Source organism: Bifidobacterium pluvialisilvae, from assembly GCF_019331695.1.
Taxonomy (GTDB): Bacteria; Actinomycetota; Actinomycetes; order Actinomycetales; family Bifidobacteriaceae; genus Galliscardovia; species Galliscardovia pluvialisilvae.
In genome coordinates this window covers 230,568-345,910 of record NZ_JAHBBI010000001.1, presented here as the reverse complement: position 1 = coordinate 345,910, position 115,343 = coordinate 230,568, and the positions used below count along the sequence as shown (strand labels likewise).

At 65.6% G+C, this 115,343-nt stretch carries 93 protein-coding genes and 1 other RNA gene (2 of these 94 cut by a window edge); 27 read left to right on the top strand and 67 right to left on the bottom strand.

The window, feature by feature from the left end:
* The 7 genes from KIH77_RS01355 to KIH77_RS01325 form a co-directional block, all read right to left on the bottom strand.
* Window positions 1–343: the start of a bifunctional metallophosphatase/5'-nucleotidase gene (locus KIH77_RS01355; protein WP_219099287.1), read on the bottom strand. It extends 1,265 nt beyond the left edge of the window; the window shows 343 of its 1,608 coding nt (coding positions 1–343); its start codon is at window positions 341–343; the stop codon falls past the left edge of the window.
* A 135-nt stretch (window positions 344–478) separates the two neighbouring features.
* Window positions 479–1,228 carry a ubiquinone/menaquinone biosynthesis methyltransferase gene (locus tag KIH77_RS01350; RefSeq protein ID WP_219099286.1) on the bottom strand — a complete coding sequence of 250 codons (750 nt, stop codon included), beginning with the start codon at window positions 1,226–1,228 and terminating at the stop codon, window positions 479–481.
* A gap of 139 nt (window positions 1,229–1,367) precedes the next feature.
* Window positions 1,368–2,579 carry an amino acid ABC transporter permease gene (locus KIH77_RS01345; protein WP_219099285.1) on the bottom strand — a complete coding sequence of 404 codons (1,212 nt, stop codon included), beginning with the start codon at window positions 2,577–2,579 and terminating at the stop codon, window positions 1,368–1,370.
* Window positions 2,580–2,586: 7 nt separating this feature from the next.
* Complete coding sequence (locus KIH77_RS01340) at window positions 2,587–3,264, bottom strand: amino acid ABC transporter permease (RefSeq protein WP_219099284.1); 678 nt, start codon at window positions 3,262–3,264, stop codon at window positions 2,587–2,589.
* Between the two features lies 1 nt (window position 3,265).
* Entirely contained in the window at window positions 3,266–4,105 is an 840-nt protein-coding gene (locus KIH77_RS01335) for a glutamate ABC transporter substrate-binding protein (RefSeq protein ID WP_219099283.1), read from the bottom strand.
* A gap of 49 nt (window positions 4,106–4,154) precedes the next feature.
* Entirely contained in the window at window positions 4,155–4,925 is a 771-nt protein-coding gene (locus KIH77_RS01330; RefSeq protein ID WP_219099282.1) for an amino acid ABC transporter ATP-binding protein, read from the bottom strand.
* 103 nt (window positions 4,926–5,028) lie between these two features.
* Window positions 5,029–5,580, bottom strand: a complete 552-nt coding sequence (locus KIH77_RS01325) for a YbaK/EbsC family protein (protein ID WP_219099281.1) — start codon at window positions 5,578–5,580, stop codon at window positions 5,029–5,031.
* Window positions 5,581–6,090: 510 nt separating this feature from the next.
* On the opposite strand from KIH77_RS01325, the gene KIH77_RS01320 reads away from it, so the two are divergent.
* Window positions 6,091–7,692, top strand: a complete 1,602-nt coding sequence (locus KIH77_RS01320; protein ID WP_219099280.1) for an ATP-binding cassette domain-containing protein — start codon at window positions 6,091–6,093, stop codon at window positions 7,690–7,692.
* Window positions 7,693–7,891: 199 nt separating this feature from the next.
* On the opposite strand, the gene aspS is transcribed toward KIH77_RS01320, so the two are convergent.
* A complete protein-coding gene (gene aspS / locus KIH77_RS01315; RefSeq protein WP_219099279.1) occupies window positions 7,892–9,691 on the bottom strand; it encodes an aspartate--tRNA ligase in 1,800 nt (599 codons plus the stop codon).
* An 82-nt stretch (window positions 9,692–9,773) separates the two neighbouring features.
* Window positions 9,774–11,159 carry a histidine--tRNA ligase gene (gene hisS, locus KIH77_RS01310; protein ID WP_219099278.1) on the bottom strand — a complete coding sequence of 462 codons (1,386 nt, stop codon included), beginning with the start codon at window positions 11,157–11,159 and terminating at the stop codon, window positions 9,774–9,776.
* Between the two features lie 88 nt (window positions 11,160–11,247).
* Between hisS and KIH77_RS01305 the strand changes: the two genes are divergently transcribed.
* A complete protein-coding gene (locus tag KIH77_RS01305) occupies window positions 11,248–12,645 on the top strand; it encodes a DUF349 domain-containing protein (RefSeq protein ID WP_219099277.1) in 1,398 nt (465 codons plus the stop codon).
* A 320-nt stretch (window positions 12,646–12,965) separates the two neighbouring features.
* Here the strand turns inward: KIH77_RS01305 and KIH77_RS01300 are convergent, their stop codons facing one another.
* The 3 genes from KIH77_RS01300 to KIH77_RS01290 form a co-directional block, all read right to left on the bottom strand.
* A complete protein-coding gene (locus tag KIH77_RS01300; RefSeq protein WP_219099276.1) occupies window positions 12,966–15,296 on the bottom strand; it encodes a RelA/SpoT family protein in 2,331 nt (776 codons plus the stop codon).
* Between the two features lie 62 nt (window positions 15,297–15,358).
* The gene (dut, locus tag KIH77_RS01295) at window positions 15,359–15,832 is read right to left on the bottom strand and encodes a dUTP diphosphatase (RefSeq protein WP_219099275.1); all 474 of its coding nucleotides are present in this window, start codon (window positions 15,830–15,832) and stop codon (window positions 15,359–15,361) included.
* A 1-nt stretch (window position 15,833) separates the two neighbouring features.
* The gene (locus KIH77_RS01290) at window positions 15,834–16,130 is read right to left on the bottom strand and encodes a DUF4193 domain-containing protein (protein ID WP_219099274.1); all 297 of its coding nucleotides are present in this window, start codon (window positions 16,128–16,130) and stop codon (window positions 15,834–15,836) included.
* A gap of 134 nt (window positions 16,131–16,264) precedes the next feature.
* On the opposite strand from KIH77_RS01290, the gene sepH reads away from it, so the two are divergent.
* Window positions 16,265–17,290, top strand: coding sequence for a septation protein SepH (gene sepH / locus KIH77_RS01285; RefSeq protein ID WP_219099273.1), 1,026 nt, complete (start codon window positions 16,265–16,267; stop codon window positions 17,288–17,290).
* Window positions 17,291–17,335: 45 nt separating this feature from the next.
* Here sepH and KIH77_RS01280 read toward each other — a convergent pair whose 3' ends face one another.
* Window positions 17,336–18,556 carry an alkaline phosphatase family protein gene (locus KIH77_RS01280; protein WP_219099272.1) on the bottom strand — a complete coding sequence of 407 codons (1,221 nt, stop codon included), beginning with the start codon at window positions 18,554–18,556 and terminating at the stop codon, window positions 17,336–17,338.
* 90 nt (window positions 18,557–18,646) lie between these two features.
* Here KIH77_RS01280 and KIH77_RS01275 point away from each other — a divergent pair, with 90 nt between their 5' ends.
* Window positions 18,647–21,304 (top strand): DNA gyrase/topoisomerase IV subunit A, encoded by a 2,658-nt coding sequence (locus KIH77_RS01275; protein WP_236024358.1) that lies wholly within the window; start codon window positions 18,647–18,649, stop codon window positions 21,302–21,304.
* A 17-nt stretch (window positions 21,305–21,321) separates the two neighbouring features.
* Here KIH77_RS01275 and KIH77_RS01270 read toward each other — a convergent pair whose 3' ends face one another.
* The 9 genes from KIH77_RS01270 to KIH77_RS01230 all read right to left on the bottom strand — a co-directional run bounded on the left by KIH77_RS01270 (window position 21,322) and on the right by KIH77_RS01230 (window position 37,556).
* Window positions 21,322–26,016, bottom strand: a complete 4,695-nt coding sequence (locus KIH77_RS01270) for an ATP-dependent helicase (RefSeq protein WP_219099271.1) — start codon at window positions 26,014–26,016, stop codon at window positions 21,322–21,324.
* Complete coding sequence (locus KIH77_RS01265; RefSeq protein WP_219099270.1) at window positions 26,013–26,171, bottom strand: hypothetical protein; 159 nt, start codon at window positions 26,169–26,171, stop codon at window positions 26,013–26,015. The genes KIH77_RS01270 and KIH77_RS01265 overlap by 4 nt, the downstream gene beginning before the upstream one ends.
* A gap of 33 nt (window positions 26,172–26,204) precedes the next feature.
* Entirely contained in the window at window positions 26,205–29,027 is a 2,823-nt protein-coding gene (locus KIH77_RS01260) for a type 1 glutamine amidotransferase family protein (RefSeq protein WP_219099269.1), read from the bottom strand.
* 35 nt (window positions 29,028–29,062) lie between these two features.
* The gene (locus tag KIH77_RS01255) at window positions 29,063–30,577 is read right to left on the bottom strand and encodes a purine-cytosine permease family protein (RefSeq protein ID WP_219099268.1); all 1,515 of its coding nucleotides are present in this window, start codon (window positions 30,575–30,577) and stop codon (window positions 29,063–29,065) included.
* A 137-nt stretch (window positions 30,578–30,714) separates the two neighbouring features.
* A complete protein-coding gene (locus tag KIH77_RS01250) occupies window positions 30,715–31,731 on the bottom strand; it encodes a LacI family DNA-binding transcriptional regulator (protein WP_219099267.1) in 1,017 nt (338 codons plus the stop codon).
* Window positions 31,732–31,741: 10 nt separating this feature from the next.
* Window positions 31,742–32,731 carry a ribokinase gene (locus tag KIH77_RS01245; protein WP_219099266.1) on the bottom strand — a complete coding sequence of 330 codons (990 nt, stop codon included), beginning with the start codon at window positions 32,729–32,731 and terminating at the stop codon, window positions 31,742–31,744.
* A 249-nt stretch (window positions 32,732–32,980) separates the two neighbouring features.
* Entirely contained in the window at window positions 32,981–35,248 is a 2,268-nt protein-coding gene (locus KIH77_RS01240) for a DNA gyrase/topoisomerase IV subunit B (RefSeq protein WP_219099265.1), read from the bottom strand.
* 124 nt (window positions 35,249–35,372) lie between these two features.
* Window positions 35,373–36,788: an RNA polymerase sigma factor gene (locus KIH77_RS01235; protein WP_236024357.1), complete on the bottom strand. Its 1,416-nt coding sequence runs from the start codon at window positions 36,786–36,788 to the stop codon at window positions 35,373–35,375.
* Window positions 36,789–36,890: 102 nt separating this feature from the next.
* Window positions 36,891–37,556: a hypothetical protein gene (locus tag KIH77_RS01230; RefSeq protein WP_219099263.1), complete on the bottom strand. Its 666-nt coding sequence runs from the start codon at window positions 37,554–37,556 to the stop codon at window positions 36,891–36,893.
* Window positions 37,557–37,825: 269 nt separating this feature from the next.
* On the opposite strand from KIH77_RS01230, the gene KIH77_RS01225 reads away from it, so the two are divergent.
* Window positions 37,826–38,974 (top strand): polyprenyl synthetase family protein, encoded by a 1,149-nt coding sequence (locus tag KIH77_RS01225; RefSeq protein WP_219099262.1) that lies wholly within the window; start codon window positions 37,826–37,828, stop codon window positions 38,972–38,974.
* A gap of 47 nt (window positions 38,975–39,021) precedes the next feature.
* Window positions 39,022–41,070: a protein kinase domain-containing protein gene (locus tag KIH77_RS01220; RefSeq protein WP_219099261.1), complete on the top strand. Its 2,049-nt coding sequence runs from the start codon at window positions 39,022–39,024 to the stop codon at window positions 41,068–41,070.
* 99 nt (window positions 41,071–41,169) lie between these two features.
* Here KIH77_RS01220 and KIH77_RS01215 read toward each other — a convergent pair whose 3' ends face one another.
* Window positions 41,170–41,859 carry a lysophospholipid acyltransferase family protein gene (locus tag KIH77_RS01215; protein WP_219099260.1) on the bottom strand — a complete coding sequence of 230 codons (690 nt, stop codon included), beginning with the start codon at window positions 41,857–41,859 and terminating at the stop codon, window positions 41,170–41,172.
* Window positions 41,860–41,907: 48 nt separating this feature from the next.
* Here KIH77_RS01215 and KIH77_RS01210 point away from each other — a divergent pair, with 48 nt between their 5' ends.
* Complete coding sequence (locus tag KIH77_RS01210) at window positions 41,908–42,453, top strand: hypothetical protein (RefSeq protein ID WP_219099259.1); 546 nt, start codon at window positions 41,908–41,910, stop codon at window positions 42,451–42,453.
* A 125-nt stretch (window positions 42,454–42,578) separates the two neighbouring features.
* Here KIH77_RS01210 and KIH77_RS01205 read toward each other — a convergent pair whose 3' ends face one another.
* The 4 genes from KIH77_RS01205 to hpf all read right to left on the bottom strand — a co-directional run bounded on the left by KIH77_RS01205 (window position 42,579) and on the right by hpf (window position 48,932).
* A complete protein-coding gene (locus tag KIH77_RS01205) occupies window positions 42,579–43,532 on the bottom strand; it encodes an ROK family glucokinase (protein ID WP_219099258.1) in 954 nt (317 codons plus the stop codon).
* A gap of 335 nt (window positions 43,533–43,867) precedes the next feature.
* The gene (trpD, locus tag KIH77_RS01200) at window positions 43,868–44,920 is read right to left on the bottom strand and encodes an anthranilate phosphoribosyltransferase (RefSeq protein ID WP_219099257.1); all 1,053 of its coding nucleotides are present in this window, start codon (window positions 44,918–44,920) and stop codon (window positions 43,868–43,870) included.
* Window positions 44,921–45,092: 172 nt separating this feature from the next.
* The gene (gene secA / locus KIH77_RS01195; protein WP_219099256.1) at window positions 45,093–48,056 is read right to left on the bottom strand and encodes a preprotein translocase subunit SecA; all 2,964 of its coding nucleotides are present in this window, start codon (window positions 48,054–48,056) and stop codon (window positions 45,093–45,095) included.
* 210 nt (window positions 48,057–48,266) lie between these two features.
* Entirely contained in the window at window positions 48,267–48,932 is a 666-nt protein-coding gene (gene hpf, locus KIH77_RS01190; RefSeq protein WP_219099255.1) for a ribosome hibernation-promoting factor, HPF/YfiA family, read from the bottom strand.
* A 157-nt stretch (window positions 48,933–49,089) separates the two neighbouring features.
* On the opposite strand from hpf, the gene rnpB reads away from it, so the two are divergent.
* Window positions 49,090–49,469: RNase P RNA component class A (rnpB, locus tag KIH77_RS01185), an RNA gene on the top strand.
* 12 nt (window positions 49,470–49,481) lie between these two features.
* Here rnpB and KIH77_RS10390 read toward each other — a convergent pair.
* The 9 genes from KIH77_RS10390 to miaB form a co-directional block, all read right to left on the bottom strand.
* Window positions 49,482–49,988 (bottom strand): regulatory protein RecX, encoded by a 507-nt coding sequence (locus KIH77_RS10390; RefSeq protein WP_372445337.1) that lies wholly within the window; start codon window positions 49,986–49,988, stop codon window positions 49,482–49,484.
* Window positions 49,989–50,254: 266 nt separating this feature from the next.
* On the bottom strand, window positions 50,255–51,421 hold the full coding sequence (gene recA / locus KIH77_RS01175; protein ID WP_219099253.1) for a recombinase RecA: 1,167 nt from the start codon (window positions 51,419–51,421) through the stop codon (window positions 50,255–50,257).
* Window positions 51,422–51,619: 198 nt separating this feature from the next.
* Window positions 51,620–51,862 (bottom strand): DUF3046 domain-containing protein, encoded by a 243-nt coding sequence (locus tag KIH77_RS01170; protein WP_219099252.1) that lies wholly within the window; start codon window positions 51,860–51,862, stop codon window positions 51,620–51,622.
* An 11-nt stretch (window positions 51,863–51,873) separates the two neighbouring features.
* The gene (locus KIH77_RS01165; RefSeq protein ID WP_236024383.1) at window positions 51,874–52,341 is read right to left on the bottom strand and encodes a helix-turn-helix domain-containing protein; all 468 of its coding nucleotides are present in this window, start codon (window positions 52,339–52,341) and stop codon (window positions 51,874–51,876) included.
* A gap of 159 nt (window positions 52,342–52,500) precedes the next feature.
* The gene (locus KIH77_RS01160) at window positions 52,501–53,103 is read right to left on the bottom strand and encodes a CinA family protein (RefSeq protein ID WP_219099250.1); all 603 of its coding nucleotides are present in this window, start codon (window positions 53,101–53,103) and stop codon (window positions 52,501–52,503) included.
* A complete protein-coding gene (gene pgsA / locus KIH77_RS01155) occupies window positions 53,100–53,759 on the bottom strand; it encodes a CDP-diacylglycerol--glycerol-3-phosphate 3-phosphatidyltransferase (protein WP_219099249.1) in 660 nt (219 codons plus the stop codon). Before pgsA ends, KIH77_RS01160 begins: the two co-directional genes overlap by 4 nt.
* A gap of 118 nt (window positions 53,760–53,877) precedes the next feature.
* Window positions 53,878–56,700, bottom strand: coding sequence for an FtsK/SpoIIIE family DNA translocase (locus KIH77_RS01150; RefSeq protein ID WP_219099248.1), 2,823 nt, complete (start codon window positions 56,698–56,700; stop codon window positions 53,878–53,880).
* Between the two features lie 97 nt (window positions 56,701–56,797).
* Window positions 56,798–57,826 (bottom strand): tRNA (adenosine(37)-N6)-dimethylallyltransferase MiaA, encoded by a 1,029-nt coding sequence (miaA, locus tag KIH77_RS01145; RefSeq protein ID WP_219099247.1) that lies wholly within the window; start codon window positions 57,824–57,826, stop codon window positions 56,798–56,800.
* Window positions 57,810–59,282, bottom strand: a complete 1,473-nt coding sequence (gene miaB, locus KIH77_RS01140) for a tRNA (N6-isopentenyl adenosine(37)-C2)-methylthiotransferase MiaB (RefSeq protein ID WP_219099246.1) — start codon at window positions 59,280–59,282, stop codon at window positions 57,810–57,812. The genes miaA and miaB overlap by 17 nt, the downstream gene beginning before the upstream one ends.
* 116 nt (window positions 59,283–59,398) lie before the next feature.
* Here miaB and KIH77_RS01135 point away from each other — a divergent pair, with 116 nt between their 5' ends.
* The 3 genes from KIH77_RS01135 to KIH77_RS01125 all read left to right on the top strand — a co-directional run bounded on the left by KIH77_RS01135 (window position 59,399) and on the right by KIH77_RS01125 (window position 62,215).
* Complete coding sequence (locus KIH77_RS01135) at window positions 59,399–60,097, top strand: GTP pyrophosphokinase (protein ID WP_219099245.1); 699 nt, start codon at window positions 59,399–59,401, stop codon at window positions 60,095–60,097.
* A gap of 131 nt (window positions 60,098–60,228) precedes the next feature.
* Window positions 60,229–61,110 (top strand): Bax inhibitor-1/YccA family protein, encoded by an 882-nt coding sequence (locus tag KIH77_RS01130; RefSeq protein WP_219099244.1) that lies wholly within the window; start codon window positions 60,229–60,231, stop codon window positions 61,108–61,110.
* Window positions 61,111–61,294: 184 nt separating this feature from the next.
* Complete coding sequence (locus KIH77_RS01125; RefSeq protein ID WP_219099330.1) at window positions 61,295–62,215, top strand: DMT family transporter; 921 nt, start codon at window positions 61,295–61,297, stop codon at window positions 62,213–62,215.
* Window positions 62,216–62,385: 170 nt separating this feature from the next.
* Here the strand turns inward: KIH77_RS01125 and KIH77_RS01120 are convergent, their stop codons facing one another.
* The gene (locus KIH77_RS01120; RefSeq protein ID WP_219099243.1) at window positions 62,386–62,541 is read right to left on the bottom strand and encodes a hypothetical protein; all 156 of its coding nucleotides are present in this window, start codon (window positions 62,539–62,541) and stop codon (window positions 62,386–62,388) included.
* Window positions 62,542–62,898: 357 nt separating this feature from the next.
* Window positions 62,899–63,489 (bottom strand): hypothetical protein, encoded by a 591-nt coding sequence (locus KIH77_RS01115; RefSeq protein ID WP_219099242.1) that lies wholly within the window; start codon window positions 63,487–63,489, stop codon window positions 62,899–62,901.
* 164 nt (window positions 63,490–63,653) lie between these two features.
* Between KIH77_RS01115 and KIH77_RS01110 the strand changes: the two genes are divergently transcribed.
* Both KIH77_RS01110 and KIH77_RS01105 read left to right on the top strand, forming a co-directional pair.
* Complete coding sequence (locus KIH77_RS01110) at window positions 63,654–65,078, top strand: sensor histidine kinase (protein ID WP_219099241.1); 1,425 nt, start codon at window positions 63,654–63,656, stop codon at window positions 65,076–65,078.
* Window positions 65,079–65,082: 4 nt separating this feature from the next.
* Window positions 65,083–65,787, top strand: a complete 705-nt coding sequence (locus tag KIH77_RS01105; RefSeq protein ID WP_219099240.1) for a response regulator transcription factor — start codon at window positions 65,083–65,085, stop codon at window positions 65,785–65,787.
* An 8-nt stretch (window positions 65,788–65,795) separates the two neighbouring features.
* Here KIH77_RS01105 and KIH77_RS01100 read toward each other — a convergent pair whose 3' ends face one another.
* The 7 genes from KIH77_RS01100 to KIH77_RS01070 all read right to left on the bottom strand — a co-directional run bounded on the left by KIH77_RS01100 (window position 65,796) and on the right by KIH77_RS01070 (window position 75,529).
* A complete protein-coding gene (locus KIH77_RS01100) occupies window positions 65,796–66,422 on the bottom strand; it encodes an isochorismatase family protein (protein WP_219099239.1) in 627 nt (208 codons plus the stop codon).
* Between the two features lie 434 nt (window positions 66,423–66,856).
* Window positions 66,857–69,559 carry an aconitate hydratase AcnA gene (gene acnA, locus KIH77_RS01095; protein WP_219099238.1) on the bottom strand — a complete coding sequence of 901 codons (2,703 nt, stop codon included), beginning with the start codon at window positions 69,557–69,559 and terminating at the stop codon, window positions 66,857–66,859.
* A 39-nt stretch (window positions 69,560–69,598) separates the two neighbouring features.
* A complete protein-coding gene (locus KIH77_RS01090) occupies window positions 69,599–72,082 on the bottom strand; it encodes an HAD-IC family P-type ATPase (RefSeq protein ID WP_236024355.1) in 2,484 nt (827 codons plus the stop codon).
* Window positions 72,079–72,663, bottom strand: coding sequence for a substrate-binding domain-containing protein (locus KIH77_RS01085; RefSeq protein ID WP_219099237.1), 585 nt, complete (start codon window positions 72,661–72,663; stop codon window positions 72,079–72,081). The genes KIH77_RS01090 and KIH77_RS01085 overlap by 4 nt, the downstream gene beginning before the upstream one ends.
* A gap of 8 nt (window positions 72,664–72,671) precedes the next feature.
* A complete protein-coding gene (locus KIH77_RS01080; RefSeq protein ID WP_219099236.1) occupies window positions 72,672–73,937 on the bottom strand; it encodes a class I SAM-dependent RNA methyltransferase in 1,266 nt (421 codons plus the stop codon).
* Window positions 73,934–74,677: a DUF3159 domain-containing protein gene (locus tag KIH77_RS01075; RefSeq protein ID WP_219099235.1), complete on the bottom strand. Its 744-nt coding sequence runs from the start codon at window positions 74,675–74,677 to the stop codon at window positions 73,934–73,936. The genes KIH77_RS01080 and KIH77_RS01075 overlap by 4 nt, the downstream gene beginning before the upstream one ends.
* Window positions 74,678–74,695: 18 nt before the next feature.
* The gene (locus tag KIH77_RS01070; protein ID WP_219099234.1) at window positions 74,696–75,529 is read right to left on the bottom strand and encodes a DUF3710 domain-containing protein; all 834 of its coding nucleotides are present in this window, start codon (window positions 75,527–75,529) and stop codon (window positions 74,696–74,698) included.
* A gap of 218 nt (window positions 75,530–75,747) precedes the next feature.
* Between KIH77_RS01070 and KIH77_RS01065 the strand changes: the two genes are divergently transcribed.
* Window positions 75,748–77,049 carry an FIVAR domain-containing protein gene (locus tag KIH77_RS01065; RefSeq protein ID WP_219099233.1) on the top strand — a complete coding sequence of 434 codons (1,302 nt, stop codon included), beginning with the start codon at window positions 75,748–75,750 and terminating at the stop codon, window positions 77,047–77,049.
* A gap of 151 nt (window positions 77,050–77,200) precedes the next feature.
* Here the strand turns inward: KIH77_RS01065 and KIH77_RS01060 are convergent, their stop codons facing one another.
* Complete coding sequence (locus tag KIH77_RS01060) at window positions 77,201–78,223, bottom strand: glycosyltransferase family 2 protein (RefSeq protein WP_219099328.1); 1,023 nt, start codon at window positions 78,221–78,223, stop codon at window positions 77,201–77,203.
* 173 nt (window positions 78,224–78,396) lie between these two features.
* Between KIH77_RS01060 and KIH77_RS01055 the strand changes: the two genes are divergently transcribed.
* Both KIH77_RS01055 and KIH77_RS01050 read left to right on the top strand, forming a co-directional pair.
* Entirely contained in the window at window positions 78,397–79,407 is a 1,011-nt protein-coding gene (locus KIH77_RS01055) for a tyrosine recombinase XerC (RefSeq protein ID WP_219099232.1), read from the top strand.
* A gap of 100 nt (window positions 79,408–79,507) precedes the next feature.
* Complete coding sequence (locus tag KIH77_RS01050; protein ID WP_219099231.1) at window positions 79,508–80,365, top strand: exodeoxyribonuclease III; 858 nt, start codon at window positions 79,508–79,510, stop codon at window positions 80,363–80,365.
* A 284-nt stretch (window positions 80,366–80,649) separates the two neighbouring features.
* Here the strand turns inward: KIH77_RS01050 and KIH77_RS01045 are convergent, their stop codons facing one another.
* Window positions 80,650–81,396 carry an SGNH/GDSL hydrolase family protein gene (locus KIH77_RS01045; protein ID WP_219099230.1) on the bottom strand — a complete coding sequence of 249 codons (747 nt, stop codon included), beginning with the start codon at window positions 81,394–81,396 and terminating at the stop codon, window positions 80,650–80,652.
* A 29-nt stretch (window positions 81,397–81,425) separates the two neighbouring features.
* Window positions 81,426–82,115 carry a GNAT family N-acetyltransferase gene (locus KIH77_RS01040; RefSeq protein ID WP_219099229.1) on the bottom strand — a complete coding sequence of 230 codons (690 nt, stop codon included), beginning with the start codon at window positions 82,113–82,115 and terminating at the stop codon, window positions 81,426–81,428.
* A 218-nt stretch (window positions 82,116–82,333) separates the two neighbouring features.
* Here KIH77_RS01040 and KIH77_RS01035 point away from each other — a divergent pair, with 218 nt between their 5' ends.
* On the top strand, window positions 82,334–84,382 hold the full coding sequence (locus KIH77_RS01035) for a bifunctional ADP-dependent NAD(P)H-hydrate dehydratase/NAD(P)H-hydrate epimerase (protein ID WP_219099228.1): 2,049 nt from the start codon (window positions 82,334–82,336) through the stop codon (window positions 84,380–84,382).
* 34 nt (window positions 84,383–84,416) lie between these two features.
* Here the strand turns inward: KIH77_RS01035 and KIH77_RS01030 are convergent, their stop codons facing one another.
* The 3 genes from KIH77_RS01030 to KIH77_RS01020 all read right to left on the bottom strand — a co-directional run bounded on the left by KIH77_RS01030 (window position 84,417) and on the right by KIH77_RS01020 (window position 87,956).
* A complete protein-coding gene (locus tag KIH77_RS01030) occupies window positions 84,417–85,175 on the bottom strand; it encodes a carboxymuconolactone decarboxylase family protein (protein ID WP_219099227.1) in 759 nt (252 codons plus the stop codon).
* A 135-nt stretch (window positions 85,176–85,310) separates the two neighbouring features.
* Complete coding sequence (locus KIH77_RS01025; protein ID WP_219099226.1) at window positions 85,311–86,270, bottom strand: LysR family transcriptional regulator; 960 nt, start codon at window positions 86,268–86,270, stop codon at window positions 85,311–85,313.
* 63 nt (window positions 86,271–86,333) lie between these two features.
* Window positions 86,334–87,956 carry an NAD-dependent malic enzyme gene (locus KIH77_RS01020; protein WP_219099225.1) on the bottom strand — a complete coding sequence of 541 codons (1,623 nt, stop codon included), beginning with the start codon at window positions 87,954–87,956 and terminating at the stop codon, window positions 86,334–86,336.
* Window positions 87,957–88,266: 310 nt separating this feature from the next.
* Between KIH77_RS01020 and KIH77_RS01015 the strand changes: the two genes are divergently transcribed.
* From KIH77_RS01015 to KIH77_RS01005, 3 genes are all read left to right on the top strand, one after another.
* Complete coding sequence (locus KIH77_RS01015; protein WP_219099224.1) at window positions 88,267–89,697, top strand: DASS family sodium-coupled anion symporter; 1,431 nt, start codon at window positions 88,267–88,269, stop codon at window positions 89,695–89,697.
* A 273-nt stretch (window positions 89,698–89,970) separates the two neighbouring features.
* Window positions 89,971–90,231 (top strand): DUF6725 family protein, encoded by a 261-nt coding sequence (locus KIH77_RS01010; RefSeq protein ID WP_219099223.1) that lies wholly within the window; start codon window positions 89,971–89,973, stop codon window positions 90,229–90,231.
* A gap of 173 nt (window positions 90,232–90,404) precedes the next feature.
* The gene (locus KIH77_RS01005; protein ID WP_219099222.1) at window positions 90,405–91,028 is read left to right on the top strand and encodes a TetR/AcrR family transcriptional regulator; all 624 of its coding nucleotides are present in this window, start codon (window positions 90,405–90,407) and stop codon (window positions 91,026–91,028) included.
* Window positions 91,029–91,048: 20 nt separating this feature from the next.
* On the opposite strand, the gene KIH77_RS01000 is transcribed toward KIH77_RS01005, so the two are convergent.
* From KIH77_RS01000 to KIH77_RS00945, 12 genes are all read right to left on the bottom strand, one after another.
* A complete protein-coding gene (locus KIH77_RS01000) occupies window positions 91,049–92,104 on the bottom strand; it encodes a prephenate dehydrogenase (protein WP_219099221.1) in 1,056 nt (351 codons plus the stop codon).
* A 5-nt stretch (window positions 92,105–92,109) separates the two neighbouring features.
* A complete protein-coding gene (locus KIH77_RS00995) occupies window positions 92,110–93,066 on the bottom strand; it encodes a prephenate dehydratase (RefSeq protein WP_219099220.1) in 957 nt (318 codons plus the stop codon).
* Between the two features lie 85 nt (window positions 93,067–93,151).
* The gene (locus KIH77_RS00990; protein WP_219099219.1) at window positions 93,152–93,568 is read right to left on the bottom strand and encodes an alcohol dehydrogenase; all 417 of its coding nucleotides are present in this window, start codon (window positions 93,566–93,568) and stop codon (window positions 93,152–93,154) included.
* A 1,190-nt stretch (window positions 93,569–94,758) separates the two neighbouring features.
* Window positions 94,759–96,681 (bottom strand): translational GTPase TypA, encoded by a 1,923-nt coding sequence (typA, locus tag KIH77_RS00985; RefSeq protein WP_219099218.1) that lies wholly within the window; start codon window positions 96,679–96,681, stop codon window positions 94,759–94,761.
* A gap of 137 nt (window positions 96,682–96,818) precedes the next feature.
* Window positions 96,819–97,430, bottom strand: coding sequence for an SMC-Scp complex subunit ScpB (scpB, locus tag KIH77_RS00980; protein WP_219099217.1), 612 nt, complete (start codon window positions 97,428–97,430; stop codon window positions 96,819–96,821).
* Entirely contained in the window at window positions 97,430–98,320 is an 891-nt protein-coding gene (locus tag KIH77_RS00975) for a segregation and condensation protein A (RefSeq protein WP_236024381.1), read from the bottom strand. Before KIH77_RS00975 ends, scpB begins: the two co-directional genes overlap by 1 nt.
* A 9-nt stretch (window positions 98,321–98,329) precedes the next feature.
* The gene (locus KIH77_RS00970) at window positions 98,330–99,169 is read right to left on the bottom strand and encodes a ParA family protein (protein ID WP_219099215.1); all 840 of its coding nucleotides are present in this window, start codon (window positions 99,167–99,169) and stop codon (window positions 98,330–98,332) included.
* A 44-nt stretch (window positions 99,170–99,213) separates the two neighbouring features.
* Window positions 99,214–100,128: a site-specific tyrosine recombinase XerD gene (gene xerD / locus KIH77_RS00965; protein ID WP_219099214.1), complete on the bottom strand. Its 915-nt coding sequence runs from the start codon at window positions 100,126–100,128 to the stop codon at window positions 99,214–99,216.
* 113 nt (window positions 100,129–100,241) lie between these two features.
* Window positions 100,242–100,625 (bottom strand): 50S ribosomal protein L20, encoded by a 384-nt coding sequence (gene rplT / locus KIH77_RS00960; RefSeq protein WP_219099213.1) that lies wholly within the window; start codon window positions 100,623–100,625, stop codon window positions 100,242–100,244.
* A gap of 51 nt (window positions 100,626–100,676) precedes the next feature.
* Complete coding sequence (gene rpmI / locus KIH77_RS00955) at window positions 100,677–100,871, bottom strand: 50S ribosomal protein L35 (RefSeq protein ID WP_109137245.1); 195 nt, start codon at window positions 100,869–100,871, stop codon at window positions 100,677–100,679.
* Entirely contained in the window at window positions 100,852–101,577 is a 726-nt protein-coding gene (infC, locus tag KIH77_RS00950; protein ID WP_219099327.1) for a translation initiation factor IF-3, read from the bottom strand. Before infC ends, rpmI begins: the two co-directional genes overlap by 20 nt.
* Window positions 101,578–101,867: 290 nt before the next feature.
* Window positions 101,868–103,637 (bottom strand): spermidine synthase, encoded by a 1,770-nt coding sequence (locus KIH77_RS00945; RefSeq protein ID WP_236024353.1) that lies wholly within the window; start codon window positions 103,635–103,637, stop codon window positions 101,868–101,870.
* A gap of 128 nt (window positions 103,638–103,765) precedes the next feature.
* On the opposite strand from KIH77_RS00945, the gene KIH77_RS00940 reads away from it, so the two are divergent.
* Entirely contained in the window at window positions 103,766–104,122 is a 357-nt protein-coding gene (locus KIH77_RS00940) for a VOC family protein (RefSeq protein ID WP_219099212.1), read from the top strand.
* A 31-nt stretch (window positions 104,123–104,153) separates the two neighbouring features.
* On the opposite strand, the gene KIH77_RS00935 is transcribed toward KIH77_RS00940, so the two are convergent.
* Window positions 104,154–104,951, bottom strand: a complete 798-nt coding sequence (locus KIH77_RS00935; RefSeq protein ID WP_219099211.1) for a Cof-type HAD-IIB family hydrolase — start codon at window positions 104,949–104,951, stop codon at window positions 104,154–104,156.
* A gap of 102 nt (window positions 104,952–105,053) precedes the next feature.
* On the opposite strand from KIH77_RS00935, the gene KIH77_RS00930 reads away from it, so the two are divergent.
* The gene (locus tag KIH77_RS00930; RefSeq protein ID WP_219099210.1) at window positions 105,054–105,569 is read left to right on the top strand and encodes a PH domain-containing protein; all 516 of its coding nucleotides are present in this window, start codon (window positions 105,054–105,056) and stop codon (window positions 105,567–105,569) included.
* Window positions 105,566–107,236, top strand: a complete 1,671-nt coding sequence (locus tag KIH77_RS00925) for a PH domain-containing protein (protein ID WP_219099209.1) — start codon at window positions 105,566–105,568, stop codon at window positions 107,234–107,236. Before KIH77_RS00930 ends, KIH77_RS00925 begins: the two co-directional genes overlap by 4 nt.
* 62 nt (window positions 107,237–107,298) lie before the next feature.
* Here the strand turns inward: KIH77_RS00925 and KIH77_RS00920 are convergent, their stop codons facing one another.
* Complete coding sequence (locus tag KIH77_RS00920) at window positions 107,299–107,703, bottom strand: pyridoxamine 5'-phosphate oxidase family protein (protein ID WP_109137259.1); 405 nt, start codon at window positions 107,701–107,703, stop codon at window positions 107,299–107,301.
* A gap of 108 nt (window positions 107,704–107,811) precedes the next feature.
* The gene (locus tag KIH77_RS00915) at window positions 107,812–110,685 is read right to left on the bottom strand and encodes an FtsX-like permease family protein (protein ID WP_219099208.1); all 2,874 of its coding nucleotides are present in this window, start codon (window positions 110,683–110,685) and stop codon (window positions 107,812–107,814) included.
* A gap of 182 nt (window positions 110,686–110,867) precedes the next feature.
* On the opposite strand from KIH77_RS00915, the gene KIH77_RS00910 reads away from it, so the two are divergent.
* Genes KIH77_RS00910 through KIH77_RS00900 form a run of 3 tightly spaced genes read left to right on the top strand, consistent with a single transcriptional unit; the run spans window position 110,868 to window position 112,632 of the window.
* A complete protein-coding gene (locus KIH77_RS00910) occupies window positions 110,868–111,443 on the top strand; it encodes a TetR/AcrR family transcriptional regulator (protein ID WP_219099207.1) in 576 nt (191 codons plus the stop codon).
* 17 nt (window positions 111,444–111,460) lie between these two features.
* Window positions 111,461–112,204, top strand: coding sequence for a thiamine diphosphokinase (locus KIH77_RS00905; protein WP_219099206.1), 744 nt, complete (start codon window positions 111,461–111,463; stop codon window positions 112,202–112,204).
* Between the two features lie 50 nt (window positions 112,205–112,254).
* Window positions 112,255–112,632, top strand: coding sequence for an arsenate reductase family protein (locus KIH77_RS00900; protein WP_219099205.1), 378 nt, complete (start codon window positions 112,255–112,257; stop codon window positions 112,630–112,632).
* A 143-nt stretch (window positions 112,633–112,775) separates the two neighbouring features.
* Here the strand turns inward: KIH77_RS00900 and gap are convergent, their stop codons facing one another.
* Window positions 112,776–113,834, bottom strand: coding sequence for a type I glyceraldehyde-3-phosphate dehydrogenase (gene gap / locus KIH77_RS00895; protein ID WP_219099204.1), 1,059 nt, complete (start codon window positions 113,832–113,834; stop codon window positions 112,776–112,778).
* 394 nt (window positions 113,835–114,228) lie between these two features.
* Between gap and KIH77_RS00890 the strand changes: the two genes are divergently transcribed.
* Window positions 114,229–115,343, top strand: partial view of an alpha/beta hydrolase gene (locus tag KIH77_RS00890; protein ID WP_219099203.1) — the 5' portion only. It continues 262 nt past the right edge of the window; only the first 1,115 of its 1,377 coding nucleotides appear in the window; its start codon is at window positions 114,229–114,231; its stop codon lies off the right edge, out of view.

The following is a 115,343-nucleotide window of genomic DNA, read 5'->3' as shown; positions in this document are numbered from 1 at the left end:
AGACGCCCAGGCCCCAGGCGCGGGCCATGGCGAGTGTGGGGGCGTCGCGCTGGGAGGCCGATTCGTATGGGGAGCCGCCGACCAGGTCGCCGTCGGAGACGAGCACGGTATTGTCCGGATCGTATTCCATGGCCTTGCCGAACCGTTCGCCGACCCACCGGCCGTTCTCGATGTGGCCATGGAAGTCGGTGATGGCGGCGATGGTGATCTTGCGTTCGTCCTCCGCGGCGCTTGTGGTCTGTGTGGCCGCCGTGCCGGCGAGGAGGGAGACGGCCGCGAGAATCGTGACGGTCCTCACCAGCCAAGGCAGGATGTTCTTCTTGGTGTCGCTCTCGAATCCCACGCCTGTCACGGTATCGGGACGAGGTTGACGTCGTTGGTTACGCAATCGGATTGCAGGCTACGACATGGTGAATTCTTGTGCCCCGTCACCGTCGTTCGCGTGATGGGCACGTCCGCGGGCCGTGTGGGGCCGGAATCATGCGGTGGCTCGGCATAATGATGCGATGCCGCCGGACAGGGGCTTCATGGCGATGCAGCGCCACCCCGTGTCGAGCAGCATCCGGGCCACTCCCCGGCGCCCCTCCCATGCGGCGATGGATGCGTTGAGGTACCGGTAGGCGTCGCGGTCGCCGCCGACGATGCCGCCCAGCAGGGGCAGAACCACGGTCGCGTACCGTGTATACAGCATCCGCCAGCACGGGTTGTCCGGCATGTCGAAGTCGAGCACGACGATACCCCCTCCCGGCTTGCAGACCCGCCGCATCTGGGCGAGCGCGGCTTCGGGGCTCGGCATGTTCCTCAGACCGTAGGATACGGTCACGGCGTCGAACTGCCCATCGGCGAACGGCAGCTGCATGGCGTCGGCGGTGACGTAGCGCACTCCCCCACGTCGGGGACCATCACGTCGGACGTCGGCCCCGTTCCGGCCGTTGGTCTTGTGCCGACGCGCCACGTCGAGCATGCCGTCGGCGATGTCGCAGCCGGTGACGTCGGCCCCGCGGTCCGCGAGCGCGCGGGTCGACGCCCCGGTTCCGCAGGCGACGTCGAGGATGCGCGTCCCGGCGAGGGAGTCGCCGCAGGCGGCTTCCATCGCCTGGACGGCGGCGCGTCGCCACAGTCGGTCCTGTCCCAGCGATGCCAGGTCGTTGACCAGGTCGTATCGCTCGGCGATGGTGGAGAACATGGCGTTCTGTCGTCGTGTCTCCTTATGGGGGTCGGTGTTCATGCGGCCACGATACCGCGTGTGCCGTGGATGCGTCCAGACGCGTGTGCCGTCTGATACGACGGCGGCCCCGCATGCGGTTGATCATGCGGGGCCGCCGGGAGGGGACGGTTCCTGAACCCGGACCGGGTGGGTGGGACAATCAGATCTTCGGCTTGCCGCCGATGTCGTTGCGTCCCTTGCCGATGTCGTTGCCGTGCTTGAACGAGGCGGCGCCGAAGCGGTGATGGTCGCCGGAGAAGCTCTTCTTGGATTCCGGATGGCCGTCCGTCTTCTTTTCGGACTTGCCGGCTTTCTTGTCGTTGGGCTTCCCGTCGCGGTTGTCGGGGTGCGTCTCGTCGTAGCCCTGCTCGTAGCGGGTGCGGCGCCAGTTGTGGATGGACGCGTTCGTGCCGCGGTGGTGCGCATGGTATTTGCGTGGGGTGCCGCCGAGCGGCAGTTCCTCGACCTCCTTGGCCACGGCGATCTGGTTGACGTTGGACGGGTCCATCACGGCGATGGGCGCGACGGGCTCGGTGTCGACCGGGGCGGCGGTGCGCTGCTGCATGTGTTCGGGCAGCCATTCGGCGAGGCGCGACAGCAGCCAGCAGGCGAAGAAGTAGACGATGCCGGCCACGACGAGCGTCTGGAGGATGTTGAAGTACATCGAACCGAGGCGCCGGGACTCCTGCAGCAGGTCGGTGTACATGATGATGGAGCCGAGGGCGGTGTCCTTGAGCACGACGACCAGCTGGGTGACGGCGGCGGGCAGCATGGCGTTGATGGCCTGCGGCACCTCGATCTGCATGAGCGATTCGGTGCGGGTCAGGCCCAATGCGAGCGCGGCCTCGCGCTGGCCGCCGGGTAGGTTGCCCACGCCGGAGCGTACGAGTTCGGCGACGACGGATCCGTTGTACAGCACGAGCGCGAGGACGACGGCCCAGTATGAGGGCTCGCCCATGCCGGCGAAGGCGAACCAGCGCCAGAAGAAGATCATGAGGAGCAGCACGGGCACGGCTCGACAGAATTCGACGATGACCGACGAGACGCCGCGCACGATGATGCTCGGCAGCAGGCGGCCGATGCCGAACAGCAGGCCGAAGAGCACGGAGCCGATGACGGCGAGCACGGACGCCTTGATGGTCATCCACAGGCCAGGCAGGTAGAAGTCGGTCCACGCCTCCTTTTCGAGCGCGGGCTTCCACAGCTCCCAGCTGAGCTGGTTCTCGCCGTCCGGCGGGTTGTGCAGGCGCATGAGGATGAGCGCGAGCACGATGATGAAGCATGCGGCCGCAATCCAGTTGATGACGGCGATGCGGCGTCGGCCCTTGGGGCCGGGCTGGTCGAACAGGACCGATGAGGATGTGTTGTTCATTGCCGGATCACCTTCTTACCGCGAGCTTGTTGGACAGGTATGTGGTCAGCATGCCGATGGGGATGATGAGGATCACGTAGCCGAACGCGAAGATCAGGAAGATCGAGACGATCACGTCGGGATGGTATTCGATCATCTGGCTCATCAGCGATGACGTCTCCGTGGCCACGGATGCGGCGGCGGCGACGGTGGAGTTCTTGAGCAGCGCGATGAACGTGTTGCCCAGCGGCGCCACGGAGCCGCGGAAGGCCTGCGGCAGGATGATCTCGGTGGCGGACTGCATGAAGCTCAGGCCCAGGGCGCGCGCCGCCTCGGCCTGGCCGAGCGGCACCGTGTTGATGCCGCTTCGCAGCGACTCGCAGACGAACGCCGCCGTGTACAGGCTCAGGCCGGTGACGGCCAGCCAGAAGAAGTTCGTGGCGAACGTGTCGGAGAAGGTGAGCTTGAGCTGGGCGTAGGCGCCGAGCACCATGAACACCATGATGATGGTGAGCGGCATGTTCTTGAAGAACTCCACGTATCCGGCGGCGACGGCCCGCATGGAGCCGATGGGCGAGATGCGCATCATCACGAGGACGACGCCGAGGATGAGCGAGAAGAGGGCCGACCACAGGGTCAGTTCGATGTTGACGAGGAACGCTGCGGGGATGTCGTATTCGGTGAACAGGCTGATGAAGCTTTCCATGTCACTCCCCCTCCGTGGGCTTCGGCGGGTTGTATTCCGCGTTCGGCTTGTATCCGGTGCCCTTGGTGTTGTCCTCGATGGCCCGCTGCCAGGAGCCGTCCTTGATCATGGACTCGATGGCGGCGTTGATCTTCTTCGCGAACGCCTTGTCGCCCTTCTTGATGCCGACGCCGTAGTATTCCTGCGTGAACGGCTTGCCCACGACCTTGAGCTTGCCTCGGGAGGCGGAGGCGAGGCCGGCGAGGATGATGTCGTCGGTGGTCACGGCGTCGACGATGCCGGAGAACAGCGCGGTGGCGCATTCGGCGTAGCCGGGCTGTTCCATGAGCTGCACCTCGTTGGCGAACTTCTCCTTGACGGTGGTGGCGGAGGTGGAGCCGGTGACGGAGCATAGGCGCTTGCCGTTGAGGTCCTCGGGGCCTTTGATGCTGGTGTCGTCGCGGCGGACGAGCAGGTCCTGGCCGGCGACGAAGTACGGTCCGGCGAACGACACGGCGTTCTTGCGGGCGTCGGTGATGGAGTACGTGGCGAGGATCATGTCGACGTCGCCGTTCTGCAGCATGGCCTCACGCTGTTTGGACGGCGCCTCCTTCCAGACGATCTCGTCCTCGGAGTATCCCAGCTGCTTGGCCACGTACTTGGCCACGTCCACGTCGAATCCCACGTAGGTGCCTGATTTCTTGAAGCCCAGGCCCGGCTGGTCGAATTTGATGCCGATGCGGATCTTGCCCGCCTCGTCGCCCGAGCCGCAGGCGGCGACGGAGCATATGCATGCCACGACGCAGACCACGGCGAGCAGTCTCTTCCACAGCCGTCGGACGGCCGTTGTCACTGTGTTCATAGTGCTGTCTCTTGTCTCTCGTTTCCTCGGTATCCTGCAACGATGAAAATCAGTGCGTGAGGATCTTGGAAAGGAAGTCCTTGGCGCGGTCGCTCTTCGGATGGTCGAAGAACTCGTCGGGCGAGGCCTCCTCCATGATCTGGCCGTCGGCCATGAAGACGATGCGGTCGGCGGCGCGGCGTGCGAAGCCCATCTCATGGGTGACGCAGATCATGGTCATGCCCTCGTGGGCGAGTTCGATCATGACGTCGAGCACCTCGTTGACCATTTCGGGATCGAGCGCGGAGGTCGGTTCGTCGAAGAGCATGACCTTGGGATGCATGGCGAGGGCGCGGGCGATGGCGACGCGCTGCTGCTGGCCGCCGGAGAGCTGGGCGGGCATCTTGGACGCCTGGGAGTCGACGCCCACGCGGGCGAGCAGCTCCATGGCCTGGTCCTCGGCCTCCTTCTTGGCCATGTGACGTACGCGGATGGGAGCCAGGGCCACGTTCTCGAGGATGGTCTTGTTGGCGAACAGGTTGAACGACTGGAACACCATGCCGACTTCGGCGCGCAGGCGGGCGAGCTCCTTGCCCTCCTGGGGCAGGGGCTTGCCGTCGATGCGGATGTCGCCGGAGTCGATGGTCTCCAGACGGTTGATGGTGCGGCACATCGTGGATTTGCCGGAGCCGGAGGGGCCGACGACGACGAGCACCTCGCCCTTGGCGACCTTGAGATTGATGTCCTTCAGAACGTGGAGGTCGCCGAAATGCTTCTCCACGTGGGTGAGTTCCACAAGTGGACGGGAGTCGTCCGTACGGTAAATTTTCTCTTCTGACATAAATGCAGTATAGCCCATACCCCGGTTTCAAACGTTTTACGAGCCTGCCGCATGGTATGGGGCATGGGCTTACGATGGCACGGACCCCGCGTCGACGACGACGTCAGTGACGGGGTTTGCCAAGTCCGTCGACGAGTTCGACGCCGGGGATGTCGGCGAACAGCGATCCGTCGACGACGAGTTTCGACGGACGGATGCCGGAGCCGAGATACAGCCTGGGAATGTCGAGGATGCGGCGGTCGACGAGCAGCGGCCATGCGGCCGGCAGCCCGATGGGCGACATGCCGCCCGATTCCATGCCCGTGGCCTCGACCGCGGCGGTGATGGGCGCGAAGGACACCTTGCTCACGCCGAGCGTGTGCTTGACGAGCCCGTTGAGGTCGGCGCGCGTGTCGGCGGTGACGAACGCGGCGGCGAACTGCGGCGGCGCCTTGCGCGTCTTGTGCGTGTGGACGACCACGACATTGCCGGTGATGTCGAACGAAATGCCGTACTTCGGGCACCACAGGTCGGTGTCGGACTCCTCGTCGGTGTTTTCGGTCACGCCGATGATCTTCGATTCGGGCACGCCTGCCGCGACCAACGCGTTCAACGCGTCGAACACCGGCTTGGCCAGCAGCCGTCCGTCATGCCAGTCCAATATCTCCAATGCCATGAGCTTCCCCCAGTTCACTTGTACGGCCCGATATGGGTCTCCCCCGGATTCCCGCCGCCCCGCAGGGACGGCCAATGCCACCCAGCATACCGGCGGATCGCTCCGCTCACGCCGTCGCTCCTATAGAAATCTCCTATAGTCCGCTACACCATTCCATGGCCCGTGGGATCCCTTCATGATTGAGGGGAGCTGCCGAACGCAGCGAGACTAAGGGGGAGTTGAAGAAGTCCGGCTCTGCAATCCTTCAAGAACTCCATGCATTCATGGTATAGTTGCTCCGTCAAGTCGGAGGGGCTCCCATATGCCAAGGGCCCTTAAGGGAAGGGAATCGACCCAGTTGCGTCTGTGAAGGATGACGGTAGTGCAGCGGAACCACGCGCCGAAGCGTGCCGCCGCGCGTCATCCATCGATGGCCGGCGTCCTCCCGGCCGCCGATGCCACGGGTTCCCTACCGTCATCGCATCGAGACATCCAGGACAACGGCACGCCCGAAACGAAAGGCGTGACCTCATGCAACCATCCATCCTCACCCTGTCCGGAATCACCTTCACCTATCCGGACGCGCCGGAACCGCTGTTCGACGACGTCTCCGCGTCGTTTCCGGCCGGATGGACGGCGGTCATCGGCGACAACGGCATCGGCAAGACCACGCTCATGTCGGTCGTGCGAGGCGCCGTCATCCCCGACGCCGGAACGATGGCCCCCGATCCACGACGGATGATCGTCGGACATTGTCCCCAGTCCATCGCCGTGCCGCCGCCGAATCTCGACGATTTCGCCGCCGACTGGTCGCCGGAGTCGATCGCCGTCCGAGACTCCCTCGACGTAGGCGACGACTGGACCTACCGATACGACGAGCTCTCCGGCGGCGAACGCAAGCGGCTGCAGATCGCCTGCGCGCTCGCCCGACGTCCCGACGTGCTGATCCTCGACGAACCGACGAACCATGTCGACGCGGCGACGCGGGACCGAATCATCACGGCGATGCACGGCTATCGGGGAATCGGCATCGTCATATCGCATGACGAATCGTTCATCGACGCGACCTGCGGCCGGTGCGTCGTGTTCGAGAGACGACATATCGGCACACGCAACGTGACCGTCGTCAACACCTATTCCGGCGGATGGACGCAGGCCGCCGACCTCATCGCCGCACGTGCCGCCGCCGACGAATCCTCGTTGGCGGCGGCACGGCGTGAGACGGCACGCCTGGAGGCGGTACGGACGCAACGGCTCGCCAAGGTGCGACAGGTGGAGGCGGAGAAACGTCACGGCGAACGCATCGACCGCAGGGACCATGACGCACGCAACAGGCGGCAGCTGGCGAAGATGACCGGACTCGACCGGGGCGTGACCCGCGCCTACGCGCAGCTTGACGGCCGGCTCGACGCCACACGACGCCGACGGGACGGACTGACGACCGCGGCGAAACGATACGATGGCGACATCTGGATGGCGATCGAACCGAGCCGCCGACGTGAGATGCTCAGGCTCGAAGCGGGCGTGATCCGGTTCGGGGAATCCGACACCGCCGACGGTCGGAAGGATGACGATTCACGGATCAGGGCGGTACTGTGCAGGACGGCATGTCGCGGGAACCATATCCTGCTGTCCCCACCCCCTGAAGGCGTCATGCCGGAGGGGCTCATGGTCCCGACGATCTCGCTGGGCCCGCGCGACCATGTCGCGGTGACGGGCCCGAACGGTTCCGGAAAGTCGACGCTGCTACGCGCCCTGGTCGCCCATGCCGCCGACGTGCCGAAACTGATTATCCCGCAGGATACGACCGACGCCGACGCGGACCAGGCCCTGACCCGTCTCGACGAATTGGACGATGACGACCGGTCCCGGGTGCTGGGAGCGTACGCACGGCTCAACGCCGACGCGGACCGGCTATTGTCGGGAGGCAGACCGTCTCCGGGCGAACTGCGCAAGCTGCTGCTGTGTCTGGCGTTGCCGGCACGACCGCAACTGATCGTCATGGACGAGCCGACGAACCATCTCGACCTGACGTCCAAGAAGGCGTTGGCCCGGCTGCTGACCTCATATCCGGGGGCGCTAATCGTCGTATCCCACGACGAACGATTCCTGGATGCGGTGATTCGTCCCTGAATCCTCCGGTCCGGCAAATCGCAAGTACGCAATCCAACGGAAAAGGGCGGAACCCACATAGGTTCCGCCCTTTCAATCGGGAAAATTCCCCCGATGAAGACCGATTGATGCGTGCGGCAGCAAGGAATGCAGACGAAGGCGTACAACAGTACGTCGAAGTCTGCAATGACGCCGCTGACGCTCCATCAATCGGTCTTCATCAGTCCTCGTCCTCTTCGGGGTCGTAGTCGACGCCGGTCTCGGCGCGCTGCTCGTCCGAAATCGGGGCGGGGGCGCCGGTGAGCGGGTCGCGGCCGCCGCCGGCCTTCGGGAAGGCGATGACGTCGCGGATGGAGTCGGCGCCGGCGAGGATGGACACGGTGCGGTCCCAGCCGAGGGCGATGCCGGCGTGGGGCGGGGCGCCGTACTTGAAGGCCTCGAGCAGGAAGCCGAACTTCTCGTCAGCCTCCTCCTTGGTGATGCCGAGCACGTCGAGCACGCGGTTCTGGATGTCGTCGCGGTGGATACGCACGGAACCGCCGCCCATCTCCTCGCCATTGCAGACGATGTCGTAGGAGTCGGACATGGCGTGCTCCGGGTCCTTGTCGAACTTGTCGAGCCAGTCGGCGGACGGCATGGTGAAGGGGTGGTGCATGGAGGTCCACTTGGAGTGGCCGACGGCGACGTCGTCGTCATCGGGATCGTCGGTGGGCTTGAACAGCGGGAAGTCGACGACCCAGGTGAAGGCGAACTGCTTGGGGTCGAGCAGACCCTGACGGCGTGCGATCTCGACGCGGACGGCACCGAGCAGCAGCTGCGAGGATTCGCGGGAGCCGGCGGCGAAGAACACGGCGTCGCCGGGTTCGGCGCCGACGGCCTCGCGCAGGCCGTTGCGCTCGTCGTCAGAGAGGTTCTTGGCGACGGGGCCCTTGAGGTTGCCGTCGGCGGTGAACTGCACGTAGGCGAGGCCCTTGGCGCCGCGCTGGCGGGCCCAGTCCTGCCAGGCGTCGAACTTGCGGCGCGGCAGGTCGGCAGCGCCCTTGTAGACGACGGCGCCGACGTACGGGGCCTGGAACACGCGGAACGGGGTGTCCTTGAAGTATTCGGTCAGTTCGACGATCTGGTTGCCGAAACGCAGGTCGGGCTTGTCGGAACCGTACTTGTCCATGGCGTCCTGCCAGCTGATGCGGTCAATCGGCAGCTTGATGTCGTAGCCGGCGGACTTCCAGATGGCGGCGATGACCTTCTCGGCCATGGCCATGACGTCCTCCTGGTCAACGTAGGCCATCTCCATGTCGAGCTGGGTGAACTCGGGCTGGCGGTCGGCGCGGAAGTCCTCGTCGCGGTAGCAGCGGGCGAGCTGGTAGTAGCGTTCGACGCCGGAGACCATGAGCAGCTGCTTCAGGAGCTGCGGGGACTGCGGCAGCGCGTACCAGGAGCCGGGCACGAGGCGGGCGGGCACGAGGAAGTCGCGGGCGCCTTCCGGCGTGGACTTGATGAAGGTCGGGGTCTCGACCTCGGTGAAGTCCATGTCCTCGAGGGCGTGGCGGGCGGCCTTGGCCATGTCGGAGCGCAGCTTGAGGTTGTGCTGCATGGAGGGGCGGCGCAGGTCGAGATAGCGGTACTTGAGGCGCACGTCCTCGCCGGGCAGCTTGTTCTCGGACTCGTTCTCAAGCGCGGTGGACACCTGGAAGGGCAGGGCGTCGGACTTGGCGAGGATCTCGATCTTCTCGGCCACGACCTCGATCTTGCCGGTGGCGAGATGGTCGTTCTCGTTGCCTTCCGGGCGCAGGCGGACCTCGCCGACGACCTGGATGACGAACTCGCTCCTCAGGGGGCGGGCCACCTCCTCGTCGTAGATGACGACCTGCACCAGGCCGGTGCTGTCGCGCAGGTCGATGAACGCGACGCCGCCGTGATCGCGGCGACGGTCCACCCAACCGGCGAGGGTGACCTTCTGGCCGACGAGGGCCTCGGTCACCTCGGTGGCGTGCTGTGTTCTGTAAGCCGTCTGGCTCATTGTGCCTCTATTCCTTCCATGGATTGAAATCTCACGTATTATATCGAATCGCCGACGTGGGGCGGTAACGGATTGTGAGCCGTCACTTTCCGCCGTACTCGACGGTCTGCTCGGCGACCTGCGCATCCGGCCGCCACGTCGAGGCGTCGGCCTTGGTCTGGTCGCCGGAGACGATGTTCTTCACCTCGTCGTCGGCGCCGTCCTGGCCGGGGAACCACACGTAGGGGATGCCCAGCTTGTCGGCGTATTTGATCTGCTTGCCGAGCTTGGCCGCGGTGGGGGCCACGTCGGCGGCGATGCCGCGGGAGCGCAGGGACTCGGCGATGCGGTTGGCCTGGCTGCGTTCGTCCTCGTTCCACACGGCCACGAGCACGGCGGCCGGCGACTGGCGGCTTGCCTTGGCGCCCGCGGTGTGCAGCATGTAGGAGACGAGACGGGACAGGCCGATGGACAGGCCCACGCCCGGGTACTTCTTCTTGCCCTGGGTGGCGAGGTTGTCGTAGCGTCCTCCGGAGCAGATGGAGCCGAGCGATGCCGCGCCATCGAGGAACGTCTCGTAGACGGAGCCGGTGTAGTAGTCGAGTCCGCGGGCGATCTTGAGGTCGGCCACGACGGCGCCCGGACGGATGCGGGCGGCCTCGTCGACGATCATCGCGAGCGTGGCGAGCCCCTCGTTCGCCAGCTGGTAGGCCTCGGAGGACTCTTCGATGCCGTGCCTGGCGCACAGTTCGCGGAAGCGCTCCCCCAGCTCCTCGCCGGTGGCCGCGCTCAGGCCGGCGAGCTCGAGGCACGCCGCAGCCTGGGATTCGCTGGCGCCGCATTCGCTGACGAGCAGCTTGGCCACCTCGTCGGCGCCGATCTTGTCGAGCTTGTCGATCTCGCGCAGCACGCCCTCGATGTCGGTGAGGCCGAGACCGCGGTAGAAGCCTTCGGAAAGCTTACGGTTGTTGGCGTGGACGGTCGCCTTGGGCAGGCCGAACTCGCGCAGGGCCTCGAGCGCGGAGACCATGACGAGCGGCAGCTCCACCTCATAATGGGACGGCAGATCGCCGTTGCCGACCACGTCGATGTCGGCCTGGATGAACTCGCGGAAACGACCCTCCTGCGGACGCTCGCCGCGCCAGACCTTCTGGATCTGCCAGCGCTTGAACGGGAACACGACGTCTCCGGAGTGCTCGACGACGTACCGGCTCAGCGGCACGGTAAGGTCGAAATGCAGACCGAGACGGTCCTCGATGGGCGTGTCGTTCTCCTTGCCGACCTCCTGCAGACGGGACAGCAGGTAGATCTCCTTGCTGGTCTCGCCCTTCTTCAGGAGGCTGGAGCCCTGTTCCACCGCCCTCGTCTCGATGCCGAGGAACCCGTTGAGTTCGAAAATCCTGCGGAGCGTGTCGATAGCCTGCTGTTCGACGACCCGTTCTTCGGGAAGCCACTCCGGGAAACCTGATAATGATGCACCTTTTGCCACGAGTCCATATAATAGGTCTAGTTGTGGAAAAACCGTGGCTTTCATGGTTCTTCCCATCTCTCTCACGCAAGAACACAAGGAGCTGGCCATGTCGGACGAGACTGCAACCACACCCGAGAACGTATCCGCAGCAGCAGCTAAGGCCGCTGCACGACCCAAGGCGACGCCGAAACCGCACGCGCCGTCACCGGCGGCCTTCGCCAGGAAGGCCCCCAAGGTCACGGTGGTGAAGAGCACCTATTCCGACGAGGACATCGCCAAGGCCGAGGCCTTCGGGCGCGTCGCCGACGACGGTACCGTGTTCGTCAAGGACGGCGACGCCGAACGCGAGGTCGGCCAGTTCGCCGACGCCGACAAGTCCGAGGCGCTCAAGCTGTACGCGACGCGCTTCCTCGACCTCAAGGCGAAGCTGGACTTCCTGGCGACGCGTCTGAAGTCCGCGGGCATCAAGCCCCACGAGATCGACGAGTCGCTGAAGCTGCTGGAGCAGGAGGTCGACAATCCGCCGGTCGTGGGCGACGTCGCCTCGCTCAAGACGCAGTTCGAGGAGCTCAAGGCCGCGGGCGCCGCCAAGAAGGAGGAGCTGGCCGCCGCCCGCAAGGCCGCCGTGGCCAAGGCCGTCGAGGAGCGCACCGCCATCGTGGAGAAGGCCGAGGCGCTGGCCGCCTCGCTGGGCGACAAGACGAACTGGCGTTCCACCGCCGACAAGTTCCGTGCGCTGTTCGACGAGTGGCAGACGCATCAGCGCACCAGCGTGCGCATCGACAAGACGCAGGCCGACGCGCTGTGGAAGCGGTTCTCCGCCGCCCGCACCACGTTCAACCAGTCCCGCCGCAAGTGGGCGCAGAACCGTGACGCCGAGCGCGCACAGGCCAAGCGCGCCAAGGAGGCCATCATCGAGGAGGCCAACGCCATCAAGGATTCGACCGAGTGGGTGGCCACCTCGCGCAAGTTCAACGAGCTGATGGACCGCTGGAAGAAGGCCGGCCGCGCCGGACGCAACGACGACGACGCCCTGTGGGGTCGTTTCCGCGAGGCCGCCGACACGTTCTTCAACGCCCGTCAGGCCGACCGCGACCAGATCAGCTCCGACGAGAAGGAGAACCTCGCCAAGAAGGAGGAGCTGCTCAAGAAGGCCGAGGCCCTGTTGCCCGTCAAGGACGTGAAGGCCGCCAAGGCCGCCCGTCAGGCCCTGAGCAAGATCCAGGACGAGTGGGACGAGATCGGCTTCGTGCCGCGCGGCGACGTGCACCGCATCGAAAGCCGTCTGGACGACGTGGAGAAGCAGATCAAGGCCGTCGAGGACGCCGAGTGGACGAAGTCCGATCCGGAGACCGACGCCCGCAAGTCCAGCTTCGAGGAGCAGCTCACCGCCCAGCTCGCCGAGCTTGATGAGAAGATCGCCGCCGAAGGCGACCCGAAGAAGAAGGCCGCGCTCGAGGCCGAGAAGGCCACCAAGGAGCAGTGGCTCAACGCGGTGAAGTGATTTTCCTCCCGCGGATATCCCAAAGGGGCCGGCGCACGATGTAAACCGTGCGCCGGCCCCTTTGCCTTGTTGCCGTGGTCTCAACAATACTGCGGAGCATTCTCCCCCATCGGGCGCTCCCCTGTCATTCTGGGTGAGTACCCCTGTTATTCTGGGTGAGCACCCCCTGTCATCCTGAGCGAACGCCCCTGTTTGTCATCCTGAGCGAGCGGAGCGAGTCGAAGGATCTCGGCACGAATCCAAGACGCGGACAAGATCCTTCGACTTCGTCCTCACGGACTCCGCTCAGGATGACAAAGTGGATTCGGTATATCCTCGCATCACATGTGCCGCAGCTTGGGTTCGGCGCTGTCCTTGGCACCGGTGATGCGGTAGCAGTCGAACACGCCGTCGATCTTGCGCACGGCGGCCAGCAGCGTGGTCAGATGCTGCGGGTCGGCCATCTCGAAGACGAACTGGCTCGTGGCCACGCGGTCGTCGCCGGTGGCGATGGAGCCGGAGATGATGTTCACGCCGTGGTCGGAGAGCATCCTCGTGACGTCCGACAACAGGTGCGGACGGTCGAGCGCCTCCACCTGGATCTTCACGAGGAACGTGCCGTTCGCGTTGGTCCATGAGACGTCGACGATGCGGTCGGGCTGGTGCTTCTTGAGGTCGATGAGGTTCTGGCAGTCGGCGCGATGCACCGATACGCCCTGCGCGCGGGTGATGAAGCCGATGATGGCGTCGCCGGGCACCGGCATGCAGCATTTGGCGAGCTTGACCCAGATGTTGTCCACGCCCTTGACGGAGACGCCGGGGGCGGCGTCCACGTTGCGCACGCGCTGCAGCGGCAGCGCCTCCTGCTCCACCTCGTCGTCGACCTCGGCGGGGCCGACGTCCTTGACCAGACGGGAGATGACGTTCTGCGTGGAGACCTGACCCTCGCCGATGGCGGCGAACACGGCGTTCGGGTCCGGGTAGTTGAGCTCCTCGGCCACGCCAATCAGCGCCTCGGGGGTCAGCAGCGTGGAGATGGGCATGTTGCGCTTGCGCATGGCGCGCGTCAGCTCCTCGCGCCCCTCCTCGATGGCCTCGCTGCGGCGCTCCTTGCTGAACCACTGGCGGATCTTGTTGCGCGCCTTGGGGCTTTTCACGAAGCTGAGCCAGTCGCGCGAGGGGCCGGCGGTGTCGGACTTCGAGGTGAGGATCTCGACGGTGTCGCCGTTGTCGAGCTTGGTGTCGAGCGGCACGAGCCGGCCGTTGACGCGGGCGCCCATGGTGCGGTGGCCGACCTCGGTGTGCACGGCGTAGGCGAAGTCGACGGGCGTGGCGGCCGCGGGCAGCGACACGATCTTGCCCTTCGGCGTGAACACGTACACCTCGGCCGAGCCGAGGTCCTGCTTGAGGGAGCCGAGGAACTCGTTGGAGTCGGGCGTCTCGCTGGTCCAGTCGGCCAGCTGCTGGATCCACTTGAGGTTGTCGGCCTCGGAAAGCTCTCGGTATTCGCCGTCCTGCTCGCGCTGACGGTCCGCCTTGTCGGGCGATGACAGCGCACGCCCCGCCTGACCGTTCTCCTTGTACTTCCAGTGGGCCGCGATGCCGAATTCGGCGCGACGATGCATGTCCCACGTACGAATCTGAATCTCCACGGGCTTGCCACCGGGGCCGACCACCGTGGTGTGCAGCGACTGGTACATGTTGAGCTTCGGCATGGCGATGTAGTCCTTGAACCTGCCGGGCACCGGGTTCCATCGCGCGTGCACGGCGCCGAGCGCGGCATAGCAGTCGCGAATCGAGTCGACGATGATGCGCACGCCCACCAGATCGTAGATGTTCTCGAAATCGTGCCCGCGCACGATCATCTTCTGATAGATGCTGAAGTAGTCCTTCGGCCGGCCGGTCACGTAGGCCTTGACGCCCTGCTTCCTGAGGTCGGCGTTGACCTCTTCGAGAATCTGCTTGAGATACACCTCGCGCTGGCCGGCGCGACGGGCCACGAGCACCACGATCTCGTTGTAGATCTTCGGATAGAGCACTTTGAAGCTCAGCTCCTCGAGCTCGGTCTTGATGGCGTTCATGCCGAGCCTGTTCGCCAACGGGGCGTAGACGTCGAGGGTCTCTCGGGCCTTGCGCTGGGCGCTGGAGGTCTTCACGTACCGCCACGTGCGGGCGTTGTGCACGCGGTCGGCGAGCTTGACGACGAGCACTCGCACGTCGCGGCTCATGGCCACGACCATCTTGCGGATGGTCTCGGCCTGGGCCGAGTCGCCGTAGTCCATCTTGGAGAGCTTGGTGACGCCGTCGACGAGTCCCGCCACGGTGTCGCCGAACTCCTTGCGGCACTGGTCGAGCGTGTAGTCGGTGTCCTCCACGGTGTCGTGCAGGAGCCCGGCCGCCACGACCAGCGGCCCCATGCCCAGATCGGCGAGGATCTGCGCCACCGCAAGAGGATGGATGATGTACGGCTCGCCGGACTTGCGCCGCTGCGGCGCATGCTGCACGACCGCACGGTCGTAGGCGCGCTGGAGTATCGACAGGTCCTCGCCGGGATGATGCAGCTCGCACATCTGCCATATCGGCAGCAACGGGTTCAGCGGATCCGTGCTGATCTCGCATCCGAGCTCGTGTGCGGAGACGTCCTTCGGCTTGTCAGTGGTATGCACGCCCATGCTTCGCTTTCCTCTCCCTACCCCATTGGTGCTGCCTATTGTAGACGTTGTAGACGCCCCGTTCAGGATTCGACGCCGGTGGAGCCGAATCCCCGTTCCGCCCTGTCGGAGCCGGGCAACCGTTCTGCCTCGACGAACCGCGCCTCGACGTATCGCTGAATCACCAGCTGGGCGATGCGGTCCCCCGGCTCGAAGACGACGTCGTGCTCCGGGTCGAGGTTGATGAGCGGCACCTTGATCTCGCCGCGGTATCCGGCGTCTATCGTGCCCGGCGCGTTGAGCACGGTCACGCCCCGTTTGACGGCGAGTCCGGACCGTGGATGCACCAGACCCACATATCCACTGGGCAATGCGATGGCCAGGCCCGTGGGGACCAACGCACGCTGGAACGGCCTGAGCTCCACGCGCTCGGTGGTCACGAGGTCCGCCCCCGCGTCGCCGGCATGCGCATAGCACAGCCTCACCGGGGAACCGTCCAGCGACCGGACCAGGACCTCGACGTTCTCCGGCCCATCATATGCTTCGTCGTATGCCATGTCAGCCGGCGCACTCCTCGCAGACGGGGTCGCCATCGGCGGTGGTGTACGCGAGCTGGCTGCGGTGCTTGACGAGGAAGCACTCGGAGCAGACGAATTCGTCGCCCTGCATGGGAATGACGGTGACGGAGGAGTCCTCATTGCTCAGATCGGCGCCGGGCAGCTCGTAGTCCTCGGCGATGGCGTTCTCATCGTCGTCGATGTCTCCCGCCTGATTCTGCCGTGAGTTCTTTCCCAGGGCCTCGATGGACTCCTCGTCCTCGTCCTTGCTCCTGGGGGAATCGTAATCCTGTGCCATGTGAGAACCTCTTTTCCCGAAAAATGGTGTCGTGTTCTGCGCCATAGGATACACGATTTCAAATACCCGCAAAATTCGACACGTGGGGCACAATAGAAGTAATTGATAATTTTTTCGGAAGTCGGGTGCCACATATGTCGAACGAAACGCTCAAAGCAGCGCATTTCGAGAAGGTCAACGAACGCGGCGATCTGGTGTTCTCCCTCGAGGGGCGGCAGTTCGCCGTGCACGTCGACGACCGGCTTGAGCAGGGCATTCTCGCCAGCAAGCAGATCAAAGAGGAGAACGAGGGCAAGCCCAATCCGCAGGCGAGCGCCACGATTCCCATCTCGACGATCCAGTCCATGATCCGCGCCGGTCATACGACCGGGGAGATCGCCGGCGAATACGGGCTGAGCGAGGCGCTCGTGCGCCGGTTCGCGCAACCCATCGAGACGGAGAAGCGGTATGCGGTCAACCAGTTCTTCTCGTCTCCCATGCCTGGCGCCCCGCGGAACCGCAAGGTGTCCGACGTCATCGGGACGTCGTTGCGGGCGGCGCACGTCTCCATGGATTCGGTGACGTGGCAGGCCACGCGCAACAAGCGGGAGCCGTGGCACATCCATGCCACCTTCGAGGCGGCCGGACGCACCATCAAGGCGGAGTGGTCGTGGGACATGCGCGACAATTCCGTCACGCCCATGAACTCCACGGCGCGCAAGCTGCTGAAGTCATCGGATTTCGACCCCGCCTCCGGACAGAATACGCTTGACGACCGGTTCGGCCCGTTCCCCGTTCAGGAGGGTTCGCCGACGCACACCAATGATGTCCATATAGTGGAATCCCGGGGTTCCGATGCGGCCGCACGGGACTCCTCGACCCCCACGGTGCCGCTGCCGGGACGCAAGGAGGCGGCCTCGCCCCGCCCCAAACCCGACCTGCCTCCCCATCCCGCGGACCGGAACGCCGGCAAGGCCGACGGCGCGGATGATTGGCTGTACGGCAAGACGCCGAAGGAACCGAAGGAGCCGAAGCCCCGGACCGACGCGGCAGGCGACGTCAAGCCGCTGGTCCCGGACGACGACGAGGACGGCAGGGATGAATCGGACGGGGGTCGGCAGAAGCGCAGGTCCCGTCGTTCGGCGGTGCCCAGCTGGGACGAGATCCTGTTCGGGGAATGACCCGGAGGCCCACCCCGGGATGGCGGCGCCACGACGCCGGCGTGGCTAGGCGACGTCGATGAGGAAGGGGATGTCCATCTCAACGCTCGTCTGCGATCCATGAACCGATGGCAGCCGGGTGGCCTTGTCGCTCTGGATGCGGGAGTCGACGATGGTGACACGGTCGGCCGCGCTGACCAGTACGTCGCCGAGCATGGGCCGTACGCGGTCGGCGACCGGTCCGTAGACGCCGTCGGCGATGGCCTGATCGCGGGTGCGCACGAGGGCGCGTTCCCCCAAGCGGTCGCGCCAGCGCCGTGTTATGGATTCCGGGTCCTCCCCCGGGGCCGCATACAGCATGACGGCGCGGGGCTCGCCGCCCACGGCGGCCACGCCCCGGGCCAGGTCCGGTTCGGCGGCGATGTCGATGCGCTGCGCCGGGTCGGTGGCGATCATGCCGTGGTCGGCGACGATGACGATCAGCGTCCCTCTGGGCGCGTTGCGCCGGAGCATGTTCAGCTGGGCGTCGATGCGTTCGAAGGCGCCGATCCACTTGTCGGAGTTCCATCCGTAGTTATGGCCGGTCTTGTCCGCGTCGCGGATGTACAGGTAGGTCAGTCCGGGTGTGCGCGCCGCCGCGCAGGCGGCCATGACCCGGTCCTTGGGATGGACGTTGGGGATGTAGTCGGCGCCGCGGAACGCCGCCCTCGTCAATGGCGACGAGGCGAATTTCGGCAGTCCCGAGGATGTCACACGCACCTGTTCGGCGGTCAGACGCTCGAATATCGTCGGCTGGGTCTGCAGACGCTCCGGCTCCATGGCCTCCTTGAACTGGATGAGCTGGCAGATCTGGCCGGTCTCCGGATTCAGCTGCGTGTATCCGGTCATGGCGGTGAGCCCGGGGCAGGTCCCCGTGCCGAACGTGCTCATCGCGGCGACCGTGGTGCTCGGATAGCAGGTGGCGATGGGATGGGCGTTGGCGGAGTCGCCCATCAGGGAACGCAGGTACCGCGCATGGCCGCGGCGCATGGCGAGGTTCCAGAACCCCAGTCCGTCGATGAGCACGACGATGGCGCTGGATGCGTCCGGAAGCCCAAGCTCGTCGCGGGTCCGGTCCGGATCGGGGTGCAGGGGGGTCGGCATGGGATGCCCGATGGCGGACGACACGGCGGGGAGCACCGCGGAAAGATGACGGCTTCCCCCTCGGAAACGGTCGTCCGTCGAATCGTAACGCACCGTCGGCTGCAAACGCAGCAGTTCGGCTGAATCGGGCACTTCCACACTCATACGCTCCATTGAACCACCTGTGCCGGTCAATGCGCAGACCGGGTGGTCGTAATATAGATAGTCGATTCACCCATGTAAGGAGTTCACGCGTTGGCCACCAAGCATAGAACCAAGCCTTCCTTCGACCCGCGCACGGTCAAGGAGAACATCGTCGATACGCCGCTGAACGAGGAGATGAGCAAATCGTTCCTCGAATACGCGTACTCGGTGATCTACGCGCGCGCCCTGCCCGATGCCCGCGACGGCCTCAAGCCGGTGCAACGGCGCATCATCTACCAGATGGGCGAGATGAACCTGACCCCCGACCGCGCGTACATGAAGTCGGCCCGCGTGGTCGGCGAGGTGATGGGCAAGCTGCACCCGCATGGCGATTCGGCGATCTACGAGGCCATGGTGCGCCTGGCACAGCCGTTCGCCATGCGTCTGCCGCTGGTGGACGGCCACGGCAACTTCGGCTCGCTCGACGACGGCCCGGCCGCGTCACGATACACCGAGGCGCGTCTGGCGCCGGCGGCGCTGGGCATGAACGCGGACATCGATGAGGAGACGGTGGGCTTCCGCCCGAACTACGACAACAAGCTCGAGGAGCCGGAGGTGCTGCCGTCGGCCATCCCGAACCTGCTGGTCAACGGCTCATCCGGCATCGCGGTGGGCATGGCCACGAACATGATCACGCACAACCTCGGCGAGGTGGTCGCCGCCGCGAAGCATCTCATGGCGCATCCCGACGCACCGGTCGAGGAGCTCATGCGGTACGTGCCCGGACCCGACCTGCCGGGCGGCGGCATCATCATCGGCCGCGACGGCATCCGCGACGCCTATCGGACGGGCCGCGGCTCGTTCGTCACGCGTTCGGTGACGCACATCGAGAACATCACGGCCCGTAAGAAGGGCATCGTGGTCACGCAGCTGCCGTTCATGGTCGGCCCCGAAAAGGTGCTGGAACGCATCTCCGAGGGCGTGAAGAACAAGAAGATCGAGGGCGTGACCGGCGCCATCGACCTGACCGACCGCCATAACGGCACGCGCATCGTCATCGAGGTCAAGACGGGGTTCAACCCGGAGGCGGTGCTCGCCCAGCTGTTCCGTCATACGCCGCTGCAGGACTCGTTCACCATCAACAACGTGGCGCTGGTGGACGGCAGGCCTCATACGATGGGCCTGCGCGAGCTGCTTCAGGTGTGGATAGACCATCGTCGCGGCGTGGTCCGCAGGCGAAGCGAATTCCGTCGCCGCAAGGCGCAGGAGCGCCTGCATCTGGTCGAGGGCCTGCTGTTGGCGCTCATCGACATCGACGAGGTCATCCAGGTGATCCGCAGCTCCGAGGATGCGGACACGGCGAAGACGCGGCTCATGGCCGTGTTCGACCTCGACGAGATCCAATCCCAGTACATCCTTGACCTGCGGCTGCGCAGGCTGACGAAGATGAGCCGCATCGAGTTGGAGTCGGAGCGCGACGACCTGCGGCGCCGCATCGACGAGCTCACCGAGATCCTGGGCTCCGAGTCGAGGCTCGACCGTGTGGTGACCGACGAGATGGACGAGGCCGTGGCCAAATGGGGAGACCCCCGCCGCACCGTGCTGCTCGACGCCGACGAGGACGGGAACCTGTCCGCGGTGCGCAGCATCGCCGACGGCAGCGGCCATGCGGAGGCGTCCGAGGACTCCGCGGCCATCCGCGCGGTCTCCGGCATCGCCCAGGCGGCGGCATCGGCCGGCGCCGCGAAATCCTCCGCCGCATCGGTCGCCAAGCCGGTCGGCATGCCGCTGACCATCGCCGACGAGCCATGCGTGGTCATGCTCAGCGCCTCCGGTCTGATCGCCCGCGCGCCGGCCGGCGTCATCGACGCATACGAGTCGCGGTCGGCGTCGACGCCTCGCGCGAAGGACGACCAGATCGTCTCCATCTTCACCACCACGACCACATCCGACTATGGCCTGGTAACGTCCGCCGGCCGCTTCGTTTTGGCGCATGTGGCCGACCTGCCGGCGTTGCCGGCGTCGGCGTCGTTCGGCGTATCCGGCGGGGTGAAGGCGGACGAACTGCTGACGGCGACGGAAAGCACGGACCCGGTCGACGGCGAACATACGATAGCGGCCGTGGCCCTTGACGACGAACGCCCCCTGGCAATCGGCACGCGCGGAGGCGTCGTCAAACGATGGAATCGCGAATCGCCGACCACGATGGATTCATGGTCGGTCATCGACCTCAAGGACGGCGACGTCGCCCTGGCCGCCCAGCCGGCCGGCGACGAGGACCGTCTGGTGTTCGTCTCCACCGACTCCTCCCTGCTGACCTTCGAGGGGGCCAAGGTGCGGGCCCAGGGCAGGAACTCCGCCGGCATGGCCGGCATACGTCTCGCCGAGGGATGCCACGTGGCCGCGTTCGCCGCCGTTCCCGCCGGCAAGGTGGCGTGGACGACCGAGGAGAACGACGAGGGTCTGGCGTCGCAGTCGGGCGCCGTGGTACTCACCGTCGCGGGCGACTCCGATGCTCTGGAAGGCACGGAGAACGGCGCCGCCAAGGTGACGCCGCTCGAGATGTACCCGACCAAGGGGCGAGGCACCGGCGGCGTGCGCTCCCAGCGGTTCCTCAAGGGTCAGAACACGCTGATTCTCGCGCATGTGGGTCCGTGGCCGCTGTTCGCGGCGACGTCCTCAGGCTCCCCCGTGGAGCTGCCCCACGTGGATATGCGGCGCGACGCCTCCGGCGTGGAGATCGCCTCCCCCATCGCCGCAGTGGCCTGAGTTCCCGCAACCATTCGTCAGGGATACAGTTTCATGCCCCGCGGCGCGGGCGTGAAGCCCGCCGCACGCATCCACGCCTGCATCGGGGTGCGTGCGGTGAGCGGCACGCCGTTGACGTCGGAGAAGAACACCGTGGTCACGTATCTGCGGCGCAGCGCATACGCCAGCTCCCCCAAGGCACGCCTTATCATCCGTTCGTGGCCGCCGTCGACCGGGGCCAGCACGGTGAGATGATGACTGCGCGGCGCGGCGTACAGCACGGCAGCCCCATCGACGATGACGGTCAACGCGCCTTCCCGCCGTGTGGGATGGGACGCCGGGCGCACCTCCACGGGCTGCGGGTCCTGCCCCGGCACCGGCCAAGGCATGGCGGCGCCGTACAGGTTGGCGGGATCGAGCGCATCCAACGCCACCACGCTCTCCGGCCGCTGTTCCGCGCGGCGCCGCAGCTCATCCACGGTGTCCTTCCTCGCGAACTGCGCCGCGCCGAATCCTTCTACGAACATGCCACGAACCAGAACGCCGTTCTCCTCCATGACCTTCAGCATGGGATACAGTGCGGAGAACCCACCGACGATGCCTGCCATCTCCACCAGGGGCGGCGCGATGATGCCATACCGGTCGAGCAGCATGTCCGCGAGCGCCACGGCGTGTCTCTCCGCGGTGGATGCGTCGGTGTCGCGGCCCGCGTCCGCGATGGCGGCCACGCTCGACCATAGTCCGCCGAATTCGGTGTATGACGGCTCATCGGACGGTTGCGGGCGCCGTCCCATGCCGAAACCGGCATGCCGTCTCCGTCGTCTCGTCGACGACATCCGTCCCGCCCCGGACGGGGACGCCCCAATCATCGTCCGTATGGGAGCGAATGTGCTGCTGGTGATGACGCCCTGCCATATCAGTCTTCGCATGTGGTTCTCGAATTGCGACGCCCCCTCGTCTCCGGCCAGCTGGCGCGCCTGGAACGCGCCGCCGCCGCGCATCCGTTCGAGGATGGGATCGGACTCCGCCTCCCCCGCAGACCCTAGTGTCTCCGTCCGCGTCTGCGGCACGGGCATGACGGCCGATTCGGCGACATACCATGCGATGGCGCCGACCGGCCGGATTCCCTTCCCCGGCCGCGAACCCACCCATGCCACGTCCGCCGAGGCGAGCAGCTCGTCAAGCATCTGCGGCCGATAGCCGCGCACCCGTGCGGGGAACACGGCGGCCTCCCACATCGCCGCCGGCAACGGCAGGCCCTCCAGCTGCTCGATGACGCGCAGCACGCCGTCCGCCCCGTCGTAGTGTTCCCCGCCCACGGGTCCCACGCCCTGCAATGCGGGGACCATGCCCTGGTATATCCGCGCGTCCACCGGCCGCACGGCGGCCCGCGCCTTGGCCAATGAGCGTGTGCGGATGATGCGGAACACGTCCGGATGCAGGTACTGCCGCTCCCCCGCGGCATCCCCGTGCACCGCTTTGTCGGCGAGGAACGTCCCGGGGACCAGACGCCTCTCCTCGGCGAGGTCGCGCAGTTCCGCACGGGTCTGGCCGAGGTGGAGGCCGAACCGTCCGGCGATGTCCCGGGCGAGGAACGGCCCATGCGTGCGCGCGTATCGAAGGATCAGGTCGTCCGGGTCCTCGTCCAGCCGGCGACGGTCGTCGGGTATGGCCCAGTACCGGTGCTCCCCGATGGGCATCGGCACGGCCCGTCCCGCGTCGTGCAGTGATTCCAGCATGGCGGCCACCTGCTGGGTGGAAGCCATGCCGCCGACGCCGTTGCCAGCGCCGTCGGCGTCGAGTCGCTGCGCGATCTCCTCCATGGTCAGGGGCCCAAGCGTACGCAGCAGGTCGGCCACGCCTTCCACGCCGTGTTTGCGCCGACCGTCGGACAGGCATTGCAGCCGTCGTTCGGCGTCCGCGATCACGTCCGGGTCCAGCACCTGCGACAGGTCCCCGTCGCTTCCGAGCAACTCGGCGAGCACGTCGGCGTCCATGGACAGCATGGCCGCGCTGCGTTCTGCCTGCGGCACGTCGTACTGGTACATGTTCGCGCCGGTGTAGCCGAACAGCAGTGTCTGCGCGAACGGCGACGGCGTGGCCGTGGTCACGTCCGTGATGTCGATGCGCCGGTCGTGCAACGCGTCCATCAGCGAGCGCAGGGCGGGCATGTCGTAGACATCCTGCAGGCATTCGCGCGCCGCCTCGAGCATGAGGGGGAAGTTCTTCAGCCCGCTGGCCGCGGCTTGCAGCTGGGCCGCGCGCAGCCGCTGCTGCCATAGGGGGACGCGTCGTCCGGGGTTCATGCGTGGCATGAACAGCGACCGTGCCGCGCATTCGCGGAACCGTGCGGCGAACAGCGCGGTGCCGGATATCTCCCGGCGTACGGTGTTCTCCAGTTCGTCCGGGTCGAAGACGAACAGGTCGGTGCCGGGCATGATCTGGCCGGTGTCGGGCAGGCGCAGCACGATGCCGTCGTCGTCGGCCATGGTCTGGCCTTCGTAGCCGTATCGGTCGCGTAGCCGTGCGTTGATGCCCATGGCCCAGGGTTCGTGGACGCGTCGTCCGTATGGCGAGTGCAGGAGTATCCGCCAGTCGCCGTCCTCGTCCTGGCAGCGTTCGATGACCAGTGTGCGGTCGTCGGGCACGATGGCGGTGGCGGCCTGTTGCTCGTGGAGCAGCCGTGCGAGGTTGTCGACGGCGTTGCGGTCGAGCCCGTCGTCGACGAGTCGGCCGCATGTCGGCCCGTCGAATCGTGTACCGTCCAGTCCGGAGTGCAGTTGGCGGGTCACGGCGCCCAGACGCCGGCCGAATTCGGCGTCTCGCCCGTCGCCGTCGCCGTGCCAGAACGGCAGTCGTGCGGTTCTTCCGGGGGCGGGCAGCACGATGACCCGGTCGCGGGTGATCTGTCGTATCTGCCATGTGGAGGTGCCGAGCGTGATGACGTCGCCGACGCGGGATTCGTAGACCATTTCCTCGTCGAGTTCGCCGACGCGTTTGGGCCCGTTCTTGGCGAGTTCGTCGGGCAGGACGACGCTGTAGGTGCCGCGGTCGGGGATGGTGCCGCCGGAGGTGACGGCGAGCCGTTGCGCGCCGGGCCGGGCGGTGACGACGCCGGTCTTGCGGTCCCAGAGGAGTATGGGACGGAATGCGGAGAACGCCTCGGTGGAGTATGCGCCGGATAACATGCCCAATACCGCGTCGAACATCGTGCGCGGCAGGTCGGTGAAGGGTGCGCTGCGCCGTACGGTGCGATACCAGTCATCGGCGTCGAGCGGGGTCATGGCGGCCGCGGCCACGGTCTGCTGCGCGAGGACGTCGAGCGGGTTGGCGGGGACGGCGAACGCTTCGATGTCGCCGGATCGCATGGCCTCCACGGCGGCCGTGGTGTCGAGGATCTGCCGGCGGGTCAGCGGATGGAAGCGTGCGTGGGAGACGCCGCCCACCCGATGGTCGGCGCGTCCGATGCGCTGCAGTCCGCTGGCGACGGAGAACGGCGGCGATATCTGGATGACGAGGTCCACGCTGCCCATGTCGATGCCGAGTTCGAGGCTGCTGGTGGCGACCACGCAGCGCAGGCGTCCCGCCTTGAGGTCGGATTCGACCTGTTTGCGCCGGTCCTTGGATACGGAGCCGTGGTGGGCCATGGCGATGGTGTCGTCGGGGTCGTGGTCGTTGACGAGCATGGTCGAGGAGCCGACGACGGCCGCGTAGTGTTGCCCGGAGCCGTATGCCACCGTCTGGGGCCCATGCCGTCGCTGTGCGTAGAGGTCGTTGAGCCGCGCGGTGAGTTTTTCGCATAGTCCGCGCGAGTTGACGAAGACGAGCGTGGTGTGGTGGTCGAGCACCGCGTCGAGCACGCTGCGTTCGACCATGGGCCATATAGATCCGGTTTTCCGCTCATCGTCCTCGTCGGTGGCGGAGGAGGCGAGGTCGTGCATGTCCCGGACCGGTTCGATGATCTTGAGTTCATATCGTGGCGTCTGCACGGGATCGATGATGGCGACGGGCCTGGCGCCGCCAAGGAACCGTGCCGCCTCTGCGGCGGGTCGTACGGTGGCGGAGAGTCCGATGCGCTGCGCCGGCCGTTCGGTGAGCCGTTCGAGCCGTTCGAGGCTGACGGCGAGGTGGGCGCCACGTTTGGTCCCGGCGATGGCGTGCACCTCGTCGACGACGACGGTGTCGACGGTGGTGAGGATGCGCCGCGCCTTGGAGGTGAGCATGAGGTACAGCGATTCGGGCGTGGTGACGAGGATATCCGGCGGATGGGAGGCGATACGGCGTCGTTCCTGCGGCGTGGAGTCGCCGCTGCGCATGGCCACGCCGATGTTCGGGCGTCGGCCGCCGTCGTGTTCGATCTCGTCGGCGATGCCCTCCAATGGCGCGGTGAGGTTTCTCGCCACGTCCGCGCCCAGCGCCTTCAGCGGCGAGATGTACAGCACGCGTACGCCGGGGCGACGCACGTCTTGTTCGGTTCCGGCGGCAGATGCGGCGTCGTCGGCCATGCGTTCCCGTATCATCCGGTCGATGGCGTAGAGGAACGCCGACAGGGTCTTGCCCGAGCCGGTGGGCGCGATGACGAGCACGTTGTCGCCAGAGCGGATGGCCGGCCATGCCCTGCGTTGCGCCTCGGTGGGTTCGCCGAACGTGGCCGTGAACCATCGTCGCGTCTGTTCGGCGAATGGCGCCATCGCCTCGTCCGTCGCCCTGTCCGCGGCCCTGTCGTTGGTCATTGGTGACGCTGGTAGGCGATGACGATGAGGCAGACCACGACGACGATCCCGGTCAGCAGTCGTATCCACACCGAGTTCGGCAGCCAGTTCTGCCATTGCGCCACGACGAGGGCGATGATTACCAGCAGGCTGATGGCTATGGGGCGTGTGTTCATATGATTCAACCTAGCCTCGCCCATCGTCCGCCGTCAACATCGGTCGATGTCGGTGTATCCGTTGTCGTTGACGTCGGCGATATACGTGACGCCGTCGTCCGGCACGAGCACCGGGGCGGCGAGCAGGCCGCACGGCGCCGGGCCGTCGCCCTGCTGCGTCGTTCCGGCGTAGTAATGGTTCGCGGCGGACGGCAGGATGTCGAGGACGAGCCGGTTCACGCCTTCGTCGAAGGCCCGGCCCAGGGGTATCGGACCGGCAGGCCATGGCGATTCGGCCACGCGTCGTCCGTTGACCCGCACCGTGACGGACCCGCTGACCTTCGGCAGGATGAGCGACCAGCCACGGGTCGGCGATTCGCCGATGACGACGTCGCGGACGTATCGTCCCATGCCGCAGAACGTGGGATATCCCTGACGCTCCCAGCCGATGGACGGATCGATTGGCGTCGAGGGCGTCTCCTCCGTGCCGTCGCATGGCGTGAACCGCCATCCTGACGGCAGCGTCGACGGCATGGCCGCGTCCCGTCCGTCGGGGACGAGCTGCAGCAGCATGACCTGATGGGGGCTCATCCGCAGTTCGATGCGTGGGCCGACGCCGCGGCCGCGAATCTCCGACGGCTCCCCCACCGCGCCGTCGAGCGGGTTCCATGAGACCAGCCACGCATGGGATGTCCCGGTGTCGATGACCGCGGTCTTGGCCCGGTCGGAGTCGTTGAACAGCATGATGCGCCGACACCCGTGACGGTCACGTCCACGCCGTGACCACAGTTGCCCGGATTCCGGCGTCGTATCGGTTACGCGCGGACATGGCCGGACGGCCTCCATCACGTCGGCCGACAGCTTGTGCCATTGCGGCAGTCCGTCATGGACGAACCGGCGGTCGATGGAAAGGTCAGCCAGTCGTGCCGCAATCCGGTCTCCACAGGGCTCACCGGCCACTTCGCCGGGAAGCCCGCCGGTGGCGAACAGCGTTCCGCCGTCGGCCACGAACCGTTCGACGACGTCGACGGAGCGTGCGTCGCCGAGGACCTGCACGCCCGGCAGCACGAGCACGGGGAACGTCCGTCCGTCCGGAAGACGCAGCGCCCCGCCTTCCACGGTGCCTTGCGCAAGGTCACGTTCGTCGATGATGGCGTAGTCGATGCCGTCGCGGGCGAGGTTCTCGCACCACAGCGCCATGTGACGGCCGAACTCATGCTTCGGCCCGTACGCCCAGTCAGTGACCAGCGGGTAAAGCACGGCCACCTCGTCCAATGGCTCGCAGCCGTCGAGGAACACGGAGACGCGGGCGGATTCGTCGGCGAAGCGCCGGTGGAAGCGGAACCAGGGCTCGTAGTTGATGCCGGGGGCGAAGTCGAACCTCGGGTTGACGAACATCTCGGCCGAGTCGTCGCCATGTGCCCCGTCATCGGCCGGACTGTGGCCGTCGGTGAGCCAGAAGGCGTGCATGAGCAACTGCCTCATGCCGAGTATGTGATGTCGCATGGCCTGCGAGCGCAATTGGCCGAGGGTGAGCTCCCACCAGCCTGCGGCGAAGTGGGATCCGGGGACGACGCGGCCGAAGTACTGTTCGACGATGCAGCCGCTGCGACCGTGGCTGCGGGCCACGGAGTCGCCGAATTTTGCGGAGAGCTGCGGGAAGTCGTTGCGGGCGTCCACGCCGGTGATGTCGCGCCATGCGTCGATGCCGAAGTAGTCGAGCCCGAAGTTGGTGCGTGGATCGTCGGCGATGATGGTGCTGGTCGGGTCCCATGAGGAGACGTGGCTGAGCACCTCGTGCCCGCAGAGCTTCAGCCCGTGGCCGTGGCACCAGGCGTTGAGGGTGCCGAGGAACGCGTCGATGCCCCGTCTGGCGTAGCGTTCGTAGAACCATGTGCGGTCGTTCGTCGTCTCGTCGCCGACGCCCGTGACCCATGACAGCAGTATCCGCGGCCAGCGTTCCCCGGCCTCCCGGGCGAGTTCGTCGTAGAACCGCCTGTCGTACATGAGCGTGGATGCGGTGGTGCCGTCGTTCTGCGCCCAGTCGAAGAAGCAGGCGTGCGGCTGGTCGAAGAACACGTAGGAGACGGTGGTGCCGAGATGGTCGCCGAATGCCCGCGCGTATGGCTCGTAGCCGACTTCGGTGAACCGTCGTGCGGCCGCCGGGTCGAGGTAGTTGATCATGCGGCTGGTGGCGCAGCGTGCGGCGACGAGGAACGTGATCCTCCGATGGCCGGACGGGGAGCCGGCCGCGAGGTCGGCTTTGACGGCGCACCCGTCGGGGCCTGCGGATGCGAGTCGCGCATGGTCCGTCACGTCGATGATGGTCGAGGCCTTGGTCGCGCCGTCGGTATCGTCGACGTGGGCCACGGCGGCGACGATGCGCCATTGGTCCCATTGCGGTCTGCCGCCTTCGAAGACCCAGTCACGTCCCTGTTGGAGCAGGTAGTCGACGTCGACGGCGTGGATGCCGTCGACAGCGCCTTCGGCATGGCCGGAGTCGTCGACGTCGGCGGTCACGTGGAACAGGTGCCGTTCCCGTAGTTCATCGTGGCCACCGGCCACGACTCGGCCGCCGGCGTGGCCGGACAGCCAGTTGTATTCGTCATAGATGCCCATCATCATGCCGCATCGCCGGGCGACGTCGGCGGCGTGTCGGCACATGCGCAGATAGTCGTCGCCGAGGTAGTCGTCGAGCGGCATCGACATGCGGGCCTGTATCTGGAAGGAACGGTACCCGGCCTCGTTCATCCGGCGGATCTGGTCGTCGATCTCGTCCTCGGTGGGGACGCGATGCCAGAACCAGTAGGTGGCCGGCGCGTTCCATACGCCGGGATGTCGAAAATCATCGAGTTCCCGGCTGTCGTATGTGTCCATCGGATGTCGTTCCCTTCCGTGCATCATACGACCGGTCAGTCGGCGTCCGGCCGGCTTTCGACGGTTTCGATCCTGGATCGGTCGGGCTTGGGATCGAGTTTGAACCCGTAGGTGAGGATGGCATAGATGACGGTGCCCACGATCATGGCGACGACCACGCCGATGTTGGTCGAGCCGATGACGCCGGCGCGCTGTTCGGGGGTGAGCAGGAACCCGACGACCTTGGCGATGTTCGGGTCGGCGCTGGTGACCATGCCAAGGCCGGCCACGGTGGCGACCGCCATGGCCGTCAATGCGGTCCAACGGCCCGACCTGCCGCCGAGACCCTTCGGCTGGGCCATGCGCACGTCCCAGCCGTAACGCCGCTGGCGGATGAAGTCGATGAGCTGGATGCCGCCCATTGTGCCCATGGGCACGGCGATGAGCGCGAGGAACGCCTGGAATGTGGCGAGGAACGACGTGGAGACGAACAGCAGATAGAACGCGCCGAAGGCGATGATGCAGCCGTTGATGAGGGTGATGACCACGCGCGAGCCGGGCAGGCCGACCGCCATGAGCGCCAGCCCGGAGGAGTAGATGCCGGTCATGGCGGCGGAGACGAGGGAGATGACGATGACGATGCTGAACGGCACGAAGAACCAGGTGGGCAGGAGCACCGTCAACGCGGCGATGGGGTCGGCGGCCGCCGCCTCGCCGAGCTTGTCGTTGGTGGCGGCGAGCAGGATGCCGAGGATGAGCAGCACGGTGACGGGCAGGGAGATGCCGAGGGTGGTCCAGCCGATGACGCCGCGCGCCTTGGTGTCCTTCGGCAGGTAGCGGGCGAAGTCGCCGCCGTAGTTGAGCATGCCGAGCCCGACCATGGTCATGGCCATGACGATGCCGCCGACGAACACCATGGGCCCGCCGTCGGGATGCCCGGCCAGCCGGTCCCAGTGGATGTGCGGCAGGATCATCGCGATGAACACGACGGTGAACGCGCCGGTTATCCATGAGATCCATTTCTCGGCCTTCATGATCAGACCGTGGCCTGCGACGGCGAACGTCATGGTGACGGCAAGCACGATGATGAACCAGACGAGCACGAGCCATGTGGCGGGCGTGCCGTCGTCTTTGGCGAACATGGCGGGGTTGAGCCGGGCGAAGATGTTGGCGCCGGTGGTGGAGGCGAGGGTGATGATGGTGACCTTCCAGCCGATGTTCGACAGGTAGGCGAAGAACGCGATGATGCGGTTGCCCTGGTAGCCGAACGCGAAGCGCGTCTGCGTCAGCGTGGGCAGCCCGGTGCGCGGGCCGCCGACGGAGAGCACGCCGACGAGGAACGAGGAGATGGCATAGCCCAGTGTCCCGGCGATGATGGCCTGCAGGGGCCCCAGTCCGAGCCCGTAGACGTAGATGCCGTAGCTGATGCCCATGATGGACACGTTCCATGCGAACCATACGGAGAACAGGTCCCGTGCCCTGCCATGCCGTTCGCTTTCGGGTACGGGGTTGACGCCGTTGGATTCGGGGCCCGCCGAGGGGGCGGTCTCCTGTGCTGCCGTATCGCTCATTGCCGCATTTCCTTCGATCACGCAGGCCCGTCCGTCGCGAACGCACGGGCCTGTCGAAAACAGGTACAGGGCGAATGTAGCATGGCAGAGGGAAAAGTTATGGTCATCATGACCATAAGCATGTCGGGCGTGTCATGTCATGGTTGAGCGACACTGCCGCGGCGGATGAGTTCGGGCGGGATGACGATGCTTCGGCCGACGGCCGCATCCCCTCCCCCGTCGATGCGCCCCTTCATCAGGATCGAGGCCTCGTGGGCGAGCCAGCCGATCTTCTGTCCGATGGTGGTCAGGTCGAAGCCGAAGCCGAATCGTTCGGCGATGCCGTCGTAGCCCATGACCGACATGTCGTCCGGGACCTCCAGGCCCCGCTCCCGAAGCCGCTGCATGAGGCCGAGGGCCATGAGGTCGTTGCAGCAGAACACGGCGGTCGCGCCGGATTCCACGACGCCGTCGGCCGCGTCATACCCTCCCCCGTGCCTATAGTCGCCCTCGACGAGGACCGTGGGGGCGAGCCCGACCTCGGCAAGCGCCTCGACGAATCCGTCTCGTCGCTCCGCGGCGTTGCCGATGCGGACGTCTCCGGAGACGCAGGCGATGCGGCGGTGCCCGCATTCCATGAGATATTGCGCGGCCAGCCGCCCTCCGGCACGGTTGTCGATGGCCACGCCGTCGCACCAGGGCTCGTTCACCATGCGGTCGACCAGCACCACGGGGCGTCCGCACCGTTCGACGTCGACGCGCAGCCGCTCCGGGGCGCCCCCGGATTCGCCGGCTGGGATGAGGAACATGCCGTCCACGCCTCGCGCGGCCAGCCGGACAAGCACATCATGCTCCGCGGCACGCGAGTCGTCGGTGTTGGCGATGATCAGCGAATAGCCGGCCTGCCGGCATTCGTCCTCGAAGCGTTTGGCGAGCGCGGCGAAGAACAGGTTCTGAATGTCCGGCACGATGAGCGCCAACAGCATGGAGCGTTGCGTCACCAGTGTGCGCGCCACCTGGTTGGGCACGTAGTTCAACGCCTTCGCGGCCTTGAGGATGATGTCGCGGGTCTCGTCGGAGACCCGCGAGGGACGGTTGTTCAGCACCAGGGAGACGGCCGTCACGGAGACTCCCGCGGCGGCCGCCACATCCTTGATCGTCGTTCTTTTGGCCATGGGCAACAGACTAGGCGAATTTCGCGGTGACCTGCTCCGTCGTGCCATATGACGCCTGGGCGCCATGGCCGGTGGCCGCGTAGGCGGACACGTAGGAGGCGACCTGTGCGCTGGACACCAGGTCGGCTCCGGCGGCGAGGCCGGCGAGGATGGTGCCCATGAAGGAGTCGCCGCAGCCGGTGGTGTCGACGGCATCGACCTTCACCGGCACGATACGGTGTGTTTCGCCGCCGTCGATGACGACGCTGCCGTCGCCGCCGAGGGTGATGACGGCCTGGTCGAATCCGAACCCGGCCATCTGCGCGACGATGGCATCCCAGTCCACGGCGTCCCAGTCGCCGTCCTCGGGTTCGTCGATGCCGAGCAGCTGGCTCATCTCATGCTCGTTGACGAGCAGGATGTCGGCGTTGTCGATGAGCTCCTTCGGCAGTTCGGGAATGAACGGCGAATCGTTGACGAGCACCTTCACGCCGGCCTCGTGGGCGATGCGGGCCGCCTCGATCACGGTGGGCATGGGGCTTTCCAGGCACAGGCCAAGCACCGCGGCGCCGGTGATGACGTCGGCGTGGTCACGTACATATTCGGGACTGACCCTGCCGTTCGATCCGGGCGAGTAGACGATGGTGTTCTCGCCATGGGAGTCGACGGTGATGACGGTGGTGCCGCTTGCGCCCGGCACATGCAGTATGGCGTCCGTGTTCACGCCGGCCTTGGTGAGTTCCCCGAGCAGGAATCCGGCATTGTCGTCATCGCCCACGGCGCCGAGCATACGCACGTCGGCACCGAGTTTGGCGGCGGTGGCGGCCTGGTTGCCGGACTTCCCTCCGGGCAGCACGCGCAGCGGGCCTGCGTTCACGGTTTCGCCCGGCTTGGGAAGGCGTTCCGTCGTCACGGTGTAGTCGGCGTTCATCGAGCCGACCACGACCAGATGCCGCTTCCCTTCGGCGAATGAGGCCAGTCGGGCGAGCGCTTCTTTCCTGCTGATGCCGTCTGCGTTCATATTCGTCTCCTTTTGTCGTAGTTCGTTTTCGTCGCGGTTCATTCGGATGGACACCATGGCAGGATTATGCGACCGCATCGTCTCCCCGACACCTGCCATGACGTTGAAAATACTGATATCACCTATGGTAAAACGCTAAACCAGATTATGCAAGACGACATGCGGAATGCAATGAAGTCCTACTCCATACGCCGACGGCCGCGTCTCCCTTCCGGATCGGCGCGGCCGTCGGGCGCTGTTCGCGTCATATCAGGCGTCGATGTTGGCGCGGTCGAAATCGTCGGCGTTGTCGACGATGAACTGCTTGCGAGGCGGAACCTCACCGCCCATGAGCAGGCTGAAGATCTCCGAGGCCTGTGCGGCGTCCTCCATGCGGATGCGGCGCAGCATGCGCGTGCGCGGGTCCATGGTGGTGTCGGCCAGCTGGTCGGCATCCATCTCGCCGAGGCCCTTGTAGCGCTGGATGTCGTCGTCGTAGGCGATGTGGTCGCGGTCGAGCTGCGCGGTGCGGCGGGCCAGTTCGTCATCGGAGTACGTGTAGATGACCTCGCCCTTGCGCCTGCCGGTCAGGGCGATGCGATGCAGCGGCGGCACGGCCGCGTAGACGTGCCCGTGCTCGATGAGCGGCCTCATGTACCGGTAGAACAGGGTGAGCAGCAGGATGCGGATGTGCGCGCCGTCCACATCGGCATCGGTCATCATGATGACCTTGTTGTACCTCGACTGGGAGATGTCGAACGTGGCCCCCGAGCCGGCGCCGATGACCTGGATGATCGAGGCGCACTCCTTGTTGGCGAGCATCTGGGAGACGGACGCCTTCTGCACGTTGAGGATCTTGCCTCGGATCGGCAGCAGCGCCTGGAACATGGAGTTGCGGGCGGCCTTGGCCGTGCCCAGGGCGGAGTCGCCCTCCACGATGAACAGTTCGGCGATGTCGTCGTTGCCGGGCTGACAGTCCGAAAGCTTCGACGGCATGGAGGCCGATTCGAGCGCGTTCTTGCGCCGCGTGACCTCCTTGGTCCTGCGCGCCTGGATGCGGGCGTGCATCTCGCCGACGATCTTCTCGAGCACGCGGCCGGACTGCTCCTTGTAGCCGCGCCTGGAGCCGGCGATCATCTCGCCGAACTGCTTGTCGGTGAGCCTGGTGACGATGGGCTTGACCTGCGCGGTGCCGAGCACGTCCTTGGTCTGGCCCTGGAACTGCGGTTCGGCGATGCGGACGGTGACCACGGCCACCAGCCCGGTCATCACGTCGTCGCGTTCGACCTTCGTCGAGGAGTCCTTGAGGTTCACCTTGAGCTTGCGGGCGTTGGCCTCCACGTTCCTGCGCACCTGACGGGTGAGGGCGTTGAGGAAGCCGTCCACGTGCATGCCGCCGCCGGGGGTCTCCACCACGTTGACGAAACTGCGGATGGTGGTCTCGTAGTCGTTGGTCCACCGCAGCGCGATGTCCACGCCGCAGGTGCGTTCCACCATCTGCGCATGCAGGTCGCCGCCGGGGCCGACGACCTGCGTCTCCTCCTGGTACGTGCCCTCGCCGCTGATGTGCCAGATGTCGCACACGGGTTCGCCCTTGGAGAGGAAATCGACGTAGTCGACGACGCCGCCGGTGTGGAGGAACTCCTCCACACGGGCGTGGGACCGCCCCTCCATGTGGTGTGTCACGGCCGGCTCCGTGGAGGCCGTGGCACCGGCGTCGGGACCGTCCTCGGGAGTGTCGCCGGAGTCGGAGACATCTCCCTGACCCGCGACGGCGGCGTCCACCTCGCGGAAGTCGTCGATGGACTCGTCTCCGGTCGCGGGGATGCTCTCGTCCACCACCGTGATGGACAGTCCCGGCACGAGGAAGCTGGTCTGCCGCACGCGGTCGATGAGCTGCTCGTAGCTGAACCGCGCCGTCGAGTTGAAGATCTCCGGGTCGGCCCAGTAGCGGATACGCGTTCCCGTGGTGTTCTTCGGCACCTTGCCGACCTCGCGCAGCTCGGTGGGCGAACGCTTGCGGGTCTTCTTGAACGGTGAGGCCGGGGACGGGCGCGCGGGGTCGGGGTCGGAGTAGACGCCGGGATGCCCCTGGTGGAACTCCATGCGGTAGGTTTTGCCGTTGCGGTCGACCTCCACGTCGAGACGGGAGCTCAGGGCGTTGACCACGGACGAGCCGACGCCGTGCAGGCCGCCGACGGCGTTGTACGAGGCGTTGCCGAACTTGGCGCCGGCATGCAGTTTGGTGAGTACGACCTCGACGCCGGTCAGGCCGGTCTTCGGCTCCTTGTCGACGGGGATGCCGCGGCCGTTGTCGGCCACGGTGATGGATCCGTCGGTGTGCAGCGTGACCACGATCCTCGTGCAGAATCCGGCCAGCGCCTCGTCGACGGAGTTGTCGATGATCTCCCACAGGCAGTGCATGAGCCCTTGGGAGTCGGTGGTGCCGATGTACATGCCCGGACGCTTGCGCACCGCGTCGAGGCCTTCGAGCACGGCGAGGTCCTTCGCGCCGTATTCTTCCTTGGTTGCTGCCATATCCCCACTCAATCGTCGTCGGATTACGTCTGTATTGGAATCATGCATCATGCCGTATCATGCGAACGGCGGATGCCTGGGGCATCCGCCGAACCGCAGCCGATGACGGCATGACCGTCGAGAATCACTGGTCGAGGAAGTCGCGCAGCGTCTGCGACCGCGACGGGTGGCGCAGCTTCGACATCGTCTTGGATTCGATCTGGCGGATGCGCTCACGGGTCACGCCGTACACGCGGCCGATGTCGTCGAGCGTCTTGGGCTGGCCGTCCTCGAGGCCGTAACGCATCTTGATGACGCCGGCCTCACGCGGGGAGAGGGTCTCCAGCACCTGCTTGAACTGCTCCTGCAGCAGCGAGAAGGCCACGGCGTCGGAGGGGGCGATGGCGTCGGTGTCCTCGATGAGGTCGCCGAATTCGGAGTCGCCGTCCTCGCCGAGCGGGGTGTGCAGCGAGATCGGCTCACGGCCGTACTTCTGCACCTCCTGCACCTTCTCGACCGGCATGTCGAGCTCGCGGGCGAGCTCGTCGGGCGTGGGCTCGCGGCCGAGGTCCTGCAGCATCTGACGCTGCACGCGGCTGAGCTTGTTGATGACCTCCACCATGTGCACGGGCACGCGGATGGTGCGCGCCTGATCGGCCATGGCGCGGGTGATGGCCTGGCGAATCCACCACGTGGCGTATGTGGAGAACTTGAAGCCCTTCTTCCAGTCGAACTTCTCCACGGCGCGGATCAGGCCCAGATTGCCCTCCTGGATGAGGTCGAGGAACAGCATACCCCGGCCGGTGTAGCGCTTGGCCAGCGATACGACGAGTCGCAGGTTGGCCTCCAGCAGGTGGTCCTTGGCCTTGCGACCGTCGTTGGCGGCCCACTTGAGTTCGCGGCGGCGCTTGAAGTCGAGGCTGTCGCCCTCGGTGTCGAGCAGGTGCTGCGCGTACAGGCCGGCCTCGATGCGTTCGGAGAGGTCGACCTCCTGCTCCGCGTTCAGCAGGCTGACGCGGCCGATCTGCTTGAGGTAGTCCTTGACCGGGTCGGCCGTGGCGCCGGTGGCGATCACACGGCGCTTGGGGTTACCGGACGGCGTGTAGTTGTCATCGTCGTCGAGGTCGGTGACGACGAACGCGCCCTTCTCCTTCGGCTGTTCCGGCGGCTTCGGCTTGGACTTCCCGTCGCCTTCCGCCTCGCCGTCGGATTCGTCGCCGTCGGCGTTCTCCTCGCCGTCATCGACGTCGTCGGCGCCGTCCACGTCGTCGAAGTCGTCGCCGAGGTCGCCCTCGTCCACCTCCGTGTCGTCGAGCAGTTCGTCGTCGAGCTCCAGCTCGTCGTCGGCCTTCTTGCGGGAACGCGTGGCCTTCGCCTTCGAGGCGCCCCTGGTCCTTGTGGTCTTCGCGGTGCGGCGTGAGGAGCCCTTGGCGCCCTTCTTCGCCGACCGGCCCTTCTGCGCCGTGGTCTCCTCAGCCGTCTTGGATTCCGTGGAAGTCGAATCCTTCGCCGCTGCGTTGCGCTTCGTCCTACGCGTTGCCGTCGTCTTCTCGCCTGCCAACTTATCCTCCTGGCTTCGTCCTGCCGGCCCTCTTAGCATGAAGGCACAATTATGGCAAGAGCAAATTGTCAACTAATAGAGTGAACCACGTTCCAAGGACGATTATTCCCGGTGGCCTCCGCGGACCCATGCGGGGGCCACCCCACGGGATATGGCGCCGGCGACGATGGACGCCATCGTGCACCCGTCGTCGAGCAGCAGCGCACGTACCGCACAGGCGAGCGACTGCTCCTCCCGCCCCACCCACCACAGCAGGTAGGCCAAGGAGGTGAGTGGCTGCACGGAGTATCCGGCCGGCACCAGGCAGACCATGCGCGCCAGCGAGTCGATGCCCCGCTGGCAGCGTTCGAGGTCCGGGCGCCTGTCCGGATCCTCGAATCCGGCACGGAGCGTGTCATACACCAGCCTGCCGACCTCCGGGTCATGGGGCTCCGACGCCAGGACGAGCAGCCGTTCCTGCTCCACCTTCGCCAGGACGGCCATCAGCACGGCGTCGCGCATCGACATCACCTCGCCCATGCCCACACACAGCCGGATCATCTTCGAGCGGTCCAGGTCGTCGCTTCGGCCGTCGAGCCGCCGCATCCACTCCCCCAACGGCTCCTGGAACCATATCCGGTCGGCCGTCCCGACGCCCTTCCTGCGCCGGGCCTGTCTGAACGTCTCCCGCGTCGCGTCCATCGTCCGCGCATCCACCTTCATCGACCGCAGCTTGTCCTCGTCGGCGTAATCGCCGTCCAGGGGCCGCAGCCCCACCGTCGTCGTCATCGTCAGGCTCCTTTCCTGCCATCTTCGGCGGGGACGTTCCCCGCCGGCGACGACGCATCCCCGTATCCACCGCTCTCCGCCTGGATTCCACTATCGCAGACGCGAGGGAATCGTCCCACGGTTTCCCGGCAATGTTGACGAACGTGGGTTTTCGTTGCAATCACACCGTTCTTGGTCCATGCGGCGCGTGGCCCGTCCCTCCGCCAACGGCATGGTGTTGTCAGCACCGGTTCATTATTGTGTGAACCATGAGCGTTCAGGACCCATTGATGACGACACGTAACCGGATCGAGCATCGTATCGGCGAGCTCATCGTCCGACTGTGCGACGCGCATTCCGACGACCTCGGATCCGCCACGAGCGAGCAGCTGTGCCGGGCGGTCGCCGATCAGGCGCTCGTCTCCAGCCGCGGGGGCAAGCGCCTCCGGGCGCTGCTGCTCATGACGTTCCACGATGCCCTGCGCGGGACCCCGGGGACCGACGACGACGCCGGGGCACGGGGCGCGTTGGACCTGGCCTGCGCCATCGAGGTGTTTCAGACGGCCGCGCTCGTCCACGACGACATCATCGACGACGCCGACATGCGTCGGGGAAGACCGGCCGCGCACAAGGCGCTGGAATCATTCTGCGCTGCCCACTCCCCCACGTCCGCGGGTCTTGACGCCGCGGCGATGGGAGGCGGACTGGGCATCATGCTCGGCGACCTGCTCGCCACCGCGAGTGTGGCCATCGTCAACGAGGCCACAGCCACGATGCCGCATCACGGTCCCATCCTCGACCGGTTCCTGGCCATGCACCGCGATGTGGAGATCGGTCAGGTCATGGACCTCGCCGCCGAACGCATGCCACTTGACGACCCGTCGGCGCTGGCGTCGAACGCCTTGGCGGTGTTTCGCTGGAAGACCGCCAGCTACACGACCGTCGCCCCCATCGAGCTCGCCCTGCTCGCCGCCGGCGTGGCACCGGGGGTCTCCCACGAAACCGCCCGTGAGATCGGCGTTCCACTGGGCACGGCGTTCCAACTGGCCGACGATCTGCTCGACGTCGTGGCCGACCCGGCCGTGACCGGCAAGCCGGTAGGCGGAGACATCCGGGAGGGCAAGAGAACGGTGCTGCTCGCCGACGCCCTCGACGCCCTCGACGACGCCGACCCGGCCGAGGCCGCGTTCCTGCGCGACCGGTTCTCGCGGTCAGGGCGCGATGACGCCGACGTACGCCGCATCATCGACGCATTCGTGGCATCGGGGGCCGTGGACCGGTCCAGGGACCGTATCGCACGCCTGTGGCGTCGGTCGGAGTCCGCCCTCGACGGGGCCGCAACAAGGCTTGGGATCGCGACCGACGGAATCCGTGCATTGCGGTCCGTGTGCGCCCGGTTCGTCCCCGAGGTCCTTCACGTGGAGATTTCTCCGGCATGACGCGTCCATGCGGCGCCGAGGCCCGAATGAAACGTAGTATATGAACCATGAGTGAAGTGACGGGAACCCTTATCGGACAGACCATCGACGGCCGGTACACGATCACGCGGAGAATCGCGGAAGGCGGCATGGCCACCGTCTATGAGGCCGATGACACCCGTCTTGCACGTACCGTCGCCATCAAGATCATGCATACGCAGCTGGCGCAGGGGCCGCACCGCGACCAGTTCGTGGAGCGCTTCCGCCGGGAGGCCCGTTCGGCGGCGGCCATCGCCAACCCGCACATCGTGCAGATCTATGACACCGGGGAATTCGACGGTCTCGACTATCTGGTCATGGAATACGTGCACGGCGTCAATCTGCGGTACGAGATGAACCGGATCGGCACGTTCACCGTCCGCGAGACGATGCGCATCATCGAGGAGATTCTCGACGGCCTGTCCGCGGCGCACGGCGTGGGCGTGGTGCATCGCGACATCAAGCCGGAGAACATCCTGCTCAACGAGCGCGGTCGCGTGCAGATCACCGATTTCGGGCTGGCGAAGGCGGCCTCGCAGGCCACGCTCGCCACCACGGGCATGCTGCTGGGAACGGCCGCCTACCTCGCCCCCGAGATGATCGAGCACAACCAGGCCACCCCGCAGGGCGACCTGTACTCGGTGGGCATCATGGCGTGGGAGATGCTTGCCGGTGACGTGCCCTTCAGCGCCGACAACCCGGTGACGATGGTGTTCAAACACGTCCATGAGGACGTTCCCGCCCTGGCCGGCAGATATCCGGGCATGCCCCGCCCCGTATCCGAGTTCATCGCACATCTGACCTGCCGTATGGTGTCGGACCGCCCGGACGACGCCATGGCGGCCCTGCGGGAGCTGCACGGTTTCGCCAACGGGCTGACGCCCTCCGAACTGTCGTACCGCGTGGCCGGTTCCCCGACGCCGAACGCGACCAGCGTGCTCCCTTCTTCGGACGGGCCACGCGCCGGCGCCGCCATGCCGTTCGCCGCCGACGACGGCGATGAAGGCGACGACGAACGGCGTGAGATGCTGCGTCACGACCTTCCGGCCCAGCATTCCGGTTACGACGAGGGGTCCACGGCCAAGGGCCGGAAAGGGCCGCGGCGCCGGGTGATAATTGTCACGGCGATCATGCTCGTCGTACTGCTCGCCATGGGAGGCGGCGGATTCGCCTGGTGGTATTATCTCGGCCCCGGCAGCTATTGGAGCGTGCCCGCGCCCACCGACGTCCAATGCACCGAGAACCGGGCCTGCCCGCTCCGGGGCGCAAGCTTCACGGACTACGAGGACACGCTCAAGGTGGCGGGAATCCCCTACGAATCCAGCGAGGAATTCAGCGACACCGTCGCCAAGGGCGATATCATCTCCGCCACGCCGGCCAATGCGGGCGACCATGTCAGCAAGCGGAACAACGAATCCATGCGCTTGGTCGTCTCCAAGGGGGTGCGCCAGCTGACCGTCCCCGCGGACATCGCCGACGCGAACTCCGCCAATGGCAAGGATCCCATCAACGCGCTTCGCCGGACGGGATTCTCGAACATCACGCATGACGAATCCAAGGACGAGTATTCGATGGACGTGCCGGAGGGCGCGATTCTGTCCATCGACCCCAAGCCGGGCGCCACGGTGAAACACAACGCCCGTGTCACCGTCACCCTGTCCAAGGGGCTCAAACCGGTGGCCATGCCGACGGTCGTCGGCCGGAGCAGGGCGGACGCCGTCGCGTCCCTGAACGAGGCCCGGCTGAAGGTCTCGGTCACGGAGCAGTACTCCGACACGGTGGCCAGTGGCAAGGTCGTCTCCGCATCCGTCAACGCCGGCGCGCAGCTGCATTGGGGCGATGCGGTGAGTCTGGTGGTCTCCAAGGGCCCGCAGATGGTGACGGTCCCCGACGTCCGTGGCAAGAGCCAGGACGAGGCCACCAAGACGCTCAAGGCCCTTGGCCTCGACGTCAAGGTATCCGCCCCGTTGGGCAATATCACCCATACGGTCCGGCTACAGAGCCCCGATCCGGGCAAGCAGGTGCGCCTGCGCGACGCCAAGGGCAAAGCCACGGTCGTGACGCTCACCGTGGTGTGATCGGCCCACCGCCACCGCCTGCCAGAGGCGATGACGAAAGGGGCGGAGCCCATGCGGCCCCGCCCCTTTCGTCATCCTGTCATCCCGTTATCCCGCCGATCAGCCTTCGGACCTGGCGGCGAGCCGCTGCTTCACCTTCTGCGCGTATTCGTCCACGTATTCCTGCCCGCTGGCCTCGCCGATGATTCTCATCATCCTGTCGGTCAGTTCGCGAAGCTCATCGTGGTTGAGCTGATCGGCCGCCACCTTCCTCACGATGATGGGCTTGCCGAAGATGACCGTGGTGCTTCCCTTGCCGGGAATCACCTGGCCGGGCTTCTGCAGATCACGGGTGCCGATGATCGCCGTGGGGATGATCGGGCATCCGGTCTCCAGTGCGAGACGTGCCACGCCGGTATGGCCGCGGTACAGACGCCCGTCCGGGCTGCGGGTGCCTTCGGGATGGATGCCGAACAGGTGGCCGTCTTCAAGAATCTTGCGGGCCGTCTCCAACGCGCCCAACGACTTCTTGCCGCCGGAACGGTCGACGGGGAACACGCCCACCGATGTGAACCACCACTTCTTGAACCATCCCTTGATGCCCTTGCCCTCGAAGTACTCGGCCTTGCCCATGAAATGGATCATACGGGGCGAGACCAGCGGCAGCAGGCCGTCATCGATGACCGCGAGATGGTTCGCCGCGATGATGGCGCCGCCCTTCCTCGGAATGTTGTTCAGCCCCTTGACGGTGGGATTGAACCGGTGACGGGCCAACGGCCCCAGCAGTCTGACGAAGAACCAGTAAAGCACGATACCTCCAAGCCGTACGACGGCAGATTCACGGTTACAGTTATAGATATGACTGGCAACAAGGATAGCAATGCGAACCCGCCGTCTTCAAACGACGGTGCAAACGACGACGAACGTCGGCAGTGGGAGGAGTTCATCTCGTCCCACGAGAACGATCTGGACGAGGTGGCCCGTTCGCGCAGCGCGCGGAAATTCGACAAGGCCGCCCGCAAGGCGGAGAAGAAGAAGGCGCAGTTCAACGTACAGGACCTCAAGGCGGAGGCGTTCGCCCAGGCTCCCCCGGCAGGCCGGGGCCCCCGCGACTTCAGGAACAGCAGCTGGCTGGACGTCGATGAGATGATGGACGGGGATTCGACGTTCACTCCTCCGAACCCATCCCTCGGTCCGATCAGCGGGAGCGGTCTGCTGTTCGTCATCCTGCTGGTGGCGGGGGTACTCGGACTGGTGGCGGCCGTGTTGCTGCCGTCGATGGCCTCGCTGCTGGGCACGGTGTGCGGAGTGATGACGCTGATTGGCGCAGGCGGCCTGTTCGCCCGGCATCGGGGGCACACCGAGACCCGCCGCGACGTCTTCGACGACGGGGCACGGGTGTGACCGTCCTCCACGGCCGCATGGCCATCGTGGCGTAAGCGTCTCCGGAAGGACAAGAAAACGGGCGGTGTCCGCGCTCCCACATTTCGGGGCACACGGACACCGCCCGTCATGACGACGACGTGGCGTCACACATTGCGACGCGCCAGATCGGCGGCTCCGATCATGCCCGCGTCGCCGCCCGCGGTGGCGGGAAGGATCTTCGCGTGCTCACGGTAGGCCGCCGCCTCCAGGAAACGCACGTAGTTGTATCGTGCGGGCTTCAGCAGGATGTCGCCCACGGACACGACGCCGCCGCCCACGACGAAGACGTCGGGGTCGATCACCGCGGCGATGGCGGCCATGGTGCGCCCCAGCCATTCGCCGATCTTGCCGAAGGCGTACAGGGCCAGTTCGTCGCCCTCCTGGGCCGCCTGGGACACCATCTTGCCTTCGAGCGCATGGACGTCTCCCCCGCACAGCTCGAGAAGACGCGTGGCCTTCTGCGGCATGCGGCGGATGCCGGCGCGGGCGAAGCGCTCCAGCGCGTTGCCGGAGGTGTAGCGTTCCGCGCACCCGCGCAGACCACAGCCGCAGAAGTCGCCGTCGGAGACCATGGGCAGGTGGCCGAGCTCGGCGGCCATGCCGAAGGAGCCGCGGTAGAGTTCGCCGTTGATGATGACGGCGCCGCCGAGACCGGTGCCCACGGTGAGCATGACCATGTTGCGGCTGCCCCGGCCGGCGCCGAGGATGTACTCACCCCATCCGGCGCAGTTGGCGTCGTTCTCCACGACGACCTTGCACCTGCCGTCGGTCAGTTCCTCGATGCGGTCCGCCAGGGGGTAGTCGATCCACTTGGCGATGTTCGCCGAGAAGCTCATGGTGCGGCGGTCGGCCTTGACGTTGCCCGCCGCCGAGATGCCCATGGTGGGGATGTCGGAGTGGAGCTTGAGCGCCTCGTTATAGATTTCGATGATGCAGTCGTTGATCTCGTCGGGGTCGGTCGGCGTGGGAACACGCCATTGGCTGAGGACCTTGTCGTTCTCGTCGCAGACGGCGCCCGCGATCTTCGTGCCGCCGATATCGATGCCCAGTGTGTACATGAATCCTCCCTGTCGCCGCTCCCATCGCCGATGTTCTTCGATGAGGCATCGCGCGATGGGGATTAGAACGTTCAACACTGCCATGATACCAGCGGAGAAAACGACACGCCGAAAATCCTACCGACCGGTTGGTTTTTTAATGTCGGATATCAACCTTCCGCACCAAGACGGGCAGCCCTGCCGGCATACGCCCGACGTACGTGAACGCGGATGCGTACACGTACGACAATGCCCCGTCATCGCACTGATGCCGGGGCATGACGTTGATGGGAAGACCTCCCGATGGCACCGGCGTCCGCCGCAATCATGCGACGAACGCATCGGCACCGCTCGCATCAGGCCTTCTTCGACCGGGCGGCCTCGATCCAACGGTCGAGCAATTCCGACGCCTTGCCGGAGTCGACGGTCTTCTCGGCGAGGGCATACGCCTCACGGAAGCGCTCGGCCAAAGTGCCGTCCCCGATCAGATGACCATCGGCCACAATCGCGGACGCGGCGTTGAGCAACGCCGTGGTGCGGGCGGGGATGTCCTTGCCGTCGACGAAGTCACGGAATGCGGCCGCGTTGACCTCGGGCTCGCCGCCCTTCAGGTCGGCGACGTCGATCTTCGCGAGGCCGAGTTCGACGGTCGGGTCGAATTCGGTCTCGACGACCTTGCCGTCGCGAATCTCCCAGACGGAGACCGGACCGGTGGGCGCGAGCTCGTCCATACCCTCGTGCGAGGTGTATACCATGCCGGTCTGGCCGTTGGCGGCATACACGGCGGCCATGATCGGGCTGACCTCACGCTTGGCGCAGCCGATGGCCACGTGGGCGGGCTTGGCGGGGTTGGTCAGGGGCCCCAGCACGTTGAACACGCACGGGATGCCGAGTGCGGCGCGAATCGGTCCGACAAAGCGCATGGCCGGGTGGAAGGTGCGGGCGAACGCGAAGGTGATGCCCACTTCGTCGCCCACCTCGCCGACGGCCTCCGGTGCGAGGTCCAACGGCAGGCCGAGGGCCTCGAGCACGTCGGCGGCGCCGCACTTCGAGGAGGCGGCGCGGTTGCCGTGCTTGACGATCTTGACGCCGGCGGCGGCCGCGGCGACCGATCCCATGGTGGACAGGTTGACGGTGGCGAAGCCGTCGCCGCCGGTGCCGACGATGTCGGTGGTCTCACCGGAGACGTTGAGCGGCACGGCATGCGACACCATGGCCTTGGCCGCGCCGGACACCTCCTCCGGCGTCAGACCGAGCTGCTGCTGCATGGCCAGGACGGCGCCCACGGCGGCGGGGTTCGCCTGGCCCTTCATAAGGTCGTCGACGTACCACTCACTTTCCTCGGCGCTCAGATGCTCCCCCTGCACGAGCTTGGTAAGAACTGCTTTCCATGTGAATGGTTCGGTCATCGCTGATTCCTCCTTGGCGTATTCGCCAGTGTTGCATTCGGTGCCATTGTAGCGATTATCCGTTACGCGTCCACCGTCCCGACGTCGGATGTTCCACTATACGAAAAAGGCGCCCCGCGGACATCATCCGCGGGGCGCCTATCATAGACGGGGCATGATGCCCCGTCTTCCCTTACTTCTCGTTTTTGCCATGGCACAGCTTGTACTTCTTGCCGGAGCCGCAGGGGCATGGTGCGTTCCTGCCGGTTCCGGGGAAGGTGCGTCCGTCGGATTCGGGGGCATGCAGCTCGCCGCTCTTGGGACGCTTGGACAGCGGGACCTTGCGGTCGGCATGGCTGATCGGCTTCGGCCCGGTGACGCTGCCGGTCTCGGTCTTCACCGGCTCATCCGCCACGGATGCCGTGGACGCCGCATCGGCGGCGGGCTCCGTATCGGCGCCGGCGGACGAGGTCTCCGCGGATTCGGCGACGGCCGACTCCTCGGCGTCCTCATCCTCGGCGTCCGGATCCTGAGGCGCGGACGTCTCCAGCTCGTCGGCGGACGGCTGGTCCTCGTCCGTGCCCTCGACCTTCTCCGTGGCCGCGGCAACGGCCTTGTCCTCGTCGGACTCGGTGTTCAGGTCCTCGGTGCGGGCGACCTGCTGGATGTCGACGTGGAACAGCAGCTGGATGGACTCCTCCTTGATGCCTTCCACCATGGAGTTGTACATCTGGTAGCCTTCGCGCTGGTACTCGGTCAGCGGATCGCGCTGGCCCATGCCTCGCAGGCCGATGCCGTCCTTGAGGTAGTCCATCTCGTAAAGGTGCTCACGCCACTTGCGGTCGAGCACGGCCAGCACGACGCGGCGTTCGAGCTGTCGCATGGCGGCGGAACCCGCAATCTTCTCGATCTTCGCGTACTGTTCCTCGATGTCGGCGACGATGAGCTCGTGCAGTTTGGCAATGGCCTTGTCGGACTTCAGACCCTCCAGCGCCTTCTCGGCGTCCTCACGCTCCACATCGATCGGATAGATCTGTCCGAGGGCCTTCCACAGCCCCTCGAGGTCCCAGTCGGCGGGCTTGTCGCTGCCGTGGGCGGCGCCACGGATGTAGGAGTCGACGGTGTCGGCCATGAAGCGCTTGATGTCCTCGTCGATGTCCTCGCCCTTGAGCACGGCCTGACGCTCCGCGTACACCACGGTACGCTGCTTGTTCATCACGTCGTCGTACTTCAGCACGTTCTTGCGGATCTCGAAGTTGCGGGACTCCACGGCCTTCTGGGCGTTGCGTACGCCCTTCGAGACGCTCTTCGACTCGATGGGCTCGCCCGTGGGCATGCCCTTGGCCATCACACGGGCCACGAGCTGGGTGTTGAACAGGCGCATGAGGTTGTCCTCGAGCGACAGGTAGAAGCGGGATTCGCCCGGATCGCCCTGACGGCCGGAACGGCCTCGCAGCTGGTTGTCGATACGGCGGGACTCGTGACGTTCGGTGCCGAGGACGTAGAGGCCTCCGAGCTTCTTGACCTCCTCATGCTCGTCCTTGACCTGCGCCTTGACCTCGGCGAGGGTCTCGGGCCACAGCTTCTCGTATTCCTCGGGGGTGTCCTCGGAGGAATAGCCCTGCTCCTTGAGCTTCTGGTCCGCGAGGAACTCGACGTTGCCGCCGAGCATGATGTCGGTGCCTCGGCCGGCCATGTTGGTGGCCACGGTGACGGCGCCCTTGCGACCGGCGACGGCCACGACCGCGGCCTCCTTGGCATGATGCTTGGCGTTGAGCACCTGATGGGGGATGCCGGCCACGTCGAGCAGCGAGGAGACGACCTCGGAGGATTCCACGGACGCGGTGCCGAGCAGCACCGGCTGCCCCTTGGCGTGGCGCTTGGCCACGTCCTTGACGATGGCGGTCAGCTTCTCCTTCTTGGTGCGGTAGATGAGGTCGTCCTTGTCCTGACGGATCATCGGACGGTTCGTCGGAATCGGCAGCACGCCCAGCTTGTAGGTGTTCATGAACTCGGCCGCCTCGGTCTCGGCGGTACCGGTCATGCCGGCGAGCTTGTCGTACATGCGGAAGTAGTTCTGCAGGGTGATGGTGGCGAAGGTCTGGTTCTCGGCCTTGACCTCCACGCCCTCCTTGGCCTCGATGGCCTGGTGCAGACCCTCGTTGTAGCGGCGGCCGGGAAGCATGCGGCCGGTGTGCTCATCGACGATGAGCACCTCGCCGCCCTGCACCACGTAGTCCTTGTCGCGCAGGAAGAGCTCCTTGGCCTTGATGGCGTTGTTCAGGTAGCCGATGAGCGCGGTGTTGTTCGGCTCGTACAGGTTGTCGATGCCGAGGTAGTCCTCCACCTTGGTGATGCCCGGGTCGAGGATGCCGACGACCTTCTTCTTCTCGTCGACCTCATAGTCCTCGTCGCGCTTGAGCTTGAGCACCAGCTTGGCGAACTGACGGTACCAGCGGGTCACGTCGCCCTCGGCGGGGCCGGAGATGATCAACGGGGTTCGCGCCTCGTCGATGAGGATGGAGTCGACCTCGTCGACGATGGCGTAGTGGTGCTCGCGCTGCACCAGGTCGGACTTCTCCCACGCCATGTTGTCGCGCAGATAGTCGAAGCCGAACTCGTTGTTGGTGCCGTAGGTCACGTCCGCGGCGTACTGCTTGCGGCGCTCCGGCGGCTTCTGGTCGGTGATGATGCAGCCGGTGGTCATGCCGAGGAAGCGGAATACGCGGCCCATGAGGTCGCTCTGGTAGCTGGCGAGGTAGTCGTTGACGGTGACCACGTGCACGCCCTTGCCCTCGAGCGCGTTGAGGTAGCTCGGCAACGTGGCGACCAGCGTCTTGCCTTCACCGGTCTTCATCTCGGCGATGTTGCCCCAGTGCAGGGCGGCGCCGCCCATGAGCTGCACGTCGAAGTGACGCATGCCCAGCGTGCGCTTCGAGGCCTCACGCACCGTGGCGAACGCCTCGGGCATGAGCTTGTCGAGACTCTCGCCGTTCTCGATGCGCCGCTTGAACTTGGCGGTCTGCCCCTTGAGTTCGTCATCGGACATGGCGGAGATGGTGTCCTCCAAGGCATTGGTCGCCTCCGCCACGGACTGAAGCTTGCGAAGCTGGTGTCCTTCGCCGATACGCAGGACCTTGTCCAGAACGTTTACCACGAGTTATCTCCTCAACTGTGTCTGTGTTCTTGCGCCTGGACTACGAGCCCTGTTCAGGCACAAACTGCATCCATAGTACGCGATTGTTCCGATTTTCGTTTTCTTCCCGGAGGTTTTACGGGAAAATCCCGGCATGGAGCCGTTGTTCGCATTCACAAACGAACGCCCCCGGACATGATCCGGGGGCGTTCCGCAACGGATGTGGGGCCGTTACTTGGCCTTGTTCACATTCTCGGGGGTGTCGATCTCGAACACGCCGTAGCTCCAGCCGTGGCGATGGTAGACGACCGACGGACGGCCGGTCTCCTTGTTGACGAACAGGAAGAAGTCGTGTCCGATCAGCTCCATCTCGTACAGGGCCTCATCGATGCTCATCGGCTCGGCGATGTGCAGCTTGCGGCGGATGACGATCGGGGTGTCGCCGACCTGGACCTCGACGGATTCGCCCGGACCAAGATCTCCGGCCACGGCGTCGGCGGGGCTGTTGCTCGGTTCCTCGGCCGGCTCCTCCTCGACGACGGGCGGCTCGACCACACCGAGGTCGACGGGCTGCGGATTGGTGTATCCGCGACGATGGTCCTTGCGACGGTCACGGGAACGACGCAGACGAAGCGTCAGCTTGTCGAGTGCCAGATCGAGGGCGCTGAACTCGTCGGTGCTGGAGGCCTCGGCACGGACGACGGTGCGTCCGGCGATGACCGTGATCTCGACCTTCTTGGCGGTATCGGCCTGGCGGGGATTGCCCTCATGCGTCACCACGATCTGGGCGCGCTGCGCATCGGGCGCGATTGCGGTCACACGATTCATCTTGTTCTCGACGACATCACGGAACCTCTGCTTGATCTGCGTGTGACGCCCGGTAACCACGATTTCCATGTGAACCTCCTTTGTCAAGCGGCTGTTGCACCGCTGTGGACACCCAACGGCAACCTCGCCGAAGGGATACCTACGATTCTAACCGACAAAACGAAATTTTTGTGGAATTCAGCGTAATGAAAACCCGTGTTCACCATGGATGCTATGCTGTTCTCTCTGAGACCCCTTGATGGCCGCGGCCGGCACCCCGCAAGGGACGCCGGTTGAGGAACTTCCGGGCTCCACAGAGCACGATGGCGGATAACGTCCGCCCAGGGCGACCTGAGAGATAGCGCAGCAGAGAACAGACCGCCCGGCTTCGGCCGGGTAAGGGTGAAACGGCGGTGTAAGAGACCACCGGGCTTCCGGCAACGGAAAGCCGCATGGCAAGCCTCATCGGGAGCAAGGCCAAGCAGAAGGCGTCAAGGGCTGCTCGCCCGTGCCTTCGGGTAGGCTGCTAGAGCCTGGCGGCGACGTCAGGTCGAGATGGATGGCCATCCGTGCATGACCGCTTGCGGCCGCGCACGACAGAACCCGGGGTATAAGGGGTCTCATCCCACATCATTCGAATCACGCACCCACGCCAAACAAATCCTCCGCGACCCGGCGGATGACGGAGGGATCGTGCCCCTTGCGGCCACCGGCGCCCCACAGCCGACGGCGACGCTTTTCCACATCCATGCCTTCGGTCTTACGCGCGACACGCCGCCCCAGCTCGTACGCCGATTCCACGAAGGCGTCAGTCCCTTCAAACCACGCGACCACACGCTCGGCCAGCGAACGGTCCACCCCCCTACGCATCAGCTCACGCAGCGTGCCCACACGTCCCAGCCGACGGGACAGGCAATACCGGACCATGGACTGCGCATAGGCCTCATCGTCGACGAACCCCACATCGACGAGCCACCGCATCACCCGCCCGACGACCGCCGACTCGTATCCCTTGGCCATCAAACGTTCCTCCAACGCACCAGACGACCGCGGCGCCGCATCGAGCAATGTCAGAGCGGCCTCGCGACATGCCTCATAGTCCGCGGGATTCTCCGGCCCCTCGAAGCGACCGGAGTGGGAACGCACACCGAATCCCCCTCGCTTGGGAGTGCGGGCGGATTGACGGCGGCGTCCCCGCCGAGACACCGTATTCGGCCTATCGGTATCGTCGGGCGTCGTACCGAACGATCCCGTGGGACGGGAACGGTCCGATGATGCGAATCCGTTCGACGCGACGTCCCGATCGGAAGGGGCCCCGGCGTCCTGAATCCGCGTTGCATCTGCGGTATCATCCTTGGCGTTCCCATCCGGCACGACCATCGGGTGGGAACGCAGGAACATCTCCGCGGAAATCATTGCTTGGCCGCCGCCTGCGTGCCGGCGGTCCTGCCGTCGGACGGTTTCTTGGAGTCTGTCTTAATCGTGTTCTTATCGGATGGCGCGCCGGTCCTGCCGGTCTCTTTTCCATCGGCCTGCCCCTCCTCGGGATCGGGCTTCTCCACGCCGAAGGCAACCTTCACCCGGTGTTCGATCTCATCGGTCAGTTCCGGGTTGTCCTTGAGGAACTGGCGGACCTTCTCGCGCCCTTGTCCCAGCTGGTCGCCGTCGTAGGTGAACCAGGAACCGGACTTCTTGACCAATCCGCACTGCTGGGCCATGTCGAGCACGGAACCCTCACGGGAGATGCCCTCGCCGTAGAGCACGTCGAACTCCGCGGTCTTGAACGGCGGAGCCATCTTGTTCTTGACGACCTTGACCTTGGTGCGGTTGCCGATGGCCTCATCGCCGTTCTTCATCGTCTGGATGCGTCGGATGTCCAGACGCACGGACGCATAGAACTTGAGCGCCTTGCCTCCCGTGGTGGTCTCGGGCGAGCCGAAGAACACGCCGATCTTCTCACGCAGCTGGTTGATGAAGATGGCCGTGGTGCCGGCCTGGGCCAGCGCTCCCGTCATCTTGCGCAGCGCCTGGCTCATCAGCCTGGCCTGCAGGCCGACGTGGCTGTCTCCCATGTCGCCTTCGATCTCGGCCTTGGGCACCAGCGCGGCGACGGAATCGATGACGATGACGTCGAGCGCGCCCGAACGGATGAGCATGTCGGCGATCTCCAGCGCCTGCTCGCCGTTGTCCGGCTGCGACACGATCAGCGAATCGGTGTCCACCCCGAGCTTGCGGGCGTATTCGGGATCGAGGGCGTGCTCGGCGTCGATGAACGCGGCGACACCGCCGTTGCGCTGGGCATTGGCGACGACATGCAGCGCCAACGTGGTCTTTCCGGACGATTCGGGACCGTACACCTCGACGATCCTGCCCTTGGGGAGACCGCCGATTCCCAGCGCCAAATCAAGCGCCAGGGAACCGGTGGGGATGACCTCCACGTTCTGTATGGGCTTGTCTCCCAGGCGCATGGCCGAGCCCTTGCCGAAGCTCTTCTCCACCTGCGCCAGCGCGGTGTCCAGCGCCGCACGCCGCTGATCCGCGACCCGTTCGGCCGAATCCTGTTTCTTCTGCTGTGCCATCAGCGTCTCCTTAACGTCGGTGCCAGGGGTTCCCACCGTAGCCCGACCATTGCCGTGAATGCCAGCCGCATGGAAAATGTGGACAACCATACCACCCGCAAACGAACATCACCGATGTTGCTTTTGCCGGCATTACCCAATCTGCCGACATCGACTATACTCGAACATGTGTTCGAATTCATGCGACACGCCGAAAAATCAGACCATCGGCCCCGGAGGCAGCGGCGGGGCGTTATGGCCGTCGCCCCATCGACGATCATCCGGAACACCCATATGGTCGCAGAACACGTTCCAGACGACGCGCGGCTCCACGCCGGCGTCCAGCGCCTCGATGACCGTCATGGAATCCAGTCTCGCAAGATTCTGGTCCCGGGAGAGGCTTCGTCCGTAGGAACGGCCGAAGACCTCGTCCACAAGCTGCCAAAACTCCCGTTCCTGCATATGCGGGGAACCTACTCCCGGCCCTCAACCTCGCGGACCCGGTCGGCCACCATCATCAGCATATCGGACAGACGCACGCCCAACGCCTGGGTGATGGAGACGAGCAATTCGGAGCTGGCCTCCTTCTGGCCGCGCTCCACCTCGGAAAGATAGCCGAGGGACACGCCAGCCTTGCCGCTGACCTCGCGCAGGGTCTTGTGGTCCTTGGTGCGCAAAGAGCGCAGCACTTCGCCGATGACCTTGCGCAACGAGATCTGCCCATCCTCGCTGGCCACCACACGCGTGCGCTCGGCCGCGTTGGAACGGTCCTCGAGACCCTCCTCACGGTCGGCGTTCGCCCACATGCGGCTCAGCGCCGCCCGACGGTCGTCCTTCGCCTTGCGGGCCGCGCGCGCACGCAGAATCTGCTGCTGCGCGAAGGCGACGGCGCGCTTCTGCGCCGGAGTGAGGTTCCGGGCCATGGCCTTACCGTCGGGCATCGCCACCGTGGCGCGCTCGGAAGTGCGGATATCGCTGTCGTACCGTGTTGCCGTAGTCGTCATGTTCGCTCCTTTTCCAACCCCAGACCTGTATCTCGTTCTCTATACGTGTCAACCGGACGTGCCGGCGATTATTCCGCTGTCGGACTCAAATGTGATTCAATTCACACGCCCGTCCATGCCACCGTCCTTCCGTGCGCCGTCGGCGAGCAGGGACACCAGACGGTCGAGCACACACACCACCGTCTTCTCGCGTATCTCCTCGCGGGTCCCGGAAAGCCTCAGCTCGTGCGATTCGACCACATAGCCCCCATGCACGTGCACGTCGGGCAGGCACAGGCCGATGTAGACCAGTCCGGCCGGCTTGTCGCCGTCGGGGCCGGGTCCGGCGACGCCCGTCGTCGACAATCCAACGACCCCGCCCCGATATTCGTCACGGGAACAGTACAGCCGGACGGTCCGCACCGCCATCTGCCGCGCCACTTCGGGATGCACGGCGCCTTCGCGGCGCAGCAATGCTCCGTCGACGCCGAGAACATGCTCCTTCGCCGCGATGTCGTAGGTCACGGCCGACCCGAGGAACACCTGTGAGGCGCCGGGAATGCGGACGAACGCGTCGGCGAGCAGTCCGCCGGTCAGTGATTCGGCGGCCGCGATACGCCAGCCGCGTTCGCCGCACAGTTCCAAGGCGCGCGCGGCAAGGTCGTCCCTGCGTTCCCGGGCAGACGCGGCGCCGGCATCATATCCGACGGCGACGCTCATCGCGCATGCCCCTTGGGCGCGCCAAACGTGTTGTACAGGTAGACGCCACCCGAATACAGGCACAGCACGAGCGCGACAAGCAGCATCACGTAGGAGAGGCCGTAGTACCAGAACGTCCAGTCGACCCCCGGGGCGATGACGTCGGCCAGCGACCAGACCGGCAGCATGTACATCGACAGGGCGATGGACTGGAACACCGTCTTGAGCTTGCCCGGCCACGCGGCGGCGATGACCTTGCCGCCGGGGCGTTCCATCACGAAGAATCGCATGACGGTGATGCCCACCTCCCGCACGAGGAACAGCACGGTGATGACCCATGCGAACGCGAACTCCCCGAACGCGGAGAACACGATGAGCGCGGAGCACATGAGCAGCTTGTCGGCAATCGGGTCCATGAGCTTGCCCAGCTCGGTGACCTCGTTGCGGGAACGGGCCAGATACCCGTCGATCTTGTCGGTGCTGGCCGCCACGATGAACAGTACGGCGGCCACCCATCGCAGGGTGAGGTCGTCGCGTCCCATCGGGCCGGCGACCACGGTCAACACGATGAACACCACCACGAGGATGATGCGGGCGTAGGTGACGAGGTTCGCCGGGGTGTTCCATCCTTCCGACAGCGATTTCCTCGTCATTCCCGAACCATTGCCTTCGTTCATCACATGCTCCTTGCCATATCGGTGCACGGCCGCATGGATATCGCGGGCGGCCGTGCATTTCCTAAGCGATTCCCAAGCGTACCCCATGCTCTTCCGGGGAACGGTCCGCCGTTCCCCGTCACCGCGGGCTTTCGCCCTCCGCCGCCTGCGGCTGCGAGGGCGTCAGCGACTTCGTCTCGCCTTTGATGAACGCGAGCACCTGCGGCAGGTCCTGCGGCTGGACCAGCACCTCGCGCGCCTTGGAGCCCTCGGACGGTCCGACGACGCCGCGCGATTCGAGCAGGTCCATGAGGCGTCCCGCCTTGGCGAAGCCGACGCGCAGCTTGCGCTGCAGCATGGAGGTCGAGCCGAACTGGGATGTGACGACGAGTTCGGCGGCCTGCAGCAGGACGTCCATGTCCCCGCCGATGTCCTCGTCGGGTTCGATGGCGCTCTTCTCCGCCTCCTTGGCCATCTCCTCGATGTCCTCGCGATAATGCGGCTTGCGTTGCGTTCTGACGAAATCCACGGCGTCGCGGATCTCGGACTCCGAGACCCAGGAGCCCTGCACGCGCAACGGCTTGGCGCTGCCCATCGGCAGGAACAGCGCATCGCCCTGCCCGATGAGGCTTTCCGCGCCGGTGGTGTCGAGGATGACGCGCGAATCGGTGGCCGACGAGGTGGCGAAAGCCAGACGCGAGGGGATGTTGGCCTTGATGAGGCCGGTGACCACGTCGACGGACGGACGCTGCGTGGCGAGCACGAGGTGCACGCCGGCGGCACGCGCCAGCTGGGTGATGCGCTGGATGGAGCTTTCCACGTCGTTCTTGGCCACCATCATGAGGTCGGCCATCTCGTCGACGACCACCAGCAGGTACGGGTACGGCGCCACCTTGCGGTTCGACCCCTCGGGCGCGTGCACCTTGCCGGCGCGCACCGCCTCGTTGAAGTCCTTGACGTGCCGGAATCCGAAGTACTGCAGGTCGTCGTAGCGGGCGTCCATCTCCTTGACCACCCATTCGAGCGCCTGGGCGGCCTTCTTGGGATCGGTGATGATGGGCGTGAGCAGATGCGGGATCCCGGCGTAGGCGGAGAGCTCCACGCGCTTGGGGTCCACCATGATGAGCCGCACCTGTTCGGGCGTGGCGCGCATGATGATGGAGGTGAGCATGGAGTTGATGAAGCTCGACTTGCCGGAGCCGGTGGCGCCGGCCACGAGCAGATGCGGCATCTTGGTGAGATCGGCGGTGACGAAGTGCCCCTCGACGTCCTTGCCCACGCCGGCGAGCATGGGGTTGGGGTCCCTGCGGGCCTTGTCGGAGCGCAGCACGTCGCCGAGGTGCACGATCTCGCGGTCCACGTTCGGGATCTCGATGCCGATGGCCGACTTGCCGGGGATCGGCGAGAGGATGCGCACGTCGGAGCTGGCCACGGCGTAGGCGATGTTGCGACGCAGGTTGGTGACCTTCTCGACCTTGACGCCGGGTCCGAGCTCCACCTCGTACTGGGTGACCGAGGGCCCTCTCAGGAACCCGACCACCTGGGCGTCCACCTTGAACTGCTGGAAGGTGTCGCGCAGGGCGGCGATGACCTTATCGTTCGCCGGGGTCCTTGCGGCATGGGGCTTGCCGTGCTTGAGCAGCTCCAGGTCGGGCAGATGGTACTCCTCCGAATCAGGGATGGATGCGGCCGGAACGTCCTGCCCGGCGCCTTCCCCGGCCGCGACGGCGGAGGGCGCCTGGGCGGCGGGATTCATCACGGGTCCGGGCCCCGGTTCGGGCGATGCGGAGGCCAGGGGACGTGCCGGGGTCTCATGGGACGCCGGGGGGAAGCTTCCAGAGGGCATGATGGCGGTGGCCCACGGGTCCACGCCGGTGGTGCCGGACGCTCCGGCCGCGCCGTCCTCCCCACCGAGGGAGGAGACGGTGCGCGGGCGGTGCGCCGGGAGGTCGCCGCTGCGGTCGACCAGCGTGGTCTCCGCCGTCTGGCCGTGGGTGCTGGCCGCCTTGTCGAACGCCTTGTCGGCGGCGTACTCGTCCAGCTTGGAATCCTCGTCGGGGTTTTCCCCGAAGTGCCCGGAGAACAACCTCCTCCACCATGGCGTCTTCGTGGCGCGGGCGCCACCGGCACCGTCCTCGTGCCCATCGTCGGTCCCGTCATGCGTCGGCACGCCGTCGGCGAAGGCGATGGTGTCGTCGCCGTCCGCCAGCCTGACCTCGTTGGGGAAGTCGGCGTCGCGGGCGCCTTCGGCGGAAGGTCCGTTCCCCCGGCCCCGCAGGAATGCTGCGAGCGATGCGAACCGCTGCGGGATCTCGCTCACATGGGTGCGGGTGATCAGCAACAGCGAGGCCAACGCCACGATGACGAACAGGATGATGGCGAAGACCTTGGAAAGCCCCCATGACAGCGTCGATCCGAGGACGAATCCGAACAGGCCCCCGGCCTCCTGGATCTGCCGGATGTCGAAGTCGTGGGAGTCGCCGAGCTTGGCGGCATCGATGATCGAGCAGACGGACCACAGCAGCATCGTCCACCCGCAGACCACGCGGGGATTGTCGGAGTTCCTGCCCGCGTTGCGCAGCAGCCGCCAGACGAGGATGAACAGGAGCACGGGCAGCACGACGCTCATCATGCCGAAAAGCCCCGATGCGACGGCGTGCAGCAGCCGCCCGATGAACCCGTTGACACGGAACCATTCGCTGGCCACGAACATGATGGCGAGGATGGCGAAGACGAAGCACAGTCCGTCCCGGCGGTAGGCGGGGTCGAATTCGCCGACGCCGGTGAGCGTGCGGACCATCATGCCCAGGCCGCGCGGTACGGCGAGCAGCGCCTGCTTCCACCCGGGCTCGTCGATGGGTGCGCCCGAGCCCGCGCCTGCCGTCCCCGAACGCGGGGATGACGATGATTTTCGTGCGGTGGACCGGTTCGACGCCGACCGCGGGGATGATTTCTGTGCCATAGCAATGCCCTACAATACCGTTGCTCCGGGATGTCCCCCGCCATGGCGGGATGATATTCACGAAACATCAGGCAAATCCCCGGTGACGGGGTCCCTGCTATCCGGCGATGTCGCCGAGGTGGTGCTGCACGTAGTCGTCTGCGTGCGCGTCGATGGCGTCGTATGCGCCGGCGTCGGCATGCTCCACGATGGCGAGCGCGTTGTCGAGCAGTGCGGGGTTGAGCGCCTCGAGCCAGTGGATGCGCGGGTCGCGGCCGAACCAGCCCATCTGCTTGCGGGCGAGCCGTCGGGTCTTCTGCGCGATGTCGGCGAATGCCTCGTCCTCGTCCATAAGGCCGTCGAGCACATCGATCATCTGCTGGTAGCCGAGGGCGCGTGCTGCGGTGGGTCCGAGATGGTCGCGCAGCCGTTCGGCCTCATGGATGAACCCGTCGTCGCGCATGTGCATGGTACGGACGGCGATGCGCCTGTCGAGTTCCTCGCGGGGCAGGTCGAGACCGATCTGCACGCAGGGGATGATGTAGCGGTATCGGGGCAGGCTGGCGGAGTACGGCCGTCCGGTGATCTCGATGACCTCCAGCGCGCGGATGGTGCGACGCGGATTGTGCGGGTCCATGCGTGCGGCGGCCTCGGGGTCCTTGGCCTTCAGCTCGTCGAAGAGGATTCCCGGTCCTTCGTCCTTCGCCCGCCGCTCGAGCCGTTCGCGCACGGCGGGGTCGGTGCCGGGGAAGCTGATGTCGTCGATGGCGGCGCGGGCGTAGAGGCCGGAGCCGCCGACCAGTATCGGTCGGATTCCCTGCGCGCGCAGCCGATGGATGCAGTCCCTGGCCATGGCCTGGAACCGTGCGACGGTCATCGTCTCGTCGGGGCCGATGACGTCGAGCAGGTGGTGCGGCACTTCAGCCTGTTCCTCGGCGGTGGCCTTGGCGGTGCCGATGTCCATGCCGCGGTACATCTGGTAGGCGTCGGCGTTCACGATTTCGGCGCGCTGTCCTTTGGCGGCGAGCGCCTTGGCGAGCGCGATGGCGAGGCCGGTCTTTCCGGAGGCGGTGGGGCCGACGATGGAGACGACGCGCGGACCGTCGGAGCGCCGTTCGGCGCCGGCGTGTTCAGTGTCTGATGTCATAGGTCTGCCCTGCCTTCACGTCCGGGTCTGCGATGAGGTAATGCGCGGCGGCGTGGGTCACGGTGGCGGTGACGAAGTCGCCGACCTGCGGCTGCGGCCGTCCTTCGGGCACGCCCACGTGGACGAGCACGCCGGTGCGTTCGCGTCCGGTGACGCGGTGCGTCTCCCCGTCCCGCTTGCCCTGCATGGCGGAGACCATCACTTCGACGTCACGGCCCTCGAACGTGCGCAGCCCTTCGGCGGTGATGCGCTCCTGCAGCGCATGCAGCCGGTCGTAGCGTTCACGCACCGCGGCGTGGGGCACCTGGTCCATCACCGCGGCGGGCGTGCCGGGCCTGGGCGAGTATTCGAAGGTGAAGGCCGAGGAGAACCGTGCCTGCTCGACCACGCGCATGGTCTGTTCGAAGTCCTCGTCGGTCTCGCCGGGGAATCCCACGATCACGTCGGTGCTGATCTGGGCGTCGGGCATGGCGTCGCGCACCTTGCCGAGGATGGTCATGAACCTTTCGGCGCGGTAGGAGCGTCGCATGGCGCGCAGGATGCGGTCGGATCCGGATTGCAGCGGCATGTGCAGCTGGTGCATGACGTTGGGGGTCTCGGCCATGGCCGCGATCACCTCGTCGGTGAACGCCGCCGGATGGGGCGAGGTGAACCGCACGCGTTCGAGCCCGTCGATGCGTCCGCAGGCGCGCAGCAGCTTGGGGAACGCCATGCGGTCGCCCATGGAGCACCCGTACGAGTTGACGTTCTGCCCGAGCAGCGTCACCTCCTTGGCGCCTTCGTCGACACAGCGCCGGATCTCCTCGAGCACGTCGCCGGGCCGGCGGTCGCGTTCCTTGCCGCGCACGGCGGGCACGATGCAGAACGTGCAGGTGTTGTTGCATCCCACGGAGATCGACACCCACGACGAGATTTTCGAGGCGCGTGCGGTGGGCAGCTGGCTGGGGAAGTAGGCGAGGTCGCGTGAGATCTCCACCTGGGCGCGGCCGGTGGCGCGTGCGTCGTCCAGCAGCCTGGGCAGGGATCCGATGTTCTTGGTGCCGAAGACGGCGTCGACCCAGGGCACGCGTCTGGTGATGCGGTCGCGGTCCTTCTGGGCCATGCATCCGCCGACGGCGATCTGCATGTCCGGGTGGCGGTGCTTGTACCGGGCCCAGCGGCCGAGCGTGCCGTACATGCGTTCGGTGGCGTTCTCGCGTACCGCGCAGGTGTTGAGTATCACCAGGTCGAAGTCGCCGTTTCTCGTCTGCTCCTCGTCGGCGGCCACGTATCCGGCGGATTCCAGCACGCCGGCGATGCGTTCCGAATCGTGCACGTTCATCTGGCATCCGAGTGTGCGGATGGCGAACACTCCCCTGCCCCGTTCCCCGCCGCTTCCGCATGCGTTGCTCTCTCCGGTGATGGCGGCGGCGGGGATGGGATTGCGTTCCTCAATCGTCATCATGTCCTCATTCATACCGACCAATCCTAGCGAGCGACACGAATCTCACCGAATTCCCAGTTTTCCGCCCGTCCCGTTTGCTACTATTCCGTTGGTTTCCATGATGGTTGTTCGACAAGGAGAACGGATCCATGATTCTTGAACGCAAGCAGCGCTTCAACGTGCCCGAGATCCGCACGCGCATGGAGCAGGTGTCGGCCGAGCTCGGCACCGACACCTTCCGTGGCGCGCAGATCGTGGAATACGCCGAATTGGAGCAGGTCTATTCGGGCGCGATGCGTGAGATCAGCACGAAGCTGGAGAACCTCGACGACGAGTTCCAGCTGAAGAACGCGCACAATCCCATCCACCACATCGAATGCCGGCTGAAGAGCATCGGATCGACGATCGGCAAGCTGAAGCGGCGCGGACTGCCCGTCGAGATCTCGTCGATCAGGGACAACCTCTACGACATCGCCGGCATCCGTGTGATCTGCAACTATGTGACGGACGTCTACGCCGTCGCGAAGACCCTTTCGGAACAGTCCGACATCGAGGTCATCCGGATCAAGGACTACATCGCCAATCCCAAACCGAACGGATACCGCAGCCTCCACGTCATCTACCAGGTGCCGGTGTTCCTTTCGGACGGCCCTCATCCGACGCCCGTGGAGGTGCAGTTCCGCACCATCGCCATGGACTACTGGGCGAGCCTCGAACACCGTCTTCGCTATAAGAACACCATCGAGGACACCGCGAAGGAACGGCATTTCGAGACGCTGAAGGACTGCGCCACGCAGCTGGCCGAGATCGAGGGCCGCATGCAGCAGATCCATCAGGAGATCGGCTGACGACGTCGACCGGCCACAGCCGGTGAACGGCCACGGCCCCGGCCGTTCACACGGTCCTTCCAAGGATTCCAGCAATCCTTAAGGTGGCCGTCGTATGCTGTGCCCCAGCTATGGATATAGAAGGAGCAGTCATGGCATTCGACAACGGCCAGCCCCGCAACCAGCAATATCAGAACTATCAGCGGCCCGAATACGGCCAGCAGTACCAGCAGCCACAGTACGCCCAGGCCGGGTATCAACCCGCCTACGGCCAGGCCCCGTACGCGCAGCAGACGCCGTACGCACAGCCGGGCTACGGCCAGCCGGTCATGGACGCGCAGGCGTCCTACACGCACGACAGCTTCGAGAAGGCGCGCCGCGTCTCCGTCACCAAGGCGTATGCGGAGATGACCGCCGGGCTGCTGGTGACGGCCGTCGTGGCGATGGTCACCCAGGTCAGCGGCCTGCTGGTCGCCTATCTTTCGGCCACCGGCATGATCGGCTGGATCGGTCTGGCCGTCGTCCAGGTGGTGATGGCCGTCGCGTTGAGCGCCAAGGTGATGACGATGAACCCGGCCGTGGCCCGCGTGGTGTTCTACGTCTATGCGGCGCTCATGGGCTTCACGCTCAGCTCGATCTTCGCCGTGTATTCGCTGGGCAGCATCGTCATGGTGCTGGCGATGACCGCCGGGTTCTTCCTGTGCCTGACCATGATCGGCCTGACCACCAAGATCGACCTGCTGCGGTTCGGCCCGATACTCATGGTGGCGCTGCTCGTGCTGATCGTCGCGGAGATCCTCATGGCCATATTCATGCCCGGCCAGACGATGACGATGGTGTGCTCGGCGATCGCGCTGGTGATCTTCGCCGGTCTGACCGCCCACGACGCGCAGTTCACGCGCGCCATGTTCCAGCAGTATTCCTACGACGGCACGATGGTCAGGCGCGTCTCGATCCTGTGCGCGCTGAACCTGTACCTCGATTTCATCAACTTCTTCATGAACCTGCTGCAGCTGTTCGGTTCGCGCGACTGACCGGCCAGCCACACGACGAAGGGGCCGTCCCGTAGCATCGGGGCGGCCCCTTCGTCGTCGCATCGGCCCCGTATGCGGGAGGCCGGACTCCTCTTGGAGACCGGTTCCATAATCCGGAACGCCGTCCGGGCGGTTCATACGGGTGAATTACGGTGTTCGCGTGCGGAAAAAAGAGTTCGGCGGCATGGCCTGCCTGTTGTTAACGGCCATGATATGGGGCTTTTCGTTCGTCTCGCAGGTCGCGGGCATGGACTCGACGACCCCGATGTTCTTCAACGCCACGCGATTCACGCTTGGCGCGGCGTCGCTGGTGCCGATTCTGCTGGTGCTGCGTCGCAGGGGCACGGCCGCGAAGCCGAAACGGCGGGGGCCTTCGCCGCGGAGGACGGCGCTGGTCGCCGCATTGTGCGGCGTGGTGCTGTTTTCGGCGAGCACGCTGCAGCAGTACGGCATTCTCTATGGAAAGTCCGCCGGACGCGCGGGGTTCATCACCGCGTTGTACATCGTCATCGTGCCGCTGCTCGCATGGGTGTTCCTGCACCGTCGCGTCACCCTGTTCACCGGCGTGGCCGTGGCGTTGGCTGTCGTCGGCTTCTATCTGCTGTGCATGACGGACTCGGGCGGGGCGCTGACGGTGGGCGATGCGATGGTGTTCCTGTGCGCCATCCTGTTCGCCGTGCATATCCTCGTCATCGATACCCTGGCGTCTGACATCGACCCCATCCTGCTCTCGTTCGGCCAGTTCGTGGTCACGGCCGCGCTCAGCTGGGCGGGTTCGCTGGCGGAGGGTTCGGTGAATTGGTCGGGCGCGGCCGATGCGTGGCTGCCGATCCTGTATGCGGGCATCGGCTCGGTGGGCATCGCCTACACGCTGCAGGTGGTCGGCCAGCAGTGGGTTCCCCCGACGCGCGCCTCGCTCATCATGTCGCTGGAATCGTTCTTCTCCGCTGTGGGCGGCGCATTGCTGCTCGGCGAGGTCATGACGGCCCGCGGATACTGGGGCTGCGCGTTGATATTCGCGGGCACCATGCTGGCGCAGGTGCCCGTCAGGCTGCCGAAACGGATGGGACGGCAGACGGCACGGACGCCGGATTCGAAACGATGAGCCGCATGCCGGCAGCTTCACCACGCTGACGGCAGCGTATCGTCATACCGTGCGTGAACATGGCACGGCGCAAAACGATAGGGGCTGGGGCCGTTCACAATGGAACGGCCCCAGCCCCTATCTTCCAGCCCTTGTCGCAGTGATGCAGCCGACGTGTTGGGACGAGGTGCCTACTGGCGCTTCATCGCGGCCACGGCGACCGGGGACGTATGCCTCGGCGTCCTGAACTGGCCGTAGACCAAGGCCCTGGTGAGATGCCGTTCGCACAGTCCGCTGGTTTCCGCCGGCTCGTCGCACCCGGCGATGGTGCATTGATGCTGCGTCATGGTAAGAACTCCTTCGCTCCTGCTCCTATGCGCATGACCGCGATGCTGCATGTCATCCGCACATCGTGCCCGCCCGTACGGCGACCACGTATATGTGTCCACGGTGGTGATGTCCAGCCGTGCTTCAGGAGCGCCGAATACTGCTGCAGCGCAAGACCCTTCGTTCCCTTCATCCGCCAACAGTAGCAGCACTGCCACATTTTGTTATGGTTTTGATAGCTTTTCCACGATAAAAGGCTTTTCGCACGGCGTGTTGTGTGTGATGATGTACCGTTTCTGTGTGTTTGACTCCATGGAAACGGTACACATCACACATCTGCCATGTTCATTGGACAATTGCCTACTGACGCAGCATTCTCATCTCCATTCCGTCTGGTTGACGGAAATGACCTTATAGGGACTCGATGAAGTGTCAACCAGGCAGGTAACCGCAGTCTTAATTTTGGAAGGACCAACTTTCACGTTATATGTCGCCAGCCATTGATTCTTATCAAGACCCTGCTGCCACTTCTGTTGGCCGAGAATGGCATCCGAATCGTATGCCATCCCGGGGAACACTTGCTGCTTGGCGGCCTCATCACATACCTGAACCGCCGTCCCATAGCTTGGCTCATTGGATTCTTCATTCTTGGGAGACTCAGTCGTTTTGGTGGCATCCTGCGTTCTCTGTGTCTTCTCGGGACTTGATTGTGTTGTGGGGGCGGCTGCTGACGAAGATGAGGAGGCGGCCGTGGAAGAAGATTGATTGGGTGAGGAATCGCCAGTACCACGACTACACGCCACGACAATGATGACGACGATCAGCCAGAACCACCACTTCTTCCAGAACGGCTTCTTCGGCTTCCCGCTCTTTGCGCCCTTGCGTGATGTATGGGACGGCGCCTGGTAAACGGTGGTCGGTTGCTGCGGCGCCGGCTGCCCATTGGGTGTGTGATTGCTATTGGTCATGATTGCCTCTTCCTTTCGGCACGGTCGATACATGATTCAACGTACCGATTCCATGGCTTCGGCGTCAGTGTACGAACGGACGTATCCGTTCGCCCGAACGGGCGATACGGCCGGTACGCGCGGTCAATGGCGTCCTCGCTCCCCTGCGTCTAGGCTTGACGGATATGACCGATATGACGCATGACACGGATCTTGCCGCCCCCGTCGTGACCGCGAGACGACGCTGGACCATCGTGATGATTGCCGTCTCGATGCTCGACATGCTGGTGCAGAGCGCGTATGCGGCGAATTGGTTCCAGCACACCGGCGACGACCTGGGCTATGTGTGGGGCGTCGTGGGCCTGGTGGCTGGTCTTGCCACGCCGTTCCTGCTGCTGCGGCGTGGGATCCGCCCGGCGTTCGTCTGCGCGGCGGCCTGTATGGCGACGCTGCTGCTTCCCGCCGGCGCGGCGTTGTCGCTGTTCGCGCTGGCGTCGGTCCATGCGCGGTGCCGCGACCGCCGCATAGTGGCCGCGTGCACGGCACTGGTGCTGGCATGCTGCTTCAAGGTCGAGGCCATGGATGTGCTTCGTCCGAACGAATACTCGGTATGGCGCATGCTGTTCGCCCGGCCCGGCACCGGCGTCGACGGCGTGCCCGCGGTGGTGGAGACCGATTCCGTCGCCATCATCGCCGTGGCGACGCTGTGGACCATCGTCACCTTCGCCGCTGCGATTCTTGCTGGCATGCACATGCGTAACAGGGCGGTGGCGGCGGATGCGTCGGCCCGTGCGAACAATGAGCGTGAACGCGCCGACCAATTGCAGTCGAACCTCAGCACGCAACGGTTTGCGGACGCCGTGGCGGCCGAGGCGCACGACACCCTTGCGCACAGTCTGTCGCTGATCGCGGTCAATGCGAGCGCTTTGCAGGCGCAGGCGATGAGGCTCGCATCCACGTCCGTCGGGGCCCAGGACGACGAGGCCGCGGCAGGGAACGTCGCCGAACTGGCGAAACGGGCCGACGAGATTCGTCGTCAGGCCGCCGGTGCGCTGGATGAAGCCCACAGCATCATCGATATGCTTCGTCATCCGCAGGACGCGCAGGCGATGATGGCGCCCGATTCCGGCACCGCGCTGACTCGGGAGGCGCTGTACGACGTCATCGATGCCGCACGTTCGGCGGGGATGACGTTGGACACGTGGATTGACGTGCGCGATCTGAGCTCCCTGAACCCTGAAATCGGCAAGATCGCGTTCCGCGCGGTGCAGGAGGGGCTGACGAACGCCCGTCGTCATGCCCCTGGTCAGCGTGTGTCGTTGGAAATCACCGCGGCGAGGCCACGTGGGGTGATCATATTGTTCACGAACGCCACGATGCCGTCGCCCACGGTAGCGACGGATGTCCCGCACTCCCCTGCGCGGGGGTCCGGGAATCCGCGGGGTTCAGGTTCCGCCGACCGTCCCATGCCGCTTCCCCGGACCGGAGGCAACGGCCTTCCCGGTCTCAGGACCCGCGTGCAGCAGGTGGGCGGCACCTGTGACTATGGGTACGATGGGCGCAACGCCTTCCATCTTGACGTGAAACTGCCGTTCAAGCCGCTACGATGAGGGTATGCCTTCATCCGAACCATCCAATGCTCCGTCCTCGCCTATCATGGTGAGCGTCGTCGACGACGATCCGATGATCTGCCAGGCGATGTCGATGATTCTCAACGATTATTCGGCGGGCCGGGTCAGCGTGGTGTCCACCTCCAACAACGGCGATGACGCTGTGTCGAGGGCCCGTGTGGAGCATCCGGATGTGGTGCTCATGGACATCGCCATGCCGGACGGCGATGGCATCACGGCAACGGCGCGCCTGCGGGGACTGCCCTCTGCCCCGCATGTGCTCATATTGACGTCGCTTTCCCCGAAGGGCACGGTGGAGCGTGCCGCGGAGGCCGGCGCCGAGGGGTTCGTGTCGAAGACGGATGCGCCCCAGGAAATCATCGACCGCATCGTCAGCGTATGCGAGGGCAGGCCGCAGTATAATCCGGCAAGCCAGCGGCAGCTGCTGGCGGACCTGCATGCGCACCGTCCGATGACGCGTCGGGACGAGGCGCGCTCCCTGCTGGACTCGCTGAGCGAACGGGAACGGGAGGCGGTGCTGCTGGCCGCCGAGGGATTGACGAACCAGGAGATCGCGGCACGCATGTTCACCAGCGAACGCACGACGAAGGCGCATCTCTCCTCGGCCTCGGAGAAGCTGTGTATGAGCCGTGTGCAACTGGCGCAGCTGGTGGGCAGGGCCGATCTGCCCTCTCCACTGGACCCGTAAGAGCCGAATCAGTCGGCCTGTCCGGATTCGATGAGTTCGACGCCGGCCGTGGCCATCTCCCTGCGCGCCTGTTCGCCGAGTTCGGCGCTGACCGGCACGGTCAGGTCGGTGAACACGCGGGTATGGTAGCCGAGCCTGACGGCGTCGAGCGCGGTCTCCTTGACGCAATGCGATTCGGCGATGCCGACGACGTCCACGTCGGTGATGCCGGCTGTCTTCAGGGCGTTGGCAAGCGTATGACCTTGCTCAAGGGCGATGCGCACTTCGGAGCGGGACTGCTGACGGTCGGAATTGTCCTCGATGCCTTCGAACCCCGAATATGCGGCCGAATACTGGCCCTTCTTGAAGTGGTGCTGGATGTTCAGCGCTGTGATGGCGGGATGCAGGTCGGCGTTCGGCGTGCCGGCGACGCCGTGCGGCGGCCATGAATCGACGAAGTCGGGATGTTCGGAGAAGTGCGCGCCCGGCACGATGTGCCAGTCCTGTGTGGTGGCGATATACGCGTAGTCGCCTCGGTTGGCGTTCACGTAGGCGGCGATGCGTTCGGCGACCGCGTTGCCGCCGGCCACGCCGAGTTCGCCTCCCTCGCAAAATGTCGGCTGCACATCGACGATGATCAACGCTTTCGTACCCATGGGTCCCCTTTCGTCCGCATACATGGTACGTCGGAATGTCCATTCCGTGCCGGCGTCCGCTCACGGTTTCCTCCATAAACGCGGTTGGTCACGGATTGCCGACGTGGCACGCCGATGGAACGGCATGTTTACGACGGCGATCCGTGACCAACCGATTGATGTGGATTCGCTGTGATGGCGTCGACTACCCCTCAGACCGCCTTACGGCGGCCAGCTCCCCTGACAGGGGGAGCCTCAAGACGGCGCGGCACGTCGATTCCGTTGACGCATAACATTCAGTCCAATGACCAGCCCCAATAAGGTAATGCGTGTATCCTCTAGGCGCATAAAAGTGAGCCCTAAATGAGATAACGCGTGCGGCTTCGGTGCGCCAGCGGATGAAGGCGTACAAAAGTACGTCGATTCCGCTGACGTGCCGAAGACGCTCCGTTATCTTATTTCCTCATGAGGTTCCTGAGCACGTACTGGAGGATGCCGCCGTTGCGGTAGTAGTCGGCCTCCCCGGGGGTGTCGATGCGGACGACGGCGTCGAATTCGGTGACGCTGCCGTCGGCGTGGGTGGCCGTGACCTTGACGGTCTTGGGGGTTTCGCCCGCGTTGAGCTGTTCGATTCCGGCGATGTCGTAGGTTTCGGTGCCGTCGAGGCCGAGCGACTCGTAGGATTCGTCTTCGGGGAACTGGAGCGGCAGCACGCCCATGCCGATGAGGTTGGAGCGGTGGATGCGTTCGAAGCTCCGGGTGATGACGGCTTTGACGCCGAGCATGAGGGTGCCTTTGGCGGCCCAGTCGCGGGACGATCCGGTGCCGTACTCCTTGCCGGCGAGGACCACGAGCGGCGTGTTCGCGGCCTTGTAGTTGAGCGAGGCGTCGAAGATGGTGGACGGCTTGCCGGTGGTGAAGTCGTAGGTGAAGCCACCGGGGGTGACCTCGTTGCCGGTGGAGGCGAGCAGGAGGTTGCGCAGGCGGATGTTGCCGAAGGTGCCGCGGACCATGATCTCGTGGTTGCCTCGGCGGGAGCCGTAGGAGTTGAAGTTCTTGGGCTGCACGCCGCGTTCGGTGAGGTACTTGCCTGCGGGGCTGGACGCCTTGAACGCGCCGGCCGGGGAGATGTGGTCGGTGGTCACGGAGTCGCCGAGCAGGGCGAGCACGCGGGCGCCGTGGATGTCCTTGACCGGGTCCGGGGTGGCGTTCATGCCGTCGAAGAACGTCTGCTTGCGCACGTAGGTGGACTTGGGGTCCCAGGCGAAGAGCTCGCCTTCGGGCACGTCGAGGCCCTTCCAACGGCGGTCGCCTTCGAAGACGGAGGCGTAGTCCTTGAGGAACATCTCGCGGTTGACGGTGCCGGAGACGACCGCCTCGACCTCTTCGTTGGTGGGCCAGATGTCCTTGAGGTAGACGTCGTTGCCGTCGGCGTCGGTCCCGAGCGGCTGGGTGGCGAAGTCGAAGTCCATGGTGCCGGCGAGCGCGTAGGCGATGACGAGCGGCGGGGAGGCCAGGTAGTTCATCTTGACGTCCGGCGAGATGCGGCCTTCGAAGTTGCGGTTGCCGGAGAGCACGGCGGTGACGGTCATGTCGTTGGCGTTGATGGCTTCGGAGATTTCGGGCAGCAGCGGGCCGGAGTTGCCGATGCAGGTGGCGCAGCCGAAGCCGACGAGCTGGTATCCGAGGGCGTCGAGGTCGTCCTGGAGGCCGGCGGCCTTGAGGTAGTCGGCGACGACCTGCGAACCGGGTGCGAGCGAGGTCTTGACCCACGGCTTGGGCTTGAGTCCCTTGGCGTGGGCGTTGCGGGCGATGAGGCCGGCGGCGATCATGACGCTCGGGTTGGAGGTGTTGGTGCAGGAGGTGATGGAGGCGATGGCCACGTCGCCGTTGTCGAGTTCGAAGTCGCCGCGGAAGCTGGTGGAGACGGGCACGGGTTCCTTGACGGTCTTCTCGGTCTCGTAGGCGGGCAGGGTCTCCTCGAACGTCTTCTTGGCTTCGGAGAGCTTGATGCGGTCCTGCGGGCGCTTCGGTCCGGCGATGGACGGCACGACGTCGCCTAGGTCGAGTTCCATGTATTCGGAGTACCGCGGTTCGACGTAGTTCGGGTCCTTGGCGTCGCCCCAGAGCTTGTTGGCCTTGGCGTAGGCTTCGACGAGGGCGACCTGCTCCTCGCTGCGGCCGGTGAGGCGCAGGTAGTCGAGGGTGACGTCGTCGATGGGGAAGATGCCGCAGGTGGAGCCGAATTCGGGGCTCATGTTGCCGATGGTGGCGCGGTTGGCGAGCGGCACGGAGGCGATGCCTTCGCCGTAGAATTCGACGAACTTGCCGACGACGCCGTGCTGGCGGAGCATGTCGGTGATGGTGAGCACCACGTCGGTGGCGGTGACGCCTTCGGGGATGGATCCGGTGAGCTTGAAGCCGACGACGCGCGGCACGAGCATGGAGATGGGCTGGCCGAGCATGGCGGCTTCGGCCTCGATGCCGCCGACGCCCCAGCCGAGCACGCCGAGTCCGTTTTCGGTGGTGGTGTGCGAGTCGGTGCCGACGCAGGAGTCGAGGTAGGCGAGCGTGTTGCCGTTCTCCTCGACCTTGCTCATGATGACCTTGGCGAGGTATTCGATGTTGACCTGGTGGATGATGCCGGTCCCCGGGGGCACGACGCGGAAGTTGCGGAACGCCTGCTGGCCCCAGCGGAGGAACTGGTAGCGTTCGCCGTTGCGCTGGTATTCGATGTCCATGTTCTGCTGCACGGCGTCGGCGATGCCGTACTTGTCGATCTGCACGGAGTGGTCGATGACCATGTCGGACTGGACCTGCGGGTTGATGACCTCGGGGTCGCCGCCGAGCTGCTTGACGGCGTCGCGCATGGTGGCGAGGTCGACGATGCACGGCACGCCGGTGAAGTCCTGCATGACGACACGGCTTGGGGTGAACTGGATCTCGTGGCTGGGCTCGGCGTCGGGATCCCAGTCGAGCAGCGCCTTGACGTGGTCGTCGGTGATGTTGGCGCCGTCGATGTTGCGTACGAGGTTCTCGACGAGCACCTTGAGCGAGTACGGCAGATGGTCGATGCCGGGCAGATCTGCGATGGAATAGTAGTCGAAATCCTTGCCGGCGACGTTCAGTCGGGCAAGTTGATCGTCATGGATGGACATACGACCTCCGTGATGTACGAAATTATTAACACATTAGTTCTAGCGTGTTTGTGTTTCGTGTGTAATAATACGCCCGATTTTTGGGACGGCCACGATGCAGACCGCGAAGATGACCGTGGCGATGACGAGTGCGACGACCGTGGCCGCGAGCGTGCGCCCGGTGGGGATGATGAGGGCGAAGAAATTCGCGACGAAGGGGATGAACATGCCGATGACGCCGGCGGCGGCGAAGAGCGCCACGAGCCCGCCGCGCCATGAGGCAAGCGGACGGGCCACGCGGGCGAGCACGAACACGCCCATGAGGAACAGGATGATGGCGCTGGTGGCGCGCATGGCGTCGAGGTCGGCGGGGCGCGCGAGGTCCCATCCCATGACGCGCGGCACGATCCATGCGCTCAGCAGCACCGACAGGCCGGTGGCGATGCCGCCGGGCAGGGCGAAGGCGACGACGCGTCCGAGGAAGCCGGGGATGTACCGCCGCGTGTTGGGGGCGAGCGCGAGGATGAACGCCGGCATGCCGATGGTGAGCGCCCCCACGTAGGTGATGTGGCGTGGCAGGTAGGGGTAGGGCATGGCGGTGAGCACGACGCCGAGGGAGATGATGGCGGAGTAGACGGTCTTGACGAGGAACAGGCTGGCGACGCGTTCCATGTTGGCCATGACCTGGCGGCCGCGGGCGACGACGTCGGGCAGGTGGGAGAATTTGGAGTCGACGAGCACGACCTGGGCGACGGCCTTGGCGGCGGGCGCGGCGTTGCCCATGGCGATGCCGAGGTCGGCCTCCTTCAGCGCCAGCGTGTCGTTGACGCCGTCGCCGGTCATGGCCACGGTGTGGCCGCGCTGGTGCAGGGCCTGCACGATGGCCTTCTTCTGGTCGGGCAGCACGCGGCCGAGCACGTCGACGTGTTCGAGCGTTTCGGCGAGTTCGTCGATGCCGTCGGGCAGTTCGCGCGCGTCCATGTAGCGTGGGGCGTCGGCTCCGGTGAGCCGCACCTTGCCGGCGATGGCGGCGACGGTGCGGGGGTTGTCTCCGGAGATGAGGCGGCATCGCACGCCCTGTTCTCGGAACCAGGCGAGGGTCTTCTCGGCGTCCGGCCGGATGCGTTCGGAGCAGACGACCAATGCGGTGGGTGCGGCGTCGGGGAAAAGCGCCGGATTCCGCTCCGGGTCGGGTATGCCGGCCAGCGGGGCCTTTGCGAGCAGCACCACGCGGCTGCCTTCGCCGGCGATGGCGTTGGCGCGGTCGAGAACGGCGGCATGGTCGCCGCGCATGGCCGAGATGAGCACCTCGGGGGCGCCCATGTACCACACCGTGTCGGTGGTGGTCACCGCGCTCCATTTGCGTGCCGAGGAGAACGGTACGCGCGCCGTGACGTCGCCGGCCGTGACTCCCCGCTCCCCCAGTCCGGCGAGGATGGCCTTGCCGGTGCCGTTGGGCTGTTCCTCGTTCGCGAGGTCGTATAGCGCCTGACCGGCCGCACGCCGTTCGTCGTCGGTCGCGTTGCCGTCGAGCATCTCCATCCGGTCGAAGGCGATGCCGCCGTCGGTGATGGTGCCGGTCTTGTCGAGGTTCAGGGCGTCCACGCGGGCGAGCGTCTCGACGGATTCGAGCTCCTGGACGAGCGTGTTCCGCCGGGCGAGCCGCATGGCGGCCACGGCGAAGTTCAGCGAGGTGAGCAGCACGAGCCCTTCGGGGATCATGCCGACCACGCCGGCGACGGCGGAGACGACGGCCTGCCGCCATGCGCCGGTCGCGATGGCGGCGTCCCATCCGCCGACGGTGTTCATCTGCGTCCAGATCAGCAGCGCGCACAACGGCACGACGAGGAACGTCATGAACTTCAGTATCGTGTTGATGCCGGCGTTGAGGTCGGAATGGGTCTTCTTGTATATCTTCGCCTCGGCGGCGAGCCTGGCCGCATAGCTGTGCGCGCCCACGGCGGTCACGCGCCCCAACGCCATGCCGGAGACGGCGGTCGAACCCGAATACGCGACGTCGCCGATGTCCTTGCGCACGGTCCGCGATTCGCCGGTGAGCATGGATTCGTCGAGTTCGAGGCCCCAGGTCTCGAGGATCTCCACGTCGGCGGGAATCTGGTCGCCGGAACGGATCCACAGCAGGTCGTCCCTGACGATCTCGCTATGGGCTATCTCGGTGTCCGCGCCGTCCCGTCGGACCATGTATTTCGAGGCCACGAGGATCGACAGCCTGTCGAGCGTGCGTTTGGCCCTCAGCTCGGTGACGATGCCGATGCCGGTGTTGATGATGATGACGAATCCGAACACGGAGTCGCGCCATTGGCCGGTGAGCAGCACCATGACCATGGCCACGGCGATGATGGCGTTGAACAGGGTGAACACGTTCGCGCGGATGATCTGCGCCACCGACCGTGAGGATTTGTCCTTCGTGATGTTGGCCTCGCCCTGTGCGATGCGGCGCCTCACATCCTCGGAGGAAAGCCCCGCCATCGCCACCGCGGGCATCGTCTCCTTCGCCGCCGTGGTTCCCGCCGTCCCGCTCATTCCAACGCTCCCGTCAACATCACGTTCATGTCCTTGTCGTGCGGCTTGTCGTCGATGATGGTCATCAGCGCGTCGTCGATGCCGTATGCGCCGCCCTTGGGCGTCGAATCCTTCGGGACGATATGGAACCGGGCCGCATACAGCGTCCGGTCGTCCGGTGTGATGGAGCTTTCCAGCAGCACGACGGGGATGCCGGCCCGGCGCGCCTCGTCGAGCACGTCCTGCCAGCCGGATGCGCCGTCCACGCTGATGACGATGACCTTCACGTCGCGTTGGACGAATCCCTCGACCGCCTTCTGCTGGCTGCCGGCATCGTCGTTGGAGGCGGCGTAGAACGGCTGCATGTCGTTCGCACGCATCGACCGGAGGACGGAGGCGTCGCGTTTGGCGTTGCCGGGTCTGGCGCTGCCCACGAATCCGACGCCGATGTCGTGCCGGTCGACGCCGTCGTGCGCGATGGCCTCGGGGGTCTCCTGCGTATCGCCCACCGCCTTGTCCTTCGGCATGCAGCCGGCCAACGGCAGCACCATGGCCGCCGCCAGCAGCCCGGCCAGCATTCTTACGGCCCGTCTCATCGTCATTCGTCCGTTCATCGTGTGAAGAGGGCGATGGTTTCGACGTGATGGGTGTTGGGATAGATGTCGTGCCCCCTGATGTACGCGATGGTGTAGCCGAGGCCGGTGAGCGTGGCGGTGTCGCGGGCGAGGCTGGCGGGGTCGCAGGCCACGTAGACGACGGACCGGGCGCCGGATTCGGCGATCTGCTCGCATACGCGCCTTTTGGCACCGGCGCGCGGCGGGTCGAGCACGACCACATCGGGCCGGGCGAGGCGCTTCGGCACATGGCGCAGCGTCTTCGACACATCGCCGATGAGCGCCTGGACGTTCTCGATGCCGGCGGCCTTGAGGTTGCGCCGGGCGTTGTGCACGGCGGTCTTGGCGCCCTCGATGCTGAGCATGTGCGTGCGCTTCGCCGTGGCGGTCGCCAACGGCAGGGTGAAGAGGCCCGATCCGGAGTAGAGGTCCCATATCGTGGCGTCATCGGCGCCGTCGAGCCGCCGGCGCACCAGGTCGACGACCTCGTTGGCGAGCACGTTGGGGGCCTGGCGGTGCACCTGCCAGAAGCCGCCGGCGTCGACGGTGTACGAATATTCATGGCCGTCGTTCAGGGTCATGGTCTCGGTGAGGTGCCGGGTGCCGGAACGCAGTTCGCCATCGACGAGAAGGGCGTGGTTGGGCTCCGGTACGGTGGACGCGCCGCCGCGCGGTTCGGGGACGGCAAGCCGAATCTGCGAACCGGGCTTGAACCCGCCGTCCCACACGTGTTCGGATTCCGCCACGGCGTTAAGGGCGTCGGTGGCCAGCGGCATGGCGTCCAGGGGCACGCGCACGTGGGATTCGCGCCGGCGCATGGAGGGCCGGCCCTGGTCGTCGGCGATCATCTCGATGCGGGTGCGCCAGCCGAGGCCACGGCGTTCCCCGTCACCGGGCACGCCGACAACCGGCACGTCGACATCCACGTGGCCAAGCCGCTTCATCTGGTCCTCGATGGATGCGGACTTCCAACGGAGCTGTCCGGGGATGGAGACGTGCACCATGTCGGCGCCGCCCACTCCCCCGCCGCTGGCGAGTGGCCCGGCCAGCGGCCATGCGGGGTCCACGCGGTCGTCGCTCGGTTCGAGCACCTCGACGACCTCACCGGTCCAGAACCGGTCGTCGCGATCGTGCGGCTCGTCGAGCCTGACGTCCACGAGTTCGCCGGGCAGCGCGAATCGGACGAATACCACGCGCCCGTCGATGTGGGCGATGCAGCGTCCCTGGTCGGCGTAGCGTTCGATGCGGACTTGGGATGTCATGAATTCCTTTCCTCGGCCATGCGATGCCGGTGCAGCGGCGTGGCGATGACGAGCCACGACACCCAGATGGCGGCGGCGAACAGGGGCACGCCCATGATGAGCCGGGCGGTGCCGAGCCATCCGACATGGTTGGTCAGATACATGGGCACCTGTATGCCCAGACGCAGCGCGAACACGGCGATCCACAGACCGCTGACGATCATGTACGCCCTGAGCAGCGGCGCGTCGTCCCGCCAGGCGTGCAGCCAATCACGGAAATGCCCGGTGGCGGGGTTGCGTACGAACTCCACGAGCACGCCGATGCCGGGGACGCGTGCGAGCAGCGATATGGCGAGCACGACGATCCAGAACGAGTTGACGAGGAACCCGGGCAGATAGTAGTTGCGGGCGTCGTGGCTGAGCCACGCCCAGACGAGGCATATGGCCACGGCCATCACGCCGGTGAGCGCGCCGAGCACGGACTGCCGCTGCAACAGCCGCACGACGACCTGCACGACGGCGATGGCCGCGGACACCATGACCGTCAGCCGCAGGTCGCGGGTGGCGACGAACAGGACGACGAACACCACGCCCGGCAGCATCGATTCGATGACGCCGCGTGGTCCGCCGATGGCGTCGATGACGGAGAAGTCCTCATCCGCCAGCGATGCCAGCCCGCTGCGCTTTTTCGCGCCGTCATCGCCGGGCGCGGCGCCGGGTTTCGTTTCGGAATCGTCGGGAATCGTATGCTGTTCGCTCATGGCCGCCGGTCGTGTCATCTATCGGACTTCGGAGAACAGGGGGCCACGGCGCAGCGTGGTCTGCGTCTCGGTCTGCACGGTCTTGGTGAGCGGGCCGTCGGGCTTGCCGGGGACGCCCTTCTTCTTGTCGTCTTCGGCCTTCGCCTCGGCCTCGGCCTGCTTGGCGCGTTCGGCCGGACCGACCGGCGCATGCATGGGGATGAGGTCACGCGGGGCCAGCGGCTCCTCGCCGCGGTCCACGACCATGTCGGAGAAGTACTTGTCGAGCGTGGTCTTCTCGTCGCTGTCGCCGTCGAATTCGGCGGACGGGCCGGTGAAGATGCCGCGCAGCATCCAGCGCGGGCCGTCGACGCCGACGATGCGGGTGTTGAGCGTCTTGTCCTTGACCTTCACGGGCAGACGCAGCTCGGTGCCGAACACGCCTTCGACCTCTTCGGCGCCCTCGTTGGCCTCAAGCAGGTCGGCGCGCACGTCGTCCCACAGGCCGTACGACTTCGGTGCGGCGAACGCCTCCATCTCCAGGCTGGAGTCGCCGAGGGTGATGGTGGCGCCAAGCACGGTGCCCGTCTTGCGTGCGCCCTTGAGCCGCAGTTCGATGCCCTGCAGGAACGGCAGGTAGAGGGAGCCGATGTCGAGATAGTCGTCGTAGTCGGGGATGTTCTCGTCGTCGACGTCCCATGGGCCGTGGTCCACGCCGCGCTCGCCCTCTCCGGGGTTCGCGTCCTTGGCGGCCGCGTCGGCGTCTTCGGTGCCTTCGACGTCCTCGACGGCGTCCGCGGTCTCGTCGACGTCGACGTCCTTGGTCGCCTCTTCGGCGTCATGGTGCTTCTTGCCGAATCCGAACAGTCCCATTGTTCCTCGTTTCGTCACATGCGTGGATATACCGTGCCCAGTCTAATGGTTCGTCGGGTCAATTGTGTGATTGCCCACGTTTCCGGACGGCCATACGTCATCGCGATTGGTACGGATACGCCGGAACGCCAGTCATCTGAAACCCATGGTTATCACAGGAGGGTATAATGCAGCGCGTATTCCGATAGATGTTTCCGACCATTGTCTCGAGGGGATTCATGGCTTTCCGTGCACCGAACCAATCCGCAATATCGCCGGTTCCCATGCCTTCCGCGGCGATGACGCCGGTGCCCATGCCGTCGGGGACAAGCCGTGCGGCGCAGACGGACGGTATGGGACTGCCTCCGGTGCCGATGCCCGGCTCGGAAGCGGCCCCTACGGCCGGGACGCCAGGCGGCGACGGCAATGTGGAGTCCGGCCCCACCGGTGGCGGGAACAACGACGACAACCGCCGTCGACTTATGACCATCCTCGCCGCCGCCGCGGTCGTCGTGGCCCTGCTGGCCGTGGGTACGCTGCTGTTCACCCGCCACCAGACCACGGCCATGGCCGATACCTGCCGGCAGGAGCAGGACCGGCTCACATCCCTCGCCACCACACTGGACAAGACCATGAAGCAGGCGAAGGACGCCGCCGGCACCGACGGCGGCAAACTCAACGATGCCGGAACCCTCACCGCGCTGAAGACCGCCATATCCGACACCACGACGCCCGACACGGCGAAACTCGACTGCTCCGCCGACCAGCCGTTCCGCCAGCTCAAAGCCAACGCGGAGCAGCTCAAGGAAGCCGCCGACCAGGCCGGCAAGGACAACGACTCGCTCGCCAAGGCCGTGGACGCCGTGACCGCCAGCCGTGACGGCAAAAGCCTCGCCGACTCCAGGAAGTCGCTGAACGACTCCATCACCAAGGCCGAATCCATTCTCTCCAAAGCCAAAGGCAACGTCAGCGACCAGAACACCATCACCACGCTCCAGACGTCCATCGACAACGCCAAGAAGGTGGCGAACGGCAGCAACCCCACACTCACCGACATCACCAAGGCCAACAAGGACCTCACCGCCGCCATCGACAAGGTCAACAATTCCATGACCGCCAAGCAGAACGCCGACCGCACCCTCCAGCAGCAGCAACAGCAGGCCCAGCAGGAGCAGCAGGCCGACATCCAACGACAACAGCAGTCGCAATCGCAAAGCCAGTCGTCAGGCGGCACGCAGACGACCGGCGCCCACCCATACGGCAGCTACTTCTACGCCGCGCCCGTCGGTGGATTCCGCGAAACCATCACTTTCTCCGGGAACACGGCGACATCCGTTGCATGGGAGTCAGGAATCGGCCCCAAAAGCAGGACGACCACCACCTATTCCGTACGATCCGACGGCGGATCACGCTACTTGCTCTACGATGCCTCCGCGCAGTCCGGGAAGTCGGCGCCACGAGTATTCGTCTACGACGCCTCCGCGCATACCGTGACCGACAAATCGCAGGGAGGAAGCAACACCTATATGCCGGCCGGATAGGGACCATGCCGACTGCCCTTCGACTCGCTGCGCTCGCTCAGGATGACACAGGGAGGAATCCGCCCGCCCTGGATGACAAAAGAGAATCCCCCGTGCTCAGGATGACACAGGGGATTCGCCCGTTCTGAATGACACAGGCAGTACCGTCACCTCAGTTGACGCCGACGATGTTGTGGGCGATGCCATAGCCGAGGCGGATGAGACCGCGGCCGAGCGGGCCGCGCACGGTGAGCAGCCGTCCGATGACCGTGCCCCGCACCGCGGCGTCGGCCTCGGGCGCGTGTTCGGCGAGGTACGACCACAGCTCGTCCTTGCGGCGGTAGTTCTCCCTGTCCTTGGAGAGCACCATGAACACCGAGTCGATGGCCATGTTGATGGTCAGGTAGTGGATCATGTACCGGTAGAGGCCGGCGGGCACGGCGTCGCGGCCCGGCGTCGCGTCGATCATGGCGCGCACCACGCGGATGAGCTGGTCGATGCGACGGATCATCGTCTCCTCCTCGACCGACTGTCCCTCGCGGCCGATGAAGTAGCGGTAGAGGTCCTCGTCGAGGTACATGAGCGTGCGCACCTGCGGCAGCGGCGCGTACGCGTAGATGTTGTCCACGTAGAACGTGTGCTCGGGCAGCGTCAGCGCCGCCTTCTCGCGCAGCACCTTGGTGCGGTAGATGAGCGAATGCATGAGCAGGTTCTGGTCGGGGCGGAACCGCCTCACCTCGTTCCAGCCGAGGATGGTGTTCGGCCGCATCACGCTGCCGTAGCGCACGGTCTTCTTGATGCGCTTGCCCTGTTTCTCGTACGTGTAGTTCGTGATTACCAAATCGACGGGAGCCGCGGCCTGCGCCTGCGTGCGCAGTTCGGCGAGCACGTTGCGCAGCGCCACCATGTCGAGCCAGTCGTCGGCGTCGACGACTTTGACGTACATGCCGCGCGCGTTGGCGACGCCCGTGTTGACGGCCCCGCCATGGCCCTTGTTGGGCTGGTCGATCACACGGATGACGTTCGGATACCGGCTTTCGTATTCGCGGGCGAGCGCCAACGTGCCGTCCTTCGACCCGTCGTTGACGATGAGGATCTCCGTGTCGCTCAGGTCCTGTTCGATGAGCAGGGAGGAGAGGCATCGTCCGAGATAGTCCTCGACGTTGTAGGAGGGGACGACGAACGTCAGCACGATGGGGGTGCCGTCGCCGGCGGATGATGCCGTCGCCGACGTGGTCGACGCGCCGGATGAAACATCTTCGATGTTGTTTTCGCTGTTCTGCACCCTACTGTTAAACCATAGAATCGTCGTTTTTCCAAATGACGGGGCCACGCGCCGGTATGATGACGACGAAGGAGGGAACGCACATGGAGCATGAACGCGAGGTCGACGCCTTTCTACGGTATATGGCCGTCAACCGGGGGCTGAGCGCCAATACGATTCGTTCATATGGGTCCGACCTGCGCGCGTGCCTGTCGTCGATGGGTGCACGTGGCGTGACGTCCCTGGCCGCGGTGACGGTGGACGACCTGCGTTCATGGATGGCATCGGCGTCGCCGGGGCTTGCGCGCTCGTCCATGGCGAGGAAGGTCGTGGCGGTACGTGCGTTCTTCGCGTACGCATACGGTCATGGAATGATTCCCTCCGATCCTGCCGCGGGCCTGAAGACGCCGAAGATCCCGAGCACGCTGCCGACGGTGCTGAGCGAGGCGCAGGCCGAACGGATGATGGACCATGCGGACGCCGAGGCCGGCGTGTCGATGCCGGGGCACACGGCCGGCGACAACGGCATCACAGTCGGAGACGCCGGTGCCGGGGGAACGGGACGGACGAGCCATCGGGGCGGTGATGGGTTCCGCCATGCCATCGGGCAGCGTGACGCCGCCATCGTCGAACTGCTGTATGCGACGGGCATCCGTATTTCCGAGCTCGTCGGCATCGATGTCAACGACGTGGATCGCTCGAATCGTACGGTGCGCGTGCTCGGCAAGGGCGGCAAACAGCGGGTGGTGCCATTCGGGCTGCCGGCACAGCGGACGCTGGACGCGTGGATGGACGGGGGCCGCGGCGTGGTGCTGCGCAGGGCCGGGTCGGCCGACGACGAAAACGCCGTGTTCCTTGGCGCGCGGGGACGGCGCCTCGACCCCCGGCAGGCGCGCACGGTGGTGCATCGCGCCGCGGCCGCCGCCGGCGTGCCCGACATCGGGCCGCATGCGCTGCGCCATTCCGCGGCCACGCATATGCTCGACGGCGGGGCCGACCTGCGCGAGGTGCAGGAGATGCTCGGCCATTCCTCGCTGCAGACGACGCAGCGGTACACGCATGTCTCGATCGAACAGCTGACGAAACGGTACGATCAGGCGTTTCCACGGGCATAGCAGCTTTCACTCATCACGTGTCAGTCTCCCCCCAGTCATGCTGCGCATGACAGCCCCCAGGAGAGCCGGACAGTGACGGGACGTGGGTAGACTGCTGTTCATGATTTCCATTACGACTTCGAATATGAACGGCATTCGTGCGGCGGCGCGCAAGAACATGGGCGCATGGGTGGACGGGCACACGCCTGACGTGTGGTGCATGCAGGAGGTGCGCGCCCCGCAGGACGCGCTCGAGCCGATTTTCGACGACATCGCCGCACGGTATGCGCGGTCGGGCGCCGTCGACGGGCCGGATGACCTGCACCGGGTGAACGAGGTATGCCGGGTGAAGGGGCGTGCCGGCGTGGGTCTGCTGTCGTCGCTGCCCGTGCTGGCAACGCGCCATGGTCTGCCGGGATTGGATGAGGATGTGGATTCCGGACGGTGGATCGAGGCGGACGTGCGCACGCCGGAAGGCTATGCGATCACCGTATGCTGCGTGTACGTGCACGCGGGCAACGCCGACGACGAGACGAAGATGGCGCAGAAATACCGGTTCCTCGACCATATGCTCGTGCGGTTGGGGCAATTGCGCGACGAGGCGGCGTCCGGTGGCCGGCAGGCGGTGCTGTGCGGTGACTTCAACATCGCGCATACGCCACTCGACATCAAGAACGCCAAGGGCAATGTGAAGCATGCGGGCTTCCTGCCCGCCGAACGCGCCTACGTGGACCGCTGGCTCGACGAATACGAGTTCGTGGACGTGATGCGCGACCTCGCCGGAGACATCCAAGGTCCGTACACGTGGTGGAGCCAGCGCGGCCGCGCGTTCGACAACAACGTGGGCTGGCGGCTCGATTACCAGTTCGCCACGCCGGAGCTCGCCGAGACGGCACGCGGGTTCGTCATCGACAAGGCGCCGACCTACGACATGCGCTGGTCCGACCACGCTCCCCTGACCATCACCTACGCCGTGTGACCTCCGCGGAACCCCCTGCCACCCTGAGCAATCGCCCTCGTTCTGTCATCCTGAACGGTCGCCCTCGTTCTGTCATCCTGAACGGTCGCCCTCGTTCTGTCATCCTGAACGGTCGCCCCTTTTGTCATCCTGAGCGAGCGTAGCGAGTCGAAGGATCTCACACCGTCCCGAGATCCTTCGGCTCCGCCCTACGGGCTCCGCTCAGGATGACAGGAGGACCAGCCGCAGGCCCGCTCAGGATGACAGGAGGACCAGCCACAGGCCCCGCTCAGGATGACAGGCAGCTAGCGGGAGGGGCGGGCTTTGAGGTCGAGGAGGTGATCGCGCAGGAGCTCGATGCTGCGGTCGGCCATGTACCGGTAGCCGAACTCGCCCGGGTGGAAGTGGTCGTCGGCGTAGAACTGCGCGTCGTCGGCCTTCACGTCCTCATGCGTCATGTCGAGGTAGATGACGTCACGGCCGGCACAGATGCGTTTGCTGGCCGCGGTCTGCGCGTCGACACGGCCCTCAAGGTAGCGGCGCAGTGTGGCGCCGAGCGATGGGCTGTTGTACAGCTGTCCGCAGCTGTACACGACGATGTCGTCGGCGAGCGCCGCGGCCTCGTCGAGCGTGGCGGCGAGGTCCGCCGACCATTCCTTCTCGCTGCGCTGGGCCATGATGTCGTTCGATCCGGCGCACAATACCAACAAATCGGGTTTCTCCGCGACCTCGGGCAGGAGACGGTAGCGCACACGGCGCATGGTGGCGCCGAGTTTGCCATGCGTGCTCCAACGCACGGGGCGTTCGAGCACGTCGGCGATGCCACGTGCCAGATCGGGGATGAGCCCCTTGGCCTGGTCGTCCACGCCGCAACCGGCGACCATGGAGTCGCCCACGGCCACGAGCGTGAACGGGCGTGCAGTACCGCCGTCGCCGCCGTACTGCTCGCCGACCAGTCCGGAGCGCTCCCCCGCCGGCTCGGGGGCCAGATGCACGTGGTGCTTTGCCCACCATGCCTCGGCCATCGCCACCGTCTTCTCCATAACGTTCATGGACTGCTCCTTTCCCGTCCGTCCGATTATCAGGCTATACGGTCCCGGTGTCGTCCGCCGCCGTTCGTCCACGCCGTCAGTCGGCCGACCGAACCGTCGTAGATGTACATCTCCTCGACGGCGTCCCCTCCGGCCTGGTCGAGGTCCACCCTGCGCGAGCATCGTCGTTCCATGCCGCGGTGGTCGTAGAAGCCGTAGTCGCAGCCGGTGTCGGTGTACAGGAACACGTCGTCTATGCCGCGGTCGCGGAAATATGCGAGCGCGGCGTCGAACAGCAGTCGTCCCAGGCCGTGGCCGCGGTAATGGTCGTCGACGATGAACAGCACGATCTCGCCGTCGTACCGTCGCCCCTGGCCGCGGGCGTCACGGTCGAGGGCCCGGTCGGTGGCCATGTATTCGGCGAACGTACGCAGTCCCCGGCGTCCTTCGGCGTCGGCGAGCAGCCGCAGCCCCGCCGCGGCCTGGCGCAGGACGAGCCGGTGATCGGTGCGGGGATGCCTCCGGTCGGCGGCGACGATGAGCCCGGCGACCTGGCCGTCGATGTCGGCCACGCGCATGAACGTGCGGCGGGAGAGGCAGTTGCAGGCGTCGATGCGGCCGAGAAGGCCGGCGTTGCGTGGCGTCATCCGTTCGTCGTATTTCCAGGTGCGTGTGGCAAGGTCCTCGATCGCGGGCATGTCCTCGGCACGCATGGCCCTGAGTACGGCTTGTGATGTCATATGTGTTCGTGTCCTCCGTTTCGGTCAACCATCCACCGTAGCCGACCTGGCCGGGCTACGCCAATCGTTGGAATGATCATGGTGTTCCCGGCGTACTTTCACGTCATGTTCGGTGAATCGCCCGGATTTCTCCGAACGGTGAGAGACAATGGTGGGGCAATGAGCCGGTCGCGGCGAGATTCGCCGCCCGACAGCCGGCGGGAAGGCTGGAAACGATGATGTCGACGCTGTTTGATGACGATGCCGAACTGTTTGACGAGTTCACTTCGGCCGCGTTCTGTTCGGACGACGTGCGGGCGATGGAACGGCCCCTGCTGGACGAGGGCGTGCCGCTGATGCGCATGGCCGCGTCCGCGACGGCGATGACGGCGCGTGTGATGATGGCAAGGGCGCATGTCTCCCCCGCCGCGGCGAAGGTGGTACTGCTGGCCGGAGGCGGCGACAACGGCGGTGATGGCCTGTTCGCCGCGGCCGAGCTCGCCGCCGAAGGAGTGGACGTGACCGTGGTGGCCACCGGCAAGAGCCTGCACGAGGGAGGCTTCGCGGCGTTGCGCGCGCAGGGAGCCGACCTCATCGTGCTGGACCCGGGTGCGGAGATCCCCGGCGCCGACGGGCCGCAGGACGCCCAGGAGGAGGCCGACCTGTTCGAGGAGGCCATCAACGCCGTCGAAAGCGCGCATCTGGTCATCGACGCCATGACCGGTATCGGATTGCATGGCGCGTTGCGCGGCATTCCCGCGCATATCGCGGCGGAGGTCGGCGAGGACGGCGCGCTGCCGTCCGCCATGGCGTCGGTTCATGGCGACCGTGCCGACGGGTTCCCGCTGGTGCTGGCTGTCGATACGCCGTCCGGCGTCGGCGTCGACGACGGTACGCTGCCCGGTGCGTACATCCCCGCCGACGTGACCGTCATGTTCGGTGCACTCAAGCCGTGCGCGCTGCTGCCGCCGGCCGCATACGTCTGCGGGCAGCTGGCGCTTGTGGATTTCGGGTTCGAGACGGAGGACTATGCGCCCGTGGTCGAGTCCATAAGCTCCAGGACGGCGGCGCAGTCGATTCGCATGCCGCATATCGACGATTCCAAGTACTCGCGCGGCGTGACCGGCCTGGTCACCGGCTCCGAGGCGTATCCGGGTGCCGCAGTGCTCTCCTCGTTGGCGGCGTCGCAGTCGAACGTGGGCATGATTCGCTATGTGGGGCCGGACCGGCCGAGCGACATGGTGCTGCGCGAGGTGCCGGAGGCGGTGCTGGGCACCGGGCATGTGCAGGCGTGGGCCGTGGGCTCCGGTGTGCCGAACGCCCTGGCCGATGAAAGCCATGATGACGTGCAACGTCGCACCATCGCCGCGTTGCTTGCCCACTATGACGTCGACGCCCAGGGCAGCGACGAGATGCCGCCGGTCGTGGTGGATGCGGGCGCGCTGGACCTGCTGCCGGAAAGCTGTGTGCCGCAGGTGCTCATCACCCCTCATGCGGGTGAGCTGGCGCGGCTGCTCAGCGAGCGCGACGAGCCGGTGACGGTGCCGCAGGTGCTCGCCGCCCCGCTGGAGTATGCGACGCGCGCATGGGAGATCACCGGCGCGACCGTGCTGCTCAAGGGTGCGGCCACGATTGTGGTGGGCGATGACGGCGAAGGCAATCCACGCGCGTTCGTCTCGGGTTCCGGTCCGGCGTGGCTGGCCACCGCCGGGGCGGGTGATGTGCTGGCTGGCACGCTGGGTTCGGTGCTGGCGCAGAACGCGGAGACGCTCGACAGGCTGCCCGACCAGATGGCCGTGTATGCGGCGGTCGGCGCGTACATCCACGGCGTGGCCGCGGCCATGGCGTCCGGTTCGCTGCAGCGTGGGCTTGCACGGCCGGTGGTCTATGACGCGCAGGACCCGGTCGAGTTCTTCCATGCGATGATGGCCGACCGTGTGGGCGGCGCCGACTCCCCGTTCGGCCCGTTCGGCCATCCGATCACCGCGACCGATGTGGCGGGCCGTCTGGCGCACGTGTTCGGCGCGCTGGCCTCGATGTATGACGATGGCGGCACCGATGCGGATGATGCGGAAACGGAGACGGATGAGCCGGACGCTCCCCTGCATTCCACATCCTCCACCTCCACGGGAGCGTCGTCCCCTGCTGTGAGGGGCGACGATGGCATCGTCCTCGACGCCGACCGCGACTATACGGACGAGGAGCTTGACGCCCTTGCCGATGCCCTGTTCGCCCAGTATGAGGAGGACGAACGCCGGTCCGGCGACGAGGGGCCTCGTTTCTCGTGACCGGCCGACGGCCCCGGCGTTCGGCATCGGCCGTCTATGCGGCGGCCCTGTCGATGCCGGCAAGCGCGTTGAGGGTGCGCGGGTAGCCGATGTAGGGCATGGTCTGGGAGACGACGGCGATGAGGAACGCCTTGTCGTTGCCCACGTTCATGTTCGCCTTCGCGTGGGCGATGAGCTGTGGTTCGCAGCCGCCCTGCGCAGCCAGGAAGCACAGCGTGATCATCTCGCGCTGGCGTATGTCGAGGCCTCCTCGCGTGTAGTAGTCGCCGAAGCAGTTGCCGACGAGCCAGCGGTGGATGTGCCGGGTCTCCTCGGGGCCGGCTTCGGCGAATCCGCGCATGTGTTCGCCGAATATCTCGGTCTGCGCACGTTCGCCGGCATCCATGCGGGTGTCGGGGCCGGTGGTGCCCTGCTGTGCTATTGGCAGGGTTATCTTCTCTTCGAGGAACACGTCGTTGGTGGCATTGAGGAATCCCATGACGCGTCCGATGCCGAGGTAGGCGGTCGCCTGGTAGACGATCTCCTTGATTTCGACGGGGGTGACGCCGGCCTTCAGCGCGGCAGGGAGCATGAGCCGGTATTCGTCGAGTCCCTGGCAGCCGAGCAGTGCGGCGAGGATGGCCATGGACCGGGTGCGGTCGTCGAGGTCGGGATGGTTCGCGCCGGGGTCGTTCACCACTTCGTCGTAGGCGAATCGGCTGAACATCTCCACGAATTCGGGGTCGGTTTCGCCGAGCGGCTGCTTGTCGTTCATGAGCTGGTCGTATTTTTTCCTGAATGATTCGAATGCCATGTCCCAACATTTACCACGAAAACGTGGGCCGGACGAATGTTCGACGTGCATGGCCGTTCATGCGCAGGCCGCATGAACGCCGTCCAGCCGGCGTGTACCGATGCCGCATGTCGGTTGCGTGGGAGCCATCGTCCGTCAGTCGTCGGCCCCGTTGGCGAGGTTCCGTCCGATGACATCGAGGAACGCCTGGGCGCCGCCGGCGCGTCCGCCGGCCTGCCCGGCGGGGTCGCGTGTCTCGTCGTTGAACACGTAGACGTCGAAGGTGGGCAGGTCGACGCCGGCCACGGGCAGCGCGGCGAGCCGGTCGTCGTTCCTGACGGCGACGGATGCCATGAGGCCGACGGCGAGGCCCGAGGCGATGATGGCCTTCATGGTGTTGACGTCGGCGACCTCGATGATCTGGGTGACGTCGATGCGGGAGCGGAGGAATTCTGCGACCGCCTTGGAGTGCACGAAGTCGCCGCCGAGCGTGACGAACCTTAGGTCGTGGAACAGGGTCTCGTCGGCGAAGTCGAAGTCATGACGTCCCTTGAGCGCTTCGGGCGGGTTGCCGGCCGAATGGACGAGTTCGAACGGGAATGATGCGATCTTGAATGATTGGATGCCGCCGATGTCGTCGGGACGGTCGTCGATCGTGGCTACGGCGCCGAAATCCACGTCGTGGCGTTCGATCTGCTCCATGAGACGCGTGGAGCCGACCGACTGCACGGATATCCTGCCGTGCAGCCGGTCGGCGAGCATGGTGATGGAGGCGTCGCCGAGCAGATAGGCGGAGATGATGGGAGGCAGCCCCACGGTGTAGACGTCGGGCGTGTGGGCGGCGTCGAGGTCGTCGGCGAGCGCGTCGAGTTCGCCGAGGATGGCGGCGGTATGGCGGACGACGATGAGGCCTTCGGCGGTGAGGCTGAGACCGCCTCCCGCGCCGAAGCGTTGGCGTTGCAGCAGGGTGGCGCCGAGCCGGGATTCGAGACGTTTGACCGCCAGCGAAACCGTGGGCTGGGATACGCCGGCGGCGGCCGCGGCGTCGGTGAAGCTGCCGAGTTCGGCGACGAGCTGGAACAGTTCGAGGTCGCGTATGTTCTCTATCGACGCCACATTGCCTCCCCCGCGTTCAACGACATTGGTGCCTGTCATTGTACGCGGGGGCGGGGAGTCGGATCAGTCCCCGGGATGCCAGGTGGCGGCCTCGACCGCGGCGGGCACGTCGTCGACGGGTTCGCGGTTGAGCCCTTCGGCGATGGCCTGTTCGGCCACGGCGGTGGCGACCCTGCGGGAGATTTCGGTGAGGCTGCTGACCGGCGGCAGCACGGCGGCGCCCGGCTGGTCCACGTCGATCATGTCGGAGATGGCGTGGGCGCCGGCGAGCAGCATGCGGTCGCTGATGAGGCGGGCCTTGCCGACGATGGCGCCGAAGCACAGGCCCGGGTACATGAGCGCGTTGTTGCCCTGGCCGATGTGGTAGGTCACGCCGTGGTATTCGACGGGTGCGGAGGGCGTGCCGGTGATGACGAACGCCTTGCCGTCGGTCCAGCGGATCACGTCGGCGGCCTTGGCCTCGGCGAGTTCGGTTGGGTTGGAGATCGGGCAGATGAGCGGGCGTTCCACGTGGCGGGCCATGGCGGTGACGACGCGTTCGTCGAAGGCGCCGGGACGGGTGGAGGTGCCGATGAGCACGGACGGCTTGAACGCGTCGACCACCTGGGCGAGGTCGGTGACGTCGGCCACGTCGGCGAATTCGGCCGGGTCGTGCGCATACTTGCGCTGGCCTTCGGTGAGACCTTCCTGTCCTTCGAGCACGAGGCCATATCGGTCGACGAGGGCCACCTGCGCCATGGCTGTGGCGCGGTCCATGCCGCCGTTCATGACCATGTCGTCGACGAGCTGGTCGGCGATGCCGACGCCTGCGGTGCCCGCGCCGAACACGAGGATGCGCGTGTCCTCGTAGCCGGTGCCGGCGATCCTGCGGGCGGCGACGAGCGCGGCGAGCACGGTCACGCCGGTGCCCTGGATGTCGTCGTTGAGGGTGAGCACGTCACGACGGTAGCGTTCGAGGATCGGCGCGGCGGTGGGGCGGCCAAAGTCCTCCCAGTGCAGCAGCGCGTCCGGATAGAGCTCGAGGCTGTCGTGCACGAACCTGTCGATGAACGCGTCGTAGCGTTCGCCGCGCACGCGGGGGAACCGGTTGCCCACGTAGTCGTGGTTGTCGAGCAGCTCCTTGCGGTCGGTGCCCACGTCGATCATGACGGGCAGCACGCGCGAGGGGTCGATGCCGGCGGCGGCCGTGTAGACGGCGAGCTTGCCGGTGAGGATCTCCGCGCCTTGCGCGCCCCAGTCGCCGATGCCGAGGATGCCTTCGCCGTCGGTGGCCACGATGAGGTCGATGTCACGGCCCTGGGCGTACTGGCGCAGCGCGTCCTTGATGCGTTCGGGATGCTCGATGGACACGTAGGCCACGTCGCTGCCGAGATAGTACCTGTCGTACTGCTGGATGGATTGGGCGACGGTCGGCGCGTATACGATAGGCATGTATTCGGTCAGATGCTTGGCCATGCCGTGGTAGAACAGTGCGCGGTTCTCGCGGGCCACACCCATGAGGTACAGACGTTTGTTGAGGTCGCCGTCGATGGCGGAGAACCGGGCGTGCATCACCTTCTCCTGTGCGTCGAGCGTCCGTACGGCGGCGGGCAGCAGGCCGTCCACGTCGTCGGCGACGCGCTCCTCGGCGGTGAATGCGGCGCCCTTGTTGACGAAGGGGTTCCTCAGCGTTTCCATTCCGGTCATGATTACCGTCCTTAGTCTCGATGTCATCGCCGGCCATCGGCCGACGGTCGGGCCTCGCTGCCCGGCTGATGGCTACCAACCTAGGAAGACGGCGCACAGCCTACAAATAAGCGACGCTTATATGGACGACACGCCTGAAACATCAACGTTCACGGTCATATCCAACGGCGAGTCCCAACCATATAGACAATGCTCATTTGTGAACCACATCACAGTTTTCCTACGCTCGGGACATCACACGAACCCACACGATGACGACGCCGCCATCATCACGGTTCCATCCAAGCGCAACGTCGAGCGAAGGAGCATCATGACGCAGGCAACCAAGCAACGAACCAGCCAGCTCATCAAGGCCGCGGTCTGCGTGGCCGTCACCGCAGCCATCTACGTGGTGCCGCCGCCCGGCGGCCTCGAGCCACGGGCGATGCACATGCTCGCCATCTTCCTCGGCACCATCCTCGGCCTCATCCTCCAGCCATTGCCCACGTCGGCCGTCGCCATCATCGGTCTGACCATCGCCATGCTCACCGGTGCCATGGACCCGAAGACCGAGGCGTTCGCCGGACTCGGCAGCGCATCCATCTGGCTCATCGTCGCCGCATTCTTCATCGCCCAGGGCTTCGTCAAGACCGGACTCGGCCGCCGCATCGCCCTCGTGTTCATCAGCCTGCTCGGCAAATCCACGCTCGGCATCTCCTACGGTCTGTCGGCCGCCGACCTGCTGCTCGCCCCCGCCACCCCGTCGAACACGGCACGTCTCGGCGGCATCCTCTTCCCCATCATCACGTCCATCAGCGACGTGCAGAAGTCCACTCCCGAATCCGACGAATCCCGCCGCCGCATCGGCGCCTACCTCGCCGTCACCGCCAACAACGTCAACGCCATCACCTCCGCCATGTTCATCACCGCCATGGCCGCCGGCCCCGTCGTCGCCCAGCTCGCCGCCGACTCGGACGTCACCATCGGATGGGGCACGTGGGCGCTCGCCGGCATCGTCCCCGGCGTGCTGTGCCTGCTCATCATCCCGGCGCTGGTGTACAGGGTGTATCCGCCGACCATCAAGCATGTGCCCACCGCGCAGGGCGACGCCCGCAAGGAGCTCAAGGAACTGGGGCACCTCAGCGTGAAGGAGTGGATCATGGCCGCGACGTTCGTCGTCATGCTGGTGCTGTGGGCCACGGGCTCGATGACCGGCATCAACGCCACGACCGTCGCGTTCCTCGGCGTGGCCGTGCTGCTCGTCTCCGGCATCATCACATGGAAGGACATGGCGGCCAACACCTCCGCCTGGTCCACGCTCATCTTCTTCGGCGTGCTGGTCGGCATGGCAACCCCCATCAACAAGCTCGGCGTGGCCGAATGGGCCGGCGAAATCATCGCGCAGGCGACCGACGGGCTGCCGTGGATGGTGGTGCTGGCGCTGCTCACGGTCTGCTACTTCCTCATGCACTACCTGTTCGCCGCCGAACTCGCCCAGGCCGTGGCCCTGTACACGCTGTTCCTCGGCGTGGCCGTCGCCGCCGGCGCTCCCCCGGCCGCCTCCGCGCTCATGCTCGGATGCGCCACCGGTCTTATCGGCGCGATGACGCACTACGCCTCCGGCCCGGCCGCCCTGATCTACGGCGCGGGCTACGTGAAGACGCCCGAATTCCTGAAGATCGGTTTCCTGTGCGGCATCGTCTCCGTGGCCGTCTGGCTCACGGTCGGCATGGGATGGTGGAAGATCATCGGCATCTGGTAACGCCGAAGGTCCGTCGCCCCTCCCCTGCCATCATCGCCTCTTCGCAGCCCATCATCCTGCGAAGAGGCCCTTTGCGTTCCGCGCTGGAATCCGTGCGCGGCAGAGAGCTTCCCACCGCTTTCAGGCTACCCAAGAGGACGCGTCAAGCGCATATCGGACGTCTCCAGCAAACGTTTTACGTGTCGTAAATCACATTTCCGCGGTCATGTGTGGTCCGGTCCGGGCGCACGCCACCCGGCGGAGGCCATCCGTTGAGGGTATAGACTGCATGCCATGAGCATCGAACAACGCAGCGCGGGCATCGCCCGCATCCCCATCGGCGCACGCATCGTCGTGCGCACCTCGCTCGGACCGGATCCGCTGGACGGTCGGGAGCGGTACCGTGATTTCGTCGGCCATGTGACCGGCCATGACGACGCCACGCTGCATCTGCTGCGCGACGAGTCGGCCAACGGCAGGCGCCCCGCACAGCTGGTGGACATCCGCATATCCGACATCGTGCGGTTCAAGCCCGTTCCCGAGCGCCTGTTCTGAATCTGCCCCGCCGCCGATCCGCATCCATACGACGAATCCCCGTCCATACACACGTTCCCATCCATACGACGAGTTCCCATCCATACACGTGTTCTTATCTATACAACGTGTTGTTGTTGTGGCATAATGTTCTTCAATCGTATGGTCGTTCGTTGTCGACGCAGGGAGACGGCATGGTGCAACGCAGGAACACACGGACCGAGGCCTCGCTCAAGCAGGCGTTCATCACGCTGACGCGCGCCAAGGGCTTCGACGCCACGACGGTCAGCGACCTGGCGCGCGAGGCGCGCATCAACCGTGGCACCTTCTACACGCACTACACCGACAAGTTCGACCTGCGCCAGCAGCTCATCGCCAACGCCGTCGGCGACCTCACCGACATCATCCTCAAATCACGGCGGCAGCCCGGGCGCGAGTTCATACCCTATGAGGCGATCCTCGGAGGGCTGCGCTACATCAAGCAGGACTTCGACTTCTTCGACGCGATATCGCGCAGCGGCTCCGACATGGAGCTCTACACCAAGACGAAGGACCTGATCGCCGACCTGCTCGTCATCGAGACGGAGAAATCGGGGATACGCCTGGAGTCGGACGGCATCCCCGTCATGTACGGCAAGGAGATGATGGCCTCGGCGCTGACGTCGGCCATCTGGCTGTGGCTGCGACGCGGATGCGACGAGCCGCCGGAGGAGATGGCCCTGCTCATCGAGCGGGCGAAGAAGATCGCCGTCATCCGCCCCCTGCGGCAGGCCCTTCTGCACGCCTCCACGCCGCAGCCGGGGCGCACGCCCCGATAGGCCCGCCGCATCGGCCGTGTTTACAACGCCGAACGCACCTGCGCCACGGCGGCGTGCCTGTCGGCGAACCGTATGACGTGTTCGCCGCGTTTCGCGGACTCCAGCAGGTCCGACCGCCAGGTGCCGGTGCCGAGCGGAACCCGCACCTCGTCATGGCCGATGTCTCCGGAACGCTGCTTCGTCTTGAAGTCCCGATACGGCTGTGCGGCCGAGAAGAACCCAAGGATCCCGCGGGCGGCATCGGACCCGACGGATGCGTCGGGCCGTCCGTCGTGCCCCGTCTCCAACAGGTCCGCCATGGCCGTGAGCCTGGCGCTCATATGCCGCAGCAGCGTCGCGACGTTCGCGGCGTCCTCCTCCACCATGGCGCGGGTGCGGTCCGGATCGGTGAGCGCCACGCGCGTCATGTCGCGCCAACAGCCGGCGGCGAGCGCCTGCGCGATGTTGCGTTCGGGCATGTCGGTCAGCTCGTTGGCGAGTGCGGTGGAGACTACGTGCGGCATGTGTGAGATCATGGCGGCGCAGCGGTCGTGGGTGTCGTCGTCGAGCACGATGATGCGGTTGCCGACGCCGTTGCAGATCATGTCGGCGACGAGCAGGAACCGGTCGTAGTCGGTGGCGTCGTCCACGGTGACGGCCCAGAGCGCGTCGTCGTAGAGGTCGGGGCTGGAGGCGTCGTAGCCGGAGAACTCGCTGCCGGCCATGGGGTGCGCTCCGACGTACCGGTCGTCGAGCCCGGCGGCCCTGACCTCGTCCCTCACCTGTCCTTTGACGCTGCCGACGTCGGTGAGCGTCGTATGGGGGTCGAGCACCGGCGCAAGGTCGGCCAATGCCTGCGGCATGGCCTTCAGCGGGGTGCACAGCACGAGCACGTCGGGCTTCGCCAGGGCGAGGTCCCTGATGTCGTCCACGCATGCGATGCCGGCGGCCCGCGCCTGCTCGTACGGATGGGGGCGGTGGTTCCATGCCACGACGCGGCGCCCTTGGGCCGAAAGCCGGCGGGCCAGCGAGCCGCCGATGAGTCCGAGCCCGGCGATGGCGATGACGTTCGCCTGCGGCAGTCCTTCTTCGTTCATGATGTTCATTTCCACAGCAGTTCCCTATCGGATTCGTGATCGTCGTCGTTGCTTGCCGTCGTTGCGTCGATGTGGATGCCGCCTTGGGGGAGCATCCATGCGCTGACGGGTGGGCTTGGCCGCTCGCGGCGAGGATAGACCGCCAGGGTCTTCACCCAGTCGCCGTGGGCAAGCACCTGTCCGAGCGCGGCCTTGAACTGCGGCTGCCATGGGGCGGCGTCGAAGGTGGCGATGAAGCTGTAGGTGCCGTCGTTGCCTTTGATGGGCCTGGAGATGAAGCTGGTCATGTTGAGGCCGGCGTATCGGAGTACGTCCAGCAGATTGGCGAGTACGCCGGGACCGGTGTTGAGCAGGATGAACGCCACGATGGATTCAAAGTCCTGGTCATCGTACGCACGGATGCGTTCCAGTTGGCGTCGTACGTCGTCGCGCGGGGCAAGGACGAGGAATTCGGTGCGGCCCCCGCTGAAATCCTGCACGGCGGACTGCAGCACGTCGAGTCCATACAGTCGGGCGCAGACGGATGGGGCGAGCGCCACCTGATCGTCCTTGAGGTCACGGCAGGCGGCGGCGTTGGATGATGCCGGGCTCGGGGTCAATCCGTGTTCGGCGGCGAACGTCGTGCATTGCGCCAGCCCGTGCGGATGAGCGCATATGGTAGTGAGTTTCGTATGATTTGGTCTGACCAGTGCATCGAATGAGATGTCAATGCTGATCCGAGCGAACCCGGCGACGTCGTCGGCGTCGATGAGGGAGTCAAGGTTCGGCACGACGTAGCCTTCGACGTTGTTCTCCCATGCGATGACGCCCCAGCCTTCACGCCGGCTTACGGCGTCGAAGATGGCGGCGATGTTCGGCTCGGCCACGCACTCCCCCGCGTCGTCGATGAGTCGGGAGGCCTCCATGGCGGCCTGATGGGTGAACGACCCTTTGGGGCCGAGATAATGCAGTGTTGTGGCCATGCCTGTCCTTTCCGGGAACCCGATGCGCATCGCAGACGACGTGTATCCACCATAGGCGGGAGCACATCGATGCGATGCGGCCGTTTCAGTGCGTGGACTCGTGCGGATAGGGTCTGCGGGGCGATACGCGGAACCATGACGCAGGCAGGACCAGCATGAGCACCTGCACGGCGACCATGCCGAGCAGCCATATGATGCCGGCCTTCTGCATAAGCGGGGAATAGGAGTCGGACAGGTAGCCGAAGATGATAAGCGCCCGCGAGTTCGACGCATGGGATGCGATGAGCATGACGGCGAAGCCGGATGCGATGAGATGGAATCCGACGCCGAGGCCGCCGGCGCGTGCACGGGCCGACCATGTGGACAGGGCGACGAGGATGAGCGACATGACGAGACCGTAGGGGATGTTCCACGGCACGCCCATGCGATGGGCGGCCGAGCCGACGAGGCCGACTGCAAAACCGGCTACGACGCATACGAGGAGCCGTCCCCAGACAGGCAAACGAAAACTCCACGGCATCCGTTGCCACTGCTGCGCGGACCGTTGCCGTGGAGTTCGTTTCATCGTTCGCTGAGCCATACGCTCCAGTATGGCGCGACGTTGCGACCGGGCTGTTTCGGACGATGAATGCCGTATCGGACGTTTGCCATGCTCCTGCAGGAGGCCAAGGCCAAGAAGCCCGCTGATGGAACTCATGGGAGCTCATGAGTCTGGTGTTTCCAACACCGAGCCATAATCCGGCGGAACGTCCGGGAGCAGCATGGCTCGCGGCCAATGCCGTCACCGACCAGCAGCCGGAGAACCTCATATACCGGCAGGCATGGGAAAAGCCAAGGCATGCACGAGATGTATGGCATCCCCATGCGATACGGCACCGGTATCGACCGAAACGACCTACATACACGCCGAATGGCAGTCAAGTGACTGGACCGCCAGACACACATTGCGGACCGTACCCCGGAAGTTTGTGGGTCTGCCCAGCAATGGATTTGTGGGTCTGCCCAATCAAATTTATGGGTTCACCCGTTCAAAGGACCGGGTTCGTGGGTCCGCCCGTTCACTGGGCCAGGTTCGTGGGCCTATCCGTTCAATGTGCCGGGTTTGTGGGTCCACCCGTTCATTAATAGTGGGTCCAAGACGGTCATAAAGAGGTTTGTGGGTCTACGACATACACGAGGACGCCGAAAATCCCCTCCTCACGAACCGATGGACCCACTTTCATATTCCAGCGAACCGATAGGCCCACAACACCAATCATCAACCCACCCGAAGGCCTACGTCCTCTGGTTTGTGGGTCCGCCCAATCGACGAGCCAGATCCGTAGGTCTGTTCGTGGGTCTGTTCGATCAATGGACCAGTCGACGGACCGGGTTTGTGGGTCCACCCGTTCAGGCAAACGGATTCGTGGGTCCGGCATGTTCAATAACCGTGGGTCAATCCGTTCATCTACGGGTTTGTGGGTCTACGACATACACGAGGACGCCGAAAACGCCCTCCTCACGAACCAATGGACCCACTTTCATATTTCCATGAACCAATAGACCCACAAAACCGGCAGACACCGACCTCAGACACCAGCCCGGCAGACACACATTTTTGACCGATAACCCAAAAACGGGGAGCCCGGAAGGACTCCCCGTAGGTGGTGTCGCTCGTCAACAATTGCCAACGAGCGTCAGAACAACTACTTGTTACTTGTTGTTGTTCTGACGACGCTGCTTGGCGCGCCACTTGTACCATTCGTCGCGGCTGAGGATGATCTTGCGCACGCGGATGGCCTCCGGGGTGACCTCCACGCACTCGTCCTCGTTGGCGAAGTCCAAGGACTCCTCGAGGCTCATCTTGATCGGCGGGGTGAGGGTTTCGAGCACGTCGGCGGTGGCGGAGCGCATGTTGGTCATGTGCTTGGCCAGCGTGATGTTCACATCGAGCTCGTCGGGCTTGTTGTTGATGCCGACGACCTGGCCCTCGTACACCGGGGACTGCGGCTCGACGAAGAAGTTGCCACGGGCCTGCAGACGCTGCATGGCGTACGGGGTGGCGACGCCCTGACGGTCGGAGACCATGGAGCCGTTCTGGCGGATGACGATCTCACCGGCCCACGGGGCGTAGCCCGCGGAGATGGAGGAGGCGATGCCGGTGCCGCGGGTGGCGCTCAGCAGCGCGGTGCGGAAGCCGATGAGGCCGCGGGACGGCACGGTGAACTGCAGACGCACCCAGCCGGAGCCGTGGTTGGTCATGTTGTCCATACGGCCCTTGCGGTCGGCCATGAGCTGGGTGACGGCGCCCATGTACTCCTCGGGCACGTCGATGGTGGTGTTCTCCATAGGCTCGTTGATCTTGCCGTCGATGGTCTTGGTGACCACCTGCGGGCGGCCGACGGTCAGCTCGTAGCCCTCGCGGCGCATCTGCTCGGCGAGCACGGCCAGCGCGAGTTCGCCACGTCCCTGGACCTCCCAGGCGTCCGGGCGCTCGGTGGGCAGCACCTTGATGGACACGTTGCCGATGAGCTCGCGGTCGAGACGGTCCTTGATCATGCGGGCGGTGAGCTTGTGGTCCTTGCCTTCGGTGCCGGCCAGCGGGGAGTCGTTGACGCCGAAGGTCATGGAGATGGCCGGGTCGTCGACGTGGATGAGCGGCAGCGGCTTGGGGTCGTTGGGGTCGACGATGGTCTCGCCGATCATGATGTCGTTGACGCCGGCGACGGCGACGATGTCGCCGGGGCCCGCCTCGTCGACCGGCTGGCGGTCGAGGCCCTGGGTGCGCAGCAGCTCGGAGACGCGGAAGTTCTCGAGGGATCCGTCCACGCGGGACAGGCCGTAGGTGGCGCCCTTCTTCAGGGTGCCGTTGTAGATGCGGACCAGGCCGAGTCGTCCGAGGAAGTCGGAGGAGTCGATGTTGGCCACGTGGGCCTGCAGCGGGGCGCCCTCCTCGTATTCGGGGGCGGGGATGTTGGAGATGATGGCCTCGAACAGCGGCTCGAGGTTGTCGTTGTCGGGCAGGCCGCCGTCGGCGGGCTGGTTGGTGGAGGCATAGCCGGCCTTGGCGGCGCAGTAGATGACCGGCATGTCGAGCAGCTGGTCGAGGTCGAGGTCGATGCCCTCGTGCTGCACATCGTCGGCGAGGCCGAGCAGCAGGTCGGAGGTCTCGCCCACGACCTCCTCGATGCGGGCGTCGGGACGGTCCACCTTGTTGACGCACAGGATGACCGGCAGCTTGGCCTCGAGGGCCTTGCGCAGCACGAAGCGGGTCTGCGGCAGCGGGCCTTCGGAGGCGTCCACGAGCAGGACGACGCCGTCGACCATGGAGATGCCGCGCTCCACCTCGCCGCCGAAGTCGGCGTGGCCGGGGGTGTCGATGATGTTGAGGGTGATGCCTTCGGGGTGGCCGTACTTGGCGGCCAGCGGGCCGGTGTATTCCACGGCCGTGTTCTTGGCGAGAATGGTGATGCCCTTCTCGCGTTCCAGATCGTTGGAGTCCATGACACGATCCGGTACTTCCTCGCGCTCGTTGAACACGTGGGACTGCTGGAGCATAGCGTTCACCAGCGTGGTCTTGCCGTGGTCGACGTGAGCCACAATCGCCACATTACGGATATCACCGCGTACCGCCATCGAAAACCTCTCTTAGTTGACTGTCTATTTGCGTCTCGAATGGATGATTTCGGAAAAAATGGTTCTGTCTTTATCCCTGAAATACACAAACCGCACCAATGATAGCCGGATTCCTTGACAGGGCGGAACCGTTCCGGCTACGCCTCCGCCTCGGCCACGGATTCGGGCAGGAACGGCGCCAGCGAGGGCAGTTCGTCGAGACCGTCGATGCCCATGAGCTCCAGGAACAGGTCGCTGGTGGCGAGTAGCGCGGCGTGGGTCTCCTCGTCCAGGCCCTGTTCGACGACAAGCCCGCGGAGGGTGAGCGACCGGATGACGCCGTCGGAGTTGACGCCGCGGATCGCCGTCACCTGCGCGCGTGTGACGGGCTGTCGGTAGGCGATGATGGCGAGCGTCTCCGACGCGGCCTGGGAGAGCCGGGAGGTCTGTCCGTCGGTGACGAGGGCGCGGACGACCGGCTCGAACTCACGCCTGCTGGCGAGCTGCCATCCGCGCACGGTGTGACGCAGTTCGAATCCCCTGGCAGGACCGGAACCGTCGCCGGCGTAATCGTCGCGCAGTCCACGCAGCGCGTCCTTCACCTGTTCGGCGTCGACGTCCAGCACCCGTGCCAGATCGGATTCGCGGAGGGGACGGTCCGTGACGATGAGCAGGGCCTCGAGACACGGGCGCAGGCCTCCGGGAAGGTGGCCTGCTCCATGGCCGGTCGTCGGCGTCGCGGGGGTCTCCCCCGTTTTCGGTTCGGTCATCAGGCGAAATCCCTTTCTTCGATGGTCGGCGCGTCCGGGGCGATGCCGACGGCGATGTCGCCGATGCCTCCGTTGGTCGGTATCGCGGATTCGTCGCTCGCCCACCGCAGGTGGAGTTCGGCGTACGGCCGGCTCTGCCGTATCTGGACGGAGCCCTGTCTGAAGAACGCGAGGATGGCGAGAAACCGCGCCGCGATCTCCATGTTCGATGTGGTGTCGGCCGTCAGCGCGGCGAATGTGGTCGCGCCGCCGTGCGGCAGTGCACGCAGCCGGTCGCGCACGATGGCGGCCTGTCGGCGCAGGTCGACCAGGGGCACGTGCAGCTGTTCGACGGAGACCTCGTCGGCGGGCGCGTTGGACAGGGCGTGGGCGGCCAGGGCGGCGAGCGTCTGCAGGGAGGTCGTCCACGTCAGCGGCGGCAGCATCGCGGCGATGTCGTCGCCGGCGTATCCGGGGTGGGCGACGCGTCCTGTGTTCTCGGCGATGCGGGCGCGGAAGTCCATCCCGGCCTGTTTGAACGCCTTGTACTGCAGGAGCCTGGCGAACAGCAGGTCGCGTTCGCGCAGCGCCTCCATATCGTGCCCGTCCCCTTCGCCGTCCCCGTCCGCGGGCAGGATGGCGGCGCTTTTGGCTTCGACGAGCACCGCGGCGACGTCGAGGAACGCGCTGGCCTCGTCCATGTTCCGTTCGAGATCCATCGCGTCGATGTGGCGCATGAACTCGTCGGTGATGACGGCGAGCGATACCTCGGTCAGTTCGAGCCGCCTGCCGGCGAGCATGTCGAGGAGCACGTCGAACGGCCCCTGATAGGCGTCGAGCGTGACGGTGAATCCGGAGCCGGGGCGCATCCCGGTCCCGGACGGCGGACCGGGACGGTCCTGTGGCCGCATCATGCGCCGTCAGCGGACCACGCCGCGGGCCACGAGTTCACGCGCCACCTCGCGGTATTCCTTGGCGGTCTTGTGCTGCGGGGAGTACATGGTGATCGGCGCGGCGGCGATGGTGGCGTCGGGCAGTTTGATGGACCTGGTGATGACCGTATGGAACACCTTGTCCTGGAACGCCTCGTAGATGCGCTGCAGCACCTCCTCGGAGTGCAGGGTGCGGGTGTACATGGTCACGAGCACGCCGTCGATGCGCAGCTGCGGGTTGATGCGGCTCTTGACCTTTTCGATGGACTGCATGAGCAGCGCCACGCCACGCAGGGCGAAGAACTCCGCGGCGACGGGGATGACGACGCCGTCGGCGGCGGTCAGGGCGTTGACGGTGAGCAGGCCGAGGGAGGGCTGGCAGTCGATGATGATGACGTCGTATTCGTCGCGCAGCGGCCGCAGGACCTGGGCGAGCACCTGTTCGCGGCCGACCTCGGTGACGAGCTGCACCTCCGCGGCGGACAGGTCGATGTTCGCGGGGATGATGTCGAGGTCGGGGAACCGGGTGGGGTGGATGACGTCGTGCGGGTCCATGGACGTGTTGAACATGGCGGTGTAGATGGTGTTGTCCACGGAGTTCGCGTTGATGCCGAGCCCGACGGACGACGCGCCCTGCGGATCGAAGTCGACGATGAGCACCTTGCGTCCGAAGTTGGTGAGGGCGCCGGCGATGTTGATGGAGGATGTGGTCTTGCCTACGCCGCCCTTTTGGTTGCACATGGCGATGATGGTCGCAGGTCCGTGGTGTTCCAAAGCTTCCGGCGCGGGAAAGGTCTCGTATGCGCGCCCCAACAGATCAGTAGGCATAGACCCCATGCTAACAACAGCCGTGCATCGGGCGGGGCATGGCCCTATCGTGCGCGCGGATGCGAGGCAGCATAGGTCTCCATGAGGGTCTGCGGGCTGACGTGCGTGTAGATCTGCGTGGTGGTGACGGACGCGTGTCCGAGCAGCTCCTGCACGCTGCGCACGTCGGCGCCGCCTTGGATCAGATGCGTGGCGAAGGAGTGGCGCAGCGTGTGCGGGTGCAGCGGCCTGGTGATGCCGGCCCGGCGTCCGGCGAGGCGCACGATCTCCCAGACCGACTGCCGTGAGAGCCGGCGTCCGCGCTTGTTGAGGAACACGGCCCTCATCTCCGGGGCCGTCCCCGCCCTGCCCATCAGCTCGGTGCGTCCGGATGCCAGATAGTCGCGCAGGGCGGCACAGGCGTAGGAGCCCACGGGCACGAGCCGTTGCTTCGACCCCTTGCCCATGAGCCTGGCCACATGCGATTCGAGGTCGATGTCGTTCAGGTCGGCGCCCACGGCCTCGGAGACGCGGCAGCCGGTGGCGTACATGAATTCGAGGAGCGCCTTGTCGCGCAGGCCCACGGCGTCGTCGGGCTTCTGCGGCGCCGCGGCATCGAGGAGCGCCGCCACCTCGTCGATGGTGAGCACGTCGGGCAGGGTGCCGGGGCTTTTCGGCGCCTTGACGTCTTCGGAGACGTCGGCCGGAGCCTTGCCCTCGGCGACGATGAACCGGTGCAGCTCATGCACGGCCGCAAGCCGTCGTGCCCGGCTGCGGGCGCTTTCCCCGGCGAGCGACGAGACGAAGTCCTCGACGTCCCGCCTGCCGATGGCGGCCGGCGCGTCGATGCCCCGTGAGGACAGCCAGGCCGTGTACCGTCCGAGGTCGGAGCGGTATGCGGCGATGGTCGATCTCGCGAGCCCCCGTTCCACGTCGATGTATGCGAGGAACCGTTCGACAAGTCCATCCAGTTCGGTCATATCAGGCAATCATAGCGGGTCCGCCGCGCGCCCCCCGTCTCCCCGGATACCACAAGGGCCGTGGAGTCCCGTCATGTGCGGGAATCCACGGCCCTGTATATCGGGAAACGCTATCAGGCGTTGACCGGGGCGTTCACGTCCTCGGGGAGGGCGGCCTTGGCGGCCTCCACGATGGTCTTGAACGTGTCGGGGTCGGAGACGGCGATCTCGGCGAGGGCGCGGCGGTCCAGGTCGATGTCGGCCAGGCGCAGACCCTGGATGAAGCGGTTGTAGGTGATGCCTTCGGCGCGGACGGCGGCGTTGATGCGCTGAATCCACAGCTTGCGGAAGTCACCCTTGCGGGCCTTGCGGTCGCGGAAGTTGTAGTTGAAGGAGTGCAGCAGCTGTTCCTTGGCCTTGCGGTAGAGGCGGGAACGCTGGCCACGGTAGCCCGAGGCCCTTTCGAGAACGACGCGACGCTTCTTGTGGGCGTTGACTGCGCGCTTTACACGTGCCATATGTTATTTCCTCAGCTTTCTAATACGTCTTGTATGCGTTCAACCCACGGATCAGTGGTTGAGCATGTTCTTCAGGTTCGCGGTCTGGGTCTTGGCGAGGACCTTGTCGGCCTTCAGGGCGCGACGGACGCGAGCCGACTTGTGCTCGAGGTTGTGGCGCATGGAGCTGCCAGCGTGCATCAGCTTGCCCGTGCCGGTGACGCGGACGCGCTTGGATGCAGCGGAGTTACTTTTCATCTTCGGCATTGCTGCCCTCCTTGTGAGTGGTGTTCTTCGAGGAAGAGTTCTTCAGTTCAGCGCTGGCCACTGCCGCGGCCTCGGCCTGGGCTTCCTTCTTGGCCGCCAGGCGTGCGGCCTGACGGGCCTGTCGCTCGGCATGGGCGGAGGCGCCGCGTCGACGCTGCTCGGACTGGGTGTGCACCTTCTTGCCCTTCGGGGCGAGCACCATGATGATGTTGCGGCCGTCCTGACGGGGCTGGGATTCGATGGTGCCCAGTTCGGAGACCTCGTCGGCAAGGCGACGCAGCAGTTCGACGCCGCCGATGGGGCGGGACTGCTCGCGGCCACGCAGCATGATGGTGACCTTCACCTTGTCGCCGCCGGAGAGGAAGCGCTCCACATGACCCTTCTTGACGTCGAAGTCATGGTCGTCGATCTTCAGGCGGAAACGAATCTCCTTAATCTCGGCGGTGCTCTGGTTGCGACGTGCCTCGCGCGCCTTGATCTTCTCGTTGTACTTGTACTTGCCGTAGTCAATAAGCTTGGCCACCGGCGGCTTGGCGTTCGGCGCCACCTCGACGAGGTCGAGGCTGGCCTCACGCGCCAGATTCAGCGCGACCGAGGTTGCGATGACGCCCACCTGCTCGCCCTTCGGGCCGATCAGGCGTACTTGCGGTACGCGAATCTCTTCGTTGATACGTGGTTCGGCGCTAATGATGACTCCATTCCCTATTGCCCGGCGAAATCCTATCTGCGTCCGAAACTACAGCGCGCACGTGAATCACATGCTCAGGAATGTGCAAGACCGCAAACGGCCATCATACGAATTCCCCAGGAGCTTCCGCCCCCTCATACGAGATGCCTCTCGTAAGGCTGTATGCCTTGGACCCGAAACCATAAGAGGCTTCCAGGTGGGATTTCTCCACTTTCTTGATTACTCAAGCCTTGAAGATAATACCACGGTTTTTCCGATACGCAACCGGCATGTCGCGTCAGCATGACACGGCGTCGGCCGCCGCCGGCCTACCGCACGGCCTTGAGCAGTCCTTGGATGCCCTGTTCCCTGAGGATCGTACGGTATGGTCCGGCCTGTTCGGCGATGAGCTGGTCGATGGCCTTCATGCCGAGCAGCTCGACGGGCGCCTTGTCGTCAGTGAGGATGAGCGACTGGTCTCCGAAGTCGGACGAGGGGTCGCGCACGGCGCTCATCCTGCCCGCGACCCCGCCCATGTATGCGGCGAGGTCCTGGTCGCCGGTGCGTCGCAGCGTGGTCTCGACCAGCGATTCGGCCTTCGTGTCGCGCAGCATCGTGCTGGTCACCGGCTCGCCGACCGTGTCGATGCCGCCGGTTTTGCGCCATGAGTCGTCGCATGACGTCGCCGGGCGGGCGAATTTCCTCGTCTCCCTTGCGGTGGGGGCCTTGGCGAACAGTTCACGGTTCGTCGTGCCGGGCACGTCGGCGGTGTATGTGGTGCCTACACGGCAGGCGCCGTTGAACACGTTGGCGATGGTCGTCTGCAGCGCCTCGTTGATCGACCCCTGGCCGTCGGAGATCATGTTCATGTTGACGACCATCACGCCGCCGGGGTTGAGGTGCCTGCGCACCATGGAGAAGAACTCGTCGGAGCTCATCTGGAACGGGATGGTGATGTCCTGGTACGCGTCGACCATGATGACGTCGTATGTGTCGCGGCTGGCGGCGAGCCATGCGCGGCCGTCGTAGGTGCTCACGGGAATGTCGGCGGGCTCGTCGAAGTACTCCCCCGCCAGTTGGGTGATTCTGCCGTCGATCTCCACGCCCTGGATGCGCATCTTCGGATAGTACTTCTTGAGTTGGCGGGCGTAGGTGCCGGTGCCCATGCCGAGGATCAGCGCCGAATCGGCGTGGTCGGCGAGCGCCGGGGCCGCGAGCGCGGTGTCGTAGTACATGCCGGTGAGTCCTTCGGATTTCATGGTGACGGACTGTACGCCGAACAATACGTTGGTGGAGAGTATGGTGCGGTCGGCGAGGTTCTTGACCTGCAGGTAGTTGTAGATGGATTCGCCTTCGTAGGCGAGGGTCGCCTTGTTCTCCCAGAACGCGAAGCCGGTGAGCGGCGAGACGATGGCGCTGCCGACGAATATGACGACGGAGACGGCCGAGACGACGAGCCGCGCCCGGGCGGCGATGAAGTACGCCAGCGGCAGTACGAGCAGCATTCCGGAGAAGATGAGGAACGTCACGAACGTGCCGGCCGCGGGGATGGTGACGAACGTGGGCAGGAACGTGCCGAGGATGGATCCGACGGTGTTGCAGGCGGAGAGCCGGCCGACGACGGACGCGTTGTCGTCGAGCGAGTCGGTGGCGAATTTGTTGAGTCCGGGGGTGACGGTGCCGAGCAGGAACAGCGGCGGCACGAAGATGGCCATGCAGCTGACGAACGCGGCGATGACCAGGAAGTCCGTGGAGACGGTGACGATGAGCAGGCCGGAGACGAGCAGGATGATGTACTTGCCGACCAGCGGGATCAGCGATATCCATACGGCGGCGGCGAGGATGCGCAGGTACAGGCGGTCGGGGTCGGGGTTGCGGTCGGCCCATCGTCCACCGAACACGGCGCCCAGGGCGAGTGCGATCATGATGGTGCCGATGATGATGGTCCATACGATCTGCGAGCTGGAGAAGTACGGCGCGAGCAGGCGCGAGGCGCCGAGCTCGGCCGACATGACCGCCATGCCGGAGAAGAACTCGGTGACGTAGAGGAAGGTCTTCGATCTCAGTATCGGCCGTTCCTTCGCTTCGGTTTTCCTCATGGTCTTTCCCGCCCGTCCTGTATCTGGTTTCCGACTTCCCCATTATGCCGCCGGCGTACGGCTCCGTCATGCGTTTCGCCTCTACAATGAGACGTGAGTTGTTCCATCGACGAGGAAGGAGAACCATCATGATCGACCATCTGACCATCAAGGTGAAGGATTTCGATAGGGAGGCCGCGTTCTACGAGGCCGCGTTGGCGCCGCTCGGCTATGCGAAGGGTGCGGAGTTCCCCGGCGCCGTGCAGTTCGCCGCCGCGGACGGCTCCAGCGTGTGGGTGAGCCGGACGGACGGCGAGACGGCGCCGGTGCATGTGGCGTTCGGCACGAAGGACGAGGAGGCCGTCAAGGCGTTCCACAAGGCGGGTCTTGCGGCCGGTGGCACCGACAACGGCGAACCCGGCCCGCGCCCGAACTACGGGCCGACGTACTATGCGGCGTTCGTGCACGACCCCGAGGGCAACAACATCGAGGCCTGCATCCACTGATCCGCCGATTGCCGCCGCGCCTTATCGGCCTTCAGAGTACGCCGAAGTGCCTGAGCGCCTTGAGGATGCCGTCGTCGTCCACGGCGGCGGTGACGTAGTCGGCGGCGGCCTTCGCCTTGTCGCCGCCGGAGCCCATGGCCACGCCGATGCCGGCGTAGGCGAGCATGTCGGCGTCGTTGCCGCCGTCGCCGAACGCCATGGTCTCCTCCCGGGCGAATCCGTAGAGTTCCATGAACGTCCTGATGCCGGCCGGCTTGCCGCCGTCGGCGGGGATGAAGTCGCAGAACGAGGGATGCCAGCGCACCGACCGGCAGCCGGGCAGCATGGCGACGATTCGCGCCTCCTCGTCCTCGTCCACGAACGCGGAGAACTGGAAGGTGGGATGGTCGAACACACGGCGGACGTCGTCGATGACCAGCGACGGCGCCGTGGCGCCGAGACCGGCGTACTGCTCCCGGATCTTCGGCGTGATCTGGTTGAAGTACACGTAGTCCTCCTCGGCGAAGTTCGCGCCGACCTCGGGATGTGCGGCCAGATAGTCGAGGAAGATGCGCAGGTCGGTCTTGTCGATGTCGTGCGTCTTGAGGAAGCCATCGTCGTCGAAGCAGTACTGGCCGGTCATGGTCATGTAGCCGTCGAATTCGATGCCGAGCCGGCCGGTGACGATCTTCATCTGCGAGGGCGCGCGCCCCGTGGCGATGAACACCTTGATTCCCTTGGCCTTCAACGCCTCGATGGCGTCCTTGGTGGACTGCGGAACCCGGTGCGTCGTGAAGCTGGTCAGGGTGCCGTCGATGTCGAAGAACACGGCTTTGATCTGCTGCGCCATGGGAAACTCCTCCGTTGTGCGTACCGCCCTCAGCATACCAACGCCACCCGATGCGCGACGGCGCCTCGGACTGTTACGCTGAACGTGTCGAAGGAGGATGCGATGACCCAGGCCAATGGTGGACGTGTCGGCATGAAGCGGCGATGGCACAGCCTGCCCGCCTCGGTGAAACGGGTGTGGCTGCTGCGGGCCCTGTCGAGGGACGGTGCGGGCATGGCCGTCTGCGTGTCGGCGGCGCTGATATGCCGCGTTCTGGCCTGGTGGTCGATCTGGCATTGTCTGGTGCTGGGTTCAGTCGCGGCACTGTTGCTGCTGGACCTCGTCACCCAGCCGTTGCGTACGACATACTCCTACGCGTTCAACCGGTATTCGATAGGCGAGCACGACGTGATGCTGCACCGGGGATGGCTGCTGCGCGACACCACGACCATCCCCTACAACCGCGTGCAGCATGTGGAGACCAAGCAGGGGCCGCTGCTGCGGCGGTTCGGCCTGACCGCCGTGGAGATCCATACGGCCGTGGGCGAGCATGAGATTCCCGCGCTGACCGACGCGGACGCCGCGACGATCGTCGACCAGATCAGCGCACGCGTGCTCGCCTCGAAGGACGACGTATGACCGGCGGGAACGGACACGACGGACACGCCGCCCCGGCGGCCGGCGGAATCTGGCATCGAAACCACCCGCTGGCGCTGGTCATCGACATCACGGAACGGGTGCGTTCCCTGTTCGGCACAATCGTCTCACTGCTCGTGCTCGTCGCATGGATCCATCCGCCGCGCTGGGTCGTCTGGACGCTCATCACGCTCGCCGTGGCGGCGACGGTCCTGCGGCAGGTCGTCCTGTGGACGAGAAGACGCTATCGGCTTGGCAGCGACGGAGTCGCCCTGCGGACCGGCGTGTTCAACACCGTCGTCACGACCATCCCCTATGACCACATCCACACCATCAACGTAAACGTCCCGGTGTTCTTCAGGCCGTTCGGGCTGGCCGGCATCACCATCGACTCGGGCGGCATCTCCGACGGCTCGTCCATCGTGCTCACCGCGGTTCCGGCACGGCTGGCCGGGGAGCTGGAACGGTTGCGCGCGCGGGCGACGGATATGACGGATTCCACGGCCGGCCGCGCCGTCTCCCCATCCGCGCCCTCCCGCTCCTTATCCGCCCCCTCCCCCGCAACCGGGAACGCCGGCGCCGGACGGCTGGTGTTCCGCGCCTCGACGCGCGACACCGTGCTGTTCGCCCTGACCGACCTGGGATTCCTCGCCGCCTTGGCCGTGATCTACGGATTCGCCCAGAATCTGGGCGACCTGCTGCCCTCGGGCATGGTCGACGAGGCCGAATACGCCGTCTTCCGATACGCCGCCGGCAGCGTCACGGCCGCCGTCATGGTGGCGGCGGCCGTATTGGCGTCGATGCTCGTCGTCAGCGTCATCAAGTCGCTGCTGCTGTATCACCGGTTCGAGGTGTGGCGTCGTGGAGACGACCTCGTCATCGTCCGTGGTCTGTTCACCCGCCGCTCCGTCACCATTCCGGTGCACCGGGTGCAGACCATCATCATCCGCCGGTCGGCGCTACGCCGGATGCTGCGGCTGAGCTCGGTGCAGGTCGGTCTCACCACGCCGGGCAGCAAGGAGAGCGGGGACGATGCCGGCACCCGCGGCAACGTCCTGCCCGTCATCGGGGATGACAGGCTGTACGACACGCTTCACGCCATGCTGCCCGAATGGGATGTGCACGAGGTTCCCATCCGCCGCACCGCACGGGGCCTGGGACGGTATCTCCTGGCCATGCCCGTGGCGTGGACGCTCGCGGCCGCACTCGTCCTGACGGCGGCGGTGACGATCACGGCCCTCTTCCGCGGTTCGGCCGGGGGGACGTCGCTGTCCGAAGCCACGTTCCCGGCCGGCAATCCGGTTTTCGGACCGTGGTTCCATGTGCTATGGCTGCTGTGGCTGCTGATCCTTCCGGCGCTGGGCGGGGCATACGCCTGTGCCCGGCGCCTGCTGCAATGGCGCACGGAGGGGTATGCGCCGCTGCCGGACAACCGGATCGTCGTCACCGGTTCCCGGGGGCTCGCCTTCGTCACCATGATCACGTGCAGGTCACGCATCCAATATGTGCGTCGCCGCCGCTATGCGTGGCGTAGGAAGGCCGCGGTGGAGTCCATGGTCATGCCGCTGTTCGTGATGAACGGCTACTCGCGGCTGCGCTTCTCCGCCATCCGTTCCGCCGAAGCGCAACGAATCCATGACTGGGCGGTCGGGAACCCGCCGCAGGCATGAAAAAACGGAACGGAACCGGGAGCATGTCCACGGTTCCGTTCCGTTGTGGCAGGACGAACGAATCAGTCCTTGGCGATGGTCTTGCCGGCGTTCGGGCCGGAGGCGAGGTCCTCGATCTCGGTGATCTCGAGCACCGGGATGGCGGCGGGCTTCTTGGTGCCCTTCTCCTCGGCGACCTTCACCTGCTCCTCGTAGATGGCGTCGTCGGTGTGCAGCACGACGTTGCCGCGGAAGCGGTAGCCCTTCTTCTCCGCCAGGTTGGCGAAGGCGATGACGAGCTTGCCGTTGGCCTGCAGGTTCTTGTAGGCCTGGCCGGCGGTGCGCTCGTGGTAGGCGATGTGGTTGTCGTCGAGCACGAACAGCGACATCTTCGGGCCGAGGTCGAGCGTGCCGTCCTCGTTCTGGGTGGCGATCCAGCCCAGGTTGTTCTCGATGAAGGTCTTCATCTCAGCGGTGAGCGTTGCCATAATGCAAATCCTTTCAGCGTCGTTCAACATCCGGTTCCAGCGTACTCGCAGAGCACGGGGACACGCACGATTTACGTCTGTGAGAAACATCACGTGAAAGCCGGGCCATCATTCCGGGCTTTTCAGCGCGCCGACCATGTCGATGCGGTCGAGCATGCGGTTGGTGACGAACGTGACCAGCACGGCGAACACCAGCGCCAACGCGGCGGATATCGCATAGCTCTCCCAATGCACGTGCACGGCGAAGTAGATGCTCGGCATACGCAGCACCATCGTCAGCCCCTCACCGGCGAGCCTTCCCAACGGCAGGCCCACGGCCACGCCGATGCCGGTGAGGATGAGCATCTCCTTGTTCACGTAATGCCGCACCTCGCCACGACGGAATCCCAACACCTTGATGGTGGCGAGCTCGCGCTCGCGCTCGGAGATGTTGGTCGTCGAAAGCGTGAACAGCACCACGAAGGCGAGTGCCCCGGCCAGCACGAGCAGCACATAGACGACGGTGTTGATGAGCGTGAAGTTCTTGGTGAAGTCGCGCACCAGCTCGTCGGTGGATGTGACCGACAGGTAGTCGCCGCTGCGGGCGAGGCCGTCGGCGAACCGTATGCGCTCGTCGGCGTTCCCCGCAAGGTGGGCGAGCATGGCGTTGGCGTGGTAGTCGCCGTAGAGCCGTTCATACAGGCGCTGCGTCATGAACACGGAGTTGCCGAGATAGTTCTCCGCCACGGCGTCCACCGTCATGTCGGCGCCACGCAGCGAGGCGTCCTTGAGATGGGCCCGCCGCCCCGCGGTGAGACCGAGCATCTGCTGCGCGTTCTTGGTGACGACGACGCCGGAGTCGTCGAGGTCGATCTTCGCGCCGCCGCCCATGGCCGCGCTCCAGTCGCTTTGCGCCTCACGCAGGTGGATGTATCCGTCGAGGTTCGCGCCGTCCGGCACCACGACCAGCTGCACGGTCTCCTCGCCATCCGCCGCCGAATCCGACGATGCGGCGGACAATGTGGCGGATTCGATGCGCACGCCGAGCACGTCGCGCACGGCGGAATCGTCCCGCAGGCCGCGCAGCGCCGCCGCGTTGTCGTCGTCCGTGGTGACGGCCATGAGGTCGTAGGCGGTGACTCCCCCGTACTGGTTGGGCGCCAGTTCGGTGACGGAGTCCTTGATGGCGAATCCGCACATGAGCAGCATCGTGCATCCGGTGATGCCGGCGATGGTCATGAACGCCCGGGATTTGTATCGGAACAGGTTGCGTATGGTGACCTTGTTGAGGAACGTCATGCGCCGCCATAGGGGCCGTATGCGTTCCATGAGTATCGTCTTGCCGGCCTTGGGCGCCTTGGGTCTGAGCAGCGAGGCGGGCGATTCCCTCAGTTCGCCGCGGCATGACCAGACGGCGGATCCGACGATGACGACGAGGAACAGCATGGCCGCGCCGATGCCGTACGTCCAGTCGAATCGCAGCAGGAACGCGGGCAGGAGGTACATGGTCTCGAAGATCGTGAAGATGATGCCGGGCAGGGCGATGAATCCGAGCAGGTCGCCGAGCAGCCCGCCGAGCAGGCAGGCGAGCGCCGCGTAGATCACGTATTTGCGCAGGATCTCGCGTCGTCGGTAGCCGAGCGCCTTGTAGGTGCCGATCAGCAGCCGCTCCTCTTCGACCATGCGGGTGATGGCGGTGAGGCTGATGAGCACGGCGACGAGGAGGAACAGGACGGGGAACGCCGTGCCGATGGATTCGATGGACTTCGCGTCGCTGTCGATGCTGGAGTAGCCGCCCAGGGCATTGCGGTCGCGGACATACCATTGCGCGGTTGCGATGTCGTCCGCTTCGGCGCGGGCGTCGGCGATGGTTTTCGCGGTTTTGGCGGCGTTGTCGTCGAGTTGCCTGCGCTGCCGGTCGAGCGTGGCCTGGGCGGAGTCGAGCCGCCGTTGGGCGTCCTGCAGCTGTTCGGCGCCTTCCACTCCCGCCTGGACGGCCTGGTCCGGGCTGATGCCGCCCGAGGCCGCCGTGAACATCTCCCGCTGCGCGTCCAATTGGGCGCGTTGCCCGTTGAGGGTGTGCTGCGCGGCATCGAGTTTGCTGCGGGCGTCGGCGATCTTGTCATTGGCTTGGCGTTCCCGGTCGTCGATTTCCGCGTTGGCGTCGGCTTTCACGGTGTCGGTCCGCGCCTGCTCGCGTTGCTCTCGGATGGTGTCGAGATGATGTTCCGCAGTGTCGATGAGGTTCCGGTATGCGTCGTCGTAGGTCTGGAGATTCCTGGCGCCGTCCACTATGACGGCCACGCTCGTGTAGGTGTCGCGCATGTCGGGGTCCACGGCGGATTCATCGACGAACAGCCCGTAGTCCGTTGCCGATGCGCTGCTGCGGAACGCCGTCGCCCCCGCGCTGTTGTTGACGTCCGTGGGGTCGATGACCGTGCCGACGATGGTGTAGTCATGGCGTGCGAACACCCGTTCGGCGGACGAGTCGTCGGATCGGGCGTCGGATATCGTCAGCGTGTCGCCGATGGTCTTGCCGCTGTCGGCGAGATATGGCTCGGTCACGGCGACTTCGGTGGCGGTGCGCGGCAGCCGTCCGTCGATGACGTGGGGCCTGTCGATGCCGGAGTCGTTCAGCGCCGTCATCGTCGCCTTGCCGCGTTTGCCGCCCACGGTCACGGATACGTCCTCGCCGTGGACGCCGGCCGCCTGCGCCACGCCATCCACGGCGGCCATGGCGAGGACGTCGTCGTCGGTGAGGCCGAGCGTCGAGACCACGATGATGTCGTGGAGGTTCCGGTCGTCGAAGAACGTGTCGGCGCTGTACCGCAGGTCCACGCAGGAGGCCCTGAGCCCCGTGGCCATGGTGACGCCCAGTGCCGTGATGACGAGTATGGAGAGGAACCGGCCGAGATTATGCGTTATCGTGCGCCATACGTCCTTCGCGAACGCGGAGGCTCCGGCCGGCCGTCGCGTCATCGCGTTCCGTGGGTCGTTTGCCATCGTCCGTTTCCTTCCGCCGACATCATACGGACATGAATCACTACACATCATGTTGTGTTATACAATCACGATATCGTTGATTTTCCCGGCCATCAATGCACATCGGCACCGTCCGATGTTGAGCGATGCGACGAGGACGGTCACGTGGACGACGACGCCATGCACACGGAATGGAGCATACGATGAAGAAGCAGCCTCAGGTGACGGAACGGACGAAGGCCAATCTGTGCAAGGCGTTCTGGAAGCTGTATCGCACCCGTCCGATGGACAAGATCACCGTGCGCGAGATCACCGAGATCGCCGGGTACAACCGCGGCACGTTCTATCTGTACTATCGCGACGTGCACGACATGTTCTCCCAGATCGAGGACAGTCTGCTCAACATCATCGGGGACCTCATCGACGACATGCTTGCGCAGGAGGGGCGCATCGACATCACGTCGAACATCGGCACGATCCTGACGATGGCGAAATCGCATTCGGCATACATGACGGTGCTGCTCAGCGACCACGGCGACCCGACGTTCGTCACCAGGCTCAAGGGGCTGCTGTGGCCTCTGGTGGACCGCTATCTCGGGATCACGCAGTCCGTGGAGATGACGCGCGACGAGCGCGAACTGCTCAAGGAGTTCTATCTGGCGGGGCTGATCGCCGTGATCGGCACCTGGCTGAACTCCAGCAACCGCATGCCGCTGGACCGGTTCATCGCGTTCGCGCTGACGGCCATGTTCCCCAATCAGTCCGACGACATCCGATAGCCACAGGGAGGGCATTCATGGATCTGGACGTCTGTTTCATCTTCGGTGCCGGAGAATACTACGACGAGGTTCCGGCCATTCCACGTGGCGCCTACGTGATCGCCGCCGACGGCGGCGTCGACCACACGGAGCCGCTGGGCATCACACCGGACGCGGTCATCGGCGACTTCGACTCCGCGGCCGACGATTTCGCCGAAACCTCCCGGTATGGCGATGTCATGCGGCTGCCCAGCGAGAAGGACGACACCGACATGTTCGCCGCGGTGAAGCTCGGCTGGGCGCACGGCGCACGGCGGTTCCACATATTCGGCGGGCTCGGCGGCAGGCTCGATCACACGCTGGCGAACATGCAGCTGCTGGCGCAGATCTCACGGCATGCGGGAATCGGACTCCTGCACGGCGACGGCATGATGGCGACGGCGATCACCGACGCGACGCTCTCGTTCCCGGCATGGCGCCTTCCCCAAGGCGTCGGCCGTATGGTGTCGGTGTTCGCGCACTCCGACGCGGCGAGTCATGTCTCCATACGCGGGCTGAAATACGAGGTCGACGACGCGCAGCTGCGCAACACACGGGCCCTCGGCGTCAGCAACGAATTCCGTGACGGCGTCGACGCCCTCGTCACGGTCGGGGACGGCACGCTGGTCGTCACCTACCCCACCGCCGCGCCGGAGCCGACATGGCATACGTCGCGTGCGGAAGAAGGGCCGGATGCGCTCGGCGCCATCAACACGCACGTCTCCCATCTGCTGGCGCGATAATCGGCCGGCATCGCATCCACACACCGACACGGGAAGGAAAAGAAACCATCATGACCAAGGCATTGTTCATCTGCTACACACGCTGCTCCACCTGCGCCAAGGCGCGTGCATGGCTGGACGCGCACGGCATCGCCTACACGGAGCGCGACATCAAGGGTGACAATCCCGGCGTGGACGAGCTCGCCGCATGGCATCGGGCCAGTGGCCTGCCGATCCGCCGCTTCTTCAACACGTCCGGGCAGCTGTACCGTGCCATGAAGCTCAAGGACCGGCTGCCGGATATGACCGACGATGAGATGATCGCGCTGCTCGCCACGGATGGGATGCTGGTCAAGAGGCCGCTGTTGATCGTGCCGTCCTCCGACGGCGGCGAGCCGACCGTGCTCGTCGGCTTCAGACAGGCCGAATGGGAGGACCGGCTGCTGTAACCGCCTTCCGGAGGCAATCGCGGGAGCCCCGTTCCCTACGCTTACGGACCCGTTCAACGGACGACGGATGACGAAGGCCCCGTTCCGAATCAATCGGAACGGGGCCTTCGTATCAGCTACGAGCTACTGCCGTCGCGTCAAACTCACTCGGAGATCTCGGCGAAGTACAGCAGGGTGCGGATCATGTTGGAGGTGAAGCCGTACTCGTTGTCGTAGAAGGAGACCGTGCGGGCCAGGGTCACGCCGTCAACGGTGTTGACGTCGGTCTGGGTCGGGTCGAACACGCCACCGTGGGTGTCGCCGATGATGTCGGAGGACACGATGCCATCGGCGTTGTAGCCGTAGTAATCGGTGTCGGAGAAGGCGGCCTTGAAGGCCTCGTTGATCTCGTCGGCGGTGGTTTCCTTGTTCAGGACGGTGGTCAGCTCGGTGACGGAGCCGTCCGGGACCTGGATGCGCTGGGCGTGGCCCTGCAGCTTGCCGTTGACCTCGGGCACGACCTTGCCGATGGCCTTGGCGGCACCGGTGGAGTGGGCGATGGTGTTGATGGCGGCGGCGCGCAGGTTGCGACCGCTCTTGGTGCCACGCGGGCCGTCCAGGATCATCTGGGTGCCGGTGTAGGCGTGGATGGTGGTCATGAAGCCGGCCTTGATGCCCCACTTCTCGTTCAGCAGCTTGACCATGGCGGCCATGGAGTTGGTGGTGCAGGAACCGGCGGACACGATGACGTCGGTCGGCTTGAGGATCTCGTGGTTCACACCGAAGACGACGGTCGGGGTGGTGTCGTCCTTGGCCGGGGCGGAGATGAGGACCTTCTTGGCGCCGGCGTTGATGTGGGCCTGGGACTTCTCGGCGGAGGTGTAGAAGCCGGTGCACTCGAGCACGTACTCGACACCGTCGTTCTTGACCCACGGAATGTTGTTAGCGTCCTTCTCGGCGTACACGGTGTATTCCTTGCCGTCCACCACGATGGAGGTGTCGGTGGAGGTGACCTCGACCGGCGTGCCGTCGTCGTGACGGAAGGTGCCGTGGGTGCTGTCGTACTTCAGCAGGTAGGCCAGCGTGGCGGGAGTGGTCAGATCGTTGATGGCGGCGACTTCAATATCACCGGCCTGACCACCGCGAGCCTGCAGCTCGAAGATGCGGCGGAAGGCGAGACGACCGATGCGGCCAAAGCCGTTGATACCAATCTTAACTGTCATTTATGTATCTCCTGAATGGAAGTGGCCCAAACGTGGGAACGGCGCGATGCGTACGCTCACATACTTGTGCCAGCTGTTGCCAACGCCTCTCATCCTACTGGATATTCTGTACTTTTTCAGCGTTTATGCTGAAAGTTTGTTCATTGTTTATCCCATATGCCGGGAAAACGACGCGTTTGCCCATGTCGGCTGCCGCGGAACGGTTCGTGCCACGGGACATGCGACGTCATGGGACATGCGACATCACGATGCAAACGGGCGATTCATTCCTGCGGATGATGGACGTCGCCCGCATACGAACTATCGTGTTTGTCCGACCGTCGGCCGAGATCCGGCCGACGCGTGCATCGGGAGGTCCATCATGCGTGCGCACTGGCTGAGATGGCTACTGGCCTTGGACATCGCTTCGGGATGGGCCCCGGCGGCGCTTGCCGTCCTAGCGTGCGCCGGCGTCGTCTCGCTGACGGCGGCGCGCATCGTCATCCGACGCCGCGTCGCCGCCGTCATCGCGCCCTGCGTCGGCCTGGCCGGGGGATTCGCCGTGGGGTTCGTCGTCGCCTGGCTGCTTGACCGTTTCACGGTGTTCGGCGTCTCGCTGGGCATGAAGGTCGTCTGGGCCGCGGCGATCGGCACGTCGGTCGTCGGCTCTCTTGCCGCGGTCGCCGTCGCGTCTTCGGGAATCGTCAGAGCCATCGCCGCGGTCATGGTGCCCGTCGGCGTATTGTCCTGCGCCGTGAACATCAACGCCGTATATGGGGAGTATCCGACCGTGGGCAGCGTGCTCGGCGTCTCGGCGTTCTCCGGTCTCGACGTCAGCGAACTGCACGAGGCGACGATGACGGTGGGCCAATGGCGGCATCTGGCGAAGGTCGGCGGACTGCCGGCCATTCCCCAACGCGGCAAGGTCGGATCGGTCGGCATCCCGGCCACGAAATCGGGATTCCGCGCCCGCGAGGCGGTGGTGTACCTGCCGCCGGCCGCCCTGTCGGCACGGCCGCCGAAGCTGCCGGTGATGCTCATGCTCTCCGGACAGCCGGGCAGCCCCGACCGCACGTTCCTGGCGGGCGGGCTGGCGGACGTCCTCGACGCCTATGCCGCACGGCATCACGGGCTGGCGCCCATCGTGGTCTCCGTCGACCAGCTGGGCAACCCCCTGCATAACACGCTATGCGTGGATTCGACCAAGTACGGCAACGTGGAGACATACCTGACGCAGGATGTGACCGATTGGGCCGAAAGCAACCTGCCGGTGTCGCATGACGCCCGGCAGTGGGCGATCGGCGGGTTCTCGCAGGGCGGCACCTGCTCCGTACAGCTCGGGCCAAGCCACCCGGAACGCTATGGCTCGATGTTCACCGTGGGTTCCGAGCTCGGACCGCACAACGGCAGTGAGCAATCGATGATCCGGGAGTTCTTCAACGGCGACCCGGCGGCCTACCGCCGCCACGTGCCCATCGACATCATGCGCTCACGCGGTCATTCCAATCAGCTGCTCATCATGGCCTCCGG

Coding starts and splice junctions, on each gene's coding strand:
- KIH77_RS01090 (WP_236024355.1), bottom strand. CDS start 72,082: ATGAGCGGGACGGCGGGAACCACGGCGGCGAAGGAGACGATGCCCGCG.
- aspS (WP_219099279.1), bottom strand. CDS start 9,691: ATGAGCCAGACGGCTTACAGAACACAGCACGCCACCGAGGTGACCGAG.
- trpD (WP_219099257.1), bottom strand. CDS start 44,920: ATGACCGAACCATTCACATGGAAAGCAGTTCTTACCAAGCTCGTGCAG.
- KIH77_RS01240 (WP_219099265.1), bottom strand. CDS start 35,248: ATGGCAGCAACCAAGGAAGAATACGGCGCGAAGGACCTCGCCGTGCTC.
- miaB (WP_219099246.1), bottom strand. CDS start 59,282: ATGAATGAGGACATGATGACGATTGAGGAACGCAATCCCATCCCCGCC.
- KIH77_RS00925 (WP_219099209.1), top strand. CDS start 105,566: ATGACCGGCGGGAACGGACACGACGGACACGCCGCCCCGGCGGCCGGC.
- KIH77_RS01220 (WP_219099261.1), top strand. CDS start 39,022: ATGAGTGAAGTGACGGGAACCCTTATCGGACAGACCATCGACGGCCGG.
- recA (WP_219099253.1), bottom strand. CDS start 51,421: ATGGCACAGCAGAAGAAACAGGATTCGGCCGAACGGGTCGCGGATCAG.
- KIH77_RS01245 (WP_219099266.1), bottom strand. CDS start 32,731: ATGAACGCAGACGGCATCAGCAGGAAAGAAGCGCTCGCCCGACTGGCC.
- KIH77_RS01340 (WP_219099284.1), bottom strand. CDS start 3,264: ATGGAAAGCTTCATCAGCCTGTTCACCGAATACGACATCCCCGCAGCG.
- KIH77_RS01270 (WP_219099271.1), bottom strand. CDS start 26,016: ATGACCAACGACAGGGCCGCGGACAGGGCGACGGACGAGGCGATGGCG.
- KIH77_RS00915 (WP_219099208.1), bottom strand. CDS start 110,685: ATGGCAAACGACCCACGGAACGCGATGACGCGACGGCCGGCCGGAGCC.
- KIH77_RS00940 (WP_219099212.1), top strand. CDS start 103,766: ATGATCGACCATCTGACCATCAAGGTGAAGGATTTCGATAGGGAGGCC.
- KIH77_RS01110 (WP_219099241.1), top strand. CDS start 63,654: ATGACCGATATGACGCATGACACGGATCTTGCCGCCCCCGTCGTGACC.
- acnA (WP_219099238.1), bottom strand. CDS start 69,559: ATGTCCATCCATGACGATCAACTTGCCCGACTGAACGTCGCCGGCAAG.
- KIH77_RS01300 (WP_219099276.1), bottom strand. CDS start 15,296: ATGGGCGTGCATACCACTGACAAGCCGAAGGACGTCTCCGCACACGAG.
- KIH77_RS00970 (WP_219099215.1), bottom strand. CDS start 99,169: ATGCCTACTGATCTGTTGGGGCGCGCATACGAGACCTTTCCCGCGCCG.
- hpf (WP_219099255.1), bottom strand. CDS start 48,932: ATGGAAATCGTGGTTACCGGGCGTCACACGCAGATCAAGCAGAGGTTC.
- KIH77_RS01030 (WP_219099227.1), bottom strand. CDS start 85,175: ATGGCATTCGAATCATTCAGGAAAAAATACGACCAGCTCATGAACGAC.
- KIH77_RS01125 (WP_219099330.1), top strand. CDS start 61,295: ATGGCCTGCCTGTTGTTAACGGCCATGATATGGGGCTTTTCGTTCGTC.
- KIH77_RS00945 (WP_236024353.1), bottom strand. CDS start 103,637: ATGAGGAAAACCGAAGCGAAGGAACGGCCGATACTGAGATCGAAGACC.
- KIH77_RS01255 (WP_219099268.1), bottom strand. CDS start 30,577: ATGAGCGATACGGCAGCACAGGAGACCGCCCCCTCGGCGGGCCCCGAA.
- KIH77_RS00900 (WP_219099205.1), top strand. CDS start 112,255: ATGACCAAGGCATTGTTCATCTGCTACACACGCTGCTCCACCTGCGCC.
- KIH77_RS01225 (WP_219099262.1), top strand. CDS start 37,826: ATGACGACACGTAACCGGATCGAGCATCGTATCGGCGAGCTCATCGTC.
- KIH77_RS01050 (WP_219099231.1), top strand. CDS start 79,508: ATGATTTCCATTACGACTTCGAATATGAACGGCATTCGTGCGGCGGCG.
- KIH77_RS01055 (WP_219099232.1), top strand. CDS start 78,397: ATGGAGCATGAACGCGAGGTCGACGCCTTTCTACGGTATATGGCCGTC.
- KIH77_RS00910 (WP_219099207.1), top strand. CDS start 110,868: ATGAAGAAGCAGCCTCAGGTGACGGAACGGACGAAGGCCAATCTGTGC.
- rplT (WP_219099213.1), bottom strand. CDS start 100,625: ATGGCACGTGTAAAGCGCGCAGTCAACGCCCACAAGAAGCGTCGCGTC.
- KIH77_RS01015 (WP_219099224.1), top strand. CDS start 88,267: ATGACGCAGGCAACCAAGCAACGAACCAGCCAGCTCATCAAGGCCGCG.
- sepH (WP_219099273.1), top strand. CDS start 16,265: ATGTCGAACGAAACGCTCAAAGCAGCGCATTTCGAGAAGGTCAACGAA.
- KIH77_RS01290 (WP_219099274.1), bottom strand. CDS start 16,130: ATGGCACAGGATTACGATTCCCCCAGGAGCAAGGACGAGGACGAGGAG.
- KIH77_RS01075 (WP_219099235.1), bottom strand. CDS start 74,677: ATGAGCGAACAGCATACGATTCCCGACGATTCCGAAACGAAACCCGGC.
- KIH77_RS01035 (WP_219099228.1), top strand. CDS start 82,334: ATGTCGACGCTGTTTGATGACGATGCCGAACTGTTTGACGAGTTCACT.
- miaA (WP_219099247.1), bottom strand. CDS start 57,826: ATGACATCAGACACTGAACACGCCGGCGCCGAACGGCGCTCCGACGGT.
- KIH77_RS01325 (WP_219099281.1), bottom strand. CDS start 5,580: ATGGCATTGGAGATATTGGACTGGCATGACGGACGGCTGCTGGCCAAG.
- KIH77_RS01105 (WP_219099240.1), top strand. CDS start 65,083: ATGCCTTCATCCGAACCATCCAATGCTCCGTCCTCGCCTATCATGGTG.
- KIH77_RS01335 (WP_219099283.1), bottom strand. CDS start 4,105: ATGAACACAGTGACAACGGCCGTCCGACGGCTGTGGAAGAGACTGCTC.
- gap (WP_219099204.1), bottom strand. CDS start 113,834: ATGACAGTTAAGATTGGTATCAACGGCTTTGGCCGCATCGGTCGTCTC.
- KIH77_RS01065 (WP_219099233.1), top strand. CDS start 75,748: ATGGCTTTCCGTGCACCGAACCAATCCGCAATATCGCCGGTTCCCATG.
- KIH77_RS01320 (WP_219099280.1), top strand. CDS start 6,091: ATGCAACCATCCATCCTCACCCTGTCCGGAATCACCTTCACCTATCCG.
- rpmI (WP_109137245.1), bottom strand. CDS start 100,871: ATGCCGAAGATGAAAAGTAACTCCGCTGCATCCAAGCGCGTCCGCGTC.
- KIH77_RS01165 (WP_236024383.1), bottom strand. CDS start 52,341: ATGCCCGACGGTAAGGCCATGGCCCGGAACCTCACTCCGGCGCAGAAG.
- KIH77_RS01100 (WP_219099239.1), bottom strand. CDS start 66,422: ATGGGTACGAAAGCGTTGATCATCGTCGATGTGCAGCCGACATTTTGC.
- scpB (WP_219099217.1), bottom strand. CDS start 97,430: ATGACCGAACCGAAAACGGGGGAGACCCCCGCGACGCCGACGACCGGC.
- KIH77_RS00905 (WP_219099206.1), top strand. CDS start 111,461: ATGGATCTGGACGTCTGTTTCATCTTCGGTGCCGGAGAATACTACGAC.
- KIH77_RS01210 (WP_219099259.1), top strand. CDS start 41,908: ATGACTGGCAACAAGGATAGCAATGCGAACCCGCCGTCTTCAAACGAC.
- KIH77_RS01000 (WP_219099221.1), bottom strand. CDS start 92,104: ATGAACGAAGAAGGACTGCCGCAGGCGAACGTCATCGCCATCGCCGGG.
- KIH77_RS01345 (WP_219099285.1), bottom strand. CDS start 2,579: ATGAACAACACATCCTCATCGGTCCTGTTCGACCAGCCCGGCCCCAAG.
- KIH77_RS01250 (WP_219099267.1), bottom strand. CDS start 31,731: ATGGCCAAAAGAACGACGATCAAGGATGTGGCGGCCGCCGCGGGAGTC.
- KIH77_RS01265 (WP_219099270.1), bottom strand. CDS start 26,171: ATGAACACACGCCCCATAGCCATCAGCCTGCTGGTAATCATCGCCCTC.
- KIH77_RS01040 (WP_219099229.1), bottom strand. CDS start 82,115: ATGACATCACAAGCCGTACTCAGGGCCATGCGTGCCGAGGACATGCCC.
- KIH77_RS00975 (WP_236024381.1), bottom strand. CDS start 98,320: ATGCGGCCACAGGACCGTCCCGGTCCGCCGTCCGGGACCGGGATGCGC.
- KIH77_RS01330 (WP_219099282.1), bottom strand. CDS start 4,925: ATGTCAGAAGAGAAAATTTACCGTACGGACGACTCCCGTCCACTTGTG.
- KIH77_RS01230 (WP_219099263.1), bottom strand. CDS start 37,556: ATGACGACGACGGTGGGGCTGCGGCCCCTGGACGGCGATTACGCCGAC.
- KIH77_RS00930 (WP_219099210.1), top strand. CDS start 105,054: ATGACCCAGGCCAATGGTGGACGTGTCGGCATGAAGCGGCGATGGCAC.
- KIH77_RS01080 (WP_219099236.1), bottom strand. CDS start 73,937: ATGACATCCCAAGTCCGCATCGAACGCTACGCCGACCAGGGACGCTGC.
- KIH77_RS01150 (WP_219099248.1), bottom strand. CDS start 56,700: ATGGCACAGAAATCATCCCCGCGGTCGGCGTCGAACCGGTCCACCGCA.
- KIH77_RS01005 (WP_219099222.1), top strand. CDS start 90,405: ATGGTGCAACGCAGGAACACACGGACCGAGGCCTCGCTCAAGCAGGCG.
- xerD (WP_219099214.1), bottom strand. CDS start 100,128: ATGACCGAACTGGATGGACTTGTCGAACGGTTCCTCGCATACATCGAC.
- KIH77_RS01085 (WP_219099237.1), bottom strand. CDS start 72,663: ATGACGATGAGACGGGCCGTAAGAATGCTGGCCGGGCTGCTGGCGGCG.
- KIH77_RS01205 (WP_219099258.1), bottom strand. CDS start 43,532: ATGTACACACTGGGCATCGATATCGGCGGCACGAAGATCGCGGGCGCC.
- pgsA (WP_219099249.1), bottom strand. CDS start 53,759: ATGAACGAAGGCAATGGTTCGGGAATGACGAGGAAATCGCTGTCGGAA.
- KIH77_RS01135 (WP_219099245.1), top strand. CDS start 59,399: ATGATTCTTGAACGCAAGCAGCGCTTCAACGTGCCCGAGATCCGCACG.
- KIH77_RS01070 (WP_219099234.1), bottom strand. CDS start 75,529: ATGGGACTGTTCGGATTCGGCAAGAAGCACCATGACGCCGAAGAGGCG.
- KIH77_RS00920 (WP_109137259.1), bottom strand. CDS start 107,703: ATGGCAACGCTCACCGCTGAGATGAAGACCTTCATCGAGAACAACCTG.
- KIH77_RS01280 (WP_219099272.1), bottom strand. CDS start 18,556: ATGAGTGTGGAAGTGCCCGATTCAGCCGAACTGCTGCGTTTGCAGCCG.
- KIH77_RS01020 (WP_219099225.1), bottom strand. CDS start 87,956: ATGACCGGAATGGAAACGCTGAGGAACCCCTTCGTCAACAAGGGCGCC.
- KIH77_RS01045 (WP_219099230.1), bottom strand. CDS start 81,396: ATGAACGTTATGGAGAAGACGGTGGCGATGGCCGAGGCATGGTGGGCA.
- KIH77_RS01160 (WP_219099250.1), bottom strand. CDS start 53,103: ATGAGCGTCGCCGTCGGATATGATGCCGGCGCCGCGTCTGCCCGGGAA.
- KIH77_RS01350 (WP_219099286.1), bottom strand. CDS start 1,228: ATGAACACCGACCCCCATAAGGAGACACGACGACAGAACGCCATGTTC.
- KIH77_RS01130 (WP_219099244.1), top strand. CDS start 60,229: ATGGCATTCGACAACGGCCAGCCCCGCAACCAGCAATATCAGAACTAT.
- KIH77_RS01120 (WP_219099243.1), bottom strand. CDS start 62,541: ATGACGCAGCATCAATGCACCATCGCCGGGTGCGACGAGCCGGCGGAA.
- KIH77_RS00995 (WP_219099220.1), bottom strand. CDS start 93,066: ATGGCCACAACACTGCATTATCTCGGCCCCAAAGGGTCGTTCACCCAT.
- typA (WP_219099218.1), bottom strand. CDS start 96,681: ATGGCGGTACGCGGTGATATCCGTAATGTGGCGATTGTGGCTCACGTC.
- KIH77_RS00935 (WP_219099211.1), bottom strand. CDS start 104,951: ATGGCGCAGCAGATCAAAGCCGTGTTCTTCGACATCGACGGCACCCTG.
- KIH77_RS01115 (WP_219099242.1), bottom strand. CDS start 63,489: ATGACCAATAGCAATCACACACCCAATGGGCAGCCGGCGCCGCAGCAA.
- KIH77_RS01305 (WP_219099277.1), top strand. CDS start 11,248: ATGTCGGACGAGACTGCAACCACACCCGAGAACGTATCCGCAGCAGCA.
- KIH77_RS01170 (WP_219099252.1), bottom strand. CDS start 51,862: ATGCAGGAACGGGAGTTTTGGCAGCTTGTGGACGAGGTCTTCGGCCGT.
- dut (WP_219099275.1), bottom strand. CDS start 15,832: ATGGCATACGACGAAGCATATGATGGGCCGGAGAACGTCGAGGTCCTG.
- KIH77_RS01010 (WP_219099223.1), top strand. CDS start 89,971: ATGAGCATCGAACAACGCAGCGCGGGCATCGCCCGCATCCCCATCGGC.
- KIH77_RS01260 (WP_219099269.1), bottom strand. CDS start 29,027: ATGGACACATACGACAGCCGGGAACTCGATGATTTTCGACATCCCGGC.